The sequence below is a fragment of the Pseudomonas sp. RC10-4-2 genome (genome assembly GCF_050433085.1).
Classification (GTDB): Bacteria; Pseudomonadota; Gammaproteobacteria; order Pseudomonadales; family Pseudomonadaceae; genus Pseudomonas; species Pseudomonas aeruginosa.
Genome location: NZ_JBNPXX010000002.1, coordinates 783,115 through 895,657, shown reverse-complemented (window position 1 = coordinate 895,657; position 112,543 = coordinate 783,115). Strand labels below are relative to the sequence as shown.

General features: G+C 65.2%; 102 protein-coding genes, 1 tRNA gene, 1 rRNA gene, 1 pseudogene and 1 other annotated feature. Of the genes and pseudogenes, 45 read left to right on the top strand and 60 right to left on the bottom strand.

What is annotated here, in order from left to right; translation table 11 throughout:
- Window positions 1-32: 32 nt before the first annotated feature.
- The 5 genes from mucD to rpoE are packed head-to-tail and all read right to left on the bottom strand — an operon-like array spanning window position 33 to window position 4,105.
- Complete coding sequence (gene mucD, locus FHW81_RS12060; protein WP_023090787.1) at window positions 33-1,457, bottom strand: serine protease MucD; 1,425 nt, start codon at window positions 1,455-1,457, stop codon at window positions 33-35.
- Between the two features lie 39 nt (window positions 1,458-1,496).
- Entirely contained in the window at window positions 1,497-1,952 is a 456-nt protein-coding gene (mucC, locus tag FHW81_RS12055) for an alginate biosynthesis regulator MucC (protein WP_023090788.1), read from the bottom strand.
- Entirely contained in the window at window positions 1,949-2,899 is a 951-nt protein-coding gene (gene mucB, locus FHW81_RS12050; protein ID WP_003101960.1) for a sigma factor AlgU regulator MucB, read from the bottom strand. Before mucB ends, mucC begins: the two co-directional genes overlap by 4 nt.
- An 8-nt stretch (window positions 2,900-2,907) precedes the next feature.
- The gene (gene mucA, locus FHW81_RS12045; RefSeq protein WP_003101958.1) at window positions 2,908-3,492 is read right to left on the bottom strand and encodes an anti-sigma factor MucA; all 585 of its coding nucleotides are present in this window, start codon (window positions 3,490-3,492) and stop codon (window positions 2,908-2,910) included.
- A 31-nt stretch (window positions 3,493-3,523) separates the two neighbouring features.
- The gene (gene rpoE / locus FHW81_RS12040) at window positions 3,524-4,105 is read right to left on the bottom strand and encodes an RNA polymerase sigma factor RpoE (protein WP_003085543.1); all 582 of its coding nucleotides are present in this window, start codon (window positions 4,103-4,105) and stop codon (window positions 3,524-3,526) included.
- 408 nt (window positions 4,106-4,513) lie between these two features.
- Here rpoE and nadB point away from each other — a divergent pair, with 408 nt between their 5' ends.
- Window positions 4,514-6,130, top strand: coding sequence for an L-aspartate oxidase (gene nadB / locus FHW81_RS12035; RefSeq protein ID WP_003101954.1), 1,617 nt, complete (start codon window positions 4,514-4,516; stop codon window positions 6,128-6,130).
- On the opposite strand, the gene FHW81_RS12030 is transcribed toward nadB, so the two are convergent.
- Window positions 6,099-6,551: a protein YgfX gene (locus tag FHW81_RS12030; RefSeq protein WP_003114181.1), complete on the bottom strand. Its 453-nt coding sequence runs from the start codon at window positions 6,549-6,551 to the stop codon at window positions 6,099-6,101. The two genes, nadB and FHW81_RS12030, sit on opposite strands and share 32 nt — an antisense overlap.
- A complete protein-coding gene (locus tag FHW81_RS12025; RefSeq protein WP_003085532.1) occupies window positions 6,535-6,789 on the bottom strand; it encodes a succinate dehydrogenase assembly factor 2 in 255 nt (84 codons plus the stop codon). Before FHW81_RS12025 ends, FHW81_RS12030 begins: the two co-directional genes overlap by 17 nt.
- 272 nt (window positions 6,790-7,061) lie before the next feature.
- Here FHW81_RS12025 and FHW81_RS12020 point away from each other — a divergent pair, with 272 nt between their 5' ends.
- Both FHW81_RS12020 and FHW81_RS12015 read left to right on the top strand, forming a co-directional pair.
- Entirely contained in the window at window positions 7,062-8,006 is a 945-nt protein-coding gene (locus FHW81_RS12020) for a YgfZ/GcvT domain-containing protein (protein ID WP_003101947.1), read from the top strand.
- 100 nt (window positions 8,007-8,106) lie between these two features.
- A complete protein-coding gene (locus tag FHW81_RS12015; protein ID WP_003085528.1) occupies window positions 8,107-8,943 on the top strand; it encodes an HDOD domain-containing protein in 837 nt (278 codons plus the stop codon).
- Between the two features lie 8 nt (window positions 8,944-8,951).
- Here the strand turns inward: FHW81_RS12015 and FHW81_RS12010 are convergent, their stop codons facing one another.
- Both FHW81_RS12010 and FHW81_RS12005 read right to left on the bottom strand, forming a co-directional pair.
- A complete protein-coding gene (locus tag FHW81_RS12010) occupies window positions 8,952-10,334 on the bottom strand; it encodes a sensor histidine kinase (RefSeq protein WP_003145754.1) in 1,383 nt (460 codons plus the stop codon).
- A complete protein-coding gene (locus tag FHW81_RS12005; protein WP_003085524.1) occupies window positions 10,327-10,998 on the bottom strand; it encodes a response regulator in 672 nt (223 codons plus the stop codon). The genes FHW81_RS12010 and FHW81_RS12005 overlap by 8 nt, the downstream gene beginning before the upstream one ends.
- A gap of 210 nt (window positions 10,999-11,208) precedes the next feature.
- Between FHW81_RS12005 and FHW81_RS12000 the strand changes: the two genes are divergently transcribed.
- Genes FHW81_RS12000 through FHW81_RS11980 form a run of 5 tightly spaced genes read left to right on the top strand, consistent with a single transcriptional unit; the run spans window position 11,209 to window position 16,582 of the window.
- Window positions 11,209-12,492, top strand: coding sequence for an OprD family porin (locus FHW81_RS12000; RefSeq protein WP_003101939.1), 1,284 nt, complete (start codon window positions 11,209-11,211; stop codon window positions 12,490-12,492).
- Between the two features lie 29 nt (window positions 12,493-12,521).
- Window positions 12,522-13,505: a tripartite tricarboxylate transporter substrate binding protein gene (locus FHW81_RS11995; RefSeq protein ID WP_003085519.1), complete on the top strand. Its 984-nt coding sequence runs from the start codon at window positions 12,522-12,524 to the stop codon at window positions 13,503-13,505.
- A gap of 48 nt (window positions 13,506-13,553) precedes the next feature.
- Window positions 13,554-14,024, top strand: coding sequence for a tripartite tricarboxylate transporter TctB family protein (locus FHW81_RS11990; RefSeq protein WP_003101933.1), 471 nt, complete (start codon window positions 13,554-13,556; stop codon window positions 14,022-14,024).
- Between the two features lie 10 nt (window positions 14,025-14,034).
- Entirely contained in the window at window positions 14,035-15,552 is a 1,518-nt protein-coding gene (locus tag FHW81_RS11985) for a tripartite tricarboxylate transporter permease (protein ID WP_003116509.1), read from the top strand.
- Complete coding sequence (locus tag FHW81_RS11980; RefSeq protein WP_003114172.1) at window positions 15,545-16,582, top strand: AbrB family transcriptional regulator; 1,038 nt, start codon at window positions 15,545-15,547, stop codon at window positions 16,580-16,582. The genes FHW81_RS11985 and FHW81_RS11980 overlap by 8 nt, the downstream gene beginning before the upstream one ends.
- Window positions 16,583-16,708: 126 nt before the next feature.
- Here the strand turns inward: FHW81_RS11980 and ung are convergent, their stop codons facing one another.
- The 3 genes from ung to FHW81_RS11965 form a co-directional block, all read right to left on the bottom strand.
- Window positions 16,709-17,404 (bottom strand): uracil-DNA glycosylase, encoded by a 696-nt coding sequence (gene ung / locus FHW81_RS11975; protein WP_003106436.1) that lies wholly within the window; start codon window positions 17,402-17,404, stop codon window positions 16,709-16,711.
- 99 nt (window positions 17,405-17,503) lie between these two features.
- Window positions 17,504-18,325 carry a VanW family protein gene (locus tag FHW81_RS11970; RefSeq protein WP_033980537.1) on the bottom strand — a complete coding sequence of 274 codons (822 nt, stop codon included), beginning with the start codon at window positions 18,323-18,325 and terminating at the stop codon, window positions 17,504-17,506.
- A 56-nt stretch (window positions 18,326-18,381) separates the two neighbouring features.
- The gene (locus tag FHW81_RS11965; protein WP_003106441.1) at window positions 18,382-19,263 is read right to left on the bottom strand and encodes an AraC family transcriptional regulator; all 882 of its coding nucleotides are present in this window, start codon (window positions 19,261-19,263) and stop codon (window positions 18,382-18,384) included.
- A 132-nt stretch (window positions 19,264-19,395) separates the two neighbouring features.
- Here FHW81_RS11965 and FHW81_RS11960 point away from each other — a divergent pair, with 132 nt between their 5' ends.
- From FHW81_RS11960 to FHW81_RS11930, 7 genes are all read left to right on the top strand, one after another.
- A complete protein-coding gene (locus FHW81_RS11960) occupies window positions 19,396-20,904 on the top strand; it encodes a CoA-acylating methylmalonate-semialdehyde dehydrogenase (protein ID WP_023122254.1) in 1,509 nt (502 codons plus the stop codon).
- A gap of 11 nt (window positions 20,905-20,915) precedes the next feature.
- Window positions 20,916-22,079 (top strand): isobutyryl-CoA dehydrogenase, encoded by a 1,164-nt coding sequence (locus FHW81_RS11955; RefSeq protein ID WP_009875969.1) that lies wholly within the window; start codon window positions 20,916-20,918, stop codon window positions 22,077-22,079.
- Between the two features lie 65 nt (window positions 22,080-22,144).
- The gene (locus FHW81_RS11950; RefSeq protein ID WP_003085498.1) at window positions 22,145-22,963 is read left to right on the top strand and encodes an enoyl-CoA hydratase; all 819 of its coding nucleotides are present in this window, start codon (window positions 22,145-22,147) and stop codon (window positions 22,961-22,963) included.
- 58 nt (window positions 22,964-23,021) lie between these two features.
- On the top strand, window positions 23,022-24,125 hold the full coding sequence (locus FHW81_RS11945; protein WP_023122255.1) for an enoyl-CoA hydratase/isomerase family protein: 1,104 nt from the start codon (window positions 23,022-23,024) through the stop codon (window positions 24,123-24,125).
- 111 nt (window positions 24,126-24,236) lie between these two features.
- Window positions 24,237-25,133 carry a 3-hydroxyisobutyrate dehydrogenase gene (gene mmsB / locus FHW81_RS11940; RefSeq protein WP_003454697.1) on the top strand — a complete coding sequence of 299 codons (897 nt, stop codon included), beginning with the start codon at window positions 24,237-24,239 and terminating at the stop codon, window positions 25,131-25,133.
- 56 nt (window positions 25,134-25,189) lie between these two features.
- A complete protein-coding gene (locus FHW81_RS11935) occupies window positions 25,190-25,834 on the top strand; it encodes a potassium channel family protein (RefSeq protein ID WP_023122256.1) in 645 nt (214 codons plus the stop codon).
- 115 nt (window positions 25,835-25,949) lie between these two features.
- Window positions 25,950-26,591 (top strand): NAD(P)-dependent oxidoreductase, encoded by a 642-nt coding sequence (locus FHW81_RS11930; RefSeq protein WP_004353077.1) that lies wholly within the window; start codon window positions 25,950-25,952, stop codon window positions 26,589-26,591.
- A gap of 34 nt (window positions 26,592-26,625) precedes the next feature.
- Here the strand turns inward: FHW81_RS11930 and FHW81_RS11925 are convergent, their stop codons facing one another.
- Window positions 26,626-28,602, bottom strand: a complete 1,977-nt coding sequence (locus FHW81_RS11925) for an alkyl/aryl-sulfatase (protein WP_003159576.1) — start codon at window positions 28,600-28,602, stop codon at window positions 26,626-26,628.
- A gap of 102 nt (window positions 28,603-28,704) precedes the next feature.
- Here FHW81_RS11925 and FHW81_RS11920 point away from each other — a divergent pair, with 102 nt between their 5' ends.
- Window positions 28,705-29,619, top strand: coding sequence for a LysR family transcriptional regulator (locus FHW81_RS11920; RefSeq protein ID WP_060774276.1), 915 nt, complete (start codon window positions 28,705-28,707; stop codon window positions 29,617-29,619).
- Between the two features lie 3 nt (window positions 29,620-29,622).
- Here the strand turns inward: FHW81_RS11920 and FHW81_RS11915 are convergent, their stop codons facing one another.
- From FHW81_RS11915 to FHW81_RS11900, 4 genes are all read right to left on the bottom strand, one after another.
- The gene (locus tag FHW81_RS11915; protein WP_010793847.1) at window positions 29,623-29,811 is read right to left on the bottom strand and encodes a hypothetical protein; all 189 of its coding nucleotides are present in this window, start codon (window positions 29,809-29,811) and stop codon (window positions 29,623-29,625) included.
- A gap of 122 nt (window positions 29,812-29,933) precedes the next feature.
- On the bottom strand, window positions 29,934-30,179 hold the full coding sequence (locus FHW81_RS11910) for a DUF1145 domain-containing protein (protein ID WP_023118254.1): 246 nt from the start codon (window positions 30,177-30,179) through the stop codon (window positions 29,934-29,936).
- Window positions 30,180-30,297: 118 nt separating this feature from the next.
- Window positions 30,298-30,753, bottom strand: coding sequence for a hypothetical protein (locus FHW81_RS11905; protein WP_023518355.1), 456 nt, complete (start codon window positions 30,751-30,753; stop codon window positions 30,298-30,300).
- Between the two features lie 95 nt (window positions 30,754-30,848).
- Window positions 30,849-31,028, bottom strand: coding sequence for a hypothetical protein (locus FHW81_RS11900; protein ID WP_003098355.1), 180 nt, complete (start codon window positions 31,026-31,028; stop codon window positions 30,849-30,851).
- A 233-nt stretch (window positions 31,029-31,261) separates the two neighbouring features.
- Between FHW81_RS11900 and FHW81_RS11895 the strand changes: the two genes are divergently transcribed.
- The 9 genes from FHW81_RS11895 (at window position 31,262) to FHW81_RS11855 (ending at window position 38,034) form a co-directional block, all read left to right on the top strand.
- Complete coding sequence (locus tag FHW81_RS11895; RefSeq protein WP_033980535.1) at window positions 31,262-32,338, top strand: DUF2157 domain-containing protein; 1,077 nt, start codon at window positions 31,262-31,264, stop codon at window positions 32,336-32,338.
- A complete protein-coding gene (locus tag FHW81_RS11890; RefSeq protein ID WP_033980533.1) occupies window positions 32,335-33,150 on the top strand; it encodes a DUF4824 family protein in 816 nt (271 codons plus the stop codon). Before FHW81_RS11895 ends, FHW81_RS11890 begins: the two co-directional genes overlap by 4 nt.
- A gap of 80 nt (window positions 33,151-33,230) precedes the next feature.
- Complete coding sequence (locus tag FHW81_RS11885; RefSeq protein WP_003098360.1) at window positions 33,231-33,443, top strand: cysteine-rich CWC family protein; 213 nt, start codon at window positions 33,231-33,233, stop codon at window positions 33,441-33,443.
- Window positions 33,443-34,135 (top strand): pseudouridine synthase, encoded by a 693-nt coding sequence (locus tag FHW81_RS11880; protein ID WP_023104853.1) that lies wholly within the window; start codon window positions 33,443-33,445, stop codon window positions 34,133-34,135. Before FHW81_RS11885 ends, FHW81_RS11880 begins: the two co-directional genes overlap by 1 nt.
- A gap of 135 nt (window positions 34,136-34,270) precedes the next feature.
- Window positions 34,271-35,314 (top strand): L,D-transpeptidase, encoded by a 1,044-nt coding sequence (locus tag FHW81_RS11875; protein WP_031688573.1) that lies wholly within the window; start codon window positions 34,271-34,273, stop codon window positions 35,312-35,314.
- A 79-nt stretch (window positions 35,315-35,393) separates the two neighbouring features.
- Window positions 35,394-36,131, top strand: a complete 738-nt coding sequence (locus FHW81_RS11870) for a murein L,D-transpeptidase catalytic domain family protein (RefSeq protein ID WP_003085453.1) — start codon at window positions 35,394-35,396, stop codon at window positions 36,129-36,131.
- A 450-nt stretch (window positions 36,132-36,581) separates the two neighbouring features.
- Entirely contained in the window at window positions 36,582-37,484 is a 903-nt protein-coding gene (phaG, locus tag FHW81_RS11865; RefSeq protein WP_003123042.1) for a (R)-3-hydroxydecanoyl-ACP:CoA transacylase, read from the top strand.
- Between the two features lie 130 nt (window positions 37,485-37,614).
- Window positions 37,615-37,688, top strand: a tRNA-Gly gene (locus FHW81_RS11860).
- Window positions 37,689-37,809: 121 nt separating this feature from the next.
- Window positions 37,810-38,034: a hypothetical protein gene (locus tag FHW81_RS11855; RefSeq protein WP_023107230.1), complete on the top strand. Its 225-nt coding sequence runs from the start codon at window positions 37,810-37,812 to the stop codon at window positions 38,032-38,034.
- On the opposite strand, the gene FHW81_RS11850 is transcribed toward FHW81_RS11855, so the two are convergent.
- From FHW81_RS11850 to FHW81_RS11800, 11 genes and pseudogenes are all read right to left on the bottom strand, one after another.
- Window positions 38,018-39,013: a phage integrase gene (locus tag FHW81_RS11850; RefSeq protein WP_023122321.1), complete on the bottom strand. Its 996-nt coding sequence runs from the start codon at window positions 39,011-39,013 to the stop codon at window positions 38,018-38,020. The genes FHW81_RS11855 and FHW81_RS11850 overlap by 17 nt on opposite strands.
- On the bottom strand, window positions 39,013-40,305 hold the full coding sequence (locus tag FHW81_RS11845; RefSeq protein ID WP_106120561.1) for a hypothetical protein: 1,293 nt from the start codon (window positions 40,303-40,305) through the stop codon (window positions 39,013-39,015). The genes FHW81_RS11850 and FHW81_RS11845 overlap by 1 nt, the downstream gene beginning before the upstream one ends.
- A 229-nt stretch (window positions 40,306-40,534) precedes the next feature.
- The gene (locus tag FHW81_RS11840) at window positions 40,535-41,809 is read right to left on the bottom strand and encodes a zonular occludens toxin domain-containing protein (RefSeq protein WP_106120560.1); all 1,275 of its coding nucleotides are present in this window, start codon (window positions 41,807-41,809) and stop codon (window positions 40,535-40,537) included.
- Between the two features lie 3 nt (window positions 41,810-41,812).
- On the bottom strand, window positions 41,813-42,169 hold the full coding sequence (locus tag FHW81_RS11835; protein WP_003114150.1) for a DUF2523 family protein: 357 nt from the start codon (window positions 42,167-42,169) through the stop codon (window positions 41,813-41,815).
- 4 nt (window positions 42,170-42,173) lie between these two features.
- A complete protein-coding gene (locus FHW81_RS11830) occupies window positions 42,174-43,466 on the bottom strand; it encodes a hypothetical protein (RefSeq protein ID WP_023122323.1) in 1,293 nt (430 codons plus the stop codon).
- A gap of 135 nt (window positions 43,467-43,601) precedes the next feature.
- On the bottom strand, window positions 43,602-43,850 hold the full coding sequence (locus FHW81_RS11825; RefSeq protein WP_003125072.1) for a major capsid protein: 249 nt from the start codon (window positions 43,848-43,850) through the stop codon (window positions 43,602-43,604).
- A 12-nt stretch (window positions 43,851-43,862) separates the two neighbouring features.
- A complete protein-coding gene (locus tag FHW81_RS11820) occupies window positions 43,863-44,114 on the bottom strand; it encodes a hypothetical protein (RefSeq protein WP_003115979.1) in 252 nt (83 codons plus the stop codon).
- Between the two features lie 121 nt (window positions 44,115-44,235).
- Entirely contained in the window at window positions 44,236-44,670 is a 435-nt protein-coding gene (locus FHW81_RS11815) for a hypothetical protein (RefSeq protein ID WP_023122324.1), read from the bottom strand.
- Window positions 44,671-45,185: 515 nt separating this feature from the next.
- The gene (pflM, locus tag FHW81_RS11810) at window positions 45,186-45,473 is read right to left on the bottom strand and encodes a lysogeny maintenance protein PflM (protein WP_023122325.1); all 288 of its coding nucleotides are present in this window, start codon (window positions 45,471-45,473) and stop codon (window positions 45,186-45,188) included.
- A gap of 16 nt (window positions 45,474-45,489) precedes the next feature.
- Window positions 45,490-45,621 (bottom strand): annotated as a pseudogene (locus FHW81_RS11805) (Arc family DNA-binding protein); the annotation flags it as partial.
- Window positions 45,618-45,833 carry a hypothetical protein gene (locus FHW81_RS11800; protein WP_016852068.1) on the bottom strand — a complete coding sequence of 72 codons (216 nt, stop codon included), beginning with the start codon at window positions 45,831-45,833 and terminating at the stop codon, window positions 45,618-45,620. The gene FHW81_RS11800 and the pseudogene FHW81_RS11805, both read right to left, overlap by 4 nt.
- 633 nt (window positions 45,834-46,466) lie before the next feature.
- On the opposite strand from FHW81_RS11800, the gene FHW81_RS11795 reads away from it, so the two are divergent.
- From FHW81_RS11795 to FHW81_RS11780, 4 genes are all read left to right on the top strand, one after another.
- The gene (locus FHW81_RS11795; protein ID WP_023122326.1) at window positions 46,467-46,670 is read left to right on the top strand and encodes a hypothetical protein; all 204 of its coding nucleotides are present in this window, start codon (window positions 46,467-46,469) and stop codon (window positions 46,668-46,670) included.
- Window positions 46,671-46,751: 81 nt separating this feature from the next.
- The gene (locus FHW81_RS11790) at window positions 46,752-47,450 is read left to right on the top strand and encodes a hypothetical protein (protein WP_023122327.1); all 699 of its coding nucleotides are present in this window, start codon (window positions 46,752-46,754) and stop codon (window positions 47,448-47,450) included.
- Window positions 47,451-47,477: 27 nt separating this feature from the next.
- Window positions 47,478-49,421, top strand: coding sequence for an AAA family ATPase (locus FHW81_RS11785; RefSeq protein ID WP_023122328.1), 1,944 nt, complete (start codon window positions 47,478-47,480; stop codon window positions 49,419-49,421).
- Window positions 49,418-51,400 carry a UvrD-helicase domain-containing protein gene (locus tag FHW81_RS11780; protein ID WP_023122329.1) on the top strand — a complete coding sequence of 661 codons (1,983 nt, stop codon included), beginning with the start codon at window positions 49,418-49,420 and terminating at the stop codon, window positions 51,398-51,400. Before FHW81_RS11785 ends, FHW81_RS11780 begins: the two co-directional genes overlap by 4 nt.
- 366 nt (window positions 51,401-51,766) lie before the next feature.
- Here FHW81_RS11780 and FHW81_RS11775 read toward each other — a convergent pair whose 3' ends face one another.
- Both FHW81_RS11775 and FHW81_RS11770 read right to left on the bottom strand, forming a co-directional pair.
- On the bottom strand, window positions 51,767-52,243 hold the full coding sequence (locus FHW81_RS11775; RefSeq protein WP_012614484.1) for a hypothetical protein: 477 nt from the start codon (window positions 52,241-52,243) through the stop codon (window positions 51,767-51,769).
- Window positions 52,244-52,474: 231 nt separating this feature from the next.
- A complete protein-coding gene (locus FHW81_RS11770) occupies window positions 52,475-52,768 on the bottom strand; it encodes a DUF2845 domain-containing protein (protein ID WP_003141121.1) in 294 nt (97 codons plus the stop codon).
- A gap of 339 nt (window positions 52,769-53,107) precedes the next feature.
- Between FHW81_RS11770 and FHW81_RS11765 the strand changes: the two genes are divergently transcribed.
- Window positions 53,108-53,365, top strand: coding sequence for a YjhX family toxin (locus tag FHW81_RS11765; protein ID WP_003085431.1), 258 nt, complete (start codon window positions 53,108-53,110; stop codon window positions 53,363-53,365).
- 59 nt (window positions 53,366-53,424) lie between these two features.
- Window positions 53,425-53,931, top strand: a complete 507-nt coding sequence (locus FHW81_RS11760; protein WP_003120797.1) for a GNAT family N-acetyltransferase — start codon at window positions 53,425-53,427, stop codon at window positions 53,929-53,931.
- 43 nt (window positions 53,932-53,974) lie between these two features.
- Here FHW81_RS11760 and gloA read toward each other — a convergent pair whose 3' ends face one another.
- Window positions 53,975-54,370, bottom strand: coding sequence for a lactoylglutathione lyase (gene gloA, locus FHW81_RS11755; RefSeq protein WP_003098430.1), 396 nt, complete (start codon window positions 54,368-54,370; stop codon window positions 53,975-53,977).
- A 44-nt stretch (window positions 54,371-54,414) separates the two neighbouring features.
- Window positions 54,415-54,711, bottom strand: a complete 297-nt coding sequence (locus FHW81_RS11750) for a putative quinol monooxygenase (protein WP_003085421.1) — start codon at window positions 54,709-54,711, stop codon at window positions 54,415-54,417.
- A gap of 115 nt (window positions 54,712-54,826) precedes the next feature.
- Here FHW81_RS11750 and FHW81_RS11745 point away from each other — a divergent pair, with 115 nt between their 5' ends.
- The 7 genes from FHW81_RS11745 to FHW81_RS11715 all read left to right on the top strand — a co-directional run bounded on the left by FHW81_RS11745 (window position 54,827) and on the right by FHW81_RS11715 (window position 62,524).
- Window positions 54,827-55,681, top strand: a complete 855-nt coding sequence (locus FHW81_RS11745) for a LysR family transcriptional regulator (protein WP_003145767.1) — start codon at window positions 54,827-54,829, stop codon at window positions 55,679-55,681.
- 285 nt (window positions 55,682-55,966) lie between these two features.
- Window positions 55,967-56,746 carry a toxA transcriptional regulator ToxR gene (toxR, locus tag FHW81_RS11740; RefSeq protein ID WP_003120800.1) on the top strand — a complete coding sequence of 260 codons (780 nt, stop codon included), beginning with the start codon at window positions 55,967-55,969 and terminating at the stop codon, window positions 56,744-56,746.
- A 92-nt stretch (window positions 56,747-56,838) separates the two neighbouring features.
- A complete protein-coding gene (gene catB, locus FHW81_RS11735; protein ID WP_003163350.1) occupies window positions 56,839-57,477 on the top strand; it encodes a type B chloramphenicol O-acetyltransferase in 639 nt (212 codons plus the stop codon).
- Between the two features lie 254 nt (window positions 57,478-57,731).
- Window positions 57,732-58,631, top strand: a complete 900-nt coding sequence (migA, locus tag FHW81_RS11730; protein ID WP_003163351.1) for an alpha-1,6-rhamnosyltransferase — start codon at window positions 57,732-57,734, stop codon at window positions 58,629-58,631.
- Between the two features lie 127 nt (window positions 58,632-58,758).
- Window positions 58,759-60,153 (top strand): amidase, encoded by a 1,395-nt coding sequence (locus FHW81_RS11725; protein WP_009875955.1) that lies wholly within the window; start codon window positions 58,759-58,761, stop codon window positions 60,151-60,153.
- A gap of 70 nt (window positions 60,154-60,223) precedes the next feature.
- A complete protein-coding gene (locus tag FHW81_RS11720; protein WP_003123056.1) occupies window positions 60,224-61,540 on the top strand; it encodes an MFS transporter in 1,317 nt (438 codons plus the stop codon).
- A gap of 78 nt (window positions 61,541-61,618) precedes the next feature.
- On the top strand, window positions 61,619-62,524 hold the full coding sequence (locus FHW81_RS11715; RefSeq protein ID WP_003085391.1) for a sterol desaturase family protein: 906 nt from the start codon (window positions 61,619-61,621) through the stop codon (window positions 62,522-62,524).
- On the opposite strand, the gene FHW81_RS11710 is transcribed toward FHW81_RS11715, so the two are convergent.
- From FHW81_RS11710 to gspG, 22 genes are all read right to left on the bottom strand, one after another.
- A complete protein-coding gene (locus tag FHW81_RS11710; RefSeq protein ID WP_106120559.1) occupies window positions 62,507-63,172 on the bottom strand; it encodes a helix-turn-helix transcriptional regulator in 666 nt (221 codons plus the stop codon). The two genes, FHW81_RS11715 and FHW81_RS11710, sit on opposite strands and share 18 nt — an antisense overlap.
- 71 nt (window positions 63,173-63,243) lie before the next feature.
- Window positions 63,244-64,230, bottom strand: coding sequence for a LysR family transcriptional regulator (locus FHW81_RS11705; RefSeq protein WP_003098443.1), 987 nt, complete (start codon window positions 64,228-64,230; stop codon window positions 63,244-63,246).
- A 9-nt stretch (window positions 64,231-64,239) separates the two neighbouring features.
- Window positions 64,240-64,665 (bottom strand): hypothetical protein, encoded by a 426-nt coding sequence (locus FHW81_RS11700; RefSeq protein ID WP_003110838.1) that lies wholly within the window; start codon window positions 64,663-64,665, stop codon window positions 64,240-64,242.
- Window positions 64,665-65,609: a peptidylprolyl isomerase gene (locus tag FHW81_RS11695; protein ID WP_003098445.1), complete on the bottom strand. Its 945-nt coding sequence runs from the start codon at window positions 65,607-65,609 to the stop codon at window positions 64,665-64,667. Before FHW81_RS11695 ends, FHW81_RS11700 begins: the two co-directional genes overlap by 1 nt.
- 4 nt (window positions 65,610-65,613) lie before the next feature.
- Window positions 65,614-66,093, bottom strand: a complete 480-nt coding sequence (locus FHW81_RS11690) for a YbjN domain-containing protein (RefSeq protein WP_049291154.1) — start codon at window positions 66,091-66,093, stop codon at window positions 65,614-65,616.
- A gap of 28 nt (window positions 66,094-66,121) precedes the next feature.
- Complete coding sequence (locus FHW81_RS11685; RefSeq protein WP_058170508.1) at window positions 66,122-66,784, bottom strand: hypothetical protein; 663 nt, start codon at window positions 66,782-66,784, stop codon at window positions 66,122-66,124.
- Between the two features lie 34 nt (window positions 66,785-66,818).
- Window positions 66,819-68,525 carry a putative porin gene (locus FHW81_RS11680; RefSeq protein ID WP_003123057.1) on the bottom strand — a complete coding sequence of 569 codons (1,707 nt, stop codon included), beginning with the start codon at window positions 68,523-68,525 and terminating at the stop codon, window positions 66,819-66,821.
- A gap of 67 nt (window positions 68,526-68,592) precedes the next feature.
- Window positions 68,593-69,339 carry an energy transducer TonB family protein gene (locus tag FHW81_RS11675; RefSeq protein ID WP_003098450.1) on the bottom strand — a complete coding sequence of 249 codons (747 nt, stop codon included), beginning with the start codon at window positions 69,337-69,339 and terminating at the stop codon, window positions 68,593-68,595.
- Window positions 69,340-69,347: 8 nt separating this feature from the next.
- Window positions 69,348-69,767 carry an ExbD/TolR family protein gene (locus FHW81_RS11670; RefSeq protein WP_003085366.1) on the bottom strand — a complete coding sequence of 140 codons (420 nt, stop codon included), beginning with the start codon at window positions 69,765-69,767 and terminating at the stop codon, window positions 69,348-69,350.
- A gap of 10 nt (window positions 69,768-69,777) precedes the next feature.
- Entirely contained in the window at window positions 69,778-71,625 is a 1,848-nt protein-coding gene (locus FHW81_RS11665) for a DUF2341 domain-containing protein (protein WP_003160823.1), read from the bottom strand.
- 23 nt (window positions 71,626-71,648) lie between these two features.
- Complete coding sequence (locus FHW81_RS11660; RefSeq protein ID WP_003116531.1) at window positions 71,649-73,283, bottom strand: ShlB/FhaC/HecB family hemolysin secretion/activation protein; 1,635 nt, start codon at window positions 73,281-73,283, stop codon at window positions 71,649-71,651.
- Window positions 73,284-73,446: 163 nt separating this feature from the next.
- A complete protein-coding gene (locus FHW81_RS11655) occupies window positions 73,447-74,049 on the bottom strand; it encodes a transposase (RefSeq protein ID WP_003098455.1) in 603 nt (200 codons plus the stop codon).
- Window positions 74,050-74,439: 390 nt separating this feature from the next.
- Window positions 74,440-86,982 carry a filamentous hemagglutinin family protein gene (locus tag FHW81_RS11650; protein ID WP_106120674.1) on the bottom strand — a complete coding sequence of 4,181 codons (12,543 nt, stop codon included), beginning with the start codon at window positions 86,980-86,982 and terminating at the stop codon, window positions 74,440-74,442.
- A gap of 182 nt (window positions 86,983-87,164) precedes the next feature.
- The gene (locus FHW81_RS11645) at window positions 87,165-88,277 is read right to left on the bottom strand and encodes a substrate-binding domain-containing protein (RefSeq protein ID WP_003112720.1); all 1,113 of its coding nucleotides are present in this window, start codon (window positions 88,275-88,277) and stop codon (window positions 87,165-87,167) included.
- 85 nt (window positions 88,278-88,362) lie between these two features.
- Window positions 88,363-89,469, bottom strand: coding sequence for an alkaline phosphatase LapA (gene lapA, locus FHW81_RS11640; protein WP_003112123.1), 1,107 nt, complete (start codon window positions 89,467-89,469; stop codon window positions 88,363-88,365).
- Window positions 89,470-89,982: 513 nt separating this feature from the next.
- Window positions 89,983-91,197 (bottom strand): type II secretion system inner membrane protein GspF, encoded by a 1,215-nt coding sequence (gene gspF, locus FHW81_RS11635; RefSeq protein WP_003112721.1) that lies wholly within the window; start codon window positions 91,195-91,197, stop codon window positions 89,983-89,985.
- Window positions 91,197-92,606: a type II secretion system ATPase GspE gene (gspE, locus tag FHW81_RS11630; RefSeq protein ID WP_003112722.1), complete on the bottom strand. Its 1,410-nt coding sequence runs from the start codon at window positions 92,604-92,606 to the stop codon at window positions 91,197-91,199. The genes gspF and gspE overlap by 1 nt, the downstream gene beginning before the upstream one ends.
- Window positions 92,603-95,014 carry a type II secretion system secretin GspD gene (gene gspD, locus FHW81_RS11625; RefSeq protein ID WP_060774279.1) on the bottom strand — a complete coding sequence of 804 codons (2,412 nt, stop codon included), beginning with the start codon at window positions 95,012-95,014 and terminating at the stop codon, window positions 92,603-92,605. Before gspD ends, gspE begins: the two co-directional genes overlap by 4 nt.
- Entirely contained in the window at window positions 95,011-95,604 is a 594-nt protein-coding gene (locus tag FHW81_RS11620; protein ID WP_003123065.1) for a type II secretion system protein M, read from the bottom strand. The genes gspD and FHW81_RS11620 overlap by 4 nt, the downstream gene beginning before the upstream one ends.
- Complete coding sequence (gene gspL / locus FHW81_RS11615; RefSeq protein WP_016253830.1) at window positions 95,591-96,802, bottom strand: type II secretion system protein GspL; 1,212 nt, start codon at window positions 96,800-96,802, stop codon at window positions 95,591-95,593. The genes FHW81_RS11620 and gspL overlap by 14 nt, the downstream gene beginning before the upstream one ends.
- Window positions 96,799-97,764, bottom strand: coding sequence for a type II secretion system minor pseudopilin GspK (gene gspK / locus FHW81_RS11610; protein WP_034071439.1), 966 nt, complete (start codon window positions 97,762-97,764; stop codon window positions 96,799-96,801). The genes gspL and gspK overlap by 4 nt, the downstream gene beginning before the upstream one ends.
- 7 nt (window positions 97,765-97,771) lie before the next feature.
- Window positions 97,772-98,221, bottom strand: coding sequence for a type II secretion system major pseudopilin GspG (gene gspG / locus FHW81_RS11605; protein WP_003085349.1), 450 nt, complete (start codon window positions 98,219-98,221; stop codon window positions 97,772-97,774).
- Between the two features lie 233 nt (window positions 98,222-98,454).
- Between gspG and gspI the strand changes: the two genes are divergently transcribed.
- Entirely contained in the window at window positions 98,455-98,829 is a 375-nt protein-coding gene (gene gspI, locus FHW81_RS11600; protein WP_003085347.1) for a type II secretion system minor pseudopilin GspI, read from the top strand.
- A gap of 2 nt (window positions 98,830-98,831) precedes the next feature.
- Here gspI and FHW81_RS11595 read toward each other — a convergent pair whose 3' ends face one another.
- Window positions 98,832-99,263 (bottom strand): type II secretion system protein N, encoded by a 432-nt coding sequence (locus tag FHW81_RS11595; protein WP_004352971.1) that lies wholly within the window; start codon window positions 99,261-99,263, stop codon window positions 98,832-98,834.
- Window positions 99,264-99,409: 146 nt separating this feature from the next.
- On the opposite strand from FHW81_RS11595, the gene gspH reads away from it, so the two are divergent.
- Window positions 99,410-99,859, top strand: coding sequence for a type II secretion system minor pseudopilin GspH (gene gspH / locus FHW81_RS11590; RefSeq protein ID WP_003106853.1), 450 nt, complete (start codon window positions 99,410-99,412; stop codon window positions 99,857-99,859).
- A complete protein-coding gene (locus FHW81_RS11585) occupies window positions 99,843-100,484 on the top strand; it encodes a PulJ/GspJ family protein (RefSeq protein ID WP_003120814.1) in 642 nt (213 codons plus the stop codon). Before gspH ends, FHW81_RS11585 begins: the two co-directional genes overlap by 17 nt.
- Before the next feature lie 9 nt (window positions 100,485-100,493).
- Here FHW81_RS11585 and vreR read toward each other — a convergent pair whose 3' ends face one another.
- The 3 genes from vreR to vreA all read right to left on the bottom strand — a co-directional run bounded on the left by vreR (window position 100,494) and on the right by vreA (window position 102,781).
- The gene (gene vreR, locus FHW81_RS11580; RefSeq protein WP_034071436.1) at window positions 100,494-101,453 is read right to left on the bottom strand and encodes an anti-sigma factor VreR; all 960 of its coding nucleotides are present in this window, start codon (window positions 101,451-101,453) and stop codon (window positions 100,494-100,496) included.
- Between the two features lie 69 nt (window positions 101,454-101,522).
- On the bottom strand, window positions 101,523-102,068 hold the full coding sequence (vreI, locus tag FHW81_RS11575; RefSeq protein WP_003085329.1) for an RNA polymerase sigma factor VreI: 546 nt from the start codon (window positions 102,066-102,068) through the stop codon (window positions 101,523-101,525).
- Window positions 102,065-102,781, bottom strand: a complete 717-nt coding sequence (vreA, locus tag FHW81_RS11570) for a TonB-dependent outer membrane receptor VreA (protein WP_003120815.1) — start codon at window positions 102,779-102,781, stop codon at window positions 102,065-102,067. Before vreA ends, vreI begins: the two co-directional genes overlap by 4 nt.
- Before the next feature lie 165 nt (window positions 102,782-102,946).
- On the opposite strand from vreA, the gene FHW81_RS11565 reads away from it, so the two are divergent.
- Entirely contained in the window at window positions 102,947-103,267 is a 321-nt protein-coding gene (locus FHW81_RS11565; RefSeq protein WP_003085325.1) for a hypothetical protein, read from the top strand.
- Window positions 103,268-103,384: 117 nt separating this feature from the next.
- Here FHW81_RS11565 and pigA read toward each other — a convergent pair whose 3' ends face one another.
- Window positions 103,385-103,981, bottom strand: coding sequence for a biliverdin-producing heme oxygenase PigA (pigA, locus tag FHW81_RS11560; RefSeq protein WP_003085321.1), 597 nt, complete (start codon window positions 103,979-103,981; stop codon window positions 103,385-103,387).
- 251 nt (window positions 103,982-104,232) lie between these two features.
- Here pigA and imuA point away from each other — a divergent pair, with 251 nt between their 5' ends.
- From imuA to dnaE2, 3 genes are read left to right on the top strand one after another with little or no spacing between them, the layout of a single operon-like run.
- The gene (gene imuA, locus FHW81_RS11555; protein ID WP_031639058.1) at window positions 104,233-104,838 is read left to right on the top strand and encodes a translesion DNA synthesis-associated protein ImuA; all 606 of its coding nucleotides are present in this window, start codon (window positions 104,233-104,235) and stop codon (window positions 104,836-104,838) included.
- A gap of 7 nt (window positions 104,839-104,845) precedes the next feature.
- Complete coding sequence (locus FHW81_RS11550) at window positions 104,846-106,261, top strand: Y-family DNA polymerase (RefSeq protein ID WP_034071434.1); 1,416 nt, start codon at window positions 104,846-104,848, stop codon at window positions 106,259-106,261.
- A complete protein-coding gene (gene dnaE2, locus FHW81_RS11545; RefSeq protein ID WP_078452377.1) occupies window positions 106,237-109,332 on the top strand; it encodes an error-prone DNA polymerase in 3,096 nt (1,031 codons plus the stop codon). Before FHW81_RS11550 ends, dnaE2 begins: the two co-directional genes overlap by 25 nt.
- 354 nt (window positions 109,333-109,686) lie before the next feature.
- Here dnaE2 and rrf read toward each other — a convergent pair.
- Window positions 109,687-109,802 (bottom strand): 5S ribosomal RNA (rrf, locus tag FHW81_RS11540).
- 156 nt (window positions 109,803-109,958) lie between these two features.
- Window positions 109,959-112,320 (bottom strand) — a sequence feature (most likely nonfunctional fraction of RNA operon).
- Between the last annotated feature and the right edge of the window lie 223 nt (window positions 112,321-112,543).

Here is a 112,543-nt window from a genome sequence, read left to right as displayed (position 1 = left end):
CGGTGGAAACCGCCCTTTTTTCGCCAGCCGGCTTATTCGGCCAGCTTGAAGGTGATGAAGCTGGCACGTCCCTGGCGCAGCACCCGCATCGAAACCGAACGGTTCTTCGGCAGGGCCTTGGCCACGTCGGCGAAGATCTTGGTCGAGGTCACCGCCTTGTTGTCCAGGTGGGTGATGACATCGCCCGGACGCAGGCCGATGACCGCGGCCGGACCGTCCTGGACTTCCTTGATCACCACGCCGCCCTGGATATCCAGGCTCTTGCGCTGCTCGGCGGTCAGGTCGGCGACGGTCACGCCCAGGCGGTTGCTGCTGCGCTCGGCGCCCGGAGCGCCCATCGAGGCGATTTCCTCGTCGTCGTCCGGAAGGCTGCCTACCGCCATGCTCAAGGACTTGCGCTGGCCGTTGCGAATCACGTCAAGGTTGATCTTGTCGCCCGGCTTCATGTTGCCCACCAGGTGCGGCAGGTCGGCGGACTCGTTGATCGACTGGCCGTTCAGGCTGAGGATCACATCGCCCACCTGCAGGCCGCCCTTGGCCGCCGGACCGTCTTCCACCAGCTGCGCCACCAGCGCGCCGGACGGCTTGTCGAGGCCGAAGGACTCGGCGAGATCCTTGTTCACTTCCTGGATCACCACACCCAGCCAGCCGCGGCTGACCTTGCCGGCTTTCTTCAACTGGTCGGCGACGTTCAGCGCGACATCGATCGGAATGGCGAAGGACAGGCCCATGAAGCCGCCGGAACGGGTGAAGATCTGCGAGTTGATGCCGACCACTTCGCCCTGCAGGTTCAGCAGCGGACCGCCGGAGTTACCCGGGTTGATCGCCACGTCGGTCTGGATGAAGGGTACGTAGCTCTCGTTCGGCAGGCTACGCCCCTTGGCACTGACGATACCGGCGGTGACCGAGTGATCGAAGCCGAACGGCGAACCGATGGCCAGGACCCATTCGCCCACTTTCAGCTTGTTCGAATCGCCCAGTTTCAGGGTCGGCAGTTTCTTCGCCTCGATCTTCAGCACCGCCACGTCGCTGCGCGGGTCCGCGCCGATCAACTTGGCCTTGTGCTCGCTACGGTCGGACAGGCGCACCAGGATCTCGTCGGCATCGGCCACGACGTGATTATTGGTGAGGATGTAGCCGTCGTTGGAGATGATGAAGCCGGAACCCAGCGATTGCGCCTCGCGCTGCTGCCCGCGCGGATTGCGCGGAACCTGCGGGATGCTGCGCTCGAGGAAGTCGCGGAACATCGGCGGCAGCCCTTCGAGGTCGGGGATCGACAGCTGCCCGCGCGCCATGGCGCGATCCGGCAGCTTCTGCCGCGTACTGATATTCACCACCGCCGGCGACGCCTGTTCGACCAAAGGCGTGAAGTCCGGCAGTTCTGCCCGGGCCGTCATCGCCAGGCTCAAGGCCAGCAAGGCCACCATCGCAGCCATACAGCGTTTTAGGGTATGCATCGACTACAGCTCCCGTGATGTTCGAGGGAAGAGAAAGACTCAGGCCGAATCGGACGGCCCGGAAATCAGCGCTCGCAGAACCACCGGCTGCGAGGCTGGATCATCGGCATGACGACGAGCATGCCGACGCACCAATAGCCAGGCCGCCAGCAAACCCGCCAGCCCGGACACGATGATCAGAGGTTCGACAAGGCCCGCCCGGGTCGCCAGCAATGCTGCCACGAAAAACCCGAGCAGAGGGAAAAGATAGAAGAGGACGGAGGCGCGCAACAACAGGTCTTCATGAATTCCTAGGACGACCGCATCGCCGACCCGCAGGCTCAGGTCGCTCAACGCGCGCACCCGGGCACGCCCCGCGCCGACGCCCAGGCGCTGCATCAGCCCCTGGCCGCAACCGGCATTGGCCGAGCAGGACGAGCAGGTACTGCGGCGCACGATCTCGACCCATACCGCTCCCGGCTCGGTCGCCACCACTCGCCCCTGCTCCTCGATCATTTCTGGGCGGCGGCCTCGGGCCGGATGGACAGCGCCACCCGCTCGGCGGTGCCCAGCGGCACTTCGCCGACGACGGTCACCATCTGGCCGCCGTCATCGGTCTGCAGGCGCTTGGAAACCACCACGGTCGGGCCGAGCTGGCTGCGCGCGTCGCCAACCATGGCACCGTGCAGCGGCTCGATGAACACCGAGAATCGTGCCAGGCCATCGCCATAGGTCAGGCAGGCGACCGGATCGGGGGTGACCGGACTGCGACGCATGAAACTGCGGGTCAGGGTGAAACCTGGCGGCAGCCATTCCGAGCGCCAGGCCACGGTCTTCTCGCCGTCGGCCTTGGCCGGGCCGACGACCTGGCATTCGGCGCCCGCCTGCAACTGGTCTTCGGCAGGTGCCGCGCCGGTATTCAACTGGGTGAACTGGAAGCGCTCGAGCAACTGCCCCTTCTCGTTCAGCAGCAGCGACTTCAACGGCAGGCCGGTGTCGCGGTCCAGGTGCAGCTCGAAGCCGTAGCGATGCTGGTCGCGCGGAGTCACCGCAAGGACCACTGCCGGGCGGCCGGCGACACGGGATTCGCCGACCAGGCGCAGGTCGTACCAGGAAGCCAGCTGGGAGGGATCGAACTTGCGCACCGGCCACAGCTGGGCATCGGCCAGTTGGTCGGCAAGGCCGCCGCTGATGCACTGGGTGCGCCCGTCGACCCGGACCACTTCCTGGCGCGCGCCGTCGAGCTGGAGCAGGCGCTCGCGAACCGCACCATCGCTCTCCACGCGATGCCAGATCTCATGGGTGGAGAAGCTGCCATTGCGCTCGTAGACGAAGGTGCCTTGGAAACTGTTCTGGCGATCGGCCTCGGCGAGACGATTCAGCCAGTCGGAAGCGTCGGCAGCCTGAGTGGCGGGAACCGCCATCAGGCTGCCAAGCAAAAGCAACAGGGAGGTGGTGCGCATGTCTCTCCTCAGCGGTTTTCCAGGCTGGCTGCCCGAGCGTAGGGCAGCGCGCTCTCTGTACCACTGACGGCGGATTGTTGCACGTGCTGACGCAGGTAGATCGGCAGACGCTGCTCATGCCAGCGGGTATCGCTGGACGAGGAGTTGGTGATCACCTGCGGCGCCCCCTGCTCTTCGCTGTAGCCGGCCAGCACGGCCGGGCCTTTCACCTGAGGCAGGGCGATCTGCGGGGTGGTCCCCTGTTGCGCCATCTGCGGCAGGGCGTCGTTCTGGTTGTACAGACGCACGCCGGCCAGCACCGCCAGGGTCACCGAGGCAGCGACCGCCAGGCGACCGACCATCCGCCACGGTCCCTTCTCCGCTTTCGGCGGAGCGGCCTCGTCGGCCAGGGCAGCAGAGACCGCCGCAGCGATATCCAGCTTCGGCAGGGTAGGCTCGCGGTGCATGACGGACCGCGCTAACTGGTAACGCGACCAGGTGGAACGCAGCTCGGCATCCTCGCCGCAAGCTGCGAGCACCCGCCGCAACTCGAGTTCATCCGCTTCGTTATCCATCACAGCGGACAGAGTTTCCTGCAGGGCTTCACGACTCATAGCGATACCTCTCTTGGCATTTGCCGCTGTGTCAGGCTTCTCGCAACAAAGGCTGCAGAGCTTTGTCGATTGCTTCACGAGCGCGGAAGATCCGCGACCGTACCGTCCCCACCGGACACTGCATCACGGTGGCGATATCTTCGTAACTCAAACCTTCGAACTCGCGCAGGGTCAGGGCCGTGCGCAAATCCTCGGGCAACTGCTGGATGGTCTGGTGCACGGTGGCCTCGATCTCATCCCGCAACATCGCCCGTTCCGGCGACTCGATGTCCTTCAGGGCGTGGTCGCCCTCGAAGAACTCCGCATCCTCTGCGGTCACATCGCTGTCCGGTGGCCGACGCCCGCGAGCGACCAGGTGGTTCTTCGCGGTGTTGATGGCGATCCGATACAGCCAGGTATAAAAAGCACTATCGCCGCGGAAATTGCCGAGCGCACGGTATGCCTTGATGAAGGCTTCCTGCGCTACGTCCTGGGCTTCCTGGGCGTCGTGCACGAACCGCACGATCAATCCCAGTATCTTGTGCTGGTATTTCAGTACCAGCAGATCGAAAGCCCGCTTGTCTCCGCGCTGTACCCGTTCAACCAGTTGCTGATCCTGTTCCTGGGTTAGCATGAAAGCTCCTCTTCGAACCTGGAGGAGCTTCGAGCGTCCCAGCGAATCGTCTTGCCAAGATAGACTCGGGCTTCTTGCAAAAGTTCTCCCCTCCAAGCATGCGTCACGAGTTTTTTCCTCGCTCGTGACGTGCGGCCCCGGACATCGTGTCCGGGCCCCGCGAAAATGGATTGCATCGGGCTCAGGGCCCGGCCTCTGTGCCGCTGGGTAGGCCAACCGGACGAGGTCTTCAGGCATCCTGCTTTGGAACCGATGCGTCTAAGAAAGTTCCAGCACTACATCGCCCCGCTCTGATGACGCCTGCCGATGACAGGCCCGCAGCTCATCCGCCGGACCGGCAGCGGGGGTGCGCTATTGTGCCGCCAGGCCCTTCTATATACTAGGGCTCCACCACGGGGAAATGCGGGCATGAGCCAACATTATCAACACGATGTACTGGTCATCGGCAGCGGCGCCGCCGGCCTGAGTCTGGCCTTGACCCTTCCGGAACACCTGCGCATCGCCGTCCTCAGCAAGGGCGAACTGTCGCAGGGCTCGACCTACTGGGCCCAGGGCGGCGTGGCCGCCGTGCTGGACGATACCGACACCGTGGAATCCCACGTCGAGGACACCCTGGTCGCCGGTGGCGGCCTGTGCCGCGAGGATGCGGTGCGCTTCACCGTGGAGCATAGCCGCGAAGCGATCCAGTGGCTGATCGAACAGGGGGTGCCCTTCACCCGCGACGAGCAGCACAACCACGAGGAAGGCAGCTTCGAATACCACCTGACCCGCGAAGGCGGGCACAGCCACCGGCGCATCATCCATGCCGCCGACGCCACCGGCGCCGCGATCTTCAATACCTTGCTGGCCCAGGCCCGGCGGCGACCGAACATCGAGTTGCTGTCGCAGCGGGTGGCGGTCGACCTGATCACCGAGCGCAAGCTAGGCCTGCCGAGCAAGCGCTGCCTGGGCGCCTACGTGCTGAATCGGGAAAGCGGCGAAGTCGATACCTTCCGTGCCCGCTTCACCGTGCTGGCCTCCGGTGGCGCGAGCAAGGTCTACCTTTATACCAGCAATCCCGACGGCAATTCCGGCGACGGCATCGCCATGGCCTGGCGCGCCGGCTGCCGGGTCGGCAACCTGGAGTTCAACCAGTTCCACCCGACCTGCCTGTACCACCCGCAGGCCAAGAGTTTCCTCATCACCGAGGCATTGCGCGGCGAAGGCGCCCTGCTCCGCCTGCCCAATGGCGAGCGTTTCATGCCGCGCTTCGACCCGCGTGGCGAGCTGGCGCCCCGGGATATCGTGGCCCGCGCCATCGACCATGAAATGAAGCGTCTGGGGATCGACTGCGTCTACCTGGACATCAGCCACAAGCCGGCCGAGTTCATCAAGGCGCACTTCCCCACCGTCTACGAGCGCTGCCTGGACTTCGGCATCGACATTACCCAGCAACCGATCCCGGTAGTGCCGGCCGCTCACTATACCTGCGGCGGCGTGCTCGTCGACCAGCACGGGCATACCGACGTGCCGGGCCTCTACGCCATCGGCGAAACCACCTTCACCGGCCTGCACGGCGCCAACCGCATGGCCAGCAATTCGCTGCTGGAATGCTTCGTCTATGCCCGCTCTGCCGCCGCCGACATGCTCCAGCGCCTGCCCGGCACGCCCGTGCCGGAAAGCCTGCCAAGCTGGGACGCCAGCCAGGTCACCGACTCCGACGAGGACGTGATCATCGCGCACAACTGGGACGAACTGCGGCGTTTCATGTGGGACTACGTCGGTATCGTGCGCACCAACAAGCGCCTGCAGCGCGCCCAGCACCGGGTACGCCTGCTGCTCAGCGAGATCGACGAGTTCTACAGCAACTACAAGGTCAGCCGCGACCTGATCGAGTTGCGCAACCTGGCACTGGTCGCCGAACTGATCATCCGCTCGGCCATGCAGCGCCGCGAAAGCCGGGGCCTGCACTACACGCTGGATTATCCGGACCTGCTGCCCGAAGCCCGCGACACTATCCTGGTGCCGCCCATCTACGGCGACTGAAGCGCAGGCGGACACGCAGGCGCCGATGGCTGTCGGCGCCCAATGCATCGGCCGGGATACAGCAGCCGAGGATGCGCCAGCGGCCCGGCAGGCGCACGCGCAGTACGATCAGCCAGGGCAACGCCAGGCTGTCAGGGCGCAATTGCACCGCTTGCCAGCCGCTTCCGGCGCTCCACAGCTGCCAGCCCCGCTCGTCATGGCGCACGCCGCGGAAGGCCCGCGAGCCGCGCAGCAGTACCTGGCGGTACAGCCCCCAGGCACCGTAGGCCAGGCAGACCAGCGCAAGCGGCGGCTTCAGCCAGACCGGCAGCGCCGCCAGCAGGATCGACAGCAGCGCCAGGGCCCACAGTGCCAGGCTCGCCGCCAGCAGGATCGGAGAGACCCGCCAGCGGCATTCGAACGGCTCAATCCGGCTGGACACGGTCCAGGATCATCCGCACCATCCGCCGCAGGTCGGCGTCTTCCGGCTCGCCGCGCTGCATGAACCAACCGAACATGTCCTGGTCCTCGCACTCCAGCAGCTTGCGGAAGCGCGCCTGGTCCTCGGCGTCCAGGCCCGGGTAAACCTCCTGCACGAAAGGCACCAGCAGCACATCCAGTTCCAGCATGCCGCGACGGCTGTGCCAGTAGAGTCGTTTCAGTTCGGTTTCATCTGCCATGTTCGGGCTCCTCGAAAACGCCCGGCATTATAGGGCGGTTGCGCTCGAATGGCGCGGCCCGATGACGAGGCGTCGCTCCGCCGGCGTCCGCCCTTGGTCGTATTGCCCGGCAAACCAAGGGTATCCGCGCGGGACGCAGGCCCATGCCGACGGCGGCCTCGGAAGTGTCCGACAACCGTCAAGGCGGATGCGCCAGGCATTCTTGCCCGCTGACAAGCCTCGGACCGAGTTCTATGATGACGGTCCTGACTGACTGACCGCGCAGCATCGCAATGGCCGACCCCGCTTTCCACACCCCGCTAGTCCATGAAGGCATCCTCGCCGTCCGCGGCCCTGACGCCGCCAAGTTCCTCCAGGGCCAGCTGACCTGCAACCTCGCCTACCTCAACGACGAGACCTCCAGCCTCGGCGGCCGCTGCAACATCAAGGGCCGCCTGCTATCGAGCTTCCGCATCCTGCCCGAGGGCGACGGCCTGCTGCTGGCGATGGCCGGCGAGCTGCTCGAGGCCCAGTTGGCGGACCTGAAGAAATACGCCGTATTCTCCAAGGCCAGCCTTGCCGACGAGAGCGCAGCCTGGCTCCGCATAGGCTTGCGCGACGCCAGCGAGGCACTGCGCGCCCTGGGGATAGACACCCCGGCGGAGAGCGGCAGGATCGCCCGCCACGGCGACCTGCTCGCCGTCGCCCTGGGCGACGCCCGCGTCGAGCTATGGGTTCCGGCGCAGCGCGCCGAGGCGGTGCTTGCCACGCTCCGCGAGCACAGCCGCGAGGCGCCGCTCGACGATTGGCTGCTCGGCCAGGTGCGCGCAGGCATCGGCCAGGTGTTCGGCGCTACCCGCGAGCTGTTCATCCCACAGATGATCAACCTGCAGGCGGTCGGCGGGGTCAGCTTCAAGAAGGGCTGCTATACCGGCCAGGAAATCGTCGCCCGCATGCAGTATCTCGGCCGCCTCAAGCGCCGCCTGTATCGCCTGGCGCTGGACGCAGACGAGGTGCCGGCGCCCGGCACCGGGCTGTTCTCGCCAGTCCATTCCACCAGCGTCGGCGAAGTGGTACTGGCCGCCCGTACGCCGGAGAACAGCGTGGAATTGCTCGCCGTGCTGCAGGACGACGCCGTCGCCGACGGCCGGATCAGCCTCGGAAGCGCCGAAGGAGCGCCGCTCGTCCTCCTCAATCTGCCTTACACGCTGGACAGCGACCGCGAAATCCAGCGCTGACCGTAAACTGTGCCTCGCCGTCCGCGGACGGCCCGCCAGTATTCCCATGGCCGGTGCACGTAGAGCGTGCTCCGGCCATTGCGTTTTCAAAGGAAATGCCATGAGCAAGCTTGCCGACAAAGTCCAACAGGACCTGATCCGCGCCATCGATCAGGATGAACTGGTGCTGCCGACCCTGCCCGAGGTGGCCCTGCAGGTCCGTGAGGCGGCGGAAGACCCGGATGTCAGCATCCAGGCCCTGAGCAAGGTGATCGGCAACGACGCGGCGCTGACCGCGCGCATCATCCGCGTGGTGAACAGTCCGCTGCTGCGCAGCCCGAAGGAAATCACCGACCTGCAGATGGCGATCAGCCGGCTGGGCATCAACTACACCTGCAACCTGGCCACCGGCCTGGCCATGGAGCAGATGTTCCAGGCCACCACCGACGTGGTCGACCGCAAGATGCGCGAAGTCTGGAACAAGAGCACCGAGATCGCCGGCATCTGCCACGTGCTGGCCCGTCACTACACCCGCCTGGCGCCGGACCAGGCGACCCTGGCCGGGCTGGTGCACCAGATCGGCGTGCTGCCGATCCTCACCTACGCCGAGGATCACAACGAGCTGCTGTCGGACTCCATCAGCCTGAGCCATGTGATCGAGCGCATCCATCCGCTGATCGGCGAGCGCATCCTCAAGGCCTGGGATTTCCCCGCGCCGATCGCCGAGGTCCCGCGCCAGCACCTGGACTTCACCCGCAACTCGCCGCGCGCGGACTATACCGACCTGGTCCAGGTCGCCACCCTGCAGAGCTACCTTGGCAGCGAGCATCCCTATACCCGCCTGGACTGGAGCCAGATCCCGGCGTTCGCCAAGCTCGGCCTCGAGCCGACCGTCGACATGAAGGAAGACGAGGACCTCTCCAGCGCCCTGGAAGCCGCCACCAGCATGCTGCAATAGACCCCGCCCTACTCCGCCGGGAAGCGCACCCGCACCAGCAAGCCGCCCAGTTCGCCCTGGTCGAGCTGGATCTGCGCCCGGTGCGCCCGGCAGACCTCGCCGACGATCGCCAGCCCCAGGCCGCTGCCGGGGCTGTCGCCGCGCCGGTAGAAGCGCTGGAAGACCCGCTCGCGGTCGGCGGCGGGAATTCCCGGACCATCGTCTTCCACTTCCAGCACGCCCCCCTCCAGCACCCTGAGGATCACGTTGCCGCCCTGCGGGGTGTGCGCCAGCGCGTTGTCCAGCAGGTTGCTGAGCAATTCGTTGAGCAGCGTCGGTTCACCCTGGATCCACACCGGCCCGGCGCTTTCCAGCGCCAGCGAGGCTCCCCGCGCATAGGCCAGCGGCGCCAGCGCCAGGCCCAGTTCCCGGGCCAGGGCGGTCAGGTCGATACGCTCGGCGCCACCCTCGGCAATGGCCTGGGCGCCGCTTTCGATGCGCGCCAGGGAGAGCAGCTGGTTGGCCAGGTGGATCAGGCGGTCGGTGTTCTTCGCCGTGGTCTCCAGGGTCGAACGCCAGGCTTCCGGCTCCTGCTCGCGCAGGCCCAGTTCCAGGCGCGCCTTGAGCGCCGCCAGCGGCGTGCGCAACTCGTGGGCGGCATCGGCGATGAACTGCGACTGCCGCTCGAACAGGCTGCGCAGGCGCTGGGTGAAGTGGTTCAGCGACTCCACCAGCGGCCGCAATTCATGCTGGACCTCTAGCATCGGCAACGGCCGCAGGTCGTCCGGCTGGCGCTCTTCCACCTCGCGGCGCAGGCGATCCAGCGGACGCAGCGCGGCGCTCACCGCCAGCCACACCAGCACCAGCGCGCCGACGCCGAGGACGCCCAGGCGCAGCAGGGTATCGGTCATCAGGCTGCGCGCCATGCGCTCGCGGGCGCCTTCGGTCTCCGCCACGCGGATCTCCGCCATGCCGCTCATGCTCGGTTCGCTGACCGGTTGCAGCAGGCTCACCACGCGTACGTCGACGCCCTGGTAGACGCCGTCGTAGAACTTGGCCAGGGCCGGGTAGTCGTCGGTGCGCAGGGCATCGGCGGGTGCCGCCGGAAGATTCTCGTAGCCGGAGATCATCCGTCCGTGGATGTCGTTGACCTGGTAGAAGATCCGCCCGGCGCTGTCGTAGGCGAAGGTATCCAGTGCCACGTAGGGGACGTCGGCGCGCAGGGTGCCGTCCTTCTCGTAGAGCCCGTCGGCGATCGCCCGCGCCGAGGCCAGCAAGGTCCGGTCGTAGGCGGTGTCGGCCACCTCGCGACCGTTCCAGTAGGCGCTCAGGCCGCTCGCCAGGAGCACCAGCAGCAGGAGCAGGGCCAGCCACAGCAGCAGCCTTCCGCGCAGGCTGCCGGCATCAGTCACCCTGCGCCTCCAGCAGGTAGCCGAGGCCGCGGAAGGTGACTATGCGCACGGCGCCGCCTTCCAGCTTCTTGCGCAGGCGGTGGACGTAGATTTCGATGGCGTCGGCGCTGGCCTCCTCGTCCAGGCCGAAGACCTGGGCGGCCAGTTGCTCCTTGCTCATCACCCGCCCCGGACGGGCGATCATCGCTTCCAGCACCGCCTGTTCCCGCGAGGTCAGGGTCAGCGGCTGCTCGTCGAGGCTGAAGCGCCGGGTGCCGAGGTCGTAGACCAGGGCGCCGCAGCGCTGCAACTGTTCGCCACCGAGCACGCTGCGGCGCAGCAGGGCCTTGACCCGCGCCTCCAGCTCGGACAGTTCGAAAGGCTTTGCCAGGTAGTCGTCGGCGCCGAGATTGAGGCCGTGCACCCGGTCCTTCACCTCGCCGCGCGCAGTCAGCATCAGCACCGGCAGGGTCTTGCCGCGCCCGCGCAGGCGCGCCAGCACCTCGAAGCCGTCCATCCGCGGCAGGCCGACGTCGAGGATCGCCAGGGCGTACTCCTCGCTGGCCAGAGCCAGGTCGGCGGCCACCCCATCCTGCAGCAGGTCTACCGTCCAGCCGGCGCCCTTGAGCGCCTGGACCACGCTTTCGGCGAGCTGCGGATGATCTTCCACCAGAAGGATGCGCATGGACGGTTCTCCACCACCGGATGAGGGCACAAGAGGCGAAGTGTACCGGGGAAAACCCTCCGGTAAATGGCTTCTCTGCCACCGGGGATTGCTGAAAGCCTGGCGAAAGCTTGGCGCCTTAGGATCAGTCGATGGACGGCGCAGATCGTCCGCCAAAACGCCTTGCAGCGTGGTGCTCGGCGTACAAGAACAAGAATCGGAGACCACTGCATGTCGACTTCCCTGCCGCAGGCCGCAAGGTCTGTACGTTCGTCCCGCAGCACCACCCTGACCACCACCGCCGTCGTGCTCGCCAGCATCGCGCCCCTGGGCAACGCCGCCGGCTTCCTCGAAGACAGCAAGGCCAGCCTGGAAACCCGCAACTTCTACATGAACCGCGACTTCCGCGACGGCCCCGGCCAGTCCAAGCGCGAGGAGTGGGCGCAAGGCTTCATCCTCAACCTGCAGTCCGGCTACACCCAGGGCACCGTCGGCTTCGGCCTCGACGCCATGGGCATGCTCGGCGTCAAGCTCGACTCCGGCCGCGGCCGCAGCGGTACCGGACTGCTGCCGAAGGATTCCGACGGCCGCGCGCCGGACACCTACTCGAAACTGGGCCTGACCGCCAAGGTCAAGGTCTCGCAGAGCGAGCTGAAGGTCGGCACGCTGATTCCGAAGTTGCCATCGGTACAACCGAACAACGGGCGGATCTTCCCGCAGATATTCGAAGGCGCGCTGCTCACCTCGAAGGAGATCAAGGACCTCGGCTTCACCGCCGGGCGCCTGGAAAAGACCAAGATCCGCGACTCCAGCGACTCCGAGGACCTCGCGCTGAACGACAAGAACGGCCGCTTCGCCGGGGTCAGCGCCGATCACTTCGACCTCGGCGGACTGGACTACAAGCTCACCGACCAACTCACCGCCAGCTATCACTACAGCAACCTGCAGGACGTCTACCGCCAGCACTTCGTCGGCCTGCTGCACAGCTGGCCGATCGGTCCCGGCGAACTGACCAGCGACCTGCGCTTCGCCCGCAGCACCGACAGCGGCTCGGCCAAGGCCGGCGGCATCGACAACAAGTCGCTCAACGGCATGTTCACCTACAGCCTTGGCAACCATGCCTTCGGCGCGGCCTGGCAGCGAATGAACGGCGACGACGCCTTCCCCTACCTGGAAGGCAGCAACCCGTACCTGGTCAACTTCGTCCAGGTCAACGACTTCGCCGGCCCCAAGGAGCGCTCCTGGCAACTGCGCTACGACTACGACTTCGTCGGCCTCGGCATTCCCGGCCTGACCTTCATGACCCGCTACGTCAAGGGCGACAATGTCGAACTCGCCGGGCAGCGCGGCGAAGGCCGCGAATGGGAACGCAACACCGAACTGCAGTACGTGTTCCAGAGCGGCGCGCTGAAGAACCTCGGAATCCGCTGGCGCAACGCGACCTTCCGTTCCAATTTCACCCGCGACATCGATGAGAACCGCCTGATCGTCAGCTATACCCTGCCGATCTGGTAAGCCAGAACAAGAACTCCACAGGAGCACCGATGATGATGAAACTGTCTTTTCGTCCCCTCGCCTTGGTTGCCGCCGGCCTGCTGCTGGCCGGCGCCGCCGTGGCCGAACCCAAGCGTCCCGAATGCATCGCCCCGGCGTCCCCCGGCGGCGGTTTCGACCTCACCTGCAAGCTGGCGCAGAGCGCCCTGGTCGAGGCCAAGCTGCTGAGCAAGCCGATGCGCGTCACCTACATGCCCGGCGGCGTCGGCGCGGTCGCCTATAACGCGGTGGTCGCCCAACGCCCGGGCGACGCCGGCACCATCACCGCCTTCTCCAGCGGCTCGCTGCTGAACCTGGCCCAGGGCAAGTTCGGCCGCTTCGACGAGAACGCGGTGAAATGGCTGGCCGCCATCGGCACCAGCTACGGCGCCATCGCGGTGCGCACCGACTCGCCCTACAAGAACCTCGACGACCTGGTGAAGGCGCTCAAGGCCGACCCGAGCAAGGTGGTGATCGGCTCCGGCGGCACCGTCGGCAGCCAGGACTGGATGCAGACCGCGCTGATCGCCAAGGCCGCCGGGATCAATCCGCGCGACCTGCGCTACGTGGCCCTGGAAGGCGGCGGCGAGATCGCCACCGCGCTGCTCGGCGGGCACATCCAGGTCGGCAGCACCGACATTTCCGACTCCATGCCGCACATCCTCAGCGGCGACATGCGCCTGCTCGCGGTGTTCTCCGAAGAACGCCTGCCAGAGGCGGCGATGGCCAACATCCCCACCGCCAAGGAACAGGGCTACGACATCGTCTGGCCGGTGGTTCGCGGGTTCTACCTCGGGCCGAAGGTCAGCGACGAAGACTACGCCTGGTGGAAGAACGCCTTCGACCAACTGCTGGCCTCCGAGGACTTCGCCAAGCTGCGCGACCAGCGCGAGCTGTTCCCCTTCGCCATGACCGGCGAGGAACTCGACGGCTACGTGAAGCAGCAGGTCCAGCAGTACAAGCAACTGGCCAAGGACTTCGGCCTGATCCAGTAAGCCAGCCCGCGCGCGGCCGGACCCCGGCCGCGCCACGAGGATCGTCCCATGACCCGTTCCAACCTGTACCAGCGCCTGTTCGCCGGGCTCTGGCTGCTCGCCTGCGTCGGCCTGGCGGTCGCCGGCTGGCGTTACCAGGCGCCGTTTTCCTACGAACCGGTCGGCCCGCGCGCCTACCCGCTGCTCTGCCTGGCGCTGATGGGCGCCGGCCTGGCGTGGCTGATCGCGCGGCCGACGCCGATCCGCCACGCCGAGGACGAACAACCGCTGGGCGGCGCCGTGCTGCTCAAGGTGCTCGCCTGCATCGCCCTGCTGCTGGTGTTCGCCGGCCTGTTCGAAACGCTCGGCTTCATCCTCAGCGCCGCCCTGGTCGGCTCCTGCATGGCCATTCTCTACGGCGCCCGGCCAATCCCTGCGGTGGTCACCGCGAGCCTGCTCGGGATCGGCCTCTACTGGCTGTTCGACCGCGCCCTGGACGTCCCGCTGCCGCTGGGCGTTCTCGACTTCCTGCCGCTGTGAGGACTTCGTGATGGAAACCTTGAACTACCTCGGCCAGGGCTTCGGCGTCGCGATGACGCCGACCAACCTGATCACCGCGCTGATCGGCACCCTGATCGGCACCATCGTAGGCCTGCTGCCAGGCCTCGGTCCGATCAACGGCGTGGCACTGCTGATCCCGGTGGCCTTCGCCCTCGGCCTGCCGCCGGAAACCGCGCTGATCCTGCTCGCCGCCGTATACCTGGGCTGCGAATACGGCGGGCGGATCAGCTCGATCCTGCTCAACATCCCCGGCGAAGCCTCGACCGTGATGACCACCCTCGACGGCTACCCGATGGCACGCAAGGGCCTGGCCGGCGTGGCCCTGTCGCTGTCGGCCTGGAGTTCGTTCATTGGCGCTTTCATCGCCACCTGCGGGATGGTCCTGTTCGCCCCGCTGCTGGCCAAGTGGGCGATCGCCTTCGGTCCGGCGGAATATTTCGTGCTGATGGTGTTCGCCATCGTCTGCCTCGGCGGGATGGCCGGCGACCGCCCGCTGAAGACCCTGCTGGCGGCGCTGCTCGGGCTGTTCCTGTCGAGCGTCGGGATCGACGCCAACAGCGGCGTGTACCGCTTCACCGGGGACAGCATCCACCTCGCCGACGGCATCCAGTTCGTGGTCCTGGTGCTGGGCCTGTTCTCGGTCAGCGAGATCCTCCTGCTGCTGGAGAAGACCCACCACGGCCAGGAGGCGGTGAAAGCCACCGGACGCATGCTGTTCAACTTCAAGGAGGCCGCCAGCGTATTCCTGGTCAACCTGCGCTGCGGTCTGCTCGGTTTCGTCATGGGCGTACTGCCCGGCGCCGGCGCGACCCTGGCAAGCGCGGTGGCCTATATGACCGAGAAGAAGCTGGCCGGTGCCAAGGGCGAGTTCGGCAAGGGCGACATGCGCGGCCTGGCCGCTCCCGAGACCGCCATCGGCGCCTCCGCCTGCGGCGCCATGGTGCCGATGCTGACCCTCGGCGTGCCCGGCTCGGGTACCACTGCGGTGATGATCGGCGCCCTGACCCTGTACAACATCACTCCCGGCCCGCTGCTGTTCCAGCAGCAACCGGACATCGTCTGGGGCCTGATCGCCTCGCTGTTCATCGCCAACGTCATGCTGATCATCCTCAACGTGCCGATGGTCCGCGTATTCACCCGCATCCTCGCGGTGCCGAACTGGGCCCTGGTGCCGGCCATCGCGATCATCACCGGGATCGGCGTGTACGGCGTGCATGCGACCACCTTCGACCTGTTCCTGATGGTCGGCATCGGCGTGATCGGCTATATCCTGCGCAAGCTCGACTTCCCGCTCTCGCCGCTGCTGCTGGGCTTCATCCTCGGTGGACTGATGGAGCAGAACCTGCGCCGCGCGCTGTCGATCTCCAACGGTGAACTGGGCATCCTCTGGTCGAGCCCGATCAGCCTGGTGACCTGGGCGCTGGTGGTGGTAATGCTGCTGTTGCCGCTGGTCCGCGCCTGGCGCCGCCGCGTGGCCCGTCGCGCGACAGGGCTGGCCGATGCCTGAGCGCGTCACCTGGAGGCTGTACTGGGCGACGCCGCTGGTGGGCGCCCTTGGCGGCTGGCTGGCAAGCCTGGTCGGCTGGCCGCTGCCGTGGATGATCGGCTCGCTGCTTGCGGTGATGCTGGTGCGTTGCCTGGCCGACCTGCCGCTGGCCGAAGTGCCGGGGGCACGCAAGTGCGGGCAATGGATCGTCGGCATCGGCATCGGCCTGCACTTCACCCCGGCAGTGATCGAGCAAGTGCTGGCGCATAGCGTGATCATCGTCTTCGGCGCCGTGGCCACCACGCTTTCCAGCGTGCTGGCGATCGCCTTCATGCGCCGCAGCGGCGAGGACCGCGCCACCGCGTTCTTCGCCAGCATGCCCGGTGGTGCCAGCGAGATGGTCAACCTCGGGCAGCGCCACGGCGCGGTGCTCAGCCGCGTCGCCGCAGCGCAGAGCCTGCGCCTGTTGCTGGTAGTGCTGCTGGTGCCGGCGGCGTTCCAGTACCTGCTCGGCGGCGGCCAGCCAGGCCCGCACCAGGCCGCGCCGGTGGACTGGCACTGGCTGGCCCTGCTGTTCCCGGCCGGGGCGCTGGTCGCGCTGGGCTGGCAGAAGTTGCGCCAACCCAATCCCTGGCTGCTCGGCCCGCTGTTGCTGGCGGCCGGCGTCAGCCTCGGCTTCGACCTGCATATCGGCCTGCCGGCCGGTTCCAGCGGCGTCGGCCAATGGCTGATCGGCAGCGCCCTGGGTTGCCATTTCAACCGCAGTTTCTTCCGCAGCGCTCCAGCCTTCGTCAGTCGTACCCTGGTCTGCACGCTGTGGATGATGTTCGCCGCGGCGCTCGCCGCCGAGTTGCTCGGCTGGCTGACCACCCTCGACCACCAGTCGCTGATGCTCGGCATGATGCCCGGCGGCATCGCCGAGCTGAGCCTGACCGCCGAAGCCTTGCAGCTCTCGGTGCCGCTGGTCACCGCCTTGCAGGTACTGAGGCTATTGCTGGTGCTGTTCCTCGCCGAGCCGTGCTTCCGCTACTGGAGGAAGCGCGCCGGCTGATCGAGCCACGCCGCCACACTGGATGTGTGGCGTTTTCCAGCCCGCCTCGTGCGGGCTTTTTTTTCCGGGCGCGGTCAGAGGCACACAGCGGCGCCCACCATGTGAAGAGCTGGGCGACAGCGGCCTTCAGAGGTCCGGCAGCGACCAGTCGATAGGCGTCTTGCCGTTCTGCTCGAGGAACTTGTTGGTGCGGCTGAAGTGGCCGTTGCCGAGGAAACCGCGGTAGGCCGACAACGGCGACGGGTGCGCCGACTTGAGAATCAGGTGGCGCTGCGGGTCGATCAGCTTCTGCTTGCTCTGCGCGTGGCTGCCCCAGAGCAGGAACACCAGGCGCTCGCAACGCTCGTTGACCACCTCGATGACGCGGTCGGTGAACGGCTGCCAGCCGGCATTGGCGTGGGAGCCGGCCTTGGCCTGCTCGACGGTCAGGGAGGTATTGAGCAACAGCACGCCCTGCTCCGCCCAGCGCTGCAGGTAGCCGTTGTTGGGAATCGGGATGTTCAGGTCGCGGTTGAGTTCCTTGTAGATGTTCTGCAAGGACGGCGGCGTCGGCACGCCGGGCTGCACCGAGAAGCACAGGCCGTGGGCCTGGCCTGGTCCGTGGTAGGGATCCTGGCCGATGATCACCACCTTGACGTTCTCCAGCGGCGTGGTGTTCAGCGCGTTGAAGATCAATGGCCCGGGCGGAAAGATCACCTTGCCGGCGGCCTTCTCCTGGCGCAGGAACTCGCCCAGTTGCTTCATGTAGGGCTTGTCGAATTCCTCGCGCAGCGCTTCCTTCCAACTCGCCTCGAGCTTGATGCGGTCGTCGTTATCGGTCATGGAACCCCCTGTCTCGGTACTGAAAAAGTCGTCCGGCCTTTTTCAGAAGGTCGCCGACAGCCTGTGGCCGCGGAACCGTAGAAAAGCCCGCCGCGCTTGTCAATCTCGGGACAGGCGGGCCTCTTCCACCGGATACTTCACGCGCACCCGGTTGCGGTACAGGCACTCGCTGGCCAGCAGGGTGCCGGCCTGGCCCTTTTCCCGGATGTCGCGCCAGATCTCGTTGAGCCTCAGCACCGCATCGCCGTCGCGGACAAAGCGCTGGGCCCTCTCATAGACGTGGTAGCGCACAGGGCGCGGCGCGCTGCACAGCAGTTCGCCTTCCAGTTGGTGGGCGGCGATATGGAAGCGCAGCTGGAAGGTATCCGCCGTCGGATTGTGCAGCACCAGGTCGATGAAGTTGTAGAAGATCGCCGCGCCCGAGCCGAACGGCAGGATCCGTCCCTCGTCGGGAAACGGGTCGAAGCTGTGGTTGGCCCGCTCCACCACGCGCAGCGGGGAATGCAGGGCCATCCAGTGGATCAGGTTGCTCAGTTGGCAGATGCCGCCGCCGATTCCGCTGCGCGCCTCGCCGAAGGACAACTCCATACCTTCGACGAAGCCACGCCGGACGCTGGGCCGACCGACCAGCCGGCAGAACGAGAAGTACTCGCCGGGGCCGATGCTCACGCCGTTCATGCAGTCCACCGCCAGGCGCAGGTTGACCACCTTGTTGCGTTGCAGGGCGAGGTCGCTGTCGCCGAGGCGGCGGATCAACTTCGAGGTGTGCTTGATGTAGCGGTACGGCAGGCGCTCGTCGATCGATGGCAACCGCACGTAGCGACGGCCGCCAAGACGCCAGCGGCAGTGCCGCCAGAGACGTCGTTGCCAGACCCGCAGCCAGTAGAGCCAGGGGTGGTAGAGCGATAGGGGTTTGCGCATCGACGATCCTTGTCGGTCTCGGCCCACGGGCAGGATGCAGCATTATGCCCGGAGCACTAGCCCTGGTGCAGCGCCCGGTAGTGACTGGGCGCCATGCCCACCACCTTGCGGAACAGCCGCGAGAAGTAATAGGGATCGGCGTAGCCGAGCTGCTCGGCGATCTGCCGCACCTCCAGCGCGCCCTCGTCGAGCAGGCGGCAGGCATGGGCCATCTTCATCTGGATGAAATCCTGGATCGGCGCCTGGCCGGTCAGGGCGCGATAGGTCTTGGCGAAATGGAAGCGCGACAGCTTGAACTGCGCCGCCAGCTCGTCGAGGTTGAGGCTGTCGTGCAGGTGCGCGCGCATCAGCGCCTGCACCGCGTCGATGTCCAGCACCCGTCCGGATTTCAGGCTGGCCCGCGCCGGACGCACCGCCAGCGAGGTGAGCAGGCCCTGCAACAGGTGCGCGGCATGGATGAAGTGCGGCAGGCTGAGGCCCTGGCGACGCAGCGCCAGCAGCGCATCGAACTCCGCCAGCAGGCGCGGCTGCATGCCCAGGCGCAGGCGCGGGGCGCTGCCCAGCGGACGCAGGAAATCCTCCGCCAGTCCGCCTTCGAAATGTACCCAGTAGATGCTCCAGGGCCGCTGCGAGTCGGCGCCGTAGGCATGTTCCCGGCCCTTGGGCAGGACCAGCAGGTCGCCGCCGCCGACCTCGACGCGCTCGCCGGCACACTCCAGCCAGCCGCGTCCGGCCCGGCAGTAGATCAACAGGTTGTCGTCCGGCGCGCGCCGCTGCATGTGGTGGCCATGCGCCTCCGGATAGTAACCGAGGGCCAGCGGGTAGCAGGCCTGGCCGAGCGGATGGCGGGCCAGGGCGCGACGCAGGCGGGGCGGCGTGATGAAACGCACCCCCTGGTTGGGCAGGGGCCAGGCGGAGGTCTGTACGGAACGCTTCACGGCGACGCGACTCGGTAGTCTGAATCCCAAGATCGTCCATCCCTTGCGCAAGATCGTCAATCCACAGGCGGCTTGCGGCCGGCTATAACGACTCAAAACAACATCCCGGTCCACCGGGAAGCGGAGGCGACGATGGCCAAGGCAATCCCCCAGCTGATCGACGGCGAATGGCGCGGCAGCCGTTCCCGCGAGCTGGTCGAAGTCACCGATCCGGCGACCCAGGACGTCCTCGCGCTGGCGCCGAAGGCCACCGCCGACGAGATCGAGCAGGCCATCGCCAGCGCCCAGCGCGCCTTCGAGACCTGGCGCGAAGTCCCGGCTCCCGAGCGAGCGCGGTTGATGCTGCGCTACCAGCACCTGCTCAAGGAACACCACGACGAACTCGGCGAACTGCTGGCCCGGGAGACCGGCAAGAACCTCGCCGATGCCAAGGGCGACGTGTGGCGCGGCATCGAGGTGGTCGAACACGCCGCCAACGTGGCCAGCCTGATGATGGGCGAGACGGTGGAAAACGTCGCCCGCGAGATCGACACCGCCAGTTGGATCCAGCCCCTCGGCGTGTGCGCCGGGATCACCCCGTTCAATTTCCCGGCGATGATCCCGCTGTGGATGTTCCCGCTGGCCATCGCCTGCGGCAACACCTTCGTCCTCAAGCCCTCCGAACAGGATCCGCTGACACCCAACCGCCTCGCCGAGCTGTTCCTCGAGGCCGGCGCGCCGAAGGGCGTGCTGCAGGTGATTCATGGCGGCCGCGAGCAGGTCGATGCCCTCCTCACCCACCCGGACATCCGGGCGATTTCCTTCGTCGGCTCGGTCGCCGTCGGCCAGCACGTGTACCGCACCGGCACCGCGCACCTGAAGCGGGTGCAGGCCTTCGCCGGGGCGAAGAACCACATGGTGATCCTCCCCGACGCGAACAAGGCCCAGGTTCTCGGCAACCTGGTCGGCGCCAGTTGCGGCGCCGCCGGCCAGCGCTGCATGGCGATCAGCGCGGCGGTGTTCGTCGGCGCGGCGCGCGAGTGGATTCCCGAACTGGCCGAGCGGATGGCCGCCCTGCGCCCCGGCCACTGGCAGGCCCCGGACGCCGCCTATGGTCCGCTGATCAGCCCGCAGGCGCGCCAGCGCGTGCTGCGCCTGATCGCCGAAGGCAAGGCGGAAGGCGCCGAGTGCCTGCTCGACGGCTCGCAGTGCCAGGTCGAAGGCTATCCCAACGGCAACTGGCTCGGTCCCACCCTGTTCCGCGCAGTGACGCCGAAGATGGGCCTGTACCGCGAGGAAATCTTCGGCCCGGTGCTGGCCTGCCTGGAGGTGGAAAGCCTGGAAGAGGCCATCGCCCTGGTCAACGCCAACCCCTATGGCAATGGAACAAGCCTGTTCACCCGCTCCGGCGGCGCCGCTCGGCGCTACCAGCACGCGGTGCAGGTCGGCCAGGTGGGTATCAACGTACCGATCCCGGTACCGCTGCCGTTCTTCTCCTTCACCGGCTGGAAGGGTTCCTTCTACGGCGACCTGCACGCCTACGGCAAGCAGGCGGTGCGCTTCTATACCGAGACCAAGACCGTCACCAGCCGCTGGTTCGACGATGAACCGACGACCGACGAATCGTCGGCCGGCCCGAACATGACCATCCATCTCAAGTGACCCGAGGACCTATGGATTTCGACCTCACCGAAGAACAACGCCTGCTGGTGGAGAGCGCCCGCGCCTTCGCCCGCCACGAACTGGCGCCGAAGGCGGCCGACTGGGACCGCGACCATCACTTCCCGGTGGAAGTCATCCGCGCCGCCGCCGAACAGGGCTACCTCGGCCTGTACATCGCCGAGGAAGACGGCGGCCTGGGCCTGTCGCGGCTGTCCACTTCGCTGATCTTCGAGCAACTGGCCGCCGGCTGCGTGGCCACTACCGCCTACATCAGCATCCACAACATGGCCGCCTGGATGCTCGCCTCGTTCGGCGACGCGGCGCTGAAGGAGGCCTGGCTGCCCGGCCTGATCGGCGGCGAGTCGCTCGCCTCCTATTGCCTGACCGAGCCCGATGCCGGCTCCGACGCCGCGCGCCTGCGCACCCGCGCCCGCCGCGAGGGCGACGAATACGTGCTGGACGGCAGCAAGTGCTTCATTTCCGGCGCCGGCAGCACCCAGGTGCTGATCGTTATGGCGCGCACCGGCGAGGACGGCGCCAGGGGCATCTCCTGCTTCCTGGTACCGGCCGACGCGCCCGGCATCCGCTACGGCCGCAACGAGGACAAGATGGGCTGGCGCGCGCAGCCGACCCGCACCATCACCTTCGAAGGCGTGCGCATCCCCGCCGGCAACCGCATCGGCCCGGAGGGCCAGGGCTTCGTCTATGCCATGAAAGGCCTCGACGGCGGCCGCCTGAACATCGCCAGTTGTTCCCTGGGCGCCGCCCAGGCGGCGCTGGAGCAGTCGATGCGCTACGTCGAGGAGCGCGAGCAGTTCGGCAAGCCGCTGGCGACCTTCCAGGCCTTGCAGTTCAAGCTCGCCGACATGCTCACCGAACTCACCGCCAGCCGCCAGATGGTCCGCCTCGGCGCCCATCGGCTGGACCGCGGCGACGCCGAGGCGACCCTGTACTGCGCAATGGCCAAGCGCTTCGCCACCGACCGCTGCTTCGATGTCTGCAACGAGGCCTTGCAACTGCACGGCGGCTACGGCTATCTCAACGATTATCCGCTGGAGCGCTGGGTACGCGACACCCGCGTGCACCAGATCCTCGAAGGCACCAACGAAATCATGCGGGTGATCGCCGCCCGCCGCCTGCTGGAGCAGGGCGGCATGCTCGATCGCCTGCTGTGAACGCCGCAAACCATCGCATCCGATAGTGCCGGGACGCCCCGGCCCATGATCCAGTGAGGGACTTCATGAACACTGCCGTCGAACCCTACAAGGCTTCCTCCTTCGACCTGACCCACAAGCTCACCGTGGAAAAGCACGGGCACACCGCGCTGATCACCATCAACCACCCGCCGGCCAACACCTGGGACCGCGACTCGCTGATCGGCCTGCGCCAACTGATCGAGCACCTCAACCGCGACGACGATATCTACGCCCTGGTAGTGACCGGCCAGGGGCCGAAGTTCTTCTCCGCCGGCGCCGACCTGAACATGTTCGCCGACGGCGACAAGGCCCGCGCTCGCGAGATGGCCCGCCGCTTCGGCGAAGCCTTCGAGGCGCTGCGCGATTTCCGCGGGGTGTCGATCGCGGCGATCAACGGCTACGCCATGGGCGGCGGGCTGGAGTGCGCCCTCGCCTGCGACATCCGCATCGCCGAGCGCCAGGCGCAGATGGCCCTGCCGGAGGCCGCGGTGGGCCTGCTGCCCTGCGCCGGCGGGACCCAGGCGCTGCCCTGGCTGGTGGGCGAAGGCTGGGCCAAGCGGATGATCCTCTGCAACGAGCGGGTGGATGCGGAAACCGCCCTGCGCATCGGCCTGGTCGAACAGGTGGTGGACAGCGGCGAGGCGCGCGGCGCCGCCCTGCTGCTGGCGGCCAAGGTGGCACGCCAGAGCCCGGTGGCGATTCGCACCATCAAGCCGCTGATCCAGGGTGCCCGCGAACGCGCGCCGAACACCTGGCTGCCGGAGGAGCGCGAGCGCTTCGTCGATCTGTTCGACGCCCAGGACACCCGCGAAGGGGTCAACGCCTTCCTCGAGAAGCGCGATCCCAAGTGGCGCAACTGCTGAGCCTTCCCATCGAACCCGGCGGGCTGCGCCACAGCCCGCCCGAGCCGAGAGCCCCGACATGAACGTGCTTTTCGAAGAACGCCCGAGCCTGCATGGCTTCCGCATCGGCATTGCCACCCTGGATGCGGAAAAGAGTCTGAACGCCCTGTCCCTGCCGATGATCGAGGCCCTGGCGGCGAAACTCGACGCCTGGGCCGAGGACGCCGGCATCGCCTGCGTGCTGTTGCGCGGCAACGGCGCCAAGGCCTTTTGCGCCGGCGGCGACGTGCGCAAGCTAGTGGACGCCTGCCGCGAGCAACCCGGCGAGGTACCGGCCCTGGCGCGACGCTTCTTCGCCGATGAATACCGCCTCGACTACCGCATCCATACCTACCCGAAACCCTTCATCTGCTGGGCCCACGGCTATGTGATGGGTGGCGGCATGGGGCTGATGCAGGGTGCCGGGATTCGCATCGTCACCCCGTCCAGCCGCCTGGCGATGCCGGAGATCGGCATCGGCCTGTACCCAGACGTCGGCGCCAGCTGGTTCCTCGCCCGCCTGCCCGGCAGGCTCGGCCTGTTCCTCGGCCTGAGCGCGGCGCAGATGAACGCCCGCGACGCTCTCGACCTCGACCTGGCCGACCGCTTCCTTCTCGACGACCAGCAGGACGCCCTGGTCGCCGGCCTGGTGCAGATGAACTGGAACGAGTCGCCCCAAGTGCAACTTCACAGCCTGCTTCGCGCCCTCGAACACGAGGCCCGCGGCGAACTGCCGGAGGCCCAGTTGCTCCCGCGCCGGCCGCGCCTGGACGCACTGCTCGACCAGCCGGACCTGGCGAGCGCCTGGCAGGCGCTGGTGGCGCTGCGCGACGACGCCGACCCGCTGCTTGCGCGTGGCGCGAAGACCCTGGCCGAGGGCTGCCCGATGACCGCGCATCTGGTCTGGCAGCAGATCCAGCGGGCGCGCTACCTGTCGCTGGCCGAGGTGTTCCGCCTGGAATACGCCATGAGCCTGAACTGCACGCGCCATCCGGACTTCGCCGAGGGGGTACGCGCAAGGCTGATCGATCGCGACAACGCACCGAACTGGCATTGGCCGCAGGTGGAATCGATCCCGCAGGCGGTGATCGAGGCGCACTTCGAGCCGACCTGGGAGGGCGAGCATCCGCTGGCGGGGCTCTGATCCGCCGCGCCGCCCTCTGCCGAAGGAGGGCGCGGGCCCGCCACGTCCATAGCGTCTAAGCTGTTTCACAGCATCCCCAAGAGGCCTCGCGGCCGCCACAGGAGGAGCTCCATGAAACAGATCGCCTTCATCGGCCTCGGCCACATGGGCGCGCCGATGGCCACCAACCTGCTCAAGGCCGGCTACCTGCTGAACGTCTTCGACCTGGTGCAGAGCGCCGTCGACGGCCTGGTCGCCGCCGGCGCCAGCGCCGCCCGCAGCGCCCGCGACGCGGTGCAGGGCGCCGACGTGGTCATCAGCATGCTGCCGGCCAGCCAGCACGTCGAAGGCCTGTACCTCGACGACGATGGCCTGCTCGCGCACATCGCCCCCGGCACCCTGGTGCTGGAATGCTCGACCATCGCCCCGACCTCGGCGCGCAAGGTCCACGCCGCCGCCCGCGAGCGCGGCCTGGCGATGCTCGACGCGCCGGTGTCCGGCGGCACTGCCGGCGCGGCAGCCGGCACCCTGACCTTCATGGTCGGCGGCGACGCCGAAGCCCTGGAGAAGGCCCGGCCGCTGTTCGAGGCCATGGGTCGCAACATCTTCCATGCCGGCCCCGACGGCGCCGGCCAGGTGGCCAAGGTGTGCAACAACCAGCTCCTCGCGGTGCTGATGATCGGTACCGCAGAAGCCATGGCCCTGGGCGTGGCCAACGGCCTCGACGCGAAGGTGCTGGCCGAGATCATGCGCCGCAGCTCCGGTGGCAACTGGGCGCTGGAAGTCTACAACCCCTGGCCGGGGGTTATGGAGAACGCTCCGGCGTCGCGCGACTACAGCGGCGGCTTCATGGCCCAGTTGATGGCCAAGGACCTCGGGCTGGCCCAGGAAGCCGCCCAGGCCAGCGCCAGCAGCACGCCGATGGGCAGCCTGGCGCTGAGCCTGTACCGTCTGCTGCTGAAGCAGGGCTATGCGGAGCGGGACTTTTCCGTGGTGCAGAAATTGTTCGATCCGACCCAAGGCCAATAGACAGGCAGGCGGGTCCGCGCCCAGGCTGGTCGATTCGACAATGTGAGGAGCCCGCCTTGAACGCCCTGCTGCTGCGTTACCGTTTCCGCCTGCTGTTCTTTTCCACCGTGCTGTTCACGGCGATCCTCGGCCTGCCGTCGAGCACCAAGCCACGGGTGCTCGGCAGCCTCCTGCTGCTGGTGCTGGCCGGGATGAACACCTTGCGCAGACGCAGTCCGCTGGTCTACCTGACGGCCTTCTTCGGCCTGTTCAGCCTGGCCCTGTACACCACTGCGGACTTCAGCAGTCCCTACTCCAGCCTGCCGCCCGGCCTGCTGCGCGGGCTGAGCCTGATCCTGCTGTACCTGACCCTGTTCGCCGCGCTGTTCCGCCGCGTCACCCAGGAGCGCCCGGTGACCCACGAGTTGCTCTACGGACTCTGCGCACTCTACCTGCAGATGGCGCTGGCCTTCGCTCTCGCCTACTACATGGTCGAACAGATGCAGCCGGCCAGCTTCATCGCCAGCCATGGCGCACTCGGCCTGGATACCTTCGTCTACTACAGCCTGGTGACCCTGACCACCGTGGGCTACGGCGACATCCAGGCGATCAACCCGCTGGCGCGCCTGCTGGCCGGCAGCGAAGGAGTGATCGGGGTCCTGTTCATCGCCCTCGCCGTGGCCCGCAGCCTGACCCTGATGAGCGACAGCGAGAAGGTCTGATTATTAAGCTGGGCTAATGAGTGTATCCCCCGCGCAGCGGTTTATCCCGGCGAGCGCAGGGCGGATGATGCTGATCGACGCCGCTCTGCGGCATTTCTCGAACGGAAGGTGCAGCATGAAAATCGCCCTGATCGGCGCCACCGGCCACGTCGGCCACTATTTCCTCAACGAAGCCCTGCAACGCGGCCACGCGGTGACCGCCCTGGTCCGCGACCCGAGCAAGCTGGCGGCGCGCGACGGCCTCTGCGTAGCGCAGGCGGACGTCAGCGACCCGGCCCAGGTGGCCAGCGCCGTGGCAGGCCACGAGGTGGTCATCAGCGCTTTCAACGGCGGCTGGGGTAGCGCCGACCTCCGCGCCCGCCACGCCGCCGGCAGCCAGGCCATTCTCGACGGCGTGAAACGCTCCGGCGTGCCGCGCCTGCTGGTTCTCGGCGGCGCCGGGAGCCTGGAGATCGCCCCCGGCCAGCGCCTGGTGGACAGCCCGGAATTCCCCGAGCAGTGGAAGCAGGGCGCCCTCGGCGCCGCCGACGCCCTCGACCAACTGCGCGGCGAGCAACGACTGGACTGGGTGTTCCTCAGCCCGGCGATGCTCCTCGAACCCGGCCAGCGCAGCGGCAAGTTCCGCCTCGGCGGCGACCAGGTTCTGTTCGACGCCAAGGGCGAGAGCCGGATTTCCCTGGAAGACCTGGCGGTAGCCATGCTCGACGAGGCCGAGCAGCCCCGTCATCATCGCCAGCGCTTCACCGTGGCCTACTGAAAAGACCAGGCGCCCCTCTCGGGCGCCTTCGTCGTCAGCCTTCGGACTTCGCCGCCGGCGTGACGATATCGAACCAGAAGTCGAAGTCGCCGAGCATGCCGAACAGTTGCCCCAGCAACAGCGGATTGCCGGAACTCTTCAGCTTGCCCTCGAAGACCAGGCGTACCGCCGATACCTCTTTGAGCAGTAGCCGGTTGAGATCGGCGCGGTCGATGCTCACGGTCTGCCCGGCGTCCTCGCTCTGCACGCCGCGCAGGTTGTTCAGGTGCGAGTTCTTCAGTTCCAGCAGGTAGTTCTCACCGATGTCCGGCAGGCGCAGGTTGATGCTCAGCGCCTTGCCCTCCGCAGCGCCGGCGTCCAGGCGCACGCCGAGATAGTCGAACAGCAGGCCGGTGTCCATCGCCGCCAGGGCATCGGCGCTGCCGGCCTTCATCGTCGGCTGGTCGCGCGGTACGCCGTGGCGCAGTTCGTAGGCGGCGCTGAGGTAGCTGTTGCGCCAGCCGGCGTTCTCCGCCTGGTAGCCGAGCTGCTCCAGGGCGTCGGCCTGCAGCTCGCGCGCGGCCCGGTTATCCGGCTCGGCGAAGACCAGCCTGTTGACCACCTCGACCACCCAGCGGTACTCGCCCCTGGCGTACGACGCCCGCGCTTGCTCCAGCAGGCGCTCGGCGCCGCCCATGTATTCCACGTAGCGGCCCGCCGAGTCCTCCGGGCTGAGCGGGTCGAGGCTCGCCGGGTTGCCGTCGTAGTAGCCCAGGTAGCGGTTCAGCACGGCCCGTGCGTTATGGCTGACCGAGCCGTGGTAGCCGCGGTCGTACCATTCCTGGTCGAGGCTGGGCGGCAGGCGCAGGCGGTTGTGCACCTGGCCGATGGTCACGCCCTGGTTGGCCAGGTGCAGGGTCTGGTCGTGCAGGAAGCCGTACAGGTCACGCTGCTTCTCCAGCACCTCGACGATCTCCGCGTTGCCCCAGCGCGGCCAGTTGTGCACTGCGAACATCACCTCGGCCTGCCTGCCGAAACGATGCAGCGCCTGGTTGATGTACTTGCTCCAGCCCAGCGCATCACGTACCTCGGCGCCGCGCAGGGTGTACAGGTTGTGCAGGGTGCCGACCACGTTTTCGGCCATCAGCAGGGCCTTCTGCCGCGGCAGCCAGATGTTCATCTCCGCCGGCGATTCGGTACCCGGCGTGTTCTGGAAGGTGAACGGCACGCCGTCCAGCACCAGGTCCTCGCCCTCGCCTTCGATCAGGCGGGTCGGCGCCAGCAGGCTCAGCGGTCCGCGCGCCAATCCCTTGCCGATGGCCATGTCGACCTGCCCCTGCGGCCCCTTGGGCAGTTGCGTGCCGTACTGGTAGGTGGCGCGGCGCATCATGGCGTTGCCGGCCAGGACGTTCTCCTTGATCGCCGCCTCCATGAAGCCGGCCGGAGCGATGATCTGCACCGCGCCGCTGGCGACCTGCTGTGGCTCTACCAGACCGCGCACGCCGCCAAAGTGATCGGCGTGGGCGTGGCTGTAGATCACCGTACGGATCGGCCTCTCGCCCAGCTCGCGGCTGACCAGTTCGTAGGCCGCCCTGGCGGTGGCCGGGGTGGTCAGGGTGTCGACCACGATCCAGCCGCTGTCGCCGCGGATGAAGGTGATGTTGGCCAGGTCGAAGCCGCGCACCTGGTAGATACCCTCGGCAACCTCGAACAAGCCGTACTTGAGATTGAGCAGGGCCTGGCGTTGCAGGCTGGGATTGATGCTGTCGCGAGGCTTGCCGTCGAGGAGGAAGTCGTAGCCACCGAGCTGCCAGGCGACGCTGCCGTCGGGGTTGCGGATGAGTAACCGCTCCGGGCGCCGGATCAGGCCGCGGTCGGCGCGCTCGAAGTCGGCGCGGTCGGCGAAGGGCAATTCCGCTTCGACCCGCCGCTGGGCCTCGACGGTGAAGGCACTGGGCGGTTTGGGCGCGGTGGTTTCGGCGGCGCCGGCGAGCAGCGGGGCGAGCGCCAGGAGTGCAAGCAGACGGCTCATCGGATACTCCGTTTTATTGTTGTGGGCTTCGGCTGGCACTATGCCGAGCGGCACGGCAATAATTCCAATGCATTCCAGGTCCACATTCGATGCGGAGTCCGCATGAGCGATCTACGCCAGTTCCGCCACTTCGTCGCCCTCGCCGAGCACGGCCACTATGCCCGCGCCGCCGAAGCGGTGAATCTCAGCCAGCCGGCGCTGTCACGCAGCATCCAGGCGCTGGAGGGACAGTTGGGTTGCACCCTGGTGGAGCGCGGCAGCCGCGGCGTGGCCCTCACGGCCCACGGCCGGCTGGTGCTGGAACACGCTCGGCGCCTGCTGGCCGGGCATCGCGCACTGCACAACGCGGTGAGCCAGTTGGCCAATCTCGACAGCGGCGAGCTACGCCTGGGCGGCGGTCCCTTCCCCGCCGCACGGCTGTTGCCCGAGGCACTGGCCGGTTTCTCCAGCGCCCACCCACGCGTGCGCGTCGTACTGCTCATCGAAGACTGGCAGACCCTACGCCAGCGCCTGCTGGATGACGCCGTCGAACTCTTCGTCGCCGATATCCGCGAGCTGCAAGGCGATCCGCAGTTGCGCATCCACCCGCTACGCGAGTATCCCGGCGTACTCTTCTGCCGCCCCGGCCATCCGCTGCTGGGTCTGGTGAGGCCGAGCGCCGAGCAACTGGCCGACTACCCGCTGGCCGGCCCGCGCCTGCCCGCGGAAGTCCGCGGCGACCTGGCGCGCCTGCTGCAACGCGAAGAACCGCTCGGCATACAGTGCGACGACGTGCTGATGCTCAAGGGCCTGGTCGGCTCCAGCGAGCTGATCAGCCTGGCGCCCTGGGACGTGGTTGCCGCCGACGTCGAGGCCGGCCGCCTGGCGCTGCTGCCCTGGCCCGCCGGCTCCGAGCCCGCCCGCGCCAAGGGCTCCGCCTACGGTCTGGTCAGCCGCGCCGGCCGCAGCCTGTCGCCGGCCGCGGCAGTGTTCGTCGAGCGGGTGCTGGAACAGGACCGGCGCTTCGCCGCCACCTGAGGCTCAGCGCCAGCGAGCGTCGTCGCGGCGCTCCTGCCAGGTACGGTTCCAGTCGCGCCCGCGGTTGTCACGGTCACGGTCGTGATAGCGCTCGTAGCGGTAGTCGGGACGATGCCGGTGGTCGTTGCGGTCGTAGACCACGCAGGCCGACAGCGGCAGGACGAGGATCAGCAGGGAAAGCAAACGACGCATGGCGCCTCCTGTGCGGTTCCGGCCTCTCCTGCGGATGCGGGAGGATTGCCTGTTCCGGAACCTGCACATCGGACTGCGCGGCGCGCGGGCGGTGCCCGCGGCGAGAGTAAAGCCTGGGTAAATCAGCCGAGGCCACGCAGGTGCAGGACGCCGAACAGCAGCACCTGGAGGCGCTCCAGCCAAGGTGCCGGGCGCGCCTTGAGACGCCCGTTGAGCAGCAGGATCTCGGCGGCATGGACCAGCACCAGCACGCCGGACAACAGCAGGATCGGTCGATGCAACTCGCCCAGCGGGTAGGCCAGGTTGACCAGCGCGACGAGCCAGAACATCGCCAGGGCGCCCTTGGCGAACGACAGAAAATGACTCATGGGGGAACCTCCTCGTTTCGGTATCGGCAGAGTGTGCCGAGCAAATGCGCCAAGAGGGTCCGCACTTTCGACTGGAAAGCACGACGGCGCCCGCAGGCGCCGTCTTTGCTTGCGCACCTCAGTTGCGCCAGCGAGGCACCCCGCCCTGCTGGCCCCGGTGCCGCGGACGATCCTGCCCACCGTGTTGCTGCCAGCGTTGCGGAGAATGCCCGCGCCATTGCGGCTGGCCGCCGCGCTGCCAGTTGCCCGGATGCCGCTCGCCACGATGGGCCGGGCGCGATTCGTGGTAGCGCTGCTGGTAGCGATATTGCTCGCGCCGGTAGTCGCGGTGGCCATCGTAGCGGCGTGGCGCCGGGTAGTAGCGTTGGTCGTAGTAGCGCGTCGAGTAGTAGCGCCGTTCGCTGCGCCAGCCATCGTCATACACGCGATAGCGCGGCACTTCGTAGGCGTAGCCGTAGGGCTGGCCGCGATAGTGGCGCCAATCGCCGTCATCGTAGTCGTAGTCATACACCGCGCAGCCACCCAGGCTGGCGAGAAGCAGAAGAAGCGGGACTCTCAGGAATGTGCGCCACATGGCAGCCTCCTGCGGCCCCGCTGCCGACCGGCCGGACGACCGGCGACGCCGCGAGGCGCGCATACGACGTGAAGACTCGGGAAATGGAAGTGGGCTCAGCACCAGCCTTTCTTGGCGTGGCCGGGAGGACAATGGGGCGGGCCGCCGCGATCGTAGCCGTAGTAGCCATCGTCGAACGGATCCAGTTCGACGTAGGCGCCCGGCACCCGAACGCTGCAACCGCTCATCAGGAAGGCCGCCAGTAGCAGCCCGAACAATCGCATGACCATCAGCATTCTCCTTCATCGCAGAACGCAGCCGAACCACGCCTGGACAAGATCCCGATGGAGCGGGAAGCCGGTTGCGGCGGTTGCAACCCGGCTGCAATTAGAGACCGAAGGAAAAAACGGAAATTCCCTGAATCCGACCAACGACACGGGGCTCCAGAACGTGACCGCAGCCGGCGTTTCTCGGTAGAGTGCGCGGACCAAGGACTGCCGGCCCCGCCGGAACCGCTCAAGGAGCATGCATGCAACCCATCGACCGCGCCCAGGCACAGCAGCGCGCCAACGACATCCTGGTGTTCCAGCGCGAGCTGCAACGCCTCGACCAGGAGCAGGCGTTCCGCCTCGAACCGGCCCAGGCCCGGCAACTCGCCGACTATCACCTGGCCCTGCTGGACAGCTACCGCGACCGTTTCGACATCGACCACGACCTGCGCAGCCAGCAACTTTCGCTGGGCATGCGGGTGGCCTCGTTCTTCGGCGCCCTGGCCTTCGCCGCCAGCGTGTTCCTGCTGTTCTATCGCTTCTGGGGCCTGTTCCCCACCGTCGCCCAGGTGGCGATCCTGGTCGGCAGCGCCTTCGTCGCGTTCTTCGCCACGCTCTGGGTCCAGGCCAAGGACGCCTCTGGCTACTTCAGCAAGCTGGCGGCGATGGTCGCGTTCGCCTGCTTCGTCCTCGACCTGACCATGCTCGGGCAGATATTCAACGTCACCCCCAGCGACCTGGCCCTGGTGCCCTGGGCGCTCTACGCCCTGCTCCTGGCCTACCTGTGCAACGCCCGACTGCTGCTGGCGGCGGCGATCCTCTGCGTGATGGGTTTCATCGCCGCGCGCGTCGGCACCTGGGGCGGCGGCTACTGGCTGAGCGTAGGCGAGCGACCGGAGAACTTCTTCCCCGCCGCCGCGCTGATCTTCGCCGTGCCGCTGTGCTTCGATCAGCGCAACTTCAGCGGCTTCGCCGTGATCTACCGGGTGTTCGCCCTGCTCGGCCTGTTCCTGCCGATGCTGGTGCTGGCCAACTGGGGCTCAGGCAGCTACCTGGCGTTACCGTCGGCGCTCATCGAGGGGCTCTACCAGGTCGCCGGCTTCGTCGCCGCCGCCCTTGTGATCTGGCTCGGCGCGCGACGCAACTGGGCGGACGTGAGCAATACCGGGATCACCTTCTTCGTCATCTTCCTCTACACCAAGTTCTTCGACTGGTGGTGGGAAGCGATGCCGAAGTACCTGTTCTTCCTGGTGCTCGGCCTCAGCGCCCTGCTGATCCTGCTGGTCCTGCGCCGCCTGCGCACGCCCCTGGGCATCGCCGCGAGGACTGACGCATGAATCGCAACCGTCGCAACGCCCTGATCGCCGGCAGCCTCCTGCTGCTGGCGGCGAACCTGGCCGCCCTCGGTGGCGTCGCCTGGAACCGGTCCGGCGAGGCCGAAAGCAAGCTGGTGCTCAGCCAGCGCGAGCTCCAGCGCAACTGGTCCTACGGTTTCTGGAGCGAAGAGAACAGTGGCGTCGAACTGCGCCTGGAGCTTCGCTCGCCGAGCAGCGAGCCGCCCAGTGACCTCGCTCCCCCGCTGCCGCCCGAGCAGATGCGCGCCCTCGGTTTCAGCATCCCGGACGCGCTCGACGAAGAGAGCGTACGGCGCTACCGCCGCCAACAGGAAAAACAGGTGCTACTGGTCCTGGAGCTCGACGGCCCGGCCTATCGCCGCGAAGTACGCCTGGCCGAGGAGCGCCTGGCCGAGGCCAGCGCCCGCAGCAAGGCCCTGCCCAAGGACGAAATGCTGTCCAGCCAGATGGAAGCCGCTCGCCACCAACTGAAGCATGAGCAGGGAGAGGCCAGCCGACTGTTCATCGTCGACGCCGGCCTCGACCTGGCCGCCCTGCGCCAGCGCTACCCCGAGCGCCAGCGCTACGCCATCGTCAAGGGCCGGGTGCGTCCCTGGTCCGCGGTCGACGAAGGCAGGACGCTGGTCGGCGGCTACATCAGCCGTACCGACCTCGCCGCGATCAACGTGCCACGACAATGGCACGCGGTATTCGCCAAGGTCGACGAACAAAACTACCGGCTAGCGCCGCTGGAACTGCACCTCAGCTTCGGCCAGCGCCTGGAGCCCTGGATCACCAACGCCGTTCGCCGCTGAAACGCCCCGCCTGGCGCACGATGCTTGCATCCGCGCGCCGGGCCCTGCACCCTGGGCACCCGCCAGCCATCCACCGCGCCATGAACAGCGAAATCGATCCAGGCCGCTGCCCGCTGTGCCAGCAATCCAACCGCTGCACCCTGGCCTATCCCGCTAGCGCCACCCAGGCTTGCTGGTGCTTCACCACGGAGATCGATGCGGCCGTGCTGGAGCGGATTCCCGCCGAGCTGCGCCGCCGCGCCTGCCTCTGCCCACGCTGCGCGCAACTGCTGCCGCCCGACGCCGACGACTGATGCGCCTGGACCGCTTCCTCGCCAACCTGCCCGAACTCAGCCGCCGCGACGCGCAGATGCTGATCGCCGGTGGACACTTGCGCGTGGACGGCCAGGTGGTGCGCGACGGCACCCACGAGGTGCGGGTGTTCAGCCGGGTGGAACTGGACGAGCGGCTGCTCCAGGCTGGCAAGCCGGCGCGCTACTACATGCTGCACAAACCGATGGGCTGCGTCAGCGCCACCCGCGACCCGCAACACCCGACCGTCCTCGACCTGTTCCCGGAAGACCTGCGCGACGACCTCCACATTGGCGGTCGTCTCGACTACAACACCACCGGCCTGATGCTGCTGACCAACGATGGCCAGTGGTCGCGCCGCCTGACCCTGCCGGGCAGCCAGCGCGACAAGGTCTACTACGTGGAAACCGAGGCGCCCATCGACCAACGCTACGTGGATGCCTTCGCCGCCGGCCTCCACTTCCGCTTCGAAGACCTGGTCACCCTCCCCGCGCAGCTCGAACCGATCGGCCCACGCTGCGCCCGCCTGACCCTGCACGAAGGCCGCTATCACCAGGTCAAGCGCATGTTCGGCCACTTCGACAACAAGGTGCTGCGCCTGCACCGCGAACGCATGGGCGATATTTATCTCGACCCACAGTTGCCGCCGGGTGCCTGGCGCCCCCTGAATGCTGAAGAAATCTGTTCGGTGTGAAACCCCGGCGCCCGCCGCCTGTCCACCGAAAGAGGCCGGACCGCAGGGGTTTGGCCGGCCGTCGCGAGCGACGCTAAGCTGAATGGCATCTGTCAGAGCGACAGCCTTTCCCGCATGGAGCAAGAGAAAGCGCCAATGAAAAGATCCCTTGCCGTACTGCTGCTGGCCTTCGCCGTCGGCAGCCTCCACGCGGCGCCCGCCAGCCCAGCGAACGCGCCTTTGCCGCCGGCCGACATCAAGGCGCGGCTGAAGAGCATGAAGCCCGGCGAGTACCTCTGGTACCCGGAGGTTTCCCCGCAGGGACCAGTGACCATCGTGGTCAGCCTTACCGAACAGAAGGCCTACATCTACCGCAACGGTATCGCCATCGGGGTCAGCACCCTCAGCTCCGGCAAGAAGGGCCGGGAGACCCCGACCGGAGTGTTCTCGATCCTGCAAAAGAGCGTCGACCACAAGTCCGACCTCTACAACAGCGCGCCCATGCCCTACATGCAGCGCCTGACCTGGGACGGCATCGCCCTGCACGCCGGCAACCTGCCCGGCTATCCCGCCTCCCACGGCTGCATCCGCCTGCCCATGGCGTTCGCCAAGAAGCTCTACGGCATCACCGGATTCAGCTCCACCACGGTAATCATTTCCAACGCCAGCAGCGCGCCGAAGGAAGTCGACCACCCCGGCCTGCTGGCACCGACGGTAGCGGACGGGCGACCGGTGACGCTGCCGGTGGAGCCCGGAGAAATCGCCTGGAACGACCCCGGCGCGGAACGCGGTCCGTTGTCGGTGCTGATCAGCCGCGCCGACCAGCGCGCCTATGCCTATCGCGGCGGCCAGCGCATCGGCACCGCACCGGTGCAGTTGCCGGCACGCCCGCAAACCGGCATGGCGGTGTTCTCGCTGCTGGAAAAGCCGACCCCGGAAGAAATCAGCGAGACCTCGCCGAACCTGCGCTGGTCGGTGGTCCAGGTGAGCAACCCGGGACAGGGCCTGACACCCTCCGAGCAACTGGGCAAGATCCGCATGGACCCGACCTTCGTCCGCGAAATGCTCGGTGCCATGGACGTCGGCAGCACCCTGGTGATCACCGACTGGGCCTCGACCCGGGACACCCACAGCGACTCCGATTTCACGGTGATCGCCACGGAAACACCGAACAATCCGACGAAATCGCTTAAAAAGTAGTCGGCAAGTTGTTCAAAAATCGAGCACAATGCCTCTCATCCGGTAAAAACCACACTGAACCGATGGGAATACTGCTCGTATGCCAACCTTCCTCCGTGCCGCCCTGCGCAGGCTGAGCCTGGCGGGCGCCACCCTTTGCGCACTGGCCAGCGGGCCGGTATTCGCCATGCCACTTCCCTCCGCCAAGGACCTGCAGAAACTCGCTCCCCAGGCCAGCCTGCCGACCCTCGAACTGGCCCTTACCGCCTATGCCTGCGCGAGTGCCAGCCAGGGCGGCGACAACGGCCTGCTGACGGTGATCGACTACTCGCGGCCGTCGCGCGACAAGCGTCTCTGGGTATTCGACCTGAAGGCCCGCAAGCTGCTCTTCGAAGAGTGGGTGACCCACGGCAAGAACAGCGGCGATGACCTTGCCACCTCCTTCTCCAACCGGCCGAACAGCTACCAGTCGTCGATCGGGCTGTTCCAGACCGGCCAGCTCTATACCGGCAAGCACGGCCAGTCGCTGCGCCTGGTTGGCCTGGAGCCGGGCTTCAACGACAAGAGCGAAGAACGCGCCATCGTCATGCATTCCGCTGCCTACGCCGATCCCAGGGTGGTTCCCGGGCTCGGTCGCCTGGGCCGCAGCCAGGGCTGCCCTGCGGTACGCCCGGCCGTGGCGGCCCGGCTGATCAACACCCTCAAGCGCGGCAGCTACGTGTTCGCCTACTATCCGCAGCCGAAGTGGCTGGAGACCTCGCGCTTCCTCGCCCCGCAGAGCTGCGCCGTGGCACGTGCGGCGCGTACGCCGGAAGTCATCGCCAGCCTGCTCAAATGAACCGCCGGGGCGGCGGCCGCGCCGTCCTTTCCTTCCCGGCATCCCGAAATCGCAGCATCGGTACTTGCCTCGTGGCATTTCGTCGGATTCCAGCCCCCCTTCCCCCATCCAAAAGCGAAACAGGGCTTGCAGTCCGGCACGCCGGCTGCTTAACTGATGCTCACGTTGTGACTGACCAGTCACAAACGACTTCCAAGAAAGCCCGCGTGACTGCCCGCGCTTCGGCGCCGGCCTTTCCTGCCCGGCCAATAGCCGCTTCGCCAAAATCCGAGAGGATTTCGGACGCTCTCTATTTGCCTGTAAGTCGTTGAAAATCAAAAGTTTATCAAATCCATCCGAATGACATTCAACTGTCATTGGGAGGCGCTTTCATCTGCCCATGAGCATTTTGTATTCGCCGCGACAAGCAGGTCGCCGCGTTCCCATCGAACGATTCCAGGAGGAAGCGACATGAGGCCGGAAACAGCCATCATCGAGATCCACGGGCAATACAGGATTCACACCGAGTTCTACGGCAACCCCGCGGCGCAGCAGACCATCATCCTGGTCAACGGCTCGCTGTCGACCACAGCGTCCTTCGCCCAGACCGTGAAGTACCTGCAGCCGCATTACAACGTGGTGCTCTACGACCAGCCGTATGCCGGCCAGTCCAAACCCCATAACGAAAACCGCACGCCGATCAGCAAGGAGTGCGAGGCCAGGATCCTGCTGGAACTGATCGAACGCTTCCGTGCCGACGTAGTGATGTCGTTCTCGTGGGGCGGCGTCGCCACCCTGCTGGCCCTGGCGCAGCGTCCCGGACGGATCCGCAGGGCGGTGGTCAACTCATTCTCGCCTCAGCTCAACCCGGCCATGCTCGACTACCTGCATCGCGGCCTCGACTATCTCGCCGCCTGCGATCGCACCCAGGTCGGCAACCTGGTCAACGAAACCATCGGCCGCTACCTGCCACAGTTGTTCAAGCGCTACAACTTCCGCCACGTCAGCAGCCTGGACGAGCACGAATACCACCAGATGCACTTCCATATCCGCGAAGTGCTGCGCCTGAACGCCGATAGCTATACCGAGAGCTTCGCCGGCATCGAGATCCCGGTGCTGTTCATGAACGGCGAGCTGGACATCTACACCACGCCCCACGAAGCCCGCCAGTTCGGCCAACTGATCCGCGGCGCGGAATTCCACACCATCCGCAATGCCGGCCACTTCATCGACGTCGAGCACAAGGCCGCCTGGCAACAGACCCAGGACGCCCTGCTGGCCTTCCTCCGCCCGCAGCGCACGCAGCCGCTCAACCCGATCTACCGCCCCCAGCCCAACGGCGCCAGCGTCCCCCTCGCCGCCCTCGCCAGCTAACCGCCACCGCCACGGGGAGCCCCGCTCCCCTGGCGGAAAAACCCAGCGAAATCAACAAAAACCCCGCCCCGGGCTTCACCTGCCGCCGCGCATCTGGTAAAAAGGCGCCCTGGCCGCAAAAGCCATCCGAGCGGGCGTCGTATAATGGCATTACCTGAGCTTCCCAAGCTCATGACGAGGGTTCGATTCCCTTCGCCCGCTCCAGATTCCATAGCTAAACCCCTGAAAACATTGCGTTTTCGGGGGTTTTGCCTTTTAGGGGTCGGAAACGTGTCGAAAAACTGTCGATAATGCATCCGTAGCCATCGCGGAAAGGAATCCCCACATGCATTATCTTTGCGGCAAACAGATAAAGATCGGCGATGCAGTCTTAATTGAATCCGGCCAAACAACTGGAACCGTTGAGGCAATAATCGTCACAGCCGAAGACATGAACCAATGGCAAGTCAACGAGCCAGGAATTCTCGTTAAAACAGACCCGTTTGGCCTTGTATTCTGGCCGCAGAGCGATCCCGATCCTGTCCTATTGCAACCTACCCAGCACGGATAACGTTAAGCGGATTCAATTTCACAGCTTCGGATAGATGCTCTTCCGATAGATGCGCATAGCGCATCGTCATCGATAACGAGGCGTGCCCCAGGATGTGCTGTAGGGTCACGATGTGCCCACCGTTCATGATGAAGTGACTGGCGAACGTATGGCGCAGTACGTGGCTGGCCTGCCCCTTCGGCAGCTTGATCGAGGTCGACAGCAGCACTAGGCGGAACACGCCAAGGCAGTTCGTGAAGGGCCCGTGGGTCTGCCAATGCCGGCGAATGTCGGCGGCCAATTGTTCCGAGATCGGCACCGAGCGCACACGCTTGGACTTGGTGTTGGCGAAGATCACCGTATTACCTTTCAGACGTTCCGGCGTCAGCGCCTGAGCCTCACCCCATCGTGCCCCTGTCGCGAGGCAGATACGAGCGACCATCTTCGGATGTGGCGACGTGGTGCGCGCATCCAGGGCCGTAAGCAGTTCGGACACCTGTTGCTTGGTCAGGTACGACAGCGGTCTTTCCTGAAGCTTGAGCGGCCGCATGCGCCCCACAGGATTCTCATAGTCAATGACGCCGAGTTGGCGCAATTCGTTGTACATGGACTTGAGGTAGCCAAGACGGTTATTCGCGGTCTTGCCCGACATGCCATTGGCTATCTGTCGGCTACGCAACCGAGCCACTTTCGCAGGCTCCAGGGAGACAGCGACCGGGTCGCCCAGGTCCTTTGCCACCAACCTCAGAATCGCCACGCAACGATGCCCGTTGCTCAGGGTCTGGCCGTGCAGTTCATACCAGAGTTCGACCAACTCGGAGAGACGCCGACGGTCCTTCGGCTTGAGCGTCCAGCTGGGGTTCTCCGCACACTTCTGACGCGCAGTGGCCTCGAATTGCTGCGCCTCCATCTTGGTCTTGAACCGCTTGCGAAAGCGCTTGCCCTTGATCGGTTCTACATCGACGAACCAACGGCCATCGGGGAGCTTGGTGATCGACATTAGACGGCATACCCCCGCCGCAGATACCGATCACACATCAGCTTGTGTATATGCCTTTCCAGATCGCGACGAGTCCAACCCTTGGCGAGATAGTGGTCTTCGATAACGTGCCAGAACTCCAATTTGCGGGCGGACTCAATAGCCTTTTTTGCCGGGACACGCTCCCGCGCGATCAGGCTCACGAACTGGCCAAGGAACATCTCGCAGTTACGCCCGCTGAAGCCCTTGGCGGTCTTGTGGTAGCGCCGATACTCGGTGCGCTCGATCAGCGGATCGCACTCGACCTGGACGCGGGCGTCCTGGCTGATCAGGCTCCAGAAAGGATCGTAGACCGCCGTCCGGCTCAGCAGCTTGAAGCTTTCGCAGGCATAGTTCCACAGCCCTTGCAGGTGCGGGCAGAGGCCCTCATAGGTGCGGCAGCCGATGACCTCCCCCGAAGCCATGCGCGAGCCTTCGGAGAACTGCTGGACGATGGAGTGATGGAAGCGGAATTCGAGCCGCCAGACCGTTTCCAGGGGGTTATAGGCCGGGTCGCCATCGCCGAACGGATCCCCGTTCAGGGTCGCCCACACGCTTTCCCAATAGTCGAGCTTATCGGTGGCCCGAGCCTGGAGGGTCTTGTTATAGATCGACAGTTGCAGGCCGTTGGCCGAGCCGAACATGTACGTCTCGCCACGCCCGTAGACCGAGGCGTTACCGTCAAACTCGATCCGCTCGATCCCGCTGATCTGGCGTACCCGACGCGAGCGGCAATGCATGCGATCCACCAGATCGCGAGGCGGTTTCCAGCCCTGTACGTCCAGGGCGATATGCACAGCGGCTTGGTTGGTTTCGCAGTGACTCAGCACGGCAGCGGCCAAATCATCCAGCACGCCCTGGAGGATGCGCGGATCGGCGCCATCGAGGGCGTGAGGCGATACCTCGATCTTGAGGTGCGAGCCGAGGGTATCGACCTTGATGTTGTGGTTCTTGATCAGCAGGATCAGGCCCATTTCAGCGTTCTGCAGGCGGTACTGATAGCCGGAGTCGCGACCGATGCGGCCCTTGGACCATTCGTAGCCGGCGAACTCGACCACATCCACCGAGAGGTCAAACAGCGCCATCACTTCCGGGCGCAACTTGCCGTTGTACAACTGCCGCACCGTATCCACGCCGCACCGCAGAATGCGCACGCCTGACAGGTCGGTGAATTGAGCCGTGGTGTCGTCGAAGAACAACCGCCCTTTCGGGCTTTCCAAGACCTGACCGTCCGACTCGATACTGACGCGAATTTGATGGCTGATTTTCTTCATCTTTAACGATCCAAATTGGTACGAATTGAAACCGCAATAGGTGGCTTATCTGACGTGTTACAGGGGCGTCGGCCGCGCCTTCGGCCTATCGCTCATGCCTTGCGCTCCCGGCCGGCGGCGCGGCCCGCCCCTCATGGCGGCACCCCTACCGCCGCTAGCGCCGTCATCACCGTCCACCAGTGATGCAGCGCCCAGCCCATCGCCACCGGGACGAGGAATTCCCAATCGATCATTTGTGCCTCCAGGGCCGCGAGGCATATTCGGAATCGGGGACGATGGTCAGCGGCGACTGGCCCCTGGCCGGTGCGTCTGCGGAGGCGGCAACAGGCGCTGCCGGAGCGATGCTGGCCACCGCGCCGGCCTGCCTCCCGGCACAGGTGACGGTCTGTTTCCAGTCCTCATAGCGAAGCTCTACGACGCACTCGCCCTTGGGCGTCACCCGGTAGCCGGAGCCGATCAGTTGCCAGCTGGTGAGTTCCAGGTGCCGGCCCGTGGGATCCTCCAGGGCGAACAGGTAGATATCGCCCCGCGACTTGCGGTAGGCGTGGGCAAGGATGGAGATCCGCCGATCGGCGAAGGGATGGGCGTTCAGATCAACAGGCGCAGCAGCAGGCCCATCAGGTACAAGCCCAGGAGGAAGAAAGCTATTCGCAGCAGGACGCGCTGGAGCAGCCACAGCAGCGGGCGCAGCAGGGGCTTGAGCAGGGTCGCCAGGAGCGTCGGCAGGTGTCGCAGCAGCCGGACCGCCAATCGTGCGCAGAGGCCCCATATACCAGACAAAGCCAATAGTGCCGGCCAGCAATGCCAGTAGAAGAACCAGCTTAGGCGACCGGAAGAGGCTCTTGCCCGCCTTGGTGTCCTGGGTCTTGCCGGTGGCCGTGGACTGGTAGAGGGCGAAGGTCTGCTTTCGGATCCGCTTGTACTCGATGATGGTGCCATCGGCGGGCGGACGGTTGAGTTGGGCGTCATGCTGGGCCTCCTTGTAGCGGCCAGGGATGCCGATCACCGCGAGGTTGGAATGCTTGTAGGCCATCTCGCAGGTCATGCGGATGTCGTCGCGGATGTAGGAGATGTTCGGCGTGGTGAGGACAATGTCCCAGTTGAAATGCCGATGCCGGGTCCAGGCGTCGAGCCAGCCCATGGGGCGGTCGGCCGCGTGGGCCGCTTCCGGTCCACCGGGATAGTCGAAGCGCTCGAGGTCTTTTTCCCGCCAGGACTTGGGAAACAGCAGTTGGGTTTCGTCGAAGATCAGGAAGGCCCCGCGGGGCGCCCACTGAAACCACGTGCGCATCTTTTCGAGGTCTTCCAGCGACTCCAGATCGAGGTTGATGATTTCCGCCGTGTTGGGCAGGTCCGGGAAGACCTGATAGGCCCGCTCCAGGGTGAAGCCGCGCACGTTGGTGATGATCACCCGCCCGTCTTTCAGCGCGGGCACGGCGTCATCCTGGATCGCGCCGGAGGTCTTGTAGGAGCCATTGGGGCCGTGATGGATCTTGATCGACACGGATCACCTCCCAATGAACGGCACGAAGCGCATGCAGAAGCGCGTCGCCGCCGCGACCATGATGATGTTCAGCGCCTGCGGCACGCCGAAGAAGGCCAGACCCGCCGCAATCGGCCCCGGTAGCGCGGCGTACATGCTGCGGATCATCTGCGGCACGCCGAGGCTGTCGATCAGTTCGCGGGCGGCGGTGTAGCTGACATCGATCAGCAGGATCAGGGTCTGGAGCGCGGCGTACATCGACGCCTTGGTGGCGACCACCAGGCCGTCGCGCACGAAGTCATAGATGCCTTGGGCGAAGAAATCCCAGATCCACTGGAAGAAGGCGATGATCTGATCGAGAAAACCGGAGAGCCATTCCATAGGGTCAGTCCTTCAGCAGAATGAGGGCGGCGATCAGCGCGGCCATCAGCAGCAGCGCCACGCGCAGGCTGGAGAGTTGGCCGGCGTAGTCGGAGATACAGAGGGAGTAGGACTTGCCCCAAATGGTCATGGACTCGCAGGGCAGTTGCCCGCCGCCTTCCGCCAGGTTGAGGTCGAAGGCGCCCTTCATCTGGTCGACGTTGGCCTTCACCTTGGTCTTGAGTTCTTTCTTGGCTTCCTCAACCTTCTTTTCCCAGGTGGCGATGGCGTCATCCCAGGTGCCGGGCGTGGGCTCCTTGAGTTCGCCGCCGGGGCCTTCGGGGCCGGTGGAGCAGTTCTCTTTCGCCGGGTCGCAGGTGCCGTTGCCATCGCCGCCCGTGCCGCTGCCGTCACCGTCGCCGCTACCATCGCCCCCGCCGTTGCCGTCCCCTCCCCCGCTGCCGTCGCCGCCATTGCCAGTGCCGCCGTCGTTGCCGCCGCCGTTGTTGTCTCCACCGCCATTGCCATCGCCGCCGCCGTCGCCATCACCGCCCGGCGTGGTCGGGTCGGTTGGATCCGTGGGATCGGTCGGGGTCTTGACGCAGGTAGTCCCCGACCACGACCAGCCGGGCGGACAGCCGGGGTCGTTCGGGTCGGAAGGATCGGTGTTCGGGGTGTCGGGTGGGTTCAGCGAATCGCCGGTCTGGGCAAAGGTGTAGGAATCGGCACCGCAATTCTGTCCGGTGCCCTTGAGGATGTAATTGCAGAAGCCGGTCGTGGTGGAGCCTTTGACCAGATAGCAACTGGCCGGGCTGGGGTTGCCGCCGTACTCGCAGCTCTGATAACAGGCGCTCGGTGCGCCGCCGTCGCCCACATAGTTCCGCCCGCCCGAGGTGACAACAGGCGAGTCCGGGCCCTTGGCCGGAAACAGTTCGCCTTCCTTGCACTCTTCGGGCGGCGGCTTGCAGGCACCGTCGGCCGGATCGAGTTCTTGTTCCGGAGGGCAGCTATCGCCAGTCAAGATGGCAGTCTTCGTCTGCCAGGTGATTCCTCCAGTACCCGAAACATTGCACTGAACTTCCTTGTAGCTCAGTTTGTTGATTTCCTTTAGCCAGTTGGCCGACGTGTTATCGAAGTAGTACTGGCACGCCGCCGTATAGGATGGAAAGAAGGCCGTGGGCTCTCCGGGGATGGAAATCTGCCATTGGTAGAAGTCCGCGCTCGCCAAGGAATGCCACAGCAACGAGACCAGCAGGCCCAGTAGCGGAAGAAGTCGGCCAAAGCCGGAACGTGCGTTGTTACTCATCCAGTCACCCATGAAAAAGCCCCCTGCCGGAAACTCCGGAGGGGGCTTCCGCCTCGGTCTGTTCGGTTAGAAGAATTCGCCGGTCCGGTACCCGGTGATGAAGGCGCCGGCGAAGAACGCCCCCAACCACACCGACCAGAGCACCCGTTACGCCTTGCGCAACATGCTGTAGATCAGGCCGGCGACGGCCAGGATCACCAGGGCGCCGACGATGTAGCCGCCAATGGCCTTCATATCGCCCTGGCCATCGGTGATCGCCGATTCCACCGCGCTGGTGTCGATCACCCCGGCGAAGGCCGGCAGCGAGGTCGCGGCAGTGACGGAACCGGCAATGCACAGGTTGCGGAACGAGGCGACCGGGCTGAACTTGGCGATGCGTTGCTTCATTGCTTTCATGGTGTTTCCTCTCTACTTGGCTTTACGAAGAAGTGACGCGACCCAGCCAATCAAAAGCCCCGTCACGAACGATCCCAGGACGCCAGCGGCACCGATGCCGAAGGCTTCCGGGGAGAAACCACCGTTGACCAGGATGTCCACGTATCCAGCGGCCTCGGGCGGAATCAGGTAGGCCTGTTGCCATGCGAGTTCGCGACACGCCATGAAGCCCTCGGGGGTCGAGGTCCACGCGGTACACACCTGCACAGCGACAACGCCTGACATAGCGATCAGTCCTCAAACAGCCAGGGAGGCCGCTAGGCCGTCGATCCAGCCCCAGGCGTAGCCGGTGGCCAGACCTACCGCGAACAGCGAGAGATAGCGGAGCATCGCGGCCTCCTACGGCTTACGCCTTGGCGTCCGGGGACTTGTCTTGTTTGTCCTGGCCCTGCGGCTGCTGGGTCGGGCGCGGGGCTTGGGCCTGCGCTTGCGGGCGGGCCGGGGCTTGGGCGGTCGGCGTCATCGGCTTGCCGCCCACAGCCAGCAGATCCACGAGGACCTGGGTATTGGTGATCCGACCGAAACGGTCTTGGGTCGGGCGGACCACGCTGGCGAACTTGCAGAGCACCGGCTGGCCTTCGAAGACGATGGCGTCCAGCAGGGTCGGCTCGATGTTGTATTCGCTGATCTCGAAGCCCTTGGCGTTGCCACGGGCACCTTCCGGGATCGGGGCGATGGATTGGACCGAGGCGTAGATTTCCCCGGTCTTGGTCGAGGTATAGGTGTCGGTCTTGGTGACCCACAGTTCGACGACGCCGCCTTGGGTTGCAAACATGTTCATCGGTGTTTCTCCTTCAATTCGCCTTTTTCGGCGTGAGTTGTCCCGCTGCTGCAAATTCGGCTGTTTCGCCTTCATTCAGCGGTGTTGGGTGAAAGTGATGTGTTGGGCGATCCCTTCGGGCCGGGCTCTATTCGCTAGCGAACCAAGCCAACCACGGGTGTTCGTCTCGGCCCATTCGGGTAACGATCCCTATCGCAACGTCGTCTCCGACGGCCAAGGGGAACCCTTCCCCTTAGAACCCGCAGAGCAACACCAAGGGCTCTGCCCTTGTCATCCCGCTCTTGCCGCCGAGGGCTCGGGAGCGCGGGGCGGAGAAACTGCCCCACACTCCCCAGCGGAGGCTGTTTCAGGGGGGAGGCGTTCAAGGGTGCGCTGCGCCCGTGCTTCCGTTCGCCGGAACGGTGAAGCTGTTCCGACGAGCCGGGAGCGCGGCCCTTGACCGGATCGGCCACGGTGCGGGCGGCTTGGATCAGGCAGAGCAGGAGGAGCGCTTTCAGGATGTCAGCGAGCATGGGTCAGCCCTCCAGTTGGAATGCTTCGCGCACGGGCACGAAGGGCGTGGGTTTCCCGCTGTCGTACACAACGTGCCAGTACTTCGGCGGACGCCGGGACGGGTCGTGTTTCGCGCAGAAGGAACGGGGACGGCAGAGCCAGCGGCCATCTTCCAGATAGGGCAGCCCAGGGGGCCGGCAGTCCGGACACGGCGACGGGCTGTGCAATGGGATGGCCTGCCTTGCGGACCAGCACACAGAGCAGGCGCAGTCCGGGGCGTGAGTTTGGCGTAGGTAGTTGCACTGATGCATCAGTAGCTCCCTCCCCTTCGAAGCTCTGCTGAATACGGAGAACCAGTTCAGCGTTCAGGGAGCGCAACGAGGCTTTCGCAGCCTGTTCAACCCGAGCGCGAAGGGCTAGAGGCATACGGAGCTTGAATTGCGGATCGGTGCGGCTCATGCCGTCCACTCCTGTTCCAACAGCCAGTTGCGAAGCAGCGCGCTATTCACCATGCGCAGCTTTCCAAGCTTCACGGACGGCAGCACACCCCGGTAAACCCAGGCGCGGGCAGTGCCGTAGCTAATGCCGTTACGCTCCGCCCACCGCTCGATGGACTCCACATCCTGTTGCGGCCCTATCAGGGCGCTGGGGTTAAGCTCTTCCAGTTCCATGCTCATTCCGTCACTATTCGTCGCTATGCGTGCCAGTATGCATTTATGCATCCGCACTGACGAAATATTCGTCATCAACAGCAATATTAATGACGAATATTTCGTCTGACAAATATTTCGTCAGATATTTATAGAGCTTTTTGGAATGATCGAAGAGCGACTTAGAACTCTTGTGCGCTATCTTGGCGCCGCAAGGCTTGCAGAAGCGTCCGCGATAAAGAATCGCCGCCGCTGGCAAACAGTTGCGACCGATCTAAAGGTGAAGACCAGAATTGAGGACTTGGAGGAGTTGCTAAAAGCGTTCCCTCAATACGAACTCTGGTTGTGGAAGGGCGAGGTGGACCCTGCACGTGGACAGGTAGCACCAGGCTATGAGGAGGCAGATGCCAAATTAGGCAAACCCAGCGCGGGATAGAGCTAACCAGGAAGGTAGCACTGCGCTGGTTCAGCAAAGGACGTGGCTAGTATGGCAATCCGACCAATGACGATTGCCACCGCGCCAAGCGACAGCAAAAACACTGTTTATTTAAACAGTTCTACGCCATGCATTTTGATATTCGCCGTATGCGCCGCTATGGCAAATCCCCTTGGACGTGCGAGCTTCGACAAAGCTTCTGCACTCCGAGGAGACGTGTGGGTCAGGATGGCCTCACTTCACCACTCAACCGCCCTACCCGCATCGCCGAAATCCTCAAAACCAGCCCCGGCGAATCGATACTGCCAACGCTCCACGACGTGCAGATTCACGGCATGGCAACCAATGCACTGGTGATCACCGGTATCGAGTTCATCGACGGCGTGGCCTCCTCACAACCCTGGCATTGCCGGGTGACGTAAACCCCTTCCCTGCCCCTTCAGAAAGTAGGACTATCTACTAGCACAATGACATAACAGTACTACTCAAAGGACTGAGTGCAGATGAAAGCAGACTGGGACGACGCACCGCAGCACCTCAAGCGCAAACGCCAAAGCGCTGGAAAGTGGGTGGCTGCCGTTACCGCCGGAGTCGCCTTCACCGCCCTGGCCGTCTACGTGACAGATCAAAAGCTCACGTTTCCTCCTGAGCCGCCAATTGCTCAAGCGCCCCCGGCAGAAAGCTACACGCCGAAATACGCATTCAACGAGCCCGCCGGCCAGCCCGCCACGTCAACAGAGCAACTGTTCTGGGACGATGTGAACGAGCGCAACCGCCAACAGGCCCAACCAAAGCAAACTGTTTATAACGACACCAACTACGTCCCCAAGGGCGCCACAAACATCGTAGACATGGAGGCCGTACGCCAATCAGAGGCGTACCGGAATTCCACTGCGGCTTCGGGCATATCTTCCCGCAATAGCATCGAGCAATCCGGCGCATGGGTAGATAAATGGAGCGGCGGCGCTCGTTACTACGCAGAGTGGACGGTGTTCAACAATTACATCGACGATACTTCGGTATGTGCTAATCACAATCGTGGATCAATAAGCTATCGTGAATGTAGAAAAGGAGCGAAGCAGTTCTTCAAAGAGGAATGCCGTTCTTGGAAAGAAAAATTACAAGATGACCGGAAATCCTTCAGTTATTTAATTAGACAGCGATACTGTTCGGCCGCTAGTAGTTTCAACCCAATGGGATAGTTGTATCAGAGACCAGAAAGGATAAAGATGAAAATCCAGCGAATCACAGCTCAAAACTTTCGAATGCTGAAGAACTCAAAATTGGACCTTCAGTCAAGCCTGTCACTGCTCATAGGAAGGAACAATAGCGGCAAAACTTCACTTCTTATCCTCTTTGAAAAATTCTACAGCAACAATTGCAACTTTACATTTGACGATTTCCCCCTCGATCACCGCAACGAACTACTAAATATAACGGAGAGTACGGATGAAAATAGCCTAGCCATACGAATGCTTTTGGAAATCGAATACTCTGAGACCGACGACTTAAACCACCTATCGCACTTTATACTTGACCTGGACGACACTTCAAACTCTATAAAGATATTGTTTGAGTGCACAATTGACAAAAAAACGCTTCTCAAAGACTTAGAGGAATCAAGCGCTGAAAAAAGCCGATACATTAGAAAATACATCGGAGATTACCTTCGAACCCATATCTATGCTTTAGATAACGAAGAGAGCATATTTGACTCAAGAGAGAAATTAGTCCCCAGAGAATTAAAAAAGGTAAAGGAACTTATAAATTTCGAAATAATCCATGCGAAACGGGATGTTGCAAGTTCAGAGGGCGGCAAGAAAATACTTTCCAAACTGACCACTCAATACTTCAACAAGAAGAATAGCGAACCTTCTTTATTCGACCCAATAAATGACCTAATCATTGACATGGATGAAAGCCTAGAACAGGCTTACATGACATTTTTTGAAAAATTCCTAGAAAGCTCAAAAAACTTCCTAACAATAGACAATATAAAAGTAATATCCAACCTTGAAAGCAATGAGATATTAGAAAACAGCTCTCAAGTTGTTTACGGAGCAAATCAAAGCTTTTTACCTGAAACGTTTAACGGCTTAGGCCACATGAATATCCTCTATTTACTTTTAACAATAGAGATAAAAAAAGAATCATTCATAAAAAATCACAGGCAGATAAACCTGTTATTCATAGAAGAACCCGAGGCCCACACGCATCCTCAGATGCAGTATATTTTCTCCAACAAGATCAAGTCATTGCTTGCCGAAATAGAAAACCTTCAAACAGTCATCACTACCCACTCCTCACACATAGTATCGCAGTGCGACTTCAAAGATATACGATATTTCAAATGTGCAAATTCACAAGTGGAAATAATAAACTTCCACTCAGAGTTAAAACTTAAGCACTCAAACGACCTCGACTCCTTTAATTTCATCGAGCAATACCTAACACTGGGATCATGTGAGCTTTTCTTCGCCAGCAAAGTTATATTTATCGAAGGGATTTCAGAAAGAATATTATGGCCATATTTCGTGGATGCCTTTGACGCTAAAAACAAAGGAACAGCAAATTACACGCCTATTTCATCACAAAATATAACAATACTTGAGGCAGGAGCTAACGCAAAAGCATTCCAGCCTTTCCTAGAATTACTTGAAATAAAAACCCTTATAATAACCGACATCGACACAACAAGATACGAGAAAACCAACGACGAAAAAAAAGGAGTCTACGTGGCATGCCCAGTTTTACACGGAACCCACACCAGCAACGCAACTATAAAATATTACCTGTCTGCGCCGGAGCATAAAGAAGAAGACAAATTCAAAGAATGGTTTGAAAAATTCATCAATAACGAAATTAAAGAAAAAAACAGCTTCATTAAAGTCTGCTATCAAAAATCAGAAGAAGGCTACCACGGTCGAAGCTTCGAAGACGCTTTTTATAATCTAAACAAAGAAACCATAAAAAAATATATTGAAAATCTATCTGGAACACAAAATATAGACAAGATAGAAACTTATTCAGACCCTTATGAGACCATAGAAAAAATAGTTTCAAAGAAATCCACCTTTGCCTCTTCGCTACTATACCTTGCATTAACAAATCACGAAATCAATTGGAAAACCCCTCAATACATCAAGGATGGCCTAGAGTGGATATCACAATGACTCCGTACGACGAAATTCAAGTTGCAATTGAGAGTAAAACAAACTTCGTCTTACAGGGCGGTGCAGGCAGTGGAAAAACTGAAACATTAAAAGTCACGCTAGAATACATATCAACACACGCCCCAACAAAAAGAGTAGCATGTATAACTCACACCAACTTGGCAGCAGAAGAAATAGCCAGCCGAGTTACAGGGGAGCATTACATAGGAACAATTCACTCCTTCCTTGCCAGCCTAATAAAAGACTACAAAAAAAACATAAAGGAAATTATAGACATTCTATTCATACTAAAAAAAACATATGAATATAAAAAAACCGAGGGAGAAGCGGCGCATAAAAGCTATAAAAAGGCGTATGAAAAATATCAAACAAGGCTATATAGCCTAAAAAAAGAAAAAATAGATAAGTGCATAGACAAAAGGCAATTCGACAAAGATCCTGATAATTACACACATGAACTGAATGCAAAAATTGACGACCTAAACCTATATATAAGAAAAAGAATCGAATCCACTCCGACACAGGCAATAAATTACAACGAATCACCGTTCGATAGTCTTGATGACTTAAGTTACGGACATGATGGACTGATTCAGCTATCTGCAGAATTAATAAAACGACATAGAAAGCTACGACGAATCCTATCCGATAGATATGACTATATATTCATCGACGAATACCAAGACACATCACCCATTATTATTGATTCACTACTGACAAAATTCGGTGAAAGATCACCAGTATTCGGTCTCTTTGGTGACTCAATGCAAGGAATCTATGAGGATGGTATAGGTGACGTAAACGAGTATATAAAAAAAGCGATTCTAAGAAAAATCAAGAAACCCGACAACTATCGATGCTCAGAACAAGTTATTCGCTTCATCAATCGATTCCGAACTGATGACCTACAACAAGAACTAGCATTAAAAAAAGTAGAGGGAAATTTAGAGTCAGTAGAAAATCGACAAGGATTAACCAAACTTTTCTACATAGTCATCGATAACAAACCGCACTCTCGCAGCTCGGCAGAAGAGAAGTCTAGCTATATCAACACAATCCATAGCCTCATCGAAACTGCAAAAGGAGAAATGGTTGGCCCCTTCAGAATTCTCATGTTAACTAACAAGGCAATTGCCGAAAAGGCAGGGTTCGGAAAGTTATATGAAATTTTCTCTAACCGCTTTGGCCGCAACCTAAAGGATCAACTTGAAAAAACTCTTAACACACTTCAATTCAATGAAATATTTAACCTTATAAAGAACAAGGAAGACAATAAAACCTGGGCAACAATAGAGAACATCAAAAAGTCCGGCTATCGGCTCGATAGCGCAGCGTCGAAAAAAACCTTATCCGCATCAATAAAAAAACTTACCGACCCCATGCTTTCAGCAAATGAAGCGATTTCTAATTTACTTTCATTAAGAATTCTTTCCGAAGCGCCGTCCCGAGCAAGATTCATAACAAACAGCAACATTTTCCTTGAAAGCTTAAATAAAAACTCCAAATACCAGGATTTCAAACTCCTATATACTAAAGGACATAACACTTTCGCAAAAATACAAAAAGAGAACTTCGACATTGACGAGTACGAATTCAATGAACTTGAGAAGGACCTGACCAAAGAAATTTTTATACAATCATTGCTTGCAGACAGTTTAAAGCTATCTGAAATAGTCAACTATTTTCGATATCTAAATGAAGAATCTGAATACATCACGATACACAAAACAAAAGGAACCGGAATTAAGAATACCATCGTAGTATTTGAAGAGTTTTTTTGGCAAGACTACAAGTTCAATGAAATTTTCACAGAAAAGCATTTTCCAGAAATATCTCCCACAAGTAAAAAAATTCTATATGTGGCTACCTCTCGAACCATTTCAAATCTTTATTGCATACGTGCAATATCATCTTCTGAAAAAGAAGATATTGGAAAGTTCTTTGATGTGTCGCAGGAGATAACAATTGACCAGATTTAACCCTTTGCAAGATGAGCAGTACAGGGGGTGAGGCAAAGCTCAAGGAAAAAACCTTTAATCTCTGTGAATATCATGGACAGCCCCATGACCACTGTCGAAAAAGTGTCGAATTCAACGAGGCACATAGAGGCAAATCCAGCCTCAGAGACGGCAGACATCTACCTAATAAGACATATAGGTCCATCCTAGAATGTCTACTATAAGGGTTCGATTCCCTTCGCCCGCTCCAGATCCCAATGCAAAAGCCCCTGACACCAACCAGTGCCAGGGGCTTTCTGTTTTCAGGCTTTACCGCGTAAAGCCCGGGAAAGATCGGAAGCGCCCCCATGGATTTCGGCGGAGACGCAGCCGGAAGGTTCCTCTCCTTTACATCATCAGCGAGTAGGCCCGCTCCAACTGGTCCAGATCGATATCCAGGGGCAGCGGCAGGGGCGCTTCGCCGATGCGCTGCTCGCTGGCGAACTTTCCCTCGGCCAACACACGTGCCGGGTCGTTGAGGGCGAGGAAGTCGCCCCCGTCGTATTCCCAGAAATTCAGCGGGGAGCGGCCGGAATAGGTTTCGTTCCAGCAGGCGACGTACGAACGTTCGCCCAGGACTTTCGGACGGCAGGAAACGTAGGGTTCCAGATAGACCTCATGGGTGAGGTACAGGAAGGTGAGGTCATCCACGCGATAGACCGGCGCTTCGCTGACCTCCTGAGGCTCCTCGTCCAGTTGCGCTTCGGGGTTCGCTCCCGGATCGACCGCTGCGACAGCGGAAAACCCATCCGCCCCCCCTGGCTCTCCCATGGCCATGCCTCCACAGATGAAAAGGGAAGCAACCACGACCAATAACTTCAACACGACGCGTCCTCGCCTGAAAATCGCGGAGATTACGCCGCCAACTTTTCAGGTATGCGATCAGGGTGGCCCGCAACCTTCCGCCCCGCCGCCCGATATCGGGCAATTCCTACACGACGGAAGACGCATCCACCTGGGCCCGCACCCGGCTCGTCTTCTCTCTCAGCGCTCTTTCACGGTGTTCCGCAGCAAATTAGTAATTATCTGTAGGAATAACTCCTCAACAGCCTCGTATCACTTCCGCTCGAGCCGAATCTCGACCAGCTTGCCATCGATGAAGCGCAAGTGTCGGTAGACGCCTCCACTGGGGCCATACACCCAGAATTCGGTGCGTGCGGCATTCAACTTGGGCACGCCGTTGTTGCGCAGGGCAGGCTCGTTGACGATCCTGCTCAGCGGTTGCCCGCACCTTTCCAGGACTTGCTCGACGCTGTCGCCCTCGTCCACCAGGTGCGTGCCGCATCTCATCGAGGCAACGGCAGGAATTGCCAACGAAGACATGAACAGCGTCAGCGCCGTGCGAAACATGGATACCTCCCGCTTCCCCCGATAATGAAAGCGCGGACCGCCGCGGGGCGAGGCGAACTCCCTCACAAAGCCGCAAGCGTCGCACAGCGGCATAGCGACGCAGGCAGTTCCTTGCCGTCGCTTCGCCAGCTTCGTTAGACTGCCGCATCGCAGCACGCTTTCGTGGCTGCGCCCTCCCCGATCCGAGGCTTGCATGTTGGAGATAGTAGTCATCCGATAACCGCCACTTCGTCATCCCGCACGAGGTGTCGCCGGTTATCTGCCTTCGCCATGGCTCGCACGCGCCTTTTCGCGCCGTGCGGCCGCGTTGTCACACCGATGATTACAGGTTCTACCGACATGAACGTTTCCAAGCCGGAACAACGGACGCTTCACGCCTTGGCCCAGGGCGGCCATATCGCCTTCCTTCGCGACGCTTCGGGCAAGATCACCCGCGTCGAGTGCTACAACCGCGACGGCCACCTGCTGCTCGACTGCACCCTGGCGGTGTTCTCCAGGCTGAAGAACAAGGGCCTGGTCCACTCCCGCCAGGGCAGGCCCTACCGGATATCCATGGCCGGGCTGAAAGCCGTGCGCCCGCAGGCGGACAATCGCTGACCCCCTTCCTTTTCCATTGCCCCCGCCGGGACAAGGCGGGGGTTCCGAGGAGTGCTTGCATGAATATTTCCATCCGTGCGGAAACGCCCGGCGACATCGACGCCATCGCCCGCCTGACCGAAGCCGCGTTCCGCAACGAAACGCATAGCAGCCATACCGAGCAGTACATCGTCGATGCCCTGCGCCGTGCTGGCGCGCTGACGCTTTCGCTGGTGGCCGAAGCGAATGGCCAGGTGATCGGCCATATCGCAGCCTCGCCAGTGACCATCGATGGCGAAGCGGGCGACTGGTACGGCCTCGCGCCGCTATCGGTGGCGCCCGAGCGGCAGCGCCAGGGTCTCGGTTCGCAGTTGGTCCGGCGCCTGCTCACCGAGTTGCGACTGCTGCCCGCGGGTGGCTGCGTGGTACTGGGCGAACCGACCTACTACTCGCGCTTCGGCTTTCGGGTGGAAAGCGGCCTGGCGTTGCCCGGCGTTCCCGCCGAATACTTCCAGGCACAGTCCTTCAGCGGGCGCATGGCGCGAGGAATAGTGGCCTTCCACGCCGCATTCGACGCCAGCGACTGAGCCGGAACGACAGCAGCCGCTATGTCGCCCCCTGGTCGCGGGCTCAATCGAACTGGGTACCCTTCTGGATCAGTTCCACCTTGTAGCCGTCCGGGTCTTCGAGGAAGGCGATCACGCTGCGTCCGTGCTGCATCGGCCCGGCCTCGCGGGTGACCCGATAGCCCAGCGCCCTGGCCCGGGCGCAGGTGACGGCGGCATCCTCGACTTCGATGGCCAGGTGGCCGTAGCCGTCGCCCTGGGTGTAGCCGTCCCGGTCCCAGTTGTGGGTCAACTCCAGGGCAGCGGCCGCGCGCTCGTCCTGGTAGCCGACGAAGGCCAGGGTGAAGCGGCCTTCGGGATAGTCCCGGCGCCGCAGCAGGCGCATGTCCAGGGCACGGGTGTAGAACTCCAGCGCGGCCTCGAGATCGGCCACGCGGAGCATGCTGTGCAGGATTCGCATGGAAATTCTCCGTGGAGTCCGGCGGCGAGCCGCCGGAGCGGGAATCAACCTTCGACGCGGTAGCCCTTGAACAGGAAAAGCGGACCGAAGGCGTAGCTGTCGATCAGTTCGTAGAAGCGCGCGATGGTTTCGTTGCGGCAATGCTGGAGGAACGCCGCCTCGTCTTCGTACACCTCGTCGAGGTAGAAGCGGTTGCGGTTGTTCTCGTCGCGGATCACTTCGAAGCGCAGGGTGCCCGGCTCGTTCTGCAACGAGCCATTAGCATCGAACAGACCTGCCGCGGCGAACGCTTCGCGCTTGTCGGAGGGAACGTCGAACTGAACCAGTACGTGGTAGGTCATGGAATCTTTCCTCGTGAAATGGGGTTGGAAGCGATCGCGAGGTCCATGCTAGGGTGGCCTTTCACTCATTAAAAGTAATCAATAATCAGCAAAGCACTCACTTAAAGAGAATTATGTGAAACTCTCCCAACTCGGATTCTTCTGCGCGGTGGTCGAACGCGGCACCATCGCAGCCGCGGCCGAACAGTTGCATTGCGTGCCGTCGAACATCACTACCCGCTTGCGCGAACTCGAAGGACAACTCGGCGTAGCCCTGTTCAATCGCGAAAGGAATCGCCTGCTGGTCACCCCCGAGGGCCGCCTGCTGTACCGCCACGCCACGCGCCTGCTGGCGCTGGCCGACGAGACCGCTGCGCTGTTCGCCGGCGACCAGGCGCACGGCGCGCTACGGGTCGGCGCACTGGACGTGGCCCTGGCCAATCACCTGCCCCAGCGCCTGGCCCGCTACCGCCGCGAGTCGCCGGGCGTTGAACTGCACATCCGCCCCGAGCATTCGCTGCTGCTCGAGCGTCTGCTGATGGAGGGAGAGCTGGACCTGATCGTTGCCGACGGCCCCATCGAACACCCGTTGCTGGCCAGCCGCCTGGCCTTCCGCGAGCGCCTGTTGCGAGTCACTCCCGCCAACCTGCCGGCGCCCACTCCCGAGGACCTCGCCAGCCTCGAACTCTATGTGTTCGGCCACACTTGCCACTACCGCCGCCAGGTCGACCGCTGGCTGGCGGAAAGCGGTATCCAGCCGCGTGCAACCCTGGAAATCGAGTCCTACCCAAGCCTCTTCGCCTGCATCGAGGCCGGTCTCGGCTTCGCCTGCGTGCCGGAGAGCTTCGTTGCACGCATGCCCTCCACGCGACGGGGTTTCCATGCCGAACCGGTAGCCGGCCTGGACTCCAGCGATATCCATTTCGTCTGGCGCAAACAGCAAGCCTCGCCGCTGATCCAGGGCTTCATCGACAGCATCGGCGCCGACTGACGCCAACGATCGATGCCGCAACACAAACGCACTCGGAAAAATCGGTAACAGCGGAACCACTGCACAGACCAGAGAAAAAGCCGCCACCAACCAGGCCTGGCGGCGACACCGGAAGTACCCTCGGCGGCCGATTGCCGAGCCGATCCCCTACCTGCCCCCTGGGTTTTCCGACGAAAGACCTTGATTCGTGGGAGGTAGGGTCGTCTCCGCTAGATACCCCTCAACCCTGCGTGCGGGCTCCATGCCCGAGCGCCTTGGCGAGATTTGCCCATAGAGCCATCACTTATGACTGCGACAGACAGAACGCCCCCGCCATTGAAATGGCTCTGCCTCGGCAACCGTGATGCGAACGACGGATTCGAGCTCTTCGCCCATGGCATCTATGCGAGGAACGGCGCGTTGGTCGGCAGCAAGCTCTCCCTGCGCGAACGGCGCCAGCGCGTCGACCTGTCGGCCTTCCTTTCCGGCGCACCGCCGCTGCTTGCCGAGGCGGCGGTCAAGCACCTGCTGGCACGCCTCCTGTGCGTGCACCGGCACAACACCGACCTCGAACTGCTCGGCAAGAACTTCATTCCCCTGCATGCCAGCAGCCTGGGCAACGCCGGGGTCTGCGAGCGGATCCTGGCCTCGGCCAGGCAATTGCAGCAGCACCAGGTCGAACTCTGCCTGCTGCTAGCCATCGACGAGCAGGAACCCGCCTCGGCGGAGTACCTGGCGTCCCTCGCCCGGCTACGCGACAGCGGCGTGCGCATCGCGCTGCACCCGCAACGCATCGATACCGACGCTCGCCAGTGCTTCGCCGAGGTCGACGCCGGCCTCTGCGATTACCTGGGCCTGGACGCGCGCCTGCTTGCCCCCGGCCCGCTGACGCGTAACCTGCGCCAGCGCAAGAGCATCGAGTACCTGAACCGGCTGTTGGTGGCACAGGACATCCAGATGCTTTGCCTCAACGTCGACAATGAGGAACTGCACCAACAAGCCAACGCACTCCCCTTCGCCTTCCGTCACGGCAGGCACTATTCGGAGCCTTTCCAGGCCTGGCCGTTCAGCAGTCCGGCCTGCTGAACGCCGACGCGGCTGCCAGCCGTCACGCCAGGCTGGCCCGCTATCCCGCCAGGCGCTACCCTTGGCAGTTTCGACGGACAGGGACGACGGTCATGGGCAACTATTTCGAGAGCCCCTTCAGGGGCAAGCTGCTCTCGGAACAGGTCAGCAACCCGAACATACGGGTGGGGCGCTACAGCTACTACTCCGGCTACTATCACGGGCATTCCTTCGACGACTGCGCCCGCTACCTGATGCCGGACCGCGACGACGTGGACAAGCTGGTCATCGGCAGTTTCTGCTCGATCGGCAGTGGCGCCGCCTTCATCATGGCCGGCAACCAGGGACACCGCGCCGAATGGGCGTCGACCTTCCCCTTCCACTTCATGCACGAAGAGCCTGCCTTCGCCGGCGCCGTGAACGGCTATCAGCCAGCGGGCGACACGCTGATCGGCCATGACGTCTGGATCGGTACCGAGGCGATGTTCATGCCCGGCGTACGGGTCGGCCACGGAGCCATCATCGGCAGCCGCGCGCTGGTGACCGGCGATGTCGAGCCCTATGCCATCGTCGGCGGTAACCCGGCCCGGACCATTCGTAAGCGCTTTTCCGATGGCGATATCCAGAACCTGCTGGAAATGGCCTGGTGGGACTGGCCACTGGCCGATATCGAGGCAGCCATGCCACTGCTGTGTACTGGGGATATCCCCGCCTTGTACCGGCACTGGAAACAGCGCCAGGCCTCGGCCTGACGGTTGGACGAAGGAGGTCGAGGATTTTTCTCGGGCCCGATGGCCTACCCTCTATGCTTCCAACGGTGTACTGTCGCGATGCCTGGCCATCCAGGCATGCGTGCCAGAGCCACTCCAGCGACCGTACCGGCGGAACGAAACGCTGTGTTTCCGCCAGCCCGTGCCGAGCAACGATCGCCGGAACGATCGCAGGACTTCATGACCGGCGGCCTCCTGGAACGGCTACCGGGCAAGACGAGTGACAAGAACGACACATGATTGAAGAAGCCACTTCCAGCAAGCACTCAGACACGACGGACGCCCCACTGGTATCCGTCGTAGCGCCCTGCTTCAACGCGGAAAAGTACCTGGAAGAAGCCCTGCGCAGCATCTACGAGCAGGACTACCCGAATTTCGAAGTGATCATCGTCGACGACGGTTCCACCGACAACAGCTACGCCATGCTGGAGCAGTTGCAGAAAGTCCACGGTTTCCAGCTCTACCGCCAGCAGAACCAGGGCGTCAGCGCAGCGCTGAACTTCGGCCTGCGACACGCCCGCGGCGACTACGTAGCCACGCCGGACCTGGACGACATCATGCTGCCGCACTCGTTGAGCGTGCGCGCCGCGTACCTCGACCAGCACCCGGAAGTCGGCTGCGTCGGCGCCCTGGTGATCTACATCGACAGCGAAGGCCAGGAAACCAAGCGGCAGAACGGCAATCGCATCCGCCAGCTGGACTTCGACTACCTGCTCGGCAACGCCTACGTCTGCGGCGCCCCGGTGTCCCTGTACCGCATGGAGGCCCTGCGCGCAGCCGGCTTCTACGATCCCGAGATCAAGGTGCAGGACTTCCAGATGACCCTGCGCATCGCCAGCCAGGGCTACCAGATCCACAAGCTGCCGGTACTGGTCACCCGCTACCGGCGCCACCCCGACAACCTGTCGCGGCGCTACAAGGTGCTGCTCGATGCCGACCTGCGCACCATCGCCCCCTACCAGTCGCATCCCGCCTACGAGCGCGGCCGCACGGAGCTGGTCAACAAGGCCCTGAAATACGCCGTGGTCGCGGACAAGCGGCATGCCTGGCAACTGCTCCGCTCGCTGCCGCTGCGGCAGTGGAACCGCACCACCTTCCGCCGGTTGAAGCGCTTCCTTCTCCATCACGAGAGCTGAGTCCGTCACCGCGAAGATTCGTCGTGCATGGGCTATACCTCCCCGATACACCTTGGTTTCGAATCGCCGCCCGACAACGGGTAGGCCGGCCGCTTGACGCCCGCGGCCGTTCTTCGAGGGAGCTTGAATGACCGCGCTGCACGACCTCCCGGGAACCCGCCTGCTGGCACTGTTCGCCCGCCGGGAACTCTCGCCTGGCGAGTACTACGAGCATCTGCTGGCCCACATCCAGCGCTGGGAACCGCATCTCAACGCGCTGTATCGCTTCGACCCGCAACGGATTCGCGAACAGGCCGCGGCGGCCACCGAGCGCTGGCGCAAGGGACAGCCCAAAGGCCCGCTGGACGGGCTGCCGGTAACCATCAAGGAGCTGATCGCGACCGCTGGCGAACCTATCCCATTGGGCAGCGCCGCCACCGCCCTGCAACCCGCGCCCTGCGACGCGCCACCGGCCGCTCGGCTGCGCGAAGCCGGCGCGATCGTCCTGGCCAAGACTACGGTTCCAGACTTCGGCATGCTCTCATCCGGCCTCTCCAGCTTCCACGGAGTCACCCGCAATCCCTGGAACCTGGCCAACAATACCGGCGGCTCCAGTTCGGGCGCGGCAGCGGCGGCCGCCGCCGGCTACGGACCGCTGCACCTGGGCACCGACATCGGCGGCTCGGTACGACTGCCGGCGGGCTGGTGCGGCCTGGTGGGCTTCAAGCCAAGCCTCGGGCGGATCCCCATCGACCCCTACTACACCGGTCGCTGCGCCGGTCCGATGACCCGCTGCATGGACGACTGCCTGCTGCTGATGCGCTACCTCGCGCAGCCCGACGCCCGCGACGCCACCAGCCTGCCGCCGGAAGCGCTGGACTGGAGCGCCGAGCCGCTGTCGGTGCGCGGCCTGAGGGTCGGCCTGCAACTCGACCCCGGCTGCGGCCTGCAGCCCGACGCGGAAATCCGCGCCGCGATCGAGGCCGCAGCGCGGCTGTTCGAGGAGCACGGCGCCCAGCTCAGGATCGTCGAACCGCTGATGGACCGGAGCCTGCTCGACGGCCTGAACGACTTCTGGCGCGCCCGCCTGTGGAGCGAACTGCTGCTCCTCGACGAGACGCGGCGGGCCAGGGTGCTGCCCTATGTCCACGCCTGGGCCGAGGGCGGCGCACGGGTTAGCGGGGTCGATGCGGTGCGCGGTTTCAACCAGACCTTCGAGATGCGCCGGCGCGCCGCCCGGCTGTTCGGCGAGATCGACCTGCTGCTGACGCCGACCAACCAGGTCGAGGCCTTCCCCGCCGACTGGGCCTCGCCGCTGAACGATCCGCAGCGGCCGTTCGAGCACATCGTCTTCACCGTGCCGTGGAATATGGGCGAACAGCCCGCGCTCTCGATAAACTGCGGCTTCACGGCCGCCGGCATGCCGATCGGCCTGCAACTGGTCGCGCCGCGCTTCGCCGATACCTGGCTGTTGCGCATCGGCAAGACCTACGAAGGCTGGCGCGGTCCGATCCACGGCTGGCCCCGGCCGCCGGCTGACTGAAGCCGGCGGCCGCTCGTCGCTCGGCTCCAGGCCTGAGTGTTTCAGTCGTCACTCCGAGAGGGCCTTCGCCATGCGCTCCCCCACCCGTCCCCCGGCGGCCGCCGATCCGGCCAGCCGCCGCAGCGTCTTTGCCGTGGTCCTCGGCAACGCCGTGGAGTTCTTCGACTTCGGGGTCTATGCCACCTTCGCGGTGATGATCGGACGGACTTTCTTCCCCTCCGACAGCGCCTTCGTCAGCCTGCTCCTGTCGGTCACCGCGTTCGGCGTCGGCTTCGTCATCCGCCCCCTCGGCGCGATCCTTATCGGCGCCTACGCCGACCGCGCCGGGCGCAAGCCGGCGATGCTCCTTACCCTGTTCCTGATGGCGCTGGGCACCGGCGGCATCGCGGTGCTCCCCGGCTACGACAGCATCGGCCCGGCTGCGCCGCTGCTGCTGGTGCTGACCCGCCTGCTGCAAGGCCTGGCCTGGGGCGGCGAGGCCGGACCGGCGACCACCTACATCCTCGAGGCGGCGCCGCCGCACAAGCGCGGCACCTACGCCTGCTGGCAGGTCGTAGCGCAAGGCATCGCGGCGGTCGCCGCCGGGCTGATGGGTTACCTGCTCACCCTCTGGCTCGACGAGCGCCAACTGCAGGAATGGGGCTGGCGGATTCCCTTCGCGGCCGGCCTGCTGGTCCTGCCGATCGGCCTGTACATCCGCCTCAACCTGGCCGAGACCTTTGCCGGACGCGGCCGCCAGGCCAGCACCCGGAGCCTGCTCGGCGAATTGTTCGGCAATCATCGGCGGGCCCTGCTGCTCGGTCTGCTGATCCTCTCCGGAAGCACCATCACCCAGTACTTCCTCAACTACATGACCACCTTCGCCCTTACCGAGCTACACCTGCCGGCGGGCATCGCGATGCTCTCGACGCTGGTCGCCGGCGCCGCACTGGCGCTCTCGGCGTTGCTCGGCGGCGTGCTCTGCGACCGCTACGGGCGCCGCGCCGTGCTGATCCTGCCGCGCCTGGCGCTGCTCGCGGTGCTGTTCCCGGCACTGCAGGCAATGACCCGTCACCCCGAGCCGGCAGTCTTCCTCGCCGTCCTCGCCCTGCTCTCGGCCCTGCATGGCATGAGCGGCGCGGCGCTGATCGTGCTGCTGGTAGAAAGCTTCCCCCGGGCGCTGCGCTCCACCGGTTTTTCCCTGGTCTATGCGACCGGCGTCGCCGCGTTCGGCGGCACCGCGCAGATCGTGGTGACCTGGCTGATCGGCGTCACCGGCAATCCGCTGTCGCCGCTGGGCTACCTGCTGCTGGCCAACCTGGTCTGCCTGGGTGGGGCCTGGCTGGCCCGCGAGACCTGGCCGGGTCGCGGGGACATGGGAGGCGCGCCGCTGGTGCTGCGCGACTGAGAACTTGCGCGGTTCGTTCAAGCGCCGCCGGCCTGTCGCGAGCGACGCTGGGGACCTCATTCATCCGGAGGTCCCACCATGCAGTTCTTCCTGCGCTACGCCTACGCGCCCCTCTTCTGGTCCGGCTTCATCGGCCTGGCGACCTGGCAGGTCGGCTATCGCCAGGCTTCCCACGCCTGGCTGGTCGCCCTGTTCCTCGGGGCGCTCGGCCTGTCCTTTCTCGCCGAACGACGACTGCCCTACCAGCCACGCTGGAACCGGCCGCACGCCGACCGCCTGCGCGATGTCCTGCACGCGTCGGTCAACGAAAGCCTGAACGCACTTGGCATCCTCGCCCTGCCACTGCTGGCCGGAGTCCTGGGCTTCTGGCCGGTATGGCCGCAGGCCTGGCCGCTGTGGCTGCAACTGCTGCTGGCGATCGTCCTGGCCGATCTCGGCATCACCCTGGTGCACTACGCCAGCCACCGTTCGGCGCTGCTTTGGCGGCTGCACGCGGTGCACCATAGCGTGCAGCGCCTGTACGGTTTCAACGGGCTGATGAAGCATCCCCTGCACCTGGGCCTGGAAGCGCTCGGCGGCACCCTGCCGCTGTTGCTGCTCGGCGTGCCGCAGACGGTCGCCGCGCTGCTCGCCTTCGCCATCGGCATCCAGTTGCTGCTGCAACACAGCAACGTCGACATGCGCATCGGCGGGTTACGCCATGTGTTCGCCTGGGCACCGCTGCATCGCCTGCACCACATCCGCTACGGGCGCGCCGGCGACGTCAACTTCGCGCTGTTCTTCAGCGTCTGGGACCGCCTGCTCGGCACCGCCCTCCATCGTCCCGACTACCGCCTGGACAGCACCGACATGGGCATCGGCGACCAGCCTGACTATCCCCGCGACTATGCCGGCCAGTTGCTCGCGCCATTCCGCGACCTGCCACGCAGCAGGCACGTCCCACAGCCGCCGGAAGGATTGGGGCGTTCAGCCGGCCAGGCGTAGGTGCGGCAGCGACAGGCCGGCGCGGATACCGAGCAGGCTGCGTACGCTGCGCGACAGGTGCGCGGCGTCGGCAAAGCCGGCGTGATGGGCCGCCTCGGTCAGGCTGCGCCCCTGCAAGGCCAGGGCGAAGGCCAGGTACAGGCGGCGCCAGAGCACCAGGCGGCGTACCGACAGGCCGACCTGGACGGCGAACAGCCGCTCCAGTTGGCTCAGCGAAAGACTGGCGCTGCGCGCCAGTCTTTCCGCCTCGACCCGCGCCGCGAGTTGCTCGTCGAGCGCCGCCAGGGCCTTTTCGACGCGGCGGTCGAGCCGTCGACGAGGCAGCCGCGCAAGCCGCCCCAGCAACGCCTCGGGCTCGCCGGGAGCGTCCTCGAGAAGCTGACGCAGGTCGTCGCTGTCGAACGCCAGCGGCTCGGCGTACAGCGCCAGCAACGGCTGCGACGCTTCGACGCGATGGGCTTGCAGCGAGGGCACCAGCAAGCGCCGGGCCTCCAGTACCTGGCCAGCGACGCGCACTCGCAGCGGCGTCTCCGCCAGCAGCAACTGGTGGGCATAGTGCGCGTGCTCGCGGGTATCGCCGTTGACCCCGGCGAACAGCGCGTGGTCCCGCGCCAGCCAGACCTCGCCCTGCCAATGCCGCTCCGTCATCGCGTACCTTCCGTCAACCGTTCCGTGGCGAAACGGTGTCGGCTATGGCGACCGCCGTCAAGCCCGCAAGGTCAGCGTCCGAACCAGTCGCGCCGGTCGTCGAAGGCGTGCTCGATCAGATCGAGCAAGGCACGCACTTCCACGCGGTTCTCCGCTTCCGGCTGCACGCTCATCCAGACTTCCCGCCGCATCGGCTCGTCGAAGACCTGCGGCAACGCCGCCAGGTTGCGCTCCAGGCGTCCGGCGTAATGCGGCAGCAGGCCGATGCAGGCGCCCCAGAGGATCGCCTGTAGCAGCAGGTCGTGGCTCTGCACCTCGATCACTCCCGACTGGCGAGCCGCCACCCGCCGGTTCCAGGGCGCCAGGGCGGCGCTGGCGGCGTGACCGTGGAGCTGCGCCAGCAGGTAGTCGTCCAGCTCGTCCTCGCTGGCCGGCCGCGTGCGCTCGCGCGAATAGCGCTTGCCGATGTGCGGCTGGTACTCCAGCTCGGCGATGCGCGCCGGTGCGGCGAAGTGGCCTTCCATCGCCGGATGCGGCTGCCCCGGATCGGCGATCCAGATGGCGATCTCCGCCGGCCCTGCGCTTTCCGGCCAGCCCTCGCGCAACTCGGCGAGGGCTACGCGCAGGTTGGCGTTCTTGCGCAGGTAGCCCCACAGCTCGCGACTGAGCACATCGTGCAGGACGCTTTCGGCCACCGCCAGGCGCACCAGCGGCTGTTGCCGGTGAAGATCGGCGTGGCTCTGGCTGTCCTCGACCAGGCGCTGCCCGGCGGCCTGGACGATGCGGCCCTCGCGGGTCAGCGAGAGGGCGTTGCCCTCATGCACGAACAGATGCAGGCCGAGGCGCTCCTCGAGCCGGGCCAGGGTCTTGCGCAGCAGTGTCGGCTTGACGTCCAGGCTGCGCGCAGCCTGCATGAAACAGCCGCAACGGGCAGTGACCAGGAAGAAATGCACCACCTCCAGAGAACCGAACAGCTCGTGCCAATAGGCACGGTCGTCGCGTCCCTGCGCGGGCCTGAGCAGTGCCGGGCGCTGCCCGGCGGACTCCGATAGGGCCATGCTTCCTCGCTAGCGTCCAGGCATGAGGCGAATCCGCAGTTCGATCGGCTGCGGCATGTGTTCCGGCGGCGGCAGGCGCAACGAACGGTCCATCAGCGCGCGCCGCAGTTCATTCTCGATCGGCTCGGCGTCGCTGCGCAGGCAGGCGAGACGGACGATCCAGCCGCGTTCGTCGAGCCAGACCCGCAGGTCGATGTCGGTATTCGGCAACTGCCCCGCCGCGCGCCGCGACTCCAGGAAGGCCAGCAGCCGCGGCGCGGTTTCGGCGTCTTCGCCCAGGCGCTGCTGGACCTGCTCGCCGAGCCATGCGGCATAGGCGCCCCAGAGCCGCTGGCGTTCGTCGCGGAACCGCTCGGGCTCGCCGAACAGCCAGCTGCGCAGGTGCCGCCAGCGGCTCGCGCGCGGCCCACGCCTGGCCTCCGGGATGCCGTCCATCAGTGCAGTTCCGCCAGGGTCTTGCCGAGCAACGCGCCGTCGATGCTCAGGGTAGCGTTGTTCACCAGGCCATCCAGGTAGGCCTTGGCTATCTGCTCCTGGCGTTGCGCGCGCAGGCTTTCGCGCAGGCGACCACGGACCTCGTCGAGGGTGGCGAGGCGGGCGTCGCGACGCTCGGTCAGCTTGACCAGGTGGAAACCGTTGGCGCCCTGGATCGGCTCGGACACCGCGCCGACCTTTAGCCGTTCCAGCGCCGGACGGATCGCCGGCAGCAGTTGCGCCTGCGCCAGCAACCCACCGATGTCGCCGCCGTTGCGGGCGGTCTGCGGGTCGTCGGAATGCTTGCGCGCCAGTTCGGCGAAGTCGCCGTCCGCGGCCTGCCGGTAGAGTTCCTGGGCGCGCTTGCGCGCTTCGGCAAGCCCGCCGGCCGCAGAGGCGGCGATGAAGATCTGGCTGACCCGGTACAGCGCCGGTACAGCCAGTTGCGCCTTGTTCGCCTGGTAGGCGGCCTGCAGTTCGGCATCGCTGGGGTAGTCCTCGGGCACCGTGCTCACCGACTCCAGGTAGGTACGCAGGACGATCTGCCGCGCCGCCGCATCGATCAGCGTCTTCACCTGCGGACGCTGTTGCCAGTCCTGGGCGCTGGCCTGTTCGTAGAGCGCCTTCTCGGCCAGTCGCGCACGCATCCAGCGTTCCATCGCGTCGCGGTTCTCGCTCAACTGCGCGCGGGTTTCCGCCGGCACCTCGGCCAGCAGCGCCTTCAGTTCGTCCGGCGCCACCTGCAAGGCACCGAGGCGGGCCACCGCGGGCTCCGCGGCGGCGCTGGCAGATGGCTTGGCAAGCGCGGCCTGGGCCTGGCCCGCGCCGCCGTCCTCGCGCTGGCCACAGCCGGCGAGAACGGCAAGCGCGAACGCCAGGATGCCGCAACGAAATGCCGGCCGCATCGGCTCAGGCCTCGCCATCGACGGGTTGACCGGCATCCTGCGCCATGCCCTGCTGCTCCGCGGCCAGGCGGCTGTAGTCGCGCAGATAGGCGATGAACTCCTGCAGCAGGCGATCCCACAGTTCGATATGGCTATGCAGGTTGGCCGGGCTGACGCCGCCGGCGACGATCACGTCCATTTCCATCACCAGGAACTCGCCCTGCTGCGACAGGCGGCCGAAGCGCCGGCTGAGATTCCAGCGCTCGGTCAGCCCGGCGGGCAATTCGCCCTGCACGCGCAGGGCGCAGCTGAAGGTGAAGTCGAGGTAGCTCGCCGGCGTCGCCGCCGGATTGCCGAAGCGCACCGCGTAGCCGATTCCCTGGCTGGCACTGAGCAGTTGCACGACGCCGTTCTGCTCGCTGCGGTTGACCCGGTAGCCGGCCTCCTGCAAGGCCTCGGTCAGGCTGTCGACGGAAAGGTGTTCGATCAGGGTGATGTCGTTCATGTCCGGGTTCCTGGTTTGCTATCGGATTTCACTGGGCGAGCGCCGCCTGGCGGTTCTCGACCTGGGTCTTGTAGAGGTCGTCGCCGAGCTTCTGCGCCATCTCTTCGAATTTCACCCGCGCACCGCTGGCGAACGGTTGGCGGATCTTCATCACCTCGGCGACGCTGACGTTCTCGTAGGCGCCGAGGATCTCCTTGGCCACGCCATACATCTCCCGATTCTTCGCGGTGCACTGCTGCAACTGCTGGTCGTGCTCGCGGAACGCCAGGTCGAGCTTCTGCCGCTCGGCCTCCTTGGCTCGCGCCATGACCAGCAACTCGTCGTAGGCCTGCTTGTACTTGCCCAGTTGCTCGTTGCTCGCCTCGACCATCTGCCGCGCCCGGTCGTGCAAGCCCTGTTGCTGGGCCGAGAGCTGCTCGGCCTGGCCCTTGGCCCGGGTCAGCTCGGCGCTCAGTTGCTTGACCTGGGCCAGCGCCGCATCGCGCTGGCTCTCCAGCGCGGCTTTCGCCGCGGCGGCCTGGGCCTGTTCGGTCTGCAGCGCCTGGAGTTGCTGGGTGGTGCTGCGCAACTGGGCGCGCAGGCGTTCCTCCAGGCTGTCGGCGTAGGCCGCCTGGCTGGCGTAGGCGGCGAAGGCGGCCCCGGCGAGCAGCGCCTGGGCCCAGATCGGTAATGAGAAAGGTCGCGTGTTCATGGTCTGCCTCTTCATGGTCTGCCTCGAGGAGCGCTCAGAAGCGCGTGTTGACCTCGAGTTGCAGGACGTCGATGGAGAACGGTGCGCCGTAGACCTCGTCGGAGCTGAGCCAGCGCGCGGTACCGTAGACGCGCTTGTCGAAGCCATAGCTGGCGCCGAGGATGTAGCCCTTGGCGTTGGTCCCGCCAAGGTGGAAGGTGGAATCGTTGAAACCGTCCGGCAGGGCATCCGGCTGGATGTACTTGTAGGCGGCGAAGACCTGCCAGTCGCCGGCGTCGCGCATGTCCAGGGCGTTGCCCAGGGTGAACTGGAGCATCCAGGCGTTCGCCCCGCTCTTGATGTCGCCGTCGGAGCCGAGGTTGTTGGCGATCTGCGCCACACCGCCGGCGCGCTTGCGCATGTCGCCCTCGTCGTAGCCCAGGTTGTGCACGTAGTTGCCGGCCACCCGCAGCTTGAAGTCGTTGGGTAGCTCGGCATCCCAGCCGAGGTTCAGGTCGAGCAGATTGAACTCCGAGGCCAGGCCGACGTACTGCGGGTTCGGCGTGTTCGCCGGGTCGGCCGGGTTGGGCACGATGTCGCGCAGGAGGAACACCGTGTTGCCCTTCTGCATGAAGGTCGGACGGCTGCCGTCGGTGTCACACTCCGGATCTCCGGCCCAGGGCCGGCAAGGGCTGGAACGCCGCCCTTCGATATCGTCGAAGCGGTAGTAGGCCAGCGCGCCGGTAAGGCTGTGCTGCGGGTTGATCTTCCAGGTGGCGCCCAGTTGCGCGCCGTAGAGCCACTTGTTGTCGCTGTCTTCCTTGTCGAAGCCGTTCGACGAGGCGGTGTCCGAGCTGTATTCCACGGGGAACGCGCCGACCGTGCCGAACAGCGCGACATCGCGGCTCAGCGGCTGGTTGAAGATCGCCGCCACGCCGTCGAAGTTGAGGTCGTTGGAATACAGCAGGTCGGTGGACAGGAACGGATTGGCGATCCGCCCGCCGGTCAGGCTCAGGCGCTCGCTGGGCTTCCAGGTCAGGTAGCCCTGGTCGAGCCAGAGGTCCTTCTTGCCGAAGCCGCCGCCGAGGGTCTGGGTGGTCGACACCGGGTTGTTGTCCGAACCGGTGCCGATGCGGATGCCGGCGCTCCAGCTTTCCGACAGCGCCGCCTTGAGGCCGAAGCGCGCGCGCAGGCGCAGCAGGCTGTCGCGGTCCTCGCGGGTATTGAGCAGCGGCGGCAGGCCCGAGCTGGTATTCGGGTTGACGTCATAGGGACCGTCGTCGTTGAGTTCGGCGAAGTCGGTGATCTGGTTGCTGTTGCCGTTGCCGAAGGAGCGCGACTCGTAGCGCAAGCGCACGTCGCCGTCGAAGCTGATGCGCGAGGCCCAGTCCGGGAAGGCGTTGGGCTGCGCCCAATTCTCCGCCTTGGCCTGGGTCATTACCTCGGCCTTCACTTCGTCGCGGATCTGGTCGCGCACCACCTGCGGGATATAGGGTACGCGGACCTCCCCGGGGACAGCGGCAACGGCCGCCGCGGGCGCCACGGCCTGGCGCGCCTGCTGGGCCTGCTGCGCCTCGGCCTCGGCCTGCCTGACCAGCGCATCGGCCTGTTCCTTCTTCAACACGCCCTGCTGTACCAGCAGGCGGATCAGGTTGATCGTGGCGTTCTCCGAGGGCGCCGGCGGCTGGGCCTGCGCCTGGCCGGCCAGCGCGGCGAGCATGACGCCCATCCCCAGCGCCAGTCGGTTCACTTTCGCGTTCATCTGTGTACGGCTCCTAAGGTCCTTCAAGGCAGTCGCCTGCCGGAAATCGTTCTGGGTTGGCGTCTTCTCATCCCGGCCGCTTGCCCTGCAGGGCGATGCGCACCGGCAGGGTCAGCGAAGCCGGCGGGCGTTCTTCCAGGCGGCCGGCGGCGCGCAGCGCGGCCAGCACCTTCTGGTCGGTCTCGGGGTCGCCGCTGGAGCGGGTCAGTTCGGCCCGGGTGATATCCCCCGAGGAACTCAGCCAGATCTCCGCCTGCAGGCGGAACGCCAGGTTGCGCAGCTCCGGGTTGTCCCGCAGCAGGCGCTGGAAGGCGTAGGCCAGGTACTGGCTATAGCTGGCGTTGCCGGCGCGACCGCCGCCGGAACCGGCCATCCCGCCGCCCTTGCCGGCGCCGATGTTGAAAGCGTCGGAGCCGGACTGGGCGTCGCCATCCATCTGCATCGGGTCGGCCAGGTCGTCGGCCGGCGACGGCGGCGCTTCCTCCTGCGGCTTGACCTCCTCCAGTTCGGGTTGCGGTTCCGGCTCGACGATCTTTTCCTCTTCCACCGGCTGCTCCGGTTCCGGCGGTTTTTCCGGCGGCGGCGGAGGCGGTGGCGGCAGCGGGATGATCGCCGGCACCTTGGGCGCCTCGCGGCGCACGCCGCTCATGTCGTTGGCCCACTCCCAGACCAGCCAGGCGAGGCCGGCGAGCAGCAGCGCGCCGAGGCCCCACTTGAGGTAGCGCAGGGTCGGGTTCGCCGGGCGGCCGTCGATGGACAGTGGCGCGGCATTTTTCGGCTCGGGGGTGTGCTTGGGATCGGCGGACATGTTCATCCCGGGCCTCAGGTCGGTTTGCCGGTGACCAGGCCGACCTGGGACAGCTCCAGGCGGCGCAGCAGGTCGAGGACCTCGATGACCTTCTGGTACTGCACCGTGGCGTCGCCGCGGACCACTACCGGGAAGTCGGGGTTGAGGGCCTTCTCCGTACGCAGGCGGTCCTCCAGCTCGGGCAGGGTCACCGGGTAGGCGTCGAGGAACACCTGGCCGGCGTCGTTCACCGAGATCGCCTTGGTCTTGGGCTGCGACAGCGCCACGGTGGCACTGGCCTTCGGCAGGTTGATCTGGATCCCGGCGACCTGGGCGGTGGCGGTGAGGATGAACATCACCAGCACCACCATCAGCACGTCCACCAGCGGGGTGATGTTGATGCTGTCGACGGCGCCGTCGTCGTCATCGTCGTGGCTGCTGTTCACGGAAGCCATGGCGTTCTCCTCAGGCCGGCAACGGCTGGCCGTTGCGACGATGGGCCACTTCGCTGAGCTGGCTTTCGCCATGCACCTCGGCGAGGCGGGTGACGAACTCGTCGACGAACACCCGCATGTCCGCGCTGACTTCCTTGTTCCGCGTGACCAGGCGGTTGTAGCCGAACAACGCGGGGATCGCGACGAACAGGCCCATGGCCGTGGCCAGCAGGGCGGCGGCCATGCCCGGGGCGATGGCATTGATGTTGACGTCGCCGGCCATGGCGGTGCCGAGGAACACCACCATGATCCCCAGCACGGTGCCGAGCAGGCCGATGTAGGGGCCGCCGGCGATGGCGTTGGACAGGCTCGACAGGCGCGAGCCGAGCTGCTGGTTCTCCTTGGTGCGCACGCCGTCCATGGAGGCGCGGATCGCCTCGATGGTGGCCGCGGAGACGGAAGAGGTGTCGGCGCCCTGCTCGCGGCGGGTGCGGATCTCCTTCACCGCCACCTGGTACAGGCGCCACAGCGAGGAGTGTTGCAGGCGGGCGGCCAGCTCGCGGTCGTCGGCGAGCAGTTCCAGGCGCGTGCCGACCTCGGCGAAGCGCTCGCGGAACAGCCCGTTGGCGCGACTGACACGGCCGACGTTCTGGTTCTTGCGGTACATGATGACCCACGACTGGACCATCATCAGCGCCAGGATCGCGATGATCACCCAGGCATCCAGCGGCACTGCGTTGAGCAGGAAGCCGAGCTTGCCGAAGCCGAAGCCGGACTGCTTCTCGTCGACCCCGTAGGCCACCAGGCGCGACTCGGCGCCCTGGGCGGTGGCGTCGGCGAGGAGCAGCGCCGCCGGGCGGGCGATCTTCGACAGGCGCAACTCGTCGATGGCGCCCTGGAAGGGTTGCAGGGTCGGCGCCGCGGCGCTCGCCTCACCTTCCCCGCTTGCCGCTTCGGTGGCGACCGCAGGCGCGCCCTGGCCTTCCGCGCCGATGGCGATCGCGCCGCTGAACGCCGGCAGCGCCGCCGCCAGGCTGGCGACTTCGCGACCGCCGAGATACAGCGCCAGCCGGGTACCGTCGGCGACCAGCGCCAGATGCTGCCATTGCCCCTGCGCCAGGGCCTGGCTGGCGGCAGCGCGCTGACCGTTCAGCTCGACGAAGGGCGCGCCCTGGGCCAGGCCGACCAACAGGGCGTTGCCGCCTTCGCGGCGCGACAGCAGGACCTGTTCGCCGGCCAGTTGGTCGGGACGCACCCAGCCGCTGAAGCTGAAGGTGCCACCGGCGCTCACCGCCAGCGATGGGCTGGCCGGCAGCAGCAGCGGCTGGCCCAGCAGTTGCGCGGAGCGACCGATGACGCCCTCCACCGGACTGCCGGCGGCGGTCTGCGCATTGTTGGCGTAGGCGGTGGAGTCCCGCGGCGGAGTGCCCGGCGCACCGTCGAAGTGATAGACCAGGGTGTAGTCCGGGTCGAACACCGACTGGCCGTTGCCGCTCTCCGGCGCCTTGGCGTTGCCGTAGTACATCCAGATGTCCTGGCGCTGGCCACCCTCCACCCGCGGCACGTCGACCCAGATCAGGGCCATGCCCATCAGTGGGTCGAAGCTCTCGACCTGGTGGCGCAACACGGTCTTGTCGTCGGCGGCGACGAAGCGGATGTCCGAGCCGTTCTCGTTGACCCCGTCGAAGGTGAAGTTGCCGGTATGCAGGCGCACCAGCAACGGCAGGCGACCGAGACTCTCGTTGATCGCCGCGCCTTGCGGGGTGGTATCGACCGAGACCTGCTTGCGGTACTGCCAGTCGTCCTGCCACCAGGCACTGGCGCTGGCCGGGGCCAGCAGGCCCAGGCAGATCAGCGATGTCAGCAATAAGCGATACATGTGGGGTTACTCCGGGGTCAGCGTCAGAAGCTCGCCTGCACGCTGAAATGCAGGCGCGAGTCGTGTTTGTCGGTGTTCGTCCCTTCCAGCAGCGGGAAGGCCCAGTCGAGGCTGCCGGACAGCCAGTCGGCGAGTTGCGCGCGGGTGCCGATGCCGACGCTGGCCAGGCTGAAGTCGTCGTCCTGTTCGGGCAGCGCATCCTGCAGGCGCAGTTGCGCGCCCTCGGCGAACACGTAGAAGCGCCAGTCGTTGACGTAGCCGCCGGCGCGCTTGCCGAGGAAGCGTCCGAGGGACGGCGTACGCCATTCCTGGGAGAGCAGGTAGCCGTCGTCGGCGGTGTTCTCCGCCGCCAGGTAGCCACGCACGCTGGTGGCACCGCCGGCGGCGAACTGTTCGTTGGAAATCAGCGGCCCGGAGGCGAGCTGGAAGGCCGCCTTGGTCGCCACCTGCCAGTCGCCGCCGAAGGTCAGGGTGTGGTTGAGATCGCCCTTGAGCACGCCGAAGCCGGACTTGGCGCGATAACGCTTGCGGTCGAATTCCTCGTCGTCGTCGCCGTAGCCGAGGAGACTGCCGGTACCGGCCACCAGGCTCAGGCCAAGGGCCAACTGGGAACGTTCGGTGTAGCGGAAACCGTTGTAGCCGAGGGTCAGCGGGGCGTACTTGATCGGCACCCTGTCGTTGTTGCCGCCGATCCGGGTCTGTTCCTCGAAGTCCTTGAAGTCGACGCCGAAGGAGAACGAGTGCGACCAGAGGCCGGTGACCGGCAGGCTGTAGATCGCCGCCACGCCGTAGGAGTGGCCCTGGCCGACCACATTCATGCTGCCCACCGTGGCCACGTCGCTGTCGGACTGGTAGCCGGACAACTGCACGCTCCAGCGCTGGCTCAGCGGCGCGGTATAGGAGCCGGACCAGACCTTGGCGTTGTCCTGGTCCTGCGGCGCGGTGAAATAGGTCAGCGAGATGGCGTGGCCGAGTTGCCAGAGGTTGTCGTAGCCCAGCGAAACCACCGAGCGCAAGTGACGGGTGTCGGCGCTGTAGTCGTTGTTCAGGCCGATGCTGGCGTGCCAGGGATTCTTGTCTTCCACCTGCAGGTCGACGTCCATGGTGCCGGGCCGCTGGCCCTCGCGCACCATCGGCAGCACCTGGCGGCCGGGGGTGCGGTTGACCTGCGCCAGCTCGCGCTGGACCTGGGCGAAGTCGGGCACCTTGCCCTCCTCCAGGGCCGGCACTTCCTCGCGCAACTCCACCGGCGAATAGTGCTTGGCGCCGACCACCCGGACGCGACCGACAGTGGTCTCGGTGACCTGCAGGTAGACCACCCCGCCGCTCACCTGCTGCTCCGGCAGCTCGACGTAGACCGACTGGTAGCCCTTCTCCTGGTAGGCGGCCTGCAGCGCATCGCGCGCCCCCTCGATGTCGCCCAGGCTGCGCTGCGGTCCGAGGAAGGGATACACCGCCGCCTCGATGGCGCGGTTGTCCAGCACGGTGTTGCCGCGTACCACGTACTCGTTGATGTCCACCAGACGCTGGGTCTCGGCTCCCGCCGCGGCGGGAGGGGCCTCGTCGGCCAGCGAAGCGCACGACAATGCGACAGCCAGGCAACCGATCGACCAGCGCTGGCGAAACGGGTGCGCACAATTGAACAGCGAACGCTTCACACGGTCCCCCGAAGTTCCATCGGGACTTATTGTTCTAATGCAACAAGTCCGTTCATCGAACAGTTCTGTGAAAGACAACAAACTAGCGGCGACGCATGAACAACCTGTTAAAAACGGCGCCCGCCCTTATGAAATCTCGTTCTTTTCTATTTTCACTTTCGTGCTAGATATTCAGCCGTCGCGCTCCGCCATGGCGCGCTTGCCATGTATGCAACAAGGCGAAGTTCAGGGAGAACTCCGGCATCTGCATGAGATCCCCGGAAATCACTTCCCCGATAATCCTGCCTATTATCCTTACCGCCTCCGCGCTGTTCAGCAGGACGGTTATATCGCTGACGAAAACCGGAAAATTCCAGATCTTCTGCTTCATTTCCAGGCCGACGAACCAGCGATACAGCAGGTTGTAGTTCAATTGCTCGTACAACTGCTGCTCGCTGGGAATCGCGTACAGCAGTTGCAGCAGCAGCGCGTGGATCAGCGGCTCCGGGGCCAACTGCATGCCATGTTCGCGGGCGAGCGCCGAGAGGACTTTCGCCTCTTCGCCAAGGAGACTTTCTATTTGCGGTTTCAGCAACGCCAGGGAATGTCCCGGTGGTATATAGCTGGACACTTCCTTGAGCGCACCCTGCCAATCTTCCTGGGACACTATCCAGACCCATGGCGCCCCATATCGATAAACCGATACCGGTTTCTTGCGTGCGGCTTCGACGATCTTCGATAGGCGCTGGTCAAGTTCCTGCATACCGACTTTCGAGTAACTTTCCATCAATACTCACCGTCCTTCGCCGTATTCACCGGAGTGACCACGGCCGTTAGCGGATACTGTTCTCTTGTTTCAGAGCGGAACGCGTCTTTCTCGAACGACACGCTCATTTCCAGCAACCGGTCAGCGCAACCGGGAAATGGCCGATTCCTTTCGTTCCCGTCCCTGCCTTTCATCGCTGAATTCCGTTTTCCTCATTCACACCTGTTTGACGGCAACCCCGCCGCACCACCGAACTTTTGTCATGAAAACTTCATGCGGCCGGCCATTCGCGCGCCACCGGCGGGGACGAACGGGCATTCACCCGAGAATCGGCCAGCGCCTCGGAAGTTCGCAAAAAAAGGGCCCTCCGTGGGGAGGGCCTGGCGGGTATCGTGCCTCCGCGGCGGTGCCTTACAGGATCAGGTTGCCGCGCTCTTCATCGGTCAATTGACTGCGCGCCTGTTCGCCGAGGGCTCCGGCGCCGAGCACCTGCACGGCGCTGTCCGGGTTGTAGCCCGGCGAACGACTGGCGCCGTCGCGCGAAGGCTCCAGGCGCTCGTTGCCGAACCCGAGCACCTGCACCGTGATCACCGACGGCATGCGCTGCCGCGCGGCGGCCTGCTGCTGGCGACTGACGTCCTCCGCCGCCTGGGTCGCGGAACTCGCCGCGGCGCTGGCGGAGGTCAACGCCCCGGTATTCACCGAAGCCACCAGCGGAATGCCGCTGGACTGGCCCTGGGTCTGGATGTTCGCCGCGTTGACCACCTGCAGCGCCGCCACGTTGACGTTGCCGGAAACCCGGATGCCCGCCTCGCCGGCATCGATGGTGCCGAGCGGGGCGATCAGGTCGATGTCGCCCGGTGCCACTTCGGGAATCGGGTTGAGGGTGGCGATACCGGCGCCGGTGCTGGGCACCTGCGGCGACAGGCTGACGTTGCCCCAGGCGTCGTAGATGCGCCGCGGCGGGGTGTACACCACGGTGGTCTGGGAACCGCGACCGGCGTTGATGTCGCCTTCCGCCGACCAGGCCAATATGCTGCCGCCGAAGGTGGTCATGATGCGGCTCTGGCCGAGCAGGATGCTGTCCCGCGAGTAGGCCTGGATATCGCCCTGGCCCTGGGTGACGATGCCTGCGGTAGACGGCGGCGCCTCGCCCTCGATACCGAACACCTGGCGCCCGCCGGGGCTGAGCAACTGGATGTCGCCGCCGAAGTCGGTGTGCACGCCGGCACCGCCATACATGACGATATCGCCTTCGTAGCTGATCGGATTGCCCGCCGGATCGCGCTCGGGGAACAGCGCGGCGATCGCGTTGCGCCCGCGCAGGTAGCTACCCTGGCGTACCCCGCCGACTTCGTTGTACTCGCGGCCGCCGGCCCTGAGTTCGGCGAAGTACACCTGGCGGGCGAAGATCCGCTGCTGCTCGGCGGGCAGGCCGGCGAAGAACGCCTGGGCCTGTTCCGCGTCGCCGGCGAAGCCGAAGCGCTCGTTCAACCACTTGGCCAACTCGCTTTCGTAGGTCCTGACCACCTTGCCCGGCTGCTCGGCCAGCGGGGTGCCGGCCTGCGCCAGGTTGGCCGGATCCAGGTAGCGCTCGAGGAAGGCCTGATAGTCGGCCCCCGCCGCGCCGGCCTGGAGCACGATATCGGCACCCGGCCGGCTGTCGCCCGGCACCACCGCACCGAGACTGGTGATCGCCGCGCGGTCCTCCATGAGGATGTTGCGCCCGGCGCTGATCTCCAGGGTACCGGGGCCGGCGACGTTGAAGTTGCCGTAGAGGATGTCGCGGCCGGCCTGGACCAGCGAGAGGTCGTTGGGGTCGTCGTGGACGAAGAGGTTGCCGGTGAACGAGGCATCCGTACTGATCTGACTGGGAGCGCTGATACGCTGTCCCAATGGGGTTCCGGAGGCAACGATGTCGCGCCCGGCGCGCATCCAGACGGGACCGGCGCCTTCATACCAGGTTTGCCCGGCGCGGTTCCCCGCCTGCTCGCCGAAACGAATCTGCGCACCGCTATTGAGCCCGACGATATCTCCTGTCAACGCATAGAAACGCGCCGGTTGCAGATCGCGCGCCAGGCTCGCAGCGCTATCGGGGCCGAAGTAGAACAGAGGCAATCCGCCAATGACGGCCGGATTCCCGTCCGGACTGCCGTTGCCGGCTATCGGGTTGAGCAGCGCGGCATCGGAGTAGCCGGCAAATGCCGGCGTCCAGATCGATGGCAGGTTCGCAGGATCGGCACCTGAGCGTTGCACCGAATAGCCACCGGCATAAATGGAGTCTCCAGCCAGCAACTCCAGTTCACCGTTGAGCGACGGTGCCAGTAACAAGGAGTAGGGAGTGGTCGAGACATTCAGGCTCACGCCTCCCATGTAACCGCTGGAAGGACCGAGATAGATACTTCCTTCCGGGGCAGCCGCACGTACTATCGATGGATAGATGAATCGCCCATCGCTAGGCGACAGGTTTCGGCCTGCCATGGGAATAGCGTTGGTTGCCTCGACCAATTGGGTGCTGGGCGTCAGGTTGCCGCCCGCCGCAAACAGATCGATCGAGGTGTGTGCAGTCCAGAGACTGAACCAACCGATCCCACCCCCTTGGTAGACGCTGCCATCGGGAGCCGTGAAGCCAACGGTATTCGGCACCCCCACCCTACCGGGGTCAGTCACCCCACCCAGGACCAGGTCGCCACGGGTTTCCAGACGCATGCCAGTATCTCCGGCCACCAGGGTGAGGCCACCCGTGGAGCTAGCCAGCGTCGGGCTGAACGCATCCCTGCTGCGCACTTCGGCGGGGTCCCGCAGTAGAGTGTCGTAGCGAGGATCGATGCCCCCCAGCGCACCACTGTACAAGCTCGCGGAACCGCGCAGATTGATCAGGGCCCCCTGCAGATCGTGAATGGTGCCGCCGCTGTAAAGACCGTCAAAACCCGAACTCGAGTAGGTCTGGGTAGCCCGCGCCTCCCGGCTCGGGTTCACCTCCCCGCCAATTCTCACATTCAGGTCACCGCCGCCGCCAAGTTGCAGCGCGCCGTCGGAGGTGAGCCGGCCAGTGCCGGCAACCGCCAAGACCAGTCCCTGGCTGCGCGGATTAAGGTTACCGGATGAAGGTATCGAACCATCTCCGCGTGGCGCGATATTGCCGGCATCGCCTCCGGTTCGCATGCTGAGATTGCCGCCTCCCAGAGTGCCGAAACCGGTGAAGCCGACCAGATAGGGAGCATCTCCCTCCGCGCCACGCACATAGCTGCCGAAATTGACCCACCAGGCCGTCGGCACTCCTTCCCTGTCGGCGCTGCCCTGGCGCCAGAGCCAGTTGCCGACTGCAGCGCTGGGGGGCAAGGGGCGAATGGGATCGCTACTTGTCAGTTTCTCGGCCCATTGATCACCAACCACATCACCGCCAACGGCGATATCGAGGTTGCCGCCATGTTCCGGATACCAGGCCTGGTACTGGCTGGTTGAGAGCACTTCGTAATCCGCGCCACCGGCGCCCAGTACCGACCCATTGAACAGACCGCGAGGCTGATTGAATCCCGTCGCGACATCGGCGGCCTGCGTTCCGGCGGTATAGACGCCGTACGGCGACCATTGCGTAAGGTTACCGGCACTGGCCAGGTCAAGATCGCCAGTGCCGGTGCGCAGCACACTGAACAACTGGTTCTGCGGTGTGACCACGGTTTTGCCGAGATTCTCGATACACAGGGACGGATCGACACTGCACCACCACAGATCGCCCTCGCCGATCGCCGTACCAGCAGGCATGCCCAGGTAATTGCCGGGCGCCCAGGTCCAGCGGGGAGGCTCGGCACAATACGGCCCCAGCCCGCAGATCCATTCATTGCTCTCGTCGACCGGAGTTCCCGGGGTGATCCCCCAGTCGGTAGCCTGATCGGTGAACACCAGCCCTCCCGAGCTCTGTTCGATCTTCGCCTGATAGTGCGTATCGGCCAGGTTCAGGCTGGCCGAGGAGTCCGGACGCACCAGACGGTTGTCGGCAGCCGCGAGATCGGCACCGGCGACCAGGCGCATGGACCAGGACTGGCTACCGGCCAGCAGCATCTCGGCCAATGCCCAGTTGCGTCCCTGGCGGACACCGTCGCTGGGCCGCAATTCGATGAAAGGCGCATCGCCAGCCAGTACCACCTCGGTCTGCGAAGGGATCAGAGAACCACGTGCCAAGGCCAGCTCTCCATTGAGCAGCAGGACATTGGGTCTGCTTGGCCCCTCGCGCAGGATGCTCGGCAAGGGCACGCCCGCAGGCCAGGTCATCGCCTGCACGCTGGCCGGTGCAGCCAGCAGGGTACCGGCACCCAGCCGGCTGCCGACCTCCAGCGTCACCCCGTCGCGCAGCAGGCTGCCCGCGGCGTACAGCAGGTTGCCGGCGGCATCGTGGATGTCCGCTACCAGCACGCTGCCGGCGGCCAGGGTATAGGGCTGTTCGAGTACTGCCTCGGTGGCCAGACGGGTGCCGGCGGCCAGGGTGGTGCCCTTGATCGGCAGGTCGTAGTTGAGGGTGCGGCCGCCGAGGAACGCGGTACCGTCGCCGAGCACCACGCCCGGGCCGGGAACCACCAGGTCGCCGCCGAACGGCTGCACCCCCGGGGTGAGGATCCAGCCCTTGTCGTCCGGCGAGTCCGGCGGCGGCGCGAAGCCGTCGTTGATACTGCCGTAGAGGTTCAGGTCACCGCCGGCGCGCAGCACCAGCGCGCCGACCTCGCCGGAACCGTAGACCTCGGTCAGCGGCGTGTTCGGATTGAGGCTGGCGTAGCGGTAGCCGGACAGATCGAGATCGCCCTGCACCACCAGGTCGCCGTCCGCCGTTGCGCTGACGATCTCCACCCCTGGACGCAGGTGGAAAGCATCCGCGTAGGTGGCATTGGTCAGTCCGGCCAGCTTGCCGTCGAGCAACTCGCGGTTGGCCAGCGCCGCGGCGATGAACGCGCTGCTCTCGGCATGCCGCGCATCGAGGTAAGCCTGGTCGATCACCTGGTAGGGCCGCCCGCCGGCCGCCGGATCGTTGCCCCAGGGCGCATCGTCGTAACGCTGCACCGCGTTCAGGGCGATGCTGCCGGCGCCGCGGATGTCCAGCGCGCCGCTGGCATCGATGGCGATGTCGCCGGCGCTGACCCCGCCCAGGCGTGGCGCGTTCAACTCCAACGTGCCACGGGCGACGCCATCAACCTGTTCCGCTGGCGCCGCGGTGCCATGGCGCAGGTCGATGCGCGCGCCGCTGGCCAGGACCAAGGTGCCGCTGCCGGAACTCAGCTCGACCATCGCCCGGTTCGGGCTGTCGATGATCTGCCCGTAGCTGTCGCGCCGCAGCAGGCTCCCATGCGCATCCAGCAGCGCGTTGCCGCCCAGGCTCAGGCCGCGGCCACCGGCCAGGCGGATCTCGCCGACCTGCGCGCCGCTGGCGTCCACCGTTCCGCTCACGCCGAGCTGGCCATTGTCGAGGGACACCTCGATGCGATGCGCCTTCAGGCCGTCGCCGATCTGCAGGTCGCCTTGCTTGAGCTGGAAGCGCCGCGCGCCGAAGACCTCGCCCTGGTTCAGGCGCTGGTTCAAGGCGGTGAACTGCTCGCTCAGGCTGCCGCCGTCGCCCAGGCGCTGGGCGCGGATCTCCAGCTCGCCACCGAGGAACGGCACGCGGGTGCCGCCGGCATCGTAGTCGCCGCTGGCGCCACCCAGTATGCGGCCCTGCAGGTCCACCACCCCGGCGTCCTCGGCCAACGCCACGGCGCTCAGGGTACCGCCGCGGTTGTTGCGCGCCGACAGGTCGATCAGCGAACCGGCGGCCTGGCGAATGTCGCCGGCGCGACTGCTCAGCAGCAGGTCGCCACCCCAACTGTATTTATCCACATCGTTGAAGCTGGCCTTGCGTCCGGCCAGGTCGATGCGCGCGCCATCGCCCAGCTCCAGGTCGTCTTCGGCGCTCAGGCTCAGCTTGCCGCTGGGTAGCGAGACCGCGCTATCCAGGCGGATCTCGCGGGCGCTGAGGGACAACTCGGCACCAAGCCCGGCGGTGCCGCTGTCGAAGGTCACCGCGGCAGCGCCCGCCGGCGCCGCCAGGCTGAGGCTACCGCCGCTGCTGATCCGACTCAGCGAGCCGGCCTCGCCGGTCAGCAACGGCGTGCTCAGACGCAGGTCGCCGCCACTGTAGCGCAGGCCTTCGCCGGCGACGTAGCCGTCCAGGCGCTGGTAGACCCGCAAGCTGCCCTTGTGGTTGGCGCTGATCCGCTCGCTGGCGTTCAGTTGCACCTCGGCGAAGCCCAGCGCCAGGCGCGCCTCGTCGGTCTCGCCGGCCGGCTGGGTATTCGCGCCGTAGCCCAGGGTGATGCGCTCGGCATCCACCCGCAGGGTTCCGCTACCGCTACCGGCGCCGCCGGCGACCGGTGCTGCGGCCGGCTGGCTGGAGCCGCTCCAGACCAGGCTGGCGGTGCGAATGCTGGCGACATCCTCGCCGGTGCCATGGCCGTAGATGGCCGGGGTGCCCAGCACCAGGTTGGCCAGGCTGGATTTGCCGGTGGCCGGGTCGTAGGTGTCGAGGCTGACGCTACCGTACATGTTGACCGCATCGCGGGCGCTGAGGATCAGGTTTTCCAAGGCCGGAATACCCGCCCCGCGCTCGCCGCGCAGCAGGCGCTGGAGCACCGTCTGGTCCAGCGCCAGGCCGTTCGGCAACACGCCGCGAGCGGCCGCGTCGGCCAGCGACTGGCTGGAGCCGATATTGATCGTACTCAGCGCCAGGCTGAGATTGCGTGTCCCGTAACGAACGTTGTCGCCAAACGTCACCGTACCATTGGTGGCGATACCCAGAGTGCCCTCCGAATAGAGTTCGGTGTCGGCGCAGCCCGCCCCTTCCGCACAACCTCCGAGACGAACCGGTAACGAGCTATCCGCTGCGGGTGCCAGCAGGTTCAGCCATCCGTTGGACAAGAGCAGCAGGTTACGGCCGCCGGGTTGATAGATGAAACCATCGGACGAATCGTATGCAGTCTTGCCTTTCCCCAGAGTGCTGATGCCACTCCCACCTTCAAGGGTGATATCCCTGCCAATGATCACCTCCGGTGCGGAAAGGTGCGCGCCCTTTCGCAGCACAACGGGAAAGAGCCGGTTGCTCCCGCCGAACTGGACGAAGTTTCCTTGCTCGCCGTATTCGACGTAGGGCAGCGTGCCAATGGCGATACGGCTGGCGCCTATTGCATTCAGATCGTCCGCAACCAACGACACGCCAGCGAAATCGGAGTCGGGCAGCCCACCTTCAGGCAGAATCTCGATGCCCGCCTCGGCATCCACGATGAGGCTGCCGCCATATCCGCTTTCTTCCGGCGTGAAGTCGACCTTCCCCTCGAAGCTCAGGGCGTTTTCCCGAAGCTCCTCATCCGCGCGCAATCCCAGGTAGAGGGATCTGGCATCCACTGGCAACATCGCTCTGGGGATGTTCTTGCGCGCGGCATCGGCGCGAATGAAATCCGCATAGCTCATTTCGTTGTACTGCGAGTAGCGGCGCAGCGTATCGGCGGAAGACAGGATGACCTGACGGCTCAGACTGTCGCGGATGGACGTGCCGGCAATCGACAACTGCCCGGACGTCGCCCAGGAGCCATTGCGCAACCCCTGCGTCGCCATGGGCGCGCCTTGCCCCGCCAGACCGTTGATCTCGACGCGGAAAGCGCCCGGCAACAGGGCATAGGTCGAAGGCAGCAAGGTGTAGGTACCGGCGGCCAGGCCGGGAACGCCATCCCCGATGGTGACCTGTTGCCCGACCAACGGCTGGATGGCGCCCGCCTCGCCGCCCAATGGCGCACTAACGGCCTGGTGTCCAGGCACGATGGCATACACCGGGTTGCTGGACAGCTCCGGCAGACGGAACCCATCATTGTCCTGCTGCACCAGGGGATGAAAACGCGCATCGGTCGAACCCCCTCTGCCGGAGATGAATCCAGCCCCCGCGAGTTCGCCGCCGCCGGACAGGTCCAGCCGCGCGCCCTGTTGCACATCGACCTCGCTGGCATAAAGGCCGACTCCCGCAACCAGTGTCCCAGCAGCGAGAGCGCCCCCGGCACCGGTCAGTTGAATGGGGACCTGGTTGACCAGATAGTTGATCCCATCGGTCGTGCCTCCATAGGGCATGACCAGCTCAGCGCCGCTAACCGAGGTCAGGCTACCCGGCAACAACCTTACCGTGCCCGGGGCACGATCCAGATTGCTGCCGAACTGGATGAGCCCCAGCGGCGCACGCACCACGCCACCCTGCTCGATATTCGATGCCATGAACGCCAGACTGCCGAATACCGACAGCGGAGTGTCCGGCAAGGACTCGCCGCTACGTTCGATAGCCAAATGCCGTTCGGCATCGAAGACAGCCTGCCCCCCCTCATCCAGTCCATACCCGGCATAGAGGGTCGAACTCGCTCCCGTCACCGGATAGAGTTGGGCCGCAGTCAGTTGCAGATCGCCGTGGGTTATCAAGCGCCCCGACGGATCGCCATTCTCTGGATAGTCGCCAGCGAAACGCAGGTCGCCCTCGCTGCGCAGCGTTACCTTCTCGAAACCTGGTCGCTGATAGCGGACAGCCTCTGCGTTGACCCCATTGATCACCCCGTCGCTACCGAATGACAAGCGCCCGGCGATATCCAGCAGGCGCCCGGCAGAAACCTGCAAGCGAACCTGCTCCGCTGTCGCGGTCGGCCCGTACGTGAGACGCGGACGAAACTCGCCAGAGGCCTGCTGCCCATACATCCCGATGCCGGAAAGGCGGACATAGGGCGCCTGCAACTTCACCTCGCTCGGCCCACCACCTGTGGCGGCTATCGTCCCCGCGTACAGATTCAGGCTGCGCCCCATCGCAAGATCGATGTTCCCCTCGAACGACAGCGGACCGTTGCTGAACAACGAAAGTTGGTCGAATCCGCCGCCCGTCAGCGACTGAGTCCCAACTCGGCTCTGGCCATAGCGCAGAGCCGAATCGTCCATTCCCGGTTGCAGCAAGGTCGGTAATCCCGAATCGGCGTGCCCTGCCGTCAGGATCAGCTCACGCATGGCCAATACCCGGTCATCCACCACAGTAAAACCTTGGTACAGGGGAGCGTCCGCAATGATCTCCAGGCTGCCGCCCGCCGCTCCCGAGCCGCCGGCTGCGGCGCGCAACGAGCCGTCTAGATACAGCCCATTGTAGGAACTGAGAGCGATGCGCCCGCCGTCGCCGGCCAGCAAAACCCTTCCCAGTCCCGGTACATCCAGCTGTGCCTGGCTGCCGGAGGCCTCCAGTCGTGCACCGGGGCGTACGATGACGAACGCATCCGCCGAGGTCGCGATCGCCTTGCCCGGATCGATCTCGCCGCCGATGACGATGCTGCCGCCGGACTGCACTTCTCCATAGCGGCGACCGCGCCCATCCAAGGCAGTGACAGCGCGGCCGGCAACATCCAGCAATGCCTGCTCTCCAATCCAGATGGAGCGAGCATGGGGCTGGCCTTGCGCCTTGGGCTGATTGTCCTGGGTAACGTCGAGCGCGCCGAACTGCTGCTGGCGCACGTCGATGCGTCCGCCCCAAGCGTTCAGAATGCCATCCAAGGTGATCTGTCCGGGACCGCGCAGGACGATGGCGCGCCCCGGATCGACCTCGACCAGCGAACCGCGCCCCAGCTCCAGCGTCTGGCTGGCGGGATCGAGCTGCCCGAGGATATTGCCGTCGCCGCCTGCCTGCAGGTACAGGTCCGCCCCTTCGCGTTGGACCAAGCGTCCGGCCAAGGCATCCTCTAGGTACAGCGGCGGTATCCAGGCCTCCAGCGCCTCTCGCGGCGCCTCGCCAGCCGCGACCTCGCCGGCCCCGCTGGCGAAACGGTAGACCGGCCGCGCGACCCGCACCTGGGCATCCTCGGCTACCGTCAATCCGGAGCGACCGACCACCCGGTAGCTGGCGAAGCCCTGCTGGAAGAAATCTTCGGCCAGTTGCAGGCTGCCATCCCCGAGGTCGCCGCCGCCGATCCGCACCTTGCCGCTCTGCAGCGACAGCGTGCCGGCGCCACTCGTGCCGAGACCATTCAATGTGCCGCCCAACTGCAATTGGCCATCGCTGGCCTGCGCCAGCCCGGCACTGGCGTGCAAGGCGATGTCGCCGCCGCGTCCGCCCAGTCGTTTGCCGTCGGCCAGCAGCGCCGCCCCGGACGACACGTCGAGCAGACTGCCCTGTCCCAGGCTCAGGTCGCCGCCGCTGCGCAGGGAAATCCGTCCGCCGTCGCGGTAGGCCAACGTATCGTTGTCCTCCGGCGCCAGCAGCAGGTTGCTCCACAAGCCGCTGGCATCCAGTCGTACACCATCGCCCACGCGCAAGATGCCGGCTTCGCGGCCGGCATCGACGAAACCATCGATCGTCCCGTTCGGGGAAATCTGCGCCAGTACGTTGCCGGCCTGCAGGCTGCCGCCATGAGCGGTGATGTCGGCGTCGATCGCCACGTCGTTGGCGAACAGGATCGCCTCGCCGCCATTGGCCAGGGTCAGCGCGCTGTCGACGCGGATGCTCTCGCCGGCCGCCACCTTCAGGCCGCCCAGCTGGAAGCCGTTGAGCAGTTCGCTGTCCAGGCTCAGGCGGCCCTGGCGCTCGGCGGCCACCGGAGCGTCCAGGGTCGGCTCCTCGGCCGCCACCTCGCCGGTACCGATGACCACCTGCTTGAGGCTGCCGGCATCGGCGCCGAGAGCGTACTCCAGCAGGCCGCTGCTCTTCACGTAGTAGGGGGTGTAGCGCCCGACGACCAGCTGCGCGCCGCGCGCCACGGCATTCTGCGACTGGTTGTAGCCGTCCAGGCCGGCCTGTGGCGCTTCGGTCTGCCGCTCGCCGCGATAGGTATCGCCGACCACCTGGCCGTCGAGCCGCGCATTGGCGCTGCCGATCACCAGACTGCCGGCGTCGCGGCCAACGCTGTAGCCGTTCTCGTAGCGCTGGGTCGGCGCGATCAGCGGATTGTAGAAATAACGGGTCTGGTCCCAGCGCTCGCTGTGTGCCTCGTAGCCGCGGTAGATGCCGTCGTAGAGCAGGTCACCCGGCGCCGAGCCGAGTTCGTAGAGGCGTCCGTCCGAGCCCTTCAGCCAGGTCTGGCGGATGTAGCCGCCCTGCACATCGAGGGTTCCGCCGGACAGGTTGATCTGTGAACCGGCCTGGGTCACCACGTCGTTGCCGGTGAAACTGACGATGCCGCCCTGGGCCATCCACTCGCCCGCCGAGTGGCCCTGGGTGCCCAGGTAGCCACCGACCTCCAGCAGGCCGCCAGCGGTGTACCAGCGGTCGCTGGCATAGCCGTTGGTGCCGGCAGGCACCCGTACCAGGTCGCGCACGTCGACCCACACGTCCTGGCTGTTCAGACCGCCGCCCTCGCGGTTGACCGAGGCGTCGCGCTGCTCGTTGCCGCGCACGTTGACCTTGATGCTGTTGGTCTCCATCGCCACCTGCACGCCTTGCGCGCCGGAGACATCGATCACCGCGCCGTCGCGCAGCAGCGCGCGCTGGCCAGCGTTGACCGCCACCTGGCCACCGCTGGCGAGGGTGATGGAGCCGTCGCGGAAATCGACGCTGCCGGCGGAGTCGATCTCCACCCGCGACAGGTCGCGGCGGTCGTCGTCGCCCCGACTGACGGCGGCACTGGAGCCGTTCAACGGCTTGAGCAAGGCCTCGCGCTGGCTGTCGAGGGCGGCGCTGCCGCTGCTATCCACCAGGATGGCGCTGGTGGCGCCTTCGGCCAGGGTGATCCGCTCGCTGGCCTTCAGGTGCAGGGTGCCGCGGCTGTCCACCGAACTGCTGGAAAGCAATACGCCGGCCTGCTCCACCTCGCGGCCGCTGAGGCTGATATCGCCGGTGGCGGCCTGCACCAGGCCGCTGTTGCGCACCCGGCCGGCACTGCTGTCGGCGGCGAAGCCCGGCAGCACCTCGTTACCGCGGGTGGTGGAGGTCAGGTTGCCGTCGGTGCCCTGGCCACGGCGGATGACGAAGCTGTCGCCGGCGGACAGGACCGTCTGCCCCTTCGGTGTGACGATGCTGCCGGCGTTGTCCACCTCGCTGCCGAGCAGCAGGACGTAGCCGCCGCCCCTGGTCGAGCCGGACGGCGCTGCCGTACGCAACTGTGCCCCCTGCTCCACGCGCACGGCGCCGGCCGCGTCGGTGAAGGTCGGACGGCTGCCGGCGTTGTCGTAGTAGAGGCCGCGCTGACGGAACTGTTCGTCCGAGATGTTCGCCGCCGCCACCGTCAGGTTGCGCACGTCCACCTGGCTGCTGCCGGAAAACACCACGCCGTTGCGGTTGACCAGCATCACCGTGCCGTCGGCCTTGATCTGCCCCTGGATCTGGCTGGGCCGCGCGCTGGGGTCGTTGACCCGGTTGAGCAGCGCCCAGTCGGCGTGCTGCTGGAAGTCCACGGTGGTGTTGCGGCCGACGTTGAAGGTCTCCCAGTTGAGCACCGCCTTGTCGGCGGTCTGCTCGATGCTCACCGTGGTCTTGCCGGCGGCCTGGGTCTGCACCGGTCCCTTGGCGTTCTGCCAGGCCTGCTCGAACGGCAGCGAGGCGTCGACCTTGAGGCCGCCCTCGCCGAGCCCGTCCGGAACATCCTGCGGGAGGTTCAGCGCCGCCTGGCGTCCGGCGGCCTGGGCGGCCTGCTGGGCGGCAATGGCGGCGACGGTGTTGTTCAGGTTGGCCATCGAACGCTGCAACTGCTGGTTGACCCGCTGCTGCTGCGCCAGCGGCGGCGGCGCCCCCGGCAACTGCGCTCCCGGTCGCGGCGCCCCAGCAGCGCCGCCCTGAGCCGCGCCCTTGGCGGCGAACCAGGCGGCGCTGAACGGCTGCCCGGCGGCCTGGGCGCCCCCTGCGACCAGCAGCAGGGCGATGGCCTGGGCCAGCGGCTTCAGGCGCGGCGCGTAAAGCGCGCGGGAGGAACGGGCGGACGACGGCGAACGGGACGGCATGGCGAAGGGGTCCTTGAGCATGAAGTCGGTCGGGCGCCCGCAACGACGCCCGTTACTGGTAGACGGCCTGGCGGAGGGTGGGCCGAAGACTTGTCATGGAAAGTTCATGGAGCGGAGCGAGGAGCCTGGGCGAACGGAAACACGACGGCAGCCGGATTTCAGCCACCGTCATGACAGGTCACTCATGGACGCCCTTTGCCGTTGCAGACGGAGGGATTGTTGATCGCGAGGTTTTCGCTGGTACCAGTGATGAAGGCGCTCATGATGGCGCTCTTCCAGGAAGCGACCAGGGGTACGAAACGGTGGTCAGCTACCGCTCTATTTGTAGTGGTGCCGCCATAATGCTGGGTAAGGAAGGCACGCAGGTCGGCGGCAACAGTGGCATCCTTGTAGCACTGGCCAAAGACAAAGTTGGTATAGCCGACGATGGAGTAGCCTGCGTTCGGGTTGACGAAGACCGGTATCCACTTGCTCGGATCGGCGCGATCTGCAGCGACACCCGGCGGAGCCACGCTACGAACAGCGATCACGCGATTGGCTAGAGTAGGGAGCAAGCCATTCACTCGCGCGATCTTTGAATTGTCGCTCAGGTCCACACCATCAGGCCCCTCATAGCCGATCGAGCCTGACACATTGTCGACGGCATTCCTGACACTTTCATAAGGCTGTACTGCCACCCAGTTGCTCGGCAGCGCACCGCCGGCCGGCAGACGGGCGTTCGTGAAGATCGAGTTGGTGGCGAAGCGAGTCGGGCAGACCGAGTTCAGGTGGCGGGTCAGCAACTCGGTGGCTCCACTGCCGCCCCGCTGGTAGACGATACGAATCGGCGTACGGTCGGCGGGGTTCCCCAATAGTTGCCCCCAAGTGACCTTGGCGCCGGAAAAGGCATCGCAGAGCTGGGCACTGGTCAGGTTCAGGTCGGTAATATCGGGCTTCTTGTAAGGAATGGTTACTGCGGTACCCGCCAATGGAATCTGGATCAGTGGACCATATGCGCCTCTATAGTTGGTTGAATAGGCGCTCAGTTCGCTGCTACTCAAGATCGAGTCACTACCAATGTAGTGGACGGTGCCGGTAGTAGCGCCAAGCAGCATGGGGTTATTCATCAGGAAAGCGGTCTTGCCAATGCCGCTGCCGCTTGCGGCATAGCTGAAGTTGATTGGCAGGATGCTGTCGGCAGAACCTTTGTACAACTTGGCCGGCATGGAAGCACCACCGCCGGTCACCGTAGCGCCCAGCGTTGTATGACTGGTCAAGAGCGTCAGAGCAACGACGCCAAACATTGGCTTGAGCATGAAAACCTCCTGGGTTCCCCACAAGAAAAAAGACCGGCAGCCATAGGGCTGCCGGTCCTCGTATCGATTCGCCTAGGCGAAGCGCTTACGGGCGGCCTTTGGTGTTGCAGACGTTGGTGTTGCCGATGGCCAGGTTTTCGCTGGTGCCGGTGTAGAAGGCGCTCACGATGGCGCTCTTCCAGGCCGGAGTCAGCGGGATGAAGCCATGGGCGGCAACTGCGGCGTTGGTGGTAGTGCCACCGTAGTGCTTGTTGATGAAGGCGCGGACGTCGGTGGAAACGCTGGCGTCCTTGTAGCACTGGCCGAAGACGAAGTTGGTGTAACCGACGATGGAGTAGCCGGCGCTCGGATTGGTGAACACCGGAACCCACTTGCTGGGGTCCGCACGGTCGGCGGCGTTGGCCGGCGGAGCCACGCTGCCCAGGGCAGTGGAAACGTTAGCCTGGGTCGGCAGGTTGCCGTTCACACGGGAAACCTCGGCGTTGCTGTTGATGTTCACCGCATCCGGGCTGACATAGCCGAGGGAGCCGTTGGTTGCCTTGACGGTCGACACCACGGTGGAAGTGGCGGCGACGCCAACCCAGTTGCTCGGCAACGTACCGCCGGCCGGCAGACGGGCGTTGGTAAAGGTCGAGTTGGTGGCGAAGCGAGTCGGGCAGATCGAGTTCAGGTGGCGGGTGAACAGTTCGGTGGTGCCGCTGCTACCGGTGCGGTAGACGATGCGGATCGGCGTGCTGTCGGTAGTGCCCAGCAGTTGACCCCAGGTGGTCTTGGCGCCGGAGAAGGCGTCGCAGAGTTGGGCGCTGGTCAGGTTGAGCGTGGTGTTGCCGTCCTTGCGATAGGGCACGGTGACCGAGGTGGCTACCGACGGGATCTGGATCAGCGGACCGTAGGTGCCGTTGTAGTTGCTGTTGTAGGTGGTCAGTTCGCTACCGCTCAGGACCGAGTCGCTACCGGCATAGTGAACGGTACCGGTGGTGCCGAACAGCGAGGAGTTGTTGGTCAGGAAAGCGTTCTTGCCGGTGCCGCTGCCGGTCACGGCATAGCTGAAGTTGGCCGGCAGGATGCTGTCGGCGGAGCCTTTGTACAGCTCGGCCGGCAGGGAAGCGCCACCGCCGGTGACGGCCATGGCTTGGGCGGATACGAGGGCGGCCACGCTCAGCGAGGCAGCGATCAGAGAGCGCTTGAACATGAAGAATCTCCTTTCATCGTGGTGTTGGTACGTTGAGGAAGTCGTCTTGCATGAGGCGGCGCCGTGCTTGCCGGGCTTTGCATCCCTAGCCGGTCGAAGGGGCCGCTGGGGATAAAACTCGCAAGTTCCGGTGACAGATCGGGGAAAAAATCTCGGGAGCATCGAATTGTTTTCGCAGCCTTTCCTCGGGTGTTCGCAGGCTCTGCGCCGGGCCTTTTCGCGGGACCTGCGAGGTTCCGCGAGCGCCTCCCGGCGGCCGGCCCGCGACGGCCATGGCGCGCCCTCGGGGCAACCTCGCTGAAACATGCACCCGAGCCCTGGCGAGGGGCCACACGGGTTGATGACAGCGAGAGGAAGGCCGGCTTGCACAAGCCCCTCCCGTAGGGCGGATTACGCCAGCGGCGTTATCCGCCGATACCTCTCTTCGGAAGACTGCTGAGACGCCCCATCCCCACGGCGGATAGCCGCGAGCGGTTAACCGCCCCGCACGGGAAGGGCTTGTTCAGGCACGGACTACTGGACCAGCTGGTTCATCTCGATGATCGGCATCAGCACCGCCATCACGATGGTCAGCACCACCCCGCCCATGACCACGATCATCAGCGGCTCGAGCAACGCGGTCATGCCCATGGCGCGGCGCTCGATGTCGCGCGACAGGGTCTGCGCCGCGCGGTCGAGCATCGGCGGCAGCGCACCGGTCTTCTCGCCGCTGGCGATCAGGTGGGTGAGGATCGGCGGGAACACCTGCCGCGTGCGCAGCGCCGAGGCCAGCGAGACACCTTCGCGAACCTGCGCGGTGGCCTCCTCCACCGCCTGCGCGAGGCAGTCGTTGGCCAGCGTCTGGCGCGCCGCATCGAGCGCGCGCAGCAGCGGTACGCCGGCGCTGCCGAGGATCGCCAGGGTGGAGGCGAAGCGCGCGGTATTCACCCCGAGCACGAAGCGACCGAGCAGAGGCAGGCGCAGCACTCGCCGGTGCCAGCCGAGCCGCGCCTGCGGGTCGCGCAGGTACAAGCGCCAGCCCCAGTAAGCGCTACCGATGGCGCCGGCGCAGAGCCAGCCCCAGGCGCGCACGAAGTCGCTGGCCTGGAGCATCGCCCGGGTCAGCGCCGGCAGGTCCTGGCGCGCCTGGGAGAAGGCGCTGACCACCTGCGGCACCACGTAGCCGAGGAGGAAAATGACGATGCCGATGGAGACCACGCCGACCACCGCCGGGTAGATGAACGCGGTGAGGATCTTGCCGCGCAGGGCGTTGCGTTCCTCGATGTAGTCGGCCAGGCGCTCCATCACCTGGGCCAGGTCGCCGGACTCCTCGCCCGCAGCCACCAGCGCCCGGTAGATTTCCGGGAAGTCCCGCGGCCGTGCGGCAAGGGCGTCGGCCAGGCGCATGCCGCCGCGCACGTCGCTGCGCACGGCGCTCAGGGTCTGGGCGATGTGCTTGCGCTCGGCCTGGTCGAGGGTGGCGCTCAGCGCCGCCTCCAGCGGCAGGCTGGCGGCCAGCAGGCTGGCCAGCTGGCGGGTGGCCCAGGCCAGGTCGCCGTCGGACAGGCGCGGGGCGAACAGCGCGCCCGCCCCTTGCCCGGTCCCGCCGCCAGCCTGCTCGCGGACCTCCAGCGGGGTCAGGCCGCGGGCGCGCAGTTGGCCGAGGGCGCCACGCTGGCTGTCCGCCTCCAGGGTGCCGGTCTCGATCCGGCCCTGGGCGTCGGCGGCTTCGTAACGGAAGGTCTGCATCAGGCGTCCCGGGTCACGCGGAGGATTTCCTCCAGGGTGGTGGAGCCGCTGGCGATCCAGCGCTCGCCGTCCTCGCGCATGCTGCGCATGCCGGCCGCGCGGGCGGCTTCGCGGAGATCCTGCTCGGCGCGGCCCTGGTGGACCAGGCGGCGGATCTCGTCGTCGATCACGAACAGTTCGTGGATGCCGGTGCGCCCGCTGTAGCCGGTCTGGTTGCAAGCCGGGCAGCCGACCGCGCGCCAGCCGCCGTCCTCTTCGACCCGGCAATGCGTGCACAGGCGCCGCACCAGGCGCTGGGCGAGTACGCCAAGCATCGACGAGGCGAGCAGGAACGGCTCGACCCCCATGTCCACCAGCCGCGTCACTGCCGACACCGCGTCGTTGGTGTGCAGCGTGGCCAGCACCAGGTGCCCGGTGAGCGAAGCCTGCACGGCGATCTGCGCGGTCTCCAGGTCGCGGATCTCGCCGATCATGATGATGTCCGGGTCCTGCCGGAGGATCGCCCGCAGGGCTACGGCGAAGGTCATGTCGATGCGCGCGTTGACCTGGATCTGGCTGATCCCCGGCAGGTCGTACTCCACCGGGTCCTCGACGGTGAGGATGTTGCTGGTGCTGGCGTCGAGCCGCGCCAGGGCGGCGTAGAGGGTGGTGGTCTTGCCGCTGCCGGTGGGCCCGGTGACCAGCACGATGCCGTGCGGCTGGCGGATCAGGTTGTCCAGCGGCGCCAGCACGCCGGGAGCCATGCCCAGGGTCTCCAGCCTCAGGCGTCCGGCCTGCTTGTCGAGCAGGCGCATCACCACCCGTTCGCCGTGGCCGGTGGGCACGGTGGAGACGCGAATGTCGATCGGCCGCCCGGCTACCCGCAAGGCGATGCGGCCGTCCTGGGGCAGGCGTTTCTCGGCGATATCCAGCTGCGCCATGATCTTGATCCGCGACACCAGCGCCGCGTGCAGCGCCTTGCGCGGCGCGACCACGTCGCGCAGGGCGCCGTCGACGCGATAGCGCACCACCGAATGGGTCTCGAAGGGCTCGATGTGGATGTCGCTGGCCTCATCGCGCGCGGCCTGGGTCAGCAGCGCGTTGATCATGCGGATCACTGGCGCGCCATCCTGGGTGTCGAGCAGGTCGGTAACCTCGGGGATATCGTCCATCAGGCGGTCGAGGTCGACCTCGCTCTCCGCCGCGCCGACCACCGCCGCGGCGCTGCCGGTATCGGAGTAGGCGCTGGCCAGCAGGGTGTCGAGCTCGTCGTCGCGGACGCTCTCCAGGCTGGCCGGCGCATGCCGCTGGCGCACCTCGCTGATCGCCCAGCCGGGAGTCCGCGGGCTGACCAGCAGGGTCGCGCCATGCTCGCCCGGCCGCAGCAAGGCGCGCTGCGCCTTGGCCCAGGCGTAGGGCAGCAGGCTCATAGCGGCGCCGCCTCGCCCAACGGTACCGCGCGCAGCGGCCGCGGGCTCGGGCGCAAGTCGTAGGCGGCCTGCGGGATGCCCTGCTGCGCCGGCGGCAGCACCGGAGCCTGCATGTCGCCGACGCTCCAGTCGTGGCGCGGCTGCACGCGCTGCTGGGCGCGGCGGATGAAGTCGTAGCGGTTGAGGGTGATGCTGCGGCCGGCGGCGGCGTCGCGGACGATGTAGGGACGCAGGAAGACCATCAGGTTGGTCTTGGTCCGCGAGCGCTTCTGGTAGCGGAACAGCGAGCCGACGCCGGGGAGGCTGGAGAGTCCGGGAACGCCGTCGGTGTTGTCCTGCACGTTGTCCTGCAACAGGCCGCCGAGGACCATGATCTGGCCGTCGTCGAGGAGGATGCTGGTATCGATCGCGCGCTTGTTGGTGACCACCCCGGCGGCGGTGCTGGCGCGCTCGTCGACGCTGCTGACCTCCTGGTAGACGTCGAGCTTGACCGTTCCTCCCTCGGAGATCTGCGGACGGATGTTCAGCTTCAGGCCGACGTCCTCGCGCTGGATGGTCTGGAACGGGTTGTTGCTGGTACCGCCGCCGTCGGTGACGTACTGGCCGCTGACGAAGGGTATGGTCTGGCCGACCATGATGCTCGCCGACTCGTTGTCCAGGGTCAGCAGGTTCGGGGTCGACAGGACGTTGGTGCCGCCGCGGCTCTTCAGCGCCCGGGCGAGCACCTTGAGGTCGAGGATCTTGCCGATCCCGGGGATGTCCACGGTGCCATCCACCAGGCCGATGTTGAGCCCCTTGGGCAACACGTCGATGGTGTTCTTGCCGGCCGTGTTCAGCGCCGACTGGCCGAAGTTGACCCCGCCGAACACGCCGTTGCCGCCGAGGTTGCCGGCCTGCCACTGGATGCCGAACTCGCTGGAGTCGTCTTCGCTGACCTCGACGATCAGGCTTTCGATCACCACCTGGGCGCGGCGCTGGTCGAGCAGGTCGATGACTTCGCGGAGGTTGCGGTACAACGGCTCGGGTGCGGAAATCAGCAGGGTGTTGGTGGTGGCGTCGGCCTGTACGGTGACCCCGCCGGCGGAGAACGCCGAGTTCTCCTCGCCCATCGCACCGGGTCCGGCGCCGCCCTGGCCGCTGCCCATCGCACCATAGGCGCCGCCGCTGCGGTTGCTGCCGCCCAACCCGCTGGAACCGCTGCCCGTGGTATTGCCGCTGCTCCCCAGGCCCTGGCTACCAGTACCGCTATTGCCGCCACCGAGCATGCCGCCGCCGCTCAGGCGCGCGCGCTGCTGGTCGCCCTCGTTGCCCTCGCCGCCGCTGTCGCCGGTGATCAGCCCGCGCAGGGCCTGGGCCAGGCGGGTCGCCTGGGCGTTGCGCAAGTAGACCACATGGAGGTTGCCGGGATTGCTTTGCACGCTGTCCAGCTTGCCGATCAGGTCGCGCGCCAATTGCGTGCGCTCGGGGCTCGGCGAGCGGATCACGATGCTGTTGGAGCGTGGGTCGGCGAGCACCACGGTCTTCTGGCCCTGCTCGGCGCCGCCGCTGCCCTGGCTGTCGAGCAGTTCGGAGACGGTGCTGGCGATGTCCACCGCGATGCCGTTCTGGATCGGCACCACGTCGGTGTTGCTGGCGCTGGGGATGTCGATGCTGGCGATGATCCCGGCGACCCGGTCGAGGTTTTCCGCGTAGTCGGTGACCACCACGGTGTTGTTCCCCGGATAGGCATTGATCGGGTTGTTCTGCGCGACGATCGGGCGCAGTACCGGGATCAGGTTCACCGCGTTCTCGTAGCGCAGGCGGAAGGTCCGCGTGACCATGCCGTTGGCCGCCGGCCGGTCGGCGCCGTAGACCGGCCCGCCGAGCAGCTTGGCGTCGGCCTCCGGCACCACCTGGCTGACCCCGTCGACGTCGACCACGCTGAAGCCCTGCATGCGCAGGGCGCTGGTGAGCATGCGGTAGGCGGTGCGCGCCGGCACCTGGCCTTCGGAAACCAGGGTCAGCTTGCCCTTCACCCGCGGGTCGACCAGGAACTGCCGGCCGGTGGCGCGCGACAGCGCGCGCACCACCGCTTCCACCTCGGTATCGACGAAATTCAGGCTGACCGGCTGCTCGCCGAGTTCGGCCGCTGCCGCTGAGACCGGAGCCACGGCACCGGAGCGCGCTACGCCGCGCCCGGCACTCAGCGCGCGGCGGGCCTGCTCGGCCTGGGGCCGCTCGCGGACGTCGGCGCTGCGCAACGGCGCACCGGAGCGGACACTGCTCAGCGGCCGACCGACTTCCTCGTCGGCCGGGGGCACGCCGGGGACCTTCGGCGTCTCGCTACACGCCGCGACCAGTAGCGCGCCCAGCGCCACGCCCAGTACAGGCCAACGACGCCGGGCATGGTGGAAAGCTGATTGCCTCATGGGGAATCCTTGGGAGCGGAAGTCGACTGCAAATGGATCGAGGCGGACACCAGCCCGCCGGACGGCTCGTTCGAAGAGCCGGAGCGCTCCTCGGAAGGAGCGTCGAGACGCGTCACCTGCGCCTCGCTGACGCTCAGGCGCAACGCTGCCGGGCTGCGCGCCAACCAGCGCAGCAAGGCCTCGCCGGACACGCTGGCGAAGTCCAGTTGCCATTGGCCCGGTTGCGGGGCGTCCAGTTGGAAACCGTCGAGTCCCTGATCGCGCAGGCTGCGACGGATCGCCTCGGCGTCCGCCGTACCGCTCAGGGTCGGACCGCGCAACGCCTCGACCTCACGCAACACGCCGTCCACCGCCGCGGCCTGCGCACGCAGGCGCGGCAGCTCGGCTTGCCAATGCTCGATCCGCGCCAGCGGCGGATCGACGAACACTTGCCAGGTCAGCGCCAGGCATAGCGCCAGGCCACCGCCGGCGAGAATCTTGCGCTCGCGCGGCGCCAGTTGCCGCCAGTAGGCCTGCAATCGCAGCAGCAGGGGACTCCAGCGCTGCGCCGGAGTATTCAGCAGGCCCGCCAGGCGCTTATTCATCTTCATCGGCAGCCGCCTCGGCAGTGCCACTGTCTGCCGCGCCAGCGGCCGGCGCTGGCGGCGCTTCCATGGCGCGCACCTGCCAGCCCTTGTCGGAGGCATCGGCCTGCAACCCGTGCTTGCCCAACTCGCCCTGCCAGGCAGCGGCATCGCCGCCTGGCGGTCCCGGCAGCAGCTCCAGGTCCAGTTCGCCGGCGTGGTAGTCCAGTCGTTGCAGGCGCCCGGCGAGGAACGGCATCGCCTCGCCGGCGCCATGCAGCAGCGCGGCCAGTCCCGGTGCGGCATCGCCATCGGCCTTGCCGGCCAGATAGGCGTCGCGTCGCTCGCGAGCCTGGCGCAGCGGATCGAGCACCACCGGCAGTTCCGGGAAGGCCTGCTGCACGCGTTGACTGCTCTGCCGTTGCAAGGACTGGCCCTGCTCGGCCAGTTGCCCGGCGTACAGGTTCAGACCGGCGACCCACACCAGCAAGGCCAGGGCAGCGCAGAACAGGGGCATCTTCCAGGTGCCGTTGCCGGCGCTCGTCGCCGGCGCTTTCAGCGCCAATCCCCACGGACTGGCGGGCCCGCTCCAGCGCAGCGCTTCGTCCAGCGCCTCGGCCCGCTCCAGGGCTGCGGAGCGCCACGCCGGACGCTCGCCCAGCCAGAACAGCCGCAACTCCTGCGGGACCTCAGCGAGGCCCTGCTCCGGCAAGGGATGGACCACAGCGTCGCTCAGCGAGCGGCGCAACAGCAGATGGCCGTCCCACTCGCCGGCCACCCAAGCGTCATCGCGCAACGGCAGGAGGAACGGCGCGGCCTGCACCTCCCGCACGTCGAGCCGCAGCCGCTGTACGGCCTGCTCCAGCGAGGCCAGCGCCGACGCCTCCAGCCACCCCAAGGTCAGGCGCCCGTCGGCGCCGCGCGGGCCGTGGGCCAGGCGTAGCTGCGCCGGATCGCCGAGGACCAGCGCCTCGGCCGCGCAGTTCACCGCGGCGGCAAGCTTCGCCGCAGGCAGCGCCGGCAGTTCGAGACTGACCAGGCGGCAATCGCGCGGATGCAGGAACAGCGCCACCGGCAACCCCTGGCGCCGCCGCGCCAGTTCCGCGAGCGAGACCTCGATTCGTTCCTGCACCGCGCCGCGCGCATCCAGGCGCAAACAATGCAGCGGCGCCGCCTCGGCGAACTCGCTCAGCGGCGGCAGCAGGCAACGCCAGGCGGCCTTCATGAGCCCACCCTCATCCAGTTGACCGCCGTGCTTTCACCGGCCTTGCGCTGTACCAGGGCTTGCAGGCGCACCTCTTGCCGGTCGCGCCGAGCATAGGCGGTGAGCAGGAACCAGTCGCTGGTGATCCCGACCTTCACCGACTGCGCCTGCAATTGCGGCATGTTCAGGCGGTTGACGAAGTCGCCGCGATTGAGGAACCAGCGGCCCCGGTCGCGCTCGCCGAGCACCCGCCGCGCCTGGTCCAGCCCGAGGCCGGGGACACAGGCGGCGAGCACTTCGGCGCGCGCGGTGTTGCCGTTGATCCAGGTGGTTTCGGGCAGGATGGTGACGTAGGGTCGCAGGCGTTCCAGGGTCGCCGGCGGAATGCCCAGCCGCGCCAGGTCGTCGAGACGCCTGAGCGCCGGCATGCGCGCCGGAAGCGCACGCAACACGGCGCCCGGCGAAGTCTCGCGGCCGCTGTCGAAACCTGCGGGTTGCGTCTCGGCCGGCGGCGCTTCGGCGGGCAGCCGTGCATAGGAGGCGAGTACCCGCTCGACGATCAGCCGCGCCTCCTTCGGGTGCACGCCGAGCAGACCGGCGAGGCGTTCGAAGTTCGCTCGCTCCTGGAGATCGGGGCGTTGGTCGACCAACAGGTTGCGCAGGTTGAACTTGCCCTGCTCGTCTTCCAGTTGGCCGTTGAACGGCAATTCGGCGCTGCTCAGACGCAAGCCACGCATCGGTTGCGCCCAGCGCTGGTCGAGGCGGGTCAGCGGGTCGCGGCGGCTGTCCTCGAGCAGCAACTGGCGGCTCCATTCCAGGCCGCCGCGCAGCATCCAGCCGGCCTGGATGCGTAGCTGCTCGCTTTCCAGGGCGCGGATGAATGCGCTCTGGCGGGCGATCAGGCCGGCGGCTATGACCGCGACCACGGTGACGATCAGCAGCGCGCTGATGATCGCCATGCCGCGCTGGCGATGACCGTTCATGGCGCGCTCAGAGCTGCCAGGAGCCGATGTCGGCGTTGATGCCCTCGCCGCCCGGCTGCCCGTCGGCGCCGAGGGAGAACACGTCGATCTCACCGTTCACGCCGGGATTCAGGTACTGGTAGGGCTTGCCCCAGGGATCGTTGGGCAGGCGCTCCAGGTACGAGCGCCAGTTGCTCGCCGAGGCATCGGCAGGGCGCTCCGCGAGCACCTTCAAGCCCTGCGCCTGGCTCGGATAGCGGCCCTGGTCGAGGCGGTAGAGCTTGAGCGCCTGCATCAGCCCGGAGATGTCCTGGCGCGCCGCGGTGGCGCGGGCCTGGTCGGGACGGTCGAGCACCTTGGGCACCACCATCGCGGCGAGGATGCCGAGGATCACCACCACCACCATGATCTCGATCAGGGTGAAGCCCCGCTGTCCCCGATGTCCTTTCGGGCTGGAGCTGAACTGCACGACATCCATCTCGACACTCCTCGGCATGGTTCGATTCGCCGCGGATTGTTTCAGGAAGATATGTCAACGATATTGAAAATCCTCGGGTGCGCCGCTCTTCCGGAGGCGCCCGCAAGGCCCTGGAGCCGGGCTTTCCGGCAGGCGCCGGGGATGGCTCGCGGGGGCGCCCTCCCGAGCTTTTGTCAGGGATCGGTCAGATTTCCCGGCTAGCCTGGAAGTCCCCTTTCGCCGACCTTTCCGCGATGTCCACGCGCCTGTCTTCCCGCGGTTTCACCCTGATCGAAGTGCTGGTCGCGCTGGCCATCGTCGCCATCGCCCTGGCCGCGGCGATCCGCGCGGTGGGCCTGATGACCGACGGCAATGGTCTGTTGCGCGACAAGTCGCTGGCCCTGCTGGCAGCGGAGAGCCGGCTCGCCGAGCTACGCCTGGGCGTCGGCGCGGCTCCGGGAAACAGCGATTTCGAATGCTCCCAGGGCCGCCTGCGGTTGTACTGCGAACAACGCGTCGAGGCCACCGACGACCCCGCGCTACTGTGGGTGGAAATCCGTGTGCGCACGCAGCGCGAACAGGCGGTGCCGCTGGCGCGCCTGAACACCCTGCTGAGCCGCTCCCGGTGATCTCAACCGCGCTTGAGGGTAGCCAGCGGCGGCGGTTCGGCGAGCCGCTGCATGGGCACCCGGCGAACCTCGCCGTTCTGCTCGATGAGTACCGCGTCGGCCTCTATCCGCCGCACCTTCGCCGCACGTGCCAGGACCTCGCCCTCGCGATAGGCCTGGGCCGGCGCGCCGTTCACCGAGAGGATGGCGATCGCCGCGGGACCACCGCTGATCAATCCCGCCAGTTGCACCTCGACCTCACTGGAAGGCGTCGCGAACCAGCGTTGAGCGGCGTCCTCGCCGCTGGGCGGCGGAACATCGGCGACCTCGGCCTGGACCACGCCGGGAATCGGCGCCAGCAACAGATAGCCCCAGAACAGCAGGCCGGCGAGGATCGCCAGCACGGCGGCGAACTGGACCAGGCGGGGCGGATCGATACGGGGCATGGCCGGCATGGCGGGCTCTCCTGGCGTATGGGCGACGGGCGCCACGAACGGCGCCCCGGCACCAGCCTAGCGCGGAATTCTCTCCGTTATGTTTCACACGCCGATCATCTTCGTCGGGCACTCTGGATACCTCTCTCTTCGCGGAGCGGCATCCGGTGAGGCGACCCCGGCAAGGCGGTTTCACCCTGATCGAACTGATGGTGGTGCTGGTAATCGTCGGCATCGCCACGGCGGCCATCAGCCTGAGCGCCCGCCCCGACCCGACGGGCCTGCTGCGCCAGGATGCCGCGCGCCTGGCGCGGTTGCTGGAAATAGCCCAGGGCGAAGCGCGGGTACGCGGTACGCCGATCCTCTGGCAGCCCAGCGCCAAGGGCTATCGCTTCAGCCCGCAGGCCTATCGCGGCAAGACCGACGCCTTCGCCGCCGACACCGAATTGCGCGCGCGCGACTGGCAGGCCGCGCCTCTGCGGGTCAGCGTGCGCCCGCCGCGACCGGTGTTGCTGGACGCCGAATGGATCGGCGCGCCGTTGCGGATAACGCTCTCCGACGGCCAACACAGCGTCACCGTGCTGCGCGAGGCGAACGGCCATGTCCGGGTACGCTGAACGCGCGACGACGCGGCGCCGGCAAGCCGGCTTCACCCTGATCGAGGTGATGGTCGCGATCATGCTCATGGCCATCGTCAGCCTGATGGCCTGGCGCGGCCTGGACAGCATCGCCCGGGCCAGCGCGCACCTGGAGGACAGCACCGAGCAGGGCGCCGCGCTACTGCGCGCGCTGAACCAACTGGAGCGCGACATCGCCCTGCACAGCGCCATCCGGGAGGAGACCGGCCTGCCCAGCGGCGACGAGCCGATCCGGGCCGGCGACAGCCTGCCGCCCGGACTCGCACTGAAGCGCCTGAGCGAGATCCCATTGCGCCTGGACATCGTCCGCGCCAGTACCGAGCCAGGCGCGCCGCTGCAGCGCGTGCGCTGGTGGCGACAGGGCAAGGTCCTCTACCGCGCCGCCTCGCCCAGCGGCGACCGCCTGCCGTTGCCGCCGCTGGCGGAGCGGGTGGCTGTGCTGGACGACGTGAGTCGGTTCGAGATCCGTGCCTGGGTGCCGGGAAAGGGCTGGACGCGCCTGCCGGCACGCAGCAAAGTCCGCGCCAGCGGACTGGAGATCAGCCTGGCACGGGTCACCCGCAACGGCGTGGAGCGCTATCGACGGGTGGTGGCCCTGCAATGAAGCGGTGGCTCAGCCGAGCAGCACCACCCCGCCCGGCAGGCGGGTGACCTCGATGCCATAGGCATCGCAGATCAGGGTCGCCACGTCGGCCAGTTGATCGAGGCTGAAACGGGCCTGGACCCGGCGTCGGCCAAGGGCCTTGTCCAGCAGCAGGAGCATGCCGGGACGGTAGCGGTTGATTTCGTCGATCACCGTGGCCAACGGTACGTCGTTGAACACCAGCATGCGCTCGCGCCAGGCCATCACCTCGGCAACGTCGAAAGGCACCGGCGGACCGTTGCGTCGCTCGTCGAAGGTCAGCTGCTGGCCGGCCTGGAGGTCCAGGCGCTGGCCGAGGTGTTCGAGCCGCACGCTGCCCTCCAGGCAGGTCACCACGCAAACGTCACCGCTGCTGCGCACATTGAAGCGGGCCCGGCTGGCGCTCAGCCAGGCGCTCCCGGCCATCACCCGCAGGCTGCTCTGCGGCGGGTGGCTGGCGATGATCTCGGCCTCGCCGCCGAGCAGTTCGATGGTTTCCTGCTGCTCTTGATTGCGCCGCACGTTCAGGCGGGTGCGGGTGTTCATCTCGATCCGCGTCTCGCCGCTCACCTGCACCTGGCGCTGCTCGCCGACCGCCGTGACGTAGTCGGCGCCGCCCAGGCCATGGTCGAGCAGCGACGGGCGCAAGACGAACAACGCCACCGAGGCGGCCAGCGCACCGCCGACGAACCAGCGACGACCGAAACGCCTCGGCGCGATCTGCGCCACGGCCGGCGGCTCCAGCGGCAGAGCGGCGGCACTGCCGAGTGCCTGCCAGAGATCGCGCGCCTCGACGAACGCTCGCAGGTGTTGCGGGCTGCGCGCACACCACTGGCGGAAGGCCCGCGCGTCGCCCTGGGTGACGCGTCCGGAGGTCAGGCTGATCACCCAGGCGTGCGCTTCGTGGCGAAGGTCGCCGGTTTCATCGGCGGCGGAGTCTGAGGCTGTCATGACTGTGCTGTACGGACACCGGAATGGCTCATGGGAGGGATATGGCGGCGGTTTTCCACCTGCTTATGCTTATGACGGTTTTCCGGCCCCGGGACCGAACCTCTGGATGACTTTTCTTTCCAGGCGCTCCGCGCAGAACCACAGGGCGGCCTTGAGTTCCTTCTCCACGGTGCGGGTGGAAATGCCGAAGCGACGGGAGATTTCCGCATGCGGCGTCTCTTCCAGGCGCGAGGCGATGAGAATCTGCCGACGCCGCGCCGGCAGTTCGCAGAGCGCCTCCAGCAGGCGACGGATCTCGGCGTGACCGCCGACGATGCGCTCCGGGTCGAGGCCTTCGTCGGCCACCTGCAACAGCTCCGCCACCTCCTCCCCGGTGAGCAGGCGGGCGTCGCCCTCGCGGCGGTCGGCGGCAATGTTCAGGGCAATACGGAACAGGTAGGCCTGGGGCTTCTTGACCTCCAGGGCATCATCCAGCCGGTCGACTCTCAGGTAGGTTTCGTGCAGCACGTCGCACGCCAGGTCCTCGGAGCCCAGGCGCCGTTTCAGGCGCGCCTTGAAGTCGTCGTAGGAGGCGAGGAACAGCTTCACCATCGCGCTTTGCCGCGAATCGCTCATGACCCTCCCACTCCCTCCGTCAGCTTGCATTCCATGGCCTTGCCCGTCGTCTTCGGCAGCAACAGGATGGTCAGCGGCTGGGCCAGCGTAGCGGGCGTCGCCTGCATCACCCGCACGCCGCGCAGGCTTTCCACCAGGGCGCTGTCCCGCTGCGGGTCGCCGGTCGAACCGAGCAGGCGACTGTGGCGAACCTCGCCGAAGCGACCGATCCAGAGTTGCAGCACCGCGCGATAGGTACCCGGACGAGTGCGCGGCGAGCGGCACAACTGTTCTTCCAGCGCCGCCTGGACCGCTCCCGCGTAGCGGCGATCCAGCGGCTGCTCGACCTTCGGCATCTCTGCCGGCAGCGGCGCAGCATTCCTGACGGCCTGCGCCGGCAGCAGGGTGAACGCTTCCTGGCTGGTGTAGCGCGCCATCAGGCCGGTTCCGCCGAGCAGTCGGGTCAGGGCGTCGCTGGCGGTGAAGCGCCCCTGCAAGCGGGCCGAGCGCCGTCCACGGGCCAGCTCGCCATCCACCAGAACCGCCATTCCCGTCACCCCGCTGTAGGTCACCAGCGCCGATGCCAGGCTCTGCGGAGGAATATCGAACGCGTGCACCGCCAGGCGCAACGGCGGCCTGCCGCCATCGCCCGGCACGGCGCCGGACGCCGGCAGCAGCATGCCGAGACCGAGCAACGACACTGCGCACGACCTTGCCACCCCGAGGATCGACATCAACGGATTCCAGTCCGAACTACCCGGTTCAGGCCAGATGGCCATCACCCAGGAGGGACATCCTGATGGCACTGTGTGACTGTGGTGTGACGGTACCTGCGGTGACATGTTTTCACCGATTGCCGTATAAGCGGGAAACCACCATCCCAGCGCGGGAGAATCGCCATGCACCGTTCATCGCAGGTTCTGCCGGCCCTGATCCTGGGCCTGGCCATGAACGCCACCCTGGCCGACGAGCCGACGCCGCCGGCGAACTGCATCAACACCGAGGTCAACGGCTACCAGGCTTTGTCCTATGAATGCCTGAGCCAGCAGATGACCGATCCTGACAGCGCGGCCAGGGCCCGCCGCGAACAGGAGCTGGATTCCGCCGCCATCGTCCGGCGTCCGCCAAACCAGCTCGGCCTGTACAACCAATCGGCGACGCGCATTCGCCTGGGCACCTCGTTCGGCAACTCAGTGGAAGCGCAGCGGCCGCCTCGCTAAGGGTCTCCGCAGGTCCGCGCTCCTGGCCGGCGGCGCAAGACAGAAAACCCCGGCAACCAGGCCGGGGCAATCGTCGTCGGCGAGGTTGGCCGCCGATCAAAGGACAAGGAACGCCCCTCAGGCGAAGGTACGCTCCAGCAGGTCGCCGAAACGATTGAAGGCATCGCTGGCGCCCTTGGCGGCCAGGCGCTCTTCTTCCTCGTTCAGCTCGATGCCGTCGAGGATCGCCACGAAGCTCTTCCAGCCTTGCGCGCGGCCGCCTTCCGGCTCGGCCAGATGGCGGGCGCCGAAGTTCTCGTCGAGTTCGAGCGCGGCGGCTTTCTTGAACAGGAACGCAGCGCCCAGCTTCGAACCTTCGGAAACGAACAGCCAGCCCAGTGCCTCGGCCAGGCTCAGGTCGGCCTCGCGCACGCTCTGGTCGCCCTCCGGCACCGGATGGCCGAGGTCCGCCAGGTCTGCACGAGCGGCGTCGTCGCGGGCGCGGGAAGCCAGGCCGGGGAACAGGCGGGCCAGCGCTTCGTTGCGATAAAGCGGCTCCAGGTCATGCTGGAAGAGGTACTGGGCGGCGACGAAGCGGGCGAAATTGTCCCGGCTGGCGAAGGGTTCCTTGCTCTTCACCAGGCTCTCCAGGCGCTGGTGCGGCTCGTTGGTCAGCAGGTTGAGGCGTTGCGAACGCAGGTTTTGCCGAGTGGATTCAGGGGCCAGGGTATCCATAGGGGAATTCCTTTCGAGGGACGGAACGCACTGGGCCGACATAGCATGCCCAGGATCAATAACGATTCTCAATTATATTCGTTATTGAATCTCAATGTCACATGAAAGGATGCCGACCGACTGCCATTGACCAGAAAAGGACTACAGCAAATACTGTATTTACATACAGTATTCGAGTTATTTCCTTGGCCTCCCTTTCATCCGTAGCCGACATCACCCCACCCGCAGCCGTCGCCGGACGAGGCAATGGCATAGCGCTGAGTGCGCTGCTCGACGCACGTAGGATCTGGAAAGGCCAGTCCGCTATACCGGCCGGTGCTTCCCAGCCTACCGGGCATGTGCACCTGGACGCACTGCTGCCCGGCGGCGGTTGGCCGGAGCATGCCCTGAGCGAAATCCTCCATGCCCGCGACGGTGTCGGCGAACTGCAACTACTGATGCCGACCCTCGCTCGCCTGACCCAGGCGCAACGTCGCGTCGTACTGGTCGGCGCACCCTACGTACCCTATCCGCAGGCCTGGCTGGCCGCCGCGGTCGACCTGCGCCACCTGGTCCTCTTGCAGGCCAGCGGACGCGACGCCTTGTGGGCTGCCGAACAGTGCCTGCGCTCGGGCAGTTGCGCCGCTGTGCTGTGCTGGCCGCAGCAGGCCGACGACCGCGCCCTGCGCCGCCTCCAGGTCGCCGCCGAAAGCGGCCAGGCCCTGGGTTTCGCCTATCGTCCCCTGCGCGAAGCGGTCAACCCTTCGCCGGCAGCGCTACGCCTGTGCATCGAAACCCGCCCCCCACGCCTGCGCATCCTCAAGTGCCGGGGCGGCCTCGCGCCGGCGACCGCCCTGCCAGCCAGCGCCTGGCAATGAGGCGGCCATGCTCTGGGCTTGCATTCTCCTGCCGCAACTGGCCATGGACAGCGCGCTGCGTCAACGGAACAATCCCGACGCACCGCTGGCGCTGCTCGGCGGCCCAGCGCAGCGCCGGCAGTTGCAGGCGGTCAACCCAGCGGCACGCGCGCTCGGCCTGAGGCCCGGTCAATCGCTGATCGCCGCCCAGGCCCTGAGCCGGGACTTCGCCACGGCGGAATACGACCTCGCCGCCGTGGAGCGCTGGCAGGCCTTCCTCGCCGCCTGGGCCTACGGTTTCAGCTCGCAGGTCAGCCTGCACTATCCGCGCGCGCTGCTGCTGGAAGTGCAGTCCAGCCTTGCCCTGTTCGGCCCCTGGCCACGCTTCGAGGCCCGCTTGCGCAAGGAACTCACGGCGCTGGGCTTCCGCCATCGCCTGTGCCTGGCGCCGAACCCGGTGGCGGCGAGGGTCCTGGCGAACAGCCACGACGGCCTGGCCATCGAGGACGAGACAGCGCTGCAACGCCAGTTGTCCGCCCTTCCGCTGGACCGCCTGGGACTCTCGCGGGAGCTGGCCGTCGCCCTCGGACGCATGGGACTGCGCCATCTGCGCCAGGTCCTCGAGTTGCCGCGCGCCGCCCTGGCCCGTCGCTTCCCGGCCGAACTGCTGTTGCACATCGACCGCCTCTGCGGCCGCAGCCCGCTGGCGCTGGAGCACTACCGGCCGCCGGACACCTTCGACCTGCGCATCGAACTCAATTTCGACGTGGAATCGCACCAGGCCCTGCTCTTCCCCCTGCGACGGCTGAGCGCCGATCTCGCCGCCTTTCTCGCCGGACGCGACAGCGGCGTGCAGCGCTTCACCCTGCATCTGGAGCATCACGGGCGCGCCGACAGCCAGGTCACGGTCGGCCTGCTCAGCGCCGAACGCGAGGCGGCCATGCTCTTCGAACTGACCCGCGGCCGTCTCGAACAGCTGCAACTGCCCGCCCCCGTGCATGCCGTGCGCCTGGAGGCCCGCGAGCTGCCTCCTTTCACGCCGCAGCACCGCGAACTGTTCGACGAGCGCCCACAGCAGTATCTCGGCTGGGAACAGTTGCGGGAACGCCTGCGCGCGCGGCTGGGCGACGAGGCGGTACAGGGCCTGAGCGCCGTCGCCGAACACCGTCCGGAGCGAAGCTGGCGGCCGCACAGCTGCGACAGGGCGCAATCGCCGGCAGTCTGCGGCCTCCGCCCCGGCTGGCTGCTGGCGGAGCCACGCCCCCTCGGCGAGGCCTTGCCCACCGTGCTGGCCGGCCCGGAGCGGATCGAGTCAGGCTGGTGGGATGGCGAAGACATCCGCCGCGACTATTACCTGGTGGAAACCCGCAGCGGACAACGTGCCTGGGTCTATCGCGAGGTCGGCAGCGAAGGGCCGCTGTGGCTGCATGGCTGGTTCGCATGAGCGCCTACGCCGAACTGCATTGCCTGTCCAACTTCAGTTTCCAGCGCGGCGCCTCCAGCGCCGCGGAACTCTTCGCCCGTGCAGCGCGCCTGGGCTATCGGGCCCTGGCGATCACCGACGAATGCAGCCTGGCCGGTATCGTGCGGGCCTGGCAGGCGGCGCGGGAGCATCAGGTACAACTGATCATCGGCAGCGAAATCCGCCTCGAACAGGGGCCCAAGCTGGTCCTCCTGGCGGAGGACCTGGAGGGCTACCAGAACCTCTGTCGCCTCATCACCCGCGGCCGGCGACAAGCCGACAAGGGCCACTACCGGCTGCTGCGCGAAGATCTGCAACAGCCGCTCGCCGGCCTGTTGGCGATCTGGTTGCCGAACGACCATGGGGACGAGCAGGCTGCCTGGCTCCGCGAACGCTTCCCCCAGCGCCTTTGGCTGGGCGTCGAGTTGCATCGCGGCGCCGATGACGATGCCCGCCTGGACAAACTGCTCGCGCTCGCCTCGCATCTCCGGCTACCGCCCGTGGCCTGCGGCGACGTCCACATGCACGCCCGCGGCAGGCGAGCCCTGCAGGACTGCATGACAGCGATCCGCAACCATCTGCCGGTCAGCGAGGCCGGCGCCTATCTCTTCCCCAACGGGGAACGCCACCTGCGTACCCTGGAGGCCCTGCAGGGGATCTACCCGCAAGCCCTGCTGGCGGAAACCCTGAAGATCGCCGAACGCTGCCGGTTCGATCTGGAACAGCTGAAATACCAGTACCCACGCGAATTGGTACCGGCCGGACACGACCCGGCGTCATGGCTCCGCCATCTCACCGAACAGGGCATCGCCAGGCGCTGGCCGAACGGCGCGAGCGCCAAGGTCCGCAAGCAGATCGAGAGAGAACTCGAGCTGATCGCCGAACTGGGCTATGAAAGCTATTTCCTCACCGTGCAGGACATCGTCGCCTTCGCCCGGGGCCGGAAAATCCTTTGCCAGGGCCGCGGCTCGGCGGCCAACTCGGCAGTGTGCTTCGCCCTCGGCATCACTGAGTTGGACCCGGACCGGACCAACCTGCTGTTCGAGCGCTTCCTTTCCCGCGAGCGCAACGAACCACCGGACATCGACGTGGATTTCGAACACGAGCGCCGCGAGGAGGTCATCCAGTACGTTTTCACACGCTACGGACGCCAGCGCGCGGCGCTGACCGCGGTGGTCAGCACCTACCACGGCGCCGGCGCGGTGCGCGACGTAGCCAAGGCCCTGGGTCTGCCGCCCGAGCAGGTCGACGTCCTGGCCAACTGCTGCGGCCGCTGGAGCGACCAGGCCCCCAGCGCCGAACGCCTGGAAGAGGCCGGCTTCGATCCGCAGAGTCCGATCCTGCGCCGGGTGCTGGCCCTGACCGACGAGTTGATCGGTTTTCCGCGCCACCTCTCGCAGCACCCCGGCGGCTTCGTCATCTCCGAGCAGCCATTGGACACCCTGGTCCCGGTGGAGAATGCCAGCATGGCCGAACGCACGGTGATCCAGTGGGACAAGGACGATCTCGACGCGGTCGGCCTGCTCAAGGTCGACGTCCTCGCCCTGGGCATGCTCAGCGCCCTGCGCCGCAGCTTCGACCTGATCCACGCGCTGCGCGGCGGCAAGCGGTTGAGCATCGCCAGTATCCCGAGCGAAGACCCGGCCACCTACGAAATGATCAGCCGCGCCGATACCATCGGTGTGTTCCAGATCGAATCGCGCGCCCAGATGGCCATGCTGCCACGCCTGCGCCCGCAGAAGTTCTACGATCTGGTGATCCAGGTCGCCATCGTCCGGCCGGGGCCGATCCAGGGCGACATGGTGCATCCTTACCTGCGCCGGCGAAACGGTGAAGAGCCGGTGGCCTATCCATCGGCCGAACTGGAGAAGGTCTTCGAACGTACCCTGGGCGTCCCGTTGTTCCAGGAACAGGTCATGGAACTGGCGATCGTCGCCGCCGACTACACGCCGGGCGAGGCGGACGAACTGCGTCGTTCGATGGCCGCCTGGAAGCGTCATGGCGGCCTGGAACACCACCGCGAGCGGCTGACCCGGGGCATGCTCGCCAAGGGCTACGAGGCCGACTTCGCAGCACGCATCTTCGAGCAGATCAAAGGCTTCGGCAGCTACGGTTTCCCTGAATCCCACGCCGCCAGCTTCGCCCTGCTCACCTACGCCAGCAGTTGGCTGAAACGTCACGAGCCGGCGGCCTTCGCCTGCGCCTTGATCAACAGTTGGCCGATGGGCTTCTACAGCCCCGACCAGTTGCTCCAGGACGCCCGCCGCCACACCCTGCAGACACGCCCGGTGGATGTCCGCCACAGCGGTTGGGATTGCAGCCTGGAGCCGTTCGGCCAGGCGCAACCGGCCATACGCCTCGGCCTGCGGATGATCCGAGGCTTTCGCGAGGAGGATGCCAGGCGTATCGAGCAGGTCCGGGAGGCCGAGCCGTTCCTCGACGTGCACGATCTCGGCCGACGCGCCAGGCTCGACGCCCGGGCCCTGGAGTTGCTGGCCGATGCCGGCGCCCTGCGCGGTCTCGCCGGACACCGGCACAAGGCGCGCTGGGCCGTCGCCAGCGTCGAGCCGCAATTGCCACTGTTCGCCGAAGGGACCGTCATCGAAGAAACCACGGTCAGCCTGCCGCTGCCTTCGCGCGGCGAGGAACTGCTGAGCGATTACGCTCTCCTCGGCACCACCCTCGGCCCGCATCCGCTGAAACTCTTGCGTGGACAGCTCAAGGCCCGCCGCTGCCGCGACTCCCGCGAACTGGCGAAACTGGGACATGGACGACCGATACGGGTCGCCGGCCTGGTGGTCGGCCGGCAGCGCCCACAGACCGCCAGCGGCATCACCTTCATCACCCTGGAGGACGAGTTCGGCATGCTCAACGTGGTGGTCCGGCACGACCTCGCCGAACGGCAGAGGCGGCCATTCCTCGAGTCCCGGCTGCTGCAGGTGGAGGGCATCCTGGAGTCCTCCGGCGAGGTGCGCCACGTCATCGCAGGGCGCCTGCATGACCTGACCCCTCTACTCACCGGCCTGGACGTCCGCAGCCGGGATTTCCATTGAGACAAAGAAAAAGGCAGCTCGAGAGACGAGCTGCCTTGGGATGGCCAACAGGGATGGCCACGAAGGGGGGAGCGCTCAAGATACTGTTTATTCATACAGTAAATCAAGCGATTCCCTTCATCGGAAGCCACCTTTCGTCTTTCTCCTCGAAGCGAGGCTCTAACTCGCGGATCGGGATAGGTACGGCGAACGCAAGAGCGCCAGCGCCATGCGGATCCCCCCGGACTCTCGCTACGCTAGACGCGAAAGAGGACATGCCAGGAGGGTTTCGGCAAGGTGAACAGGAAGCACGCCTTTTTCCGCGCGCAAAAGCAAAACCCCCGGTCATCGCTGACCAGGGGTTTTGGGATAGGAGCTTGACGATGACCTACTCTCACATGGGGAGACCCCACACTACCATCGGCGATGCGTCGTTTCACTTCTGAGTTCGGGAAGGGATCAGGTGGTTCCAACGCTCTATGATCGTCAAGCAATTCGGTTGGATATCCGTTCGCTTGGGCTTACGTCTATCCGGATTCAGGTATGTGATTTCAAGGTGTTTGCGGTTCATGCGAACTTTCGGTTCGTCGACTTCACCTTACAACACACAATCATCAGATTGTTTGGGTGTTATATGGTCAAGCCTCACGGGCAATTAGTACTGGTTAGCTCAACGCCTCACAACGCTTACACACCCAGCCTATCAACGTCGTAGTCTTCGACGGCCCTTCAGGGGAATCAAGTTCCCAGTGAGATCTCATCTTGAGGCAAGTTTCCCGCTTAGATGCTTTCAGCGGTTATCTTTTCCGAACATAGCTACCCGGCAATGCCACTGGCGTGACAACCGGAACACCAGAGGTTCGTCCACTCCGGTCCTCTCGTACTAGGAGCAGCCCCTCTCAAATCTCAAACGTCCACGGCAGATAGGGACCGAACTGTCTCACGACGTTCTAAACCCAGCTCGCGTACCACTTTAAATGGCGAACAGCCATACCCTTGGGACCGGCTTCAGCCCCAGGATGTGATGAGCCGACATCGAGGTGCCAAACACCGCCGTCGATATGAACTCTTGGGCGGTATCAGCCTGTTATCCCCGGAGTACCTTTTATCCGTTGAGCGATGGCCCTTCCATACAGAACCACCGGATCACTAAGACCTACTTTCGTACCTGCTCGACGTGTCTGTCTCGCAGTCAAGCGCGCTTTTGCCTTTATACTCTGCGACCGATTTCCGACCGGTCTGAGCGCACCTTCGTACTCCTCCGTTACTCTTTAGGAGGAGACCGCCCCAGTCAAACTGCCCACCATACACTGTCCTCGATCCGGATCACGGACCAGAGTTAGAACCTCAAGCATGCCAGGGTGGTATTTCAAGGATGGCTCCACGCGAACTGGCGTCCACGCTTCAAAGCCTCCCACCTATCCTACACAAGCAGGCTCAAAGTCCAGTGCAAAGCTACAGTAAAGGTTCACGGGGTCTTTCCGTCTAGCCGCGGATACACTGCATCTTCACAGCGATTTCAATTTCACTGAGTCTCGGGTGGAGACAGCGCCGCCATCGTTACGCCATTCGTGCAGGTCGGAACTTACCCGACAAGGAATTTCGCTACCTTAGGACCGTTATAGTTACGGCCGCCGTTTACCGGGGCTTCGATCAAGAGCTTCGCTTGCGCTAACCCCATCAATTAACCTTCCGGCACCGGGCAGGCGTCACACCCTATACGTCCACTTTCGTGTTTGCAGAGTGCTGTGTTTTTAATAAACAGTCGCAGCGGCCTGGTATCTTCGACCAGCCAGAGCTTACGGAGTAAATCCTTCACCCTAGCCGGCGCACCTTCTCCCGAAGTTACGGTGCCATTTTGCCTAGTTCCTTCACCCGAGTTCTCTCAAGCGCCTTGGTATTCTCTACCCGACCACCTGTGTCGGTTTGGGGTACGGTTCCTGGTTACCTGAAGCTTAGAAGCTTTTCTTGGAAGCATGGCATCAACCACTTCGTCATCTAAAAGACGACTCGTCATCAGCTCTCGGCCTTGAAACCCCGGATTTACCTAAGATTTCAGCCTACCACCTTAAACTTGGACAACCAACGCCAAGCTGGCCTAGCCTTCTCCGTCCCTCCATCGCAGTAACCAGAAGTACAGGAATATTAACCTGTTTCCCATCGACTACGCTTTTCAGCCTCGCCTTAGGAACCGACTAACCCTGCGTCGATTAACGTTGCGCAGGAACCCTTGGTCTTTCGGCGTGGGTGTTTTTCACACCCATTGTCGTTACTCATGTCAGCATTCGCACTTCTGATACCTCCAGCAAGCTTCTCAACTCACCTTCACAGGCTTACAGAACGCTCCTCTACCGCGTCACTTACGTGACACCCGCAGCTTCGGTGTGTGGTTTGAGCCCCGTTACATCTTCCGCGCAGGCCGACTCGACTAGTGAGCTATTACGCTTTCTTTAAAGGATGGCTGCTTCTAAGCCAACCTCCTAGCTGTCTAAGCCTTCCCACATCGTTTACCACTTAACCACAACTTTGGGACCTTAGCTGGCGGTCTGGGTTGTTTCCCTTTTCACGACGGACGTTAGCACCCGCCGTGTGTCTCCCATGCTCGGCACTTCTGGGTATTCGGAGTTTGCATCGGTTTGGTAAGTCGGGATGACCCCCTAGCCGAAACAGTGCTCTACCCCCCAGAGTGATACATGAGGCGCTACCTAAATAGCTTTCGAGGAGAACCAGCTATCTCCGAGCTTGATTAGCCTTTCACTCCGATCCACAAGTCATCCCCTACCTTTTCAACGGGAGTGGGTTCGGTCCTCCAGTCAGTGTTACCTAACCTTCAACCTGCTCATGGATAGATCGCCCGGTTTCGGGTCTATACCCAGCGACTAAACGCCCTATTAAGACTCGCTTTCGCTACGCCTACCCTATACGGTTAAGCTTGCCACTGAATATAAGTCGCTGACCCATTATACAAAAGGTACGCAGTCACCTAACAAGTAGGCTCCCACTGCTTGTACGCATACGGTTTCAGGTTCTATTTCACTCCCCTCTCCGGGGTTCTTTTCGCCTTTCCCTCACGGTACTGGTTCACTATCGGTCAGTCAGTAGTATTTAGCCTTGGAGGATGGTCCCCCCATGTTCAGACAAAGTTTCTCGTGCTCCGTCCTACTCGATTTCACTTCAAAGATCCTTTCGCGTACGGGGCTATCACCCACTATGGCCGCACTTTCCAGAGCGT

What these genes read in the sequence shown, in the direction of transcription:
- mucD (WP_023090787.1), bottom strand. Translation starts at nt 1,457, where the DNA reads ATGCATACCCTAAAACGCTGTATGGCTGCGATGGTGGCCTTGCTGGCC.
- mucC (WP_023090788.1), bottom strand. Translation starts at nt 1,952, where the DNA reads ATGATCGAGGAGCAGGGGCGAGTGGTGGCGACCGAGCCGGGAGCGGTA.
- mucB (WP_003101960.1), bottom strand. Translation starts at nt 2,899, where the DNA reads ATGCGCACCACCTCCCTGTTGCTTTTGCTTGGCAGCCTGATGGCGGTT.
- mucA (WP_003101958.1), bottom strand. Translation starts at nt 3,492, where the DNA reads ATGAGTCGTGAAGCCCTGCAGGAAACTCTGTCCGCTGTGATGGATAAC.
- rpoE (WP_003085543.1), bottom strand. Translation starts at nt 4,105, where the DNA reads ATGCTAACCCAGGAACAGGATCAGCAACTGGTTGAACGGGTACAGCGC.
- nadB (WP_003101954.1), top strand. Translation starts at nt 4,514, where the DNA reads ATGAGCCAACATTATCAACACGATGTACTGGTCATCGGCAGCGGCGCC.
- FHW81_RS12025 (WP_003085532.1), bottom strand. Translation starts at nt 6,789, where the DNA reads ATGGCAGATGAAACCGAACTGAAACGACTCTACTGGCACAGCCGTCGC.
- FHW81_RS12020 (WP_003101947.1), top strand. Translation starts at nt 7,062, where the DNA reads ATGGCCGACCCCGCTTTCCACACCCCGCTAGTCCATGAAGGCATCCTC.
- FHW81_RS12015 (WP_003085528.1), top strand. Translation starts at nt 8,107, where the DNA reads ATGAGCAAGCTTGCCGACAAAGTCCAACAGGACCTGATCCGCGCCATC.
- FHW81_RS12005 (WP_003085524.1), bottom strand. Translation starts at nt 10,998, where the DNA reads ATGCGCATCCTTCTGGTGGAAGATCATCCGCAGCTCGCCGAAAGCGTG.
- FHW81_RS12000 (WP_003101939.1), top strand. Translation starts at nt 11,209, where the DNA reads ATGTCGACTTCCCTGCCGCAGGCCGCAAGGTCTGTACGTTCGTCCCGC.
- FHW81_RS11995 (WP_003085519.1), top strand. Translation starts at nt 12,522, where the DNA reads ATGATGATGAAACTGTCTTTTCGTCCCCTCGCCTTGGTTGCCGCCGGC.
- FHW81_RS11990 (WP_003101933.1), top strand. Translation starts at nt 13,554, where the DNA reads ATGACCCGTTCCAACCTGTACCAGCGCCTGTTCGCCGGGCTCTGGCTG.
- FHW81_RS11985 (WP_003116509.1), top strand. Translation starts at nt 14,035, where the DNA reads ATGGAAACCTTGAACTACCTCGGCCAGGGCTTCGGCGTCGCGATGACG.
- FHW81_RS11980 (WP_003114172.1), top strand. Translation starts at nt 15,545, where the DNA reads ATGCCTGAGCGCGTCACCTGGAGGCTGTACTGGGCGACGCCGCTGGTG.
- ung (WP_003106436.1), bottom strand. Translation starts at nt 17,404, where the DNA reads ATGACCGATAACGACGACCGCATCAAGCTCGAGGCGAGTTGGAAGGAA.
- FHW81_RS11970 (WP_033980537.1), bottom strand. Translation starts at nt 18,325, where the DNA reads ATGCGCAAACCCCTATCGCTCTACCACCCCTGGCTCTACTGGCTGCGG.
- FHW81_RS11960 (WP_023122254.1), top strand. Translation starts at nt 19,396, where the DNA reads ATGGCCAAGGCAATCCCCCAGCTGATCGACGGCGAATGGCGCGGCAGC.
- FHW81_RS11955 (WP_009875969.1), top strand. Translation starts at nt 20,916, where the DNA reads ATGGATTTCGACCTCACCGAAGAACAACGCCTGCTGGTGGAGAGCGCC.
- FHW81_RS11950 (WP_003085498.1), top strand. Translation starts at nt 22,145, where the DNA reads ATGAACACTGCCGTCGAACCCTACAAGGCTTCCTCCTTCGACCTGACC.
- FHW81_RS11945 (WP_023122255.1), top strand. Translation starts at nt 23,022, where the DNA reads ATGAACGTGCTTTTCGAAGAACGCCCGAGCCTGCATGGCTTCCGCATC.
- mmsB (WP_003454697.1), top strand. Translation starts at nt 24,237, where the DNA reads ATGAAACAGATCGCCTTCATCGGCCTCGGCCACATGGGCGCGCCGATG.
- FHW81_RS11930 (WP_004353077.1), top strand. Translation starts at nt 25,950, where the DNA reads ATGAAAATCGCCCTGATCGGCGCCACCGGCCACGTCGGCCACTATTTC.
- FHW81_RS11925 (WP_003159576.1), bottom strand. Translation starts at nt 28,602, where the DNA reads ATGAGCCGTCTGCTTGCACTCCTGGCGCTCGCCCCGCTGCTCGCCGGC.
- FHW81_RS11920 (WP_060774276.1), top strand. Translation starts at nt 28,705, where the DNA reads ATGAGCGATCTACGCCAGTTCCGCCACTTCGTCGCCCTCGCCGAGCAC.
- FHW81_RS11915 (WP_010793847.1), bottom strand. Translation starts at nt 29,811, where the DNA reads ATGCGTCGTTTGCTTTCCCTGCTGATCCTCGTCCTGCCGCTGTCGGCC.
- FHW81_RS11910 (WP_023118254.1), bottom strand. Translation starts at nt 30,179, where the DNA reads ATGAGTCATTTTCTGTCGTTCGCCAAGGGCGCCCTGGCGATGTTCTGG.
- FHW81_RS11905 (WP_023518355.1), bottom strand. Translation starts at nt 30,753, where the DNA reads ATGTGGCGCACATTCCTGAGAGTCCCGCTTCTTCTGCTTCTCGCCAGC.
- FHW81_RS11900 (WP_003098355.1), bottom strand. Translation starts at nt 31,028, where the DNA reads ATGCTGATGGTCATGCGATTGTTCGGGCTGCTACTGGCGGCCTTCCTG.
- FHW81_RS11895 (WP_033980535.1), top strand. Translation starts at nt 31,262, where the DNA reads ATGCAACCCATCGACCGCGCCCAGGCACAGCAGCGCGCCAACGACATC.
- FHW81_RS11890 (WP_033980533.1), top strand. Translation starts at nt 32,335, where the DNA reads ATGAATCGCAACCGTCGCAACGCCCTGATCGCCGGCAGCCTCCTGCTG.
- FHW81_RS11885 (WP_003098360.1), top strand. Translation starts at nt 33,231, where the DNA reads ATGAACAGCGAAATCGATCCAGGCCGCTGCCCGCTGTGCCAGCAATCC.
- FHW81_RS11880 (WP_023104853.1), top strand. Translation starts at nt 33,443, where the DNA reads ATGCGCCTGGACCGCTTCCTCGCCAACCTGCCCGAACTCAGCCGCCGC.
- FHW81_RS11875 (WP_031688573.1), top strand. Translation starts at nt 34,271, where the DNA reads ATGAAAAGATCCCTTGCCGTACTGCTGCTGGCCTTCGCCGTCGGCAGC.
- FHW81_RS11870 (WP_003085453.1), top strand. Translation starts at nt 35,394, where the DNA reads ATGCCAACCTTCCTCCGTGCCGCCCTGCGCAGGCTGAGCCTGGCGGGC.
- phaG (WP_003123042.1), top strand. Translation starts at nt 36,582, where the DNA reads ATGAGGCCGGAAACAGCCATCATCGAGATCCACGGGCAATACAGGATT.
- FHW81_RS11855 (WP_023107230.1), top strand. Translation starts at nt 37,810, where the DNA reads ATGCATTATCTTTGCGGCAAACAGATAAAGATCGGCGATGCAGTCTTA.
- FHW81_RS11850 (WP_023122321.1), bottom strand. Translation starts at nt 39,013, where the DNA reads ATGTCGATCACCAAGCTCCCCGATGGCCGTTGGTTCGTCGATGTAGAA.
- FHW81_RS11845 (WP_106120561.1), bottom strand. Translation starts at nt 40,305, where the DNA reads ATGAAGAAAATCAGCCATCAAATTCGCGTCAGTATCGAGTCGGACGGT.
- FHW81_RS11835 (WP_003114150.1), bottom strand. Translation starts at nt 42,169, where the DNA reads ATGGAATGGCTCTCCGGTTTTCTCGATCAGATCATCGCCTTCTTCCAG.
- FHW81_RS11830 (WP_023122323.1), bottom strand. Translation starts at nt 43,466, where the DNA reads ATGGGTGACTGGATGAGTAACAACGCACGTTCCGGCTTTGGCCGACTT.
- FHW81_RS11825 (WP_003125072.1), bottom strand. Translation starts at nt 43,850, where the DNA reads ATGAAAGCAATGAAGCAACGCATCGCCAAGTTCAGCCCGGTCGCCTCG.
- FHW81_RS11820 (WP_003115979.1), bottom strand. Translation starts at nt 44,114, where the DNA reads ATGTCAGGCGTTGTCGCTGTGCAGGTGTGTACCGCGTGGACCTCGACC.
- FHW81_RS11815 (WP_023122324.1), bottom strand. Translation starts at nt 44,670, where the DNA reads ATGAACATGTTTGCAACCCAAGGCGGCGTCGTCGAACTGTGGGTCACC.
- pflM (WP_023122325.1), bottom strand. Translation starts at nt 45,473, where the DNA reads ATGCATCAGTGCAACTACCTACGCCAAACTCACGCCCCGGACTGCGCC.
- FHW81_RS11800 (WP_016852068.1), bottom strand. Translation starts at nt 45,833, where the DNA reads ATGGAACTGGAAGAGCTTAACCCCAGCGCCCTGATAGGGCCGCAACAG.
- FHW81_RS11790 (WP_023122327.1), top strand. Translation starts at nt 46,752, where the DNA reads ATGAAAGCAGACTGGGACGACGCACCGCAGCACCTCAAGCGCAAACGC.
- FHW81_RS11785 (WP_023122328.1), top strand. Translation starts at nt 47,478, where the DNA reads ATGAAAATCCAGCGAATCACAGCTCAAAACTTTCGAATGCTGAAGAAC.
- FHW81_RS11780 (WP_023122329.1), top strand. Translation starts at nt 49,418, where the DNA reads ATGACTCCGTACGACGAAATTCAAGTTGCAATTGAGAGTAAAACAAAC.
- FHW81_RS11770 (WP_003141121.1), bottom strand. Translation starts at nt 52,768, where the DNA reads ATGTTTCGCACGGCGCTGACGCTGTTCATGTCTTCGTTGGCAATTCCT.
- FHW81_RS11765 (WP_003085431.1), top strand. Translation starts at nt 53,108, where the DNA reads ATGAACGTTTCCAAGCCGGAACAACGGACGCTTCACGCCTTGGCCCAG.
- FHW81_RS11760 (WP_003120797.1), top strand. Translation starts at nt 53,425, where the DNA reads ATGAATATTTCCATCCGTGCGGAAACGCCCGGCGACATCGACGCCATC.
- gloA (WP_003098430.1), bottom strand. Translation starts at nt 54,370, where the DNA reads ATGCGAATCCTGCACAGCATGCTCCGCGTGGCCGATCTCGAGGCCGCG.
- FHW81_RS11750 (WP_003085421.1), bottom strand. Translation starts at nt 54,711, where the DNA reads ATGACCTACCACGTACTGGTTCAGTTCGACGTTCCCTCCGACAAGCGC.
- toxR (WP_003120800.1), top strand. Translation starts at nt 55,967, where the DNA reads ATGACTGCGACAGACAGAACGCCCCCGCCATTGAAATGGCTCTGCCTC.
- catB (WP_003163350.1), top strand. Translation starts at nt 56,839, where the DNA reads ATGGGCAACTATTTCGAGAGCCCCTTCAGGGGCAAGCTGCTCTCGGAA.
- migA (WP_003163351.1), top strand. Translation starts at nt 57,732, where the DNA reads ATGATTGAAGAAGCCACTTCCAGCAAGCACTCAGACACGACGGACGCC.
- FHW81_RS11725 (WP_009875955.1), top strand. Translation starts at nt 58,759, where the DNA reads ATGACCGCGCTGCACGACCTCCCGGGAACCCGCCTGCTGGCACTGTTC.
- FHW81_RS11720 (WP_003123056.1), top strand. Translation starts at nt 60,224, where the DNA reads ATGCGCTCCCCCACCCGTCCCCCGGCGGCCGCCGATCCGGCCAGCCGC.
- FHW81_RS11715 (WP_003085391.1), top strand. Translation starts at nt 61,619, where the DNA reads ATGCAGTTCTTCCTGCGCTACGCCTACGCGCCCCTCTTCTGGTCCGGC.
- FHW81_RS11710 (WP_106120559.1), bottom strand. Translation starts at nt 63,172, where the DNA reads ATGACGGAGCGGCATTGGCAGGGCGAGGTCTGGCTGGCGCGGGACCAC.
- FHW81_RS11705 (WP_003098443.1), bottom strand. Translation starts at nt 64,230, where the DNA reads ATGGCCCTATCGGAGTCCGCCGGGCAGCGCCCGGCACTGCTCAGGCCC.
- FHW81_RS11700 (WP_003110838.1), bottom strand. Translation starts at nt 64,665, where the DNA reads ATGGACGGCATCCCGGAGGCCAGGCGTGGGCCGCGCGCGAGCCGCTGG.
- FHW81_RS11695 (WP_003098445.1), bottom strand. Translation starts at nt 65,609, where the DNA reads ATGCGGCCGGCATTTCGTTGCGGCATCCTGGCGTTCGCGCTTGCCGTT.
- FHW81_RS11690 (WP_049291154.1), bottom strand. Translation starts at nt 66,093, where the DNA reads ATGAACGACATCACCCTGATCGAACACCTTTCCGTCGACAGCCTGACC.
- FHW81_RS11685 (WP_058170508.1), bottom strand. Translation starts at nt 66,784, where the DNA reads ATGAACACGCGACCTTTCTCATTACCGATCTGGGCCCAGGCGCTGCTC.
- FHW81_RS11680 (WP_003123057.1), bottom strand. Translation starts at nt 68,525, where the DNA reads ATGAACGCGAAAGTGAACCGACTGGCGCTGGGGATGGGCGTCATGCTC.
- FHW81_RS11675 (WP_003098450.1), bottom strand. Translation starts at nt 69,339, where the DNA reads ATGAACATGTCCGCCGATCCCAAGCACACCCCCGAGCCGAAAAATGCC.
- FHW81_RS11670 (WP_003085366.1), bottom strand. Translation starts at nt 69,767, where the DNA reads ATGGCTTCCGTGAACAGCAGCCACGACGATGACGACGACGGCGCCGTC.
- FHW81_RS11665 (WP_003160823.1), bottom strand. Translation starts at nt 71,625, where the DNA reads ATGTATCGCTTATTGCTGACATCGCTGATCTGCCTGGGCCTGCTGGCC.
- FHW81_RS11655 (WP_003098455.1), bottom strand. Translation starts at nt 74,049, where the DNA reads ATGGAAAGTTACTCGAAAGTCGGTATGCAGGAACTTGACCAGCGCCTA.
- FHW81_RS11650 (WP_106120674.1), bottom strand. Translation starts at nt 86,982, where the DNA reads ATGCCGTCCCGTTCGCCGTCGTCCGCCCGTTCCTCCCGCGCGCTTTAC.
- FHW81_RS11645 (WP_003112720.1), bottom strand. Translation starts at nt 88,277, where the DNA reads ATGCTCAAGCCAATGTTTGGCGTCGTTGCTCTGACGCTCTTGACCAGT.
- lapA (WP_003112123.1), bottom strand. Translation starts at nt 89,469, where the DNA reads ATGTTCAAGCGCTCTCTGATCGCTGCCTCGCTGAGCGTGGCCGCCCTC.
- gspF (WP_003112721.1), bottom strand. Translation starts at nt 91,197, where the DNA reads ATGCAGACCTTCCGTTACGAAGCCGCCGACGCCCAGGGCCGGATCGAG.
- gspE (WP_003112722.1), bottom strand. Translation starts at nt 92,606, where the DNA reads ATGAGCCTGCTGCCCTACGCCTGGGCCAAGGCGCAGCGCGCCTTGCTG.
- gspD (WP_060774279.1), bottom strand. Translation starts at nt 95,014, where the DNA reads ATGAGGCAATCAGCTTTCCACCATGCCCGGCGTCGTTGGCCTGTACTG.
- FHW81_RS11620 (WP_003123065.1), bottom strand. Translation starts at nt 95,604, where the DNA reads ATGAAGATGAATAAGCGCCTGGCGGGCCTGCTGAATACTCCGGCGCAG.
- gspL (WP_016253830.1), bottom strand. Translation starts at nt 96,802, where the DNA reads ATGAAGGCCGCCTGGCGTTGCCTGCTGCCGCCGCTGAGCGAGTTCGCC.
- gspK (WP_034071439.1), bottom strand. Translation starts at nt 97,764, where the DNA reads ATGAACGGTCATCGCCAGCGCGGCATGGCGATCATCAGCGCGCTGCTG.
- gspG (WP_003085349.1), bottom strand. Translation starts at nt 98,221, where the DNA reads ATGGATGTCGTGCAGTTCAGCTCCAGCCCGAAAGGACATCGGGGACAG.
- gspI (WP_003085347.1), top strand. Translation starts at nt 98,455, where the DNA reads ATGTCCACGCGCCTGTCTTCCCGCGGTTTCACCCTGATCGAAGTGCTG.
- FHW81_RS11595 (WP_004352971.1), bottom strand. Translation starts at nt 99,263, where the DNA reads ATGCCGGCCATGCCCCGTATCGATCCGCCCCGCCTGGTCCAGTTCGCC.
- FHW81_RS11585 (WP_003120814.1), top strand. Translation starts at nt 99,843, where the DNA reads ATGTCCGGGTACGCTGAACGCGCGACGACGCGGCGCCGGCAAGCCGGC.
- vreR (WP_034071436.1), bottom strand. Translation starts at nt 101,453, where the DNA reads ATGACAGCCTCAGACTCCGCCGCCGATGAAACCGGCGACCTTCGCCAC.
- vreI (WP_003085329.1), bottom strand. Translation starts at nt 102,068, where the DNA reads ATGAGCGATTCGCGGCAAAGCGCGATGGTGAAGCTGTTCCTCGCCTCC.
- vreA (WP_003120815.1), bottom strand. Translation starts at nt 102,781, where the DNA reads ATGTCGATCCTCGGGGTGGCAAGGTCGTGCGCAGTGTCGTTGCTCGGT.
- FHW81_RS11565 (WP_003085325.1), top strand. Translation starts at nt 102,947, where the DNA reads ATGCACCGTTCATCGCAGGTTCTGCCGGCCCTGATCCTGGGCCTGGCC.
- pigA (WP_003085321.1), bottom strand. Translation starts at nt 103,981, where the DNA reads ATGGATACCCTGGCCCCTGAATCCACTCGGCAAAACCTGCGTTCGCAA.
- FHW81_RS11550 (WP_034071434.1), top strand. Translation starts at nt 104,846, where the DNA reads ATGCTCTGGGCTTGCATTCTCCTGCCGCAACTGGCCATGGACAGCGCG.